104 protein-coding genes, 3 tRNA genes, 3 rRNA genes and 2 pseudogenes (1 of these 112 only partly in view) are annotated in these 115,343 nt (G+C 43.8%); 17 read left to right on the top strand and 95 right to left on the bottom strand.

The window, feature by feature from the left end; genetic code table 11:
* The 7 genes from katG to gmhB all read right to left on the bottom strand — a co-directional run.
* Nucleotides 1–429, bottom strand: partial view of a catalase/peroxidase HPI gene (katG, locus tag SDEN_RS07220; RefSeq protein WP_011495828.1) — the start only. It extends 1,734 nt beyond the left edge of the window; the window shows 429 of its 2,163 coding nt (coding positions 1–429); the start codon lies at nucleotides 427–429; the stop codon falls past the left edge of the window.
* Nucleotides 430–901: 472 nt separating this feature from the next.
* Nucleotides 902–1,017 (bottom strand): 5S ribosomal RNA (gene rrf, locus SDEN_RS07215).
* A gap of 253 nt (nucleotides 1,018–1,270) precedes the next feature.
* Nucleotides 1,271–4,175, bottom strand: a 23S ribosomal RNA gene (locus SDEN_RS07210).
* Between the two features lie 498 nt (nucleotides 4,176–4,673).
* A tRNA-Ala gene (locus SDEN_RS07205) sits at nucleotides 4,674–4,749 on the bottom strand.
* Between the two features lie 137 nt (nucleotides 4,750–4,886).
* A tRNA-Ile gene (locus SDEN_RS07200) sits at nucleotides 4,887–4,963 on the bottom strand.
* A 216-nt stretch (nucleotides 4,964–5,179) separates the two neighbouring features.
* A 16S ribosomal RNA gene (locus SDEN_RS07195) occupies nucleotides 5,180–6,722 on the bottom strand.
* The 16S, 23S and 5S rRNA genes sit together here with 2 tRNA genes alongside, the layout of an rRNA operon.
* A 553-nt stretch (nucleotides 6,723–7,275) precedes the next feature.
* Nucleotides 7,276–7,833: a D-glycero-beta-D-manno-heptose 1,7-bisphosphate 7-phosphatase gene (gmhB, locus tag SDEN_RS07190; protein WP_011495827.1), complete on the bottom strand. Its 558-nt coding sequence runs from the start codon at nucleotides 7,831–7,833 to the stop codon at nucleotides 7,276–7,278.
* Between the two features lie 152 nt (nucleotides 7,834–7,985).
* Here gmhB and SDEN_RS07185 point away from each other — a divergent pair, with 152 nt between their 5' ends.
* Nucleotides 7,986–8,669, top strand: coding sequence for a GntR family transcriptional regulator (locus SDEN_RS07185; protein ID WP_011495826.1), 684 nt, complete (start codon nucleotides 7,986–7,988; stop codon nucleotides 8,667–8,669).
* An 81-nt stretch (nucleotides 8,670–8,750) separates the two neighbouring features.
* Nucleotides 8,751–9,836: a ketoacyl-ACP synthase III gene (locus tag SDEN_RS07180; RefSeq protein ID WP_011495825.1), complete on the top strand. Its 1,086-nt coding sequence runs from the start codon at nucleotides 8,751–8,753 to the stop codon at nucleotides 9,834–9,836.
* A 198-nt stretch (nucleotides 9,837–10,034) separates the two neighbouring features.
* Here SDEN_RS07180 and SDEN_RS07175 read toward each other — a convergent pair whose 3' ends face one another.
* The 4 genes from SDEN_RS07175 to SDEN_RS07160 all read right to left on the bottom strand — a co-directional run bounded on the left by SDEN_RS07175 (nucleotide 10,035) and on the right by SDEN_RS07160 (nucleotide 12,676).
* Nucleotides 10,035–11,135, bottom strand: coding sequence for a M35 family metallo-endopeptidase (locus tag SDEN_RS07175; protein WP_011495824.1), 1,101 nt, complete (start codon nucleotides 11,133–11,135; stop codon nucleotides 10,035–10,037).
* A gap of 278 nt (nucleotides 11,136–11,413) precedes the next feature.
* On the bottom strand, nucleotides 11,414–11,812 hold the full coding sequence (locus SDEN_RS07170) for a GFA family protein (RefSeq protein WP_011495823.1): 399 nt from the start codon (nucleotides 11,810–11,812) through the stop codon (nucleotides 11,414–11,416).
* Nucleotides 11,813–11,854: 42 nt separating this feature from the next.
* On the bottom strand, nucleotides 11,855–12,268 hold the full coding sequence (locus SDEN_RS07165) for a GNAT family N-acetyltransferase (RefSeq protein WP_011495822.1): 414 nt from the start codon (nucleotides 12,266–12,268) through the stop codon (nucleotides 11,855–11,857).
* A 45-nt stretch (nucleotides 12,269–12,313) separates the two neighbouring features.
* The gene (locus SDEN_RS07160; RefSeq protein WP_011495821.1) at nucleotides 12,314–12,676 is read right to left on the bottom strand and encodes a VOC family protein; all 363 of its coding nucleotides are present in this window, start codon (nucleotides 12,674–12,676) and stop codon (nucleotides 12,314–12,316) included.
* 356 nt (nucleotides 12,677–13,032) lie between these two features.
* Between SDEN_RS07160 and SDEN_RS07155 the strand changes: the two genes are divergently transcribed.
* The gene (locus tag SDEN_RS07155) at nucleotides 13,033–14,865 is read left to right on the top strand and encodes a thiamine pyrophosphate-binding protein (protein WP_011495820.1); all 1,833 of its coding nucleotides are present in this window, start codon (nucleotides 13,033–13,035) and stop codon (nucleotides 14,863–14,865) included.
* A gap of 24 nt (nucleotides 14,866–14,889) precedes the next feature.
* Here the strand turns inward: SDEN_RS07155 and SDEN_RS07150 are convergent, their stop codons facing one another.
* On the bottom strand, nucleotides 14,890–15,591 hold the full coding sequence (locus tag SDEN_RS07150) for an aspartate/glutamate racemase family protein (RefSeq protein WP_011495819.1): 702 nt from the start codon (nucleotides 15,589–15,591) through the stop codon (nucleotides 14,890–14,892).
* A gap of 64 nt (nucleotides 15,592–15,655) precedes the next feature.
* On the bottom strand, nucleotides 15,656–16,105 hold the full coding sequence (locus SDEN_RS07145) for a GFA family protein (RefSeq protein WP_011495818.1): 450 nt from the start codon (nucleotides 16,103–16,105) through the stop codon (nucleotides 15,656–15,658).
* A gap of 142 nt (nucleotides 16,106–16,247) precedes the next feature.
* Here SDEN_RS07145 and SDEN_RS07140 point away from each other — a divergent pair, with 142 nt between their 5' ends.
* Nucleotides 16,248–16,928 carry a class I SAM-dependent methyltransferase gene (locus SDEN_RS07140; protein ID WP_011495817.1) on the top strand — a complete coding sequence of 227 codons (681 nt, stop codon included), beginning with the start codon at nucleotides 16,248–16,250 and terminating at the stop codon, nucleotides 16,926–16,928.
* Between the two features lie 55 nt (nucleotides 16,929–16,983).
* Here SDEN_RS07140 and oleD read toward each other — a convergent pair whose 3' ends face one another.
* The 5 genes from oleD to SDEN_RS07115 form a co-directional block, all read right to left on the bottom strand.
* Nucleotides 16,984–18,114 (bottom strand): 2-alkyl-3-oxoalkanoate reductase, encoded by a 1,131-nt coding sequence (gene oleD, locus SDEN_RS07135; RefSeq protein ID WP_011495816.1) that lies wholly within the window; start codon nucleotides 18,112–18,114, stop codon nucleotides 16,984–16,986.
* Nucleotides 18,102–19,817, bottom strand: a complete 1,716-nt coding sequence (oleC, locus tag SDEN_RS07130) for an olefin beta-lactone synthetase (protein WP_011495815.1) — start codon at nucleotides 19,815–19,817, stop codon at nucleotides 18,102–18,104. The genes oleD and oleC overlap by 13 nt, the downstream gene beginning before the upstream one ends.
* A gap of 126 nt (nucleotides 19,818–19,943) precedes the next feature.
* Nucleotides 19,944–20,837: an alpha/beta fold hydrolase gene (locus tag SDEN_RS07125; RefSeq protein ID WP_011495814.1), complete on the bottom strand. Its 894-nt coding sequence runs from the start codon at nucleotides 20,835–20,837 to the stop codon at nucleotides 19,944–19,946.
* 147 nt (nucleotides 20,838–20,984) lie between these two features.
* Entirely contained in the window at nucleotides 20,985–22,034 is a 1,050-nt protein-coding gene (locus SDEN_RS07120; protein ID WP_011495813.1) for a 3-oxoacyl-ACP synthase III, read from the bottom strand.
* Between the two features lie 310 nt (nucleotides 22,035–22,344).
* Nucleotides 22,345–23,751, bottom strand: a complete 1,407-nt coding sequence (locus SDEN_RS07115; RefSeq protein ID WP_011495812.1) for a methyltransferase — start codon at nucleotides 23,749–23,751, stop codon at nucleotides 22,345–22,347.
* A 92-nt stretch (nucleotides 23,752–23,843) separates the two neighbouring features.
* Between SDEN_RS07115 and SDEN_RS07110 the strand changes: the two genes are divergently transcribed.
* The gene (locus SDEN_RS07110; protein WP_011495811.1) at nucleotides 23,844–24,068 is read left to right on the top strand and encodes a DUF1289 domain-containing protein; all 225 of its coding nucleotides are present in this window, start codon (nucleotides 23,844–23,846) and stop codon (nucleotides 24,066–24,068) included.
* Between the two features lie 18 nt (nucleotides 24,069–24,086).
* On the opposite strand, the gene SDEN_RS07105 is transcribed toward SDEN_RS07110, so the two are convergent.
* Nucleotides 24,087–25,496, bottom strand: a complete 1,410-nt coding sequence (locus tag SDEN_RS07105) for a sigma-54-dependent transcriptional regulator (protein ID WP_011495810.1) — start codon at nucleotides 25,494–25,496, stop codon at nucleotides 24,087–24,089.
* Nucleotides 25,493–27,145 (bottom strand): sensor histidine kinase, encoded by a 1,653-nt coding sequence (locus tag SDEN_RS07100; protein WP_049762968.1) that lies wholly within the window; start codon nucleotides 27,143–27,145, stop codon nucleotides 25,493–25,495. Before SDEN_RS07100 ends, SDEN_RS07105 begins: the two co-directional genes overlap by 4 nt.
* A 627-nt stretch (nucleotides 27,146–27,772) precedes the next feature.
* On the opposite strand from SDEN_RS07100, the gene SDEN_RS07095 reads away from it, so the two are divergent.
* Complete coding sequence (locus tag SDEN_RS07095) at nucleotides 27,773–28,735, top strand: hypothetical protein (protein WP_011495808.1); 963 nt, start codon at nucleotides 27,773–27,775, stop codon at nucleotides 28,733–28,735.
* Nucleotides 28,736–28,826: 91 nt separating this feature from the next.
* Here the strand turns inward: SDEN_RS07095 and SDEN_RS07090 are convergent, their stop codons facing one another.
* The 6 genes from SDEN_RS07090 to SDEN_RS07065 all read right to left on the bottom strand — a co-directional run bounded on the left by SDEN_RS07090 (nucleotide 28,827) and on the right by SDEN_RS07065 (nucleotide 34,926).
* Nucleotides 28,827–29,189 carry a YajD family HNH nuclease gene (locus tag SDEN_RS07090; protein WP_011495807.1) on the bottom strand — a complete coding sequence of 121 codons (363 nt, stop codon included), beginning with the start codon at nucleotides 29,187–29,189 and terminating at the stop codon, nucleotides 28,827–28,829.
* A 126-nt stretch (nucleotides 29,190–29,315) separates the two neighbouring features.
* Nucleotides 29,316–31,337: a BCCT family transporter gene (locus tag SDEN_RS07085; protein ID WP_011495806.1), complete on the bottom strand. Its 2,022-nt coding sequence runs from the start codon at nucleotides 31,335–31,337 to the stop codon at nucleotides 29,316–29,318.
* Between the two features lie 364 nt (nucleotides 31,338–31,701).
* Nucleotides 31,702–32,730, bottom strand: a complete 1,029-nt coding sequence (ltaE, locus tag SDEN_RS07080; RefSeq protein ID WP_011495805.1) for a low-specificity L-threonine aldolase — start codon at nucleotides 32,728–32,730, stop codon at nucleotides 31,702–31,704.
* A 107-nt stretch (nucleotides 32,731–32,837) separates the two neighbouring features.
* Nucleotides 32,838–33,452 (bottom strand): thiol peroxidase, encoded by a 615-nt coding sequence (gene tpx, locus SDEN_RS07075; protein WP_011495804.1) that lies wholly within the window; start codon nucleotides 33,450–33,452, stop codon nucleotides 32,838–32,840.
* Nucleotides 33,449–34,276, bottom strand: a complete 828-nt coding sequence (locus SDEN_RS07070) for a mechanosensitive ion channel family protein (RefSeq protein WP_011495803.1) — start codon at nucleotides 34,274–34,276, stop codon at nucleotides 33,449–33,451. Before SDEN_RS07070 ends, tpx begins: the two co-directional genes overlap by 4 nt.
* A 20-nt stretch (nucleotides 34,277–34,296) precedes the next feature.
* Complete coding sequence (locus SDEN_RS07065; protein ID WP_011495802.1) at nucleotides 34,297–34,926, bottom strand: OmpA family protein; 630 nt, start codon at nucleotides 34,924–34,926, stop codon at nucleotides 34,297–34,299.
* Between the two features lie 426 nt (nucleotides 34,927–35,352).
* Here SDEN_RS07065 and SDEN_RS07060 point away from each other — a divergent pair, with 426 nt between their 5' ends.
* On the top strand, nucleotides 35,353–36,822 hold the full coding sequence (locus SDEN_RS07060) for a peptide MFS transporter (RefSeq protein ID WP_011495801.1): 1,470 nt from the start codon (nucleotides 35,353–35,355) through the stop codon (nucleotides 36,820–36,822).
* A gap of 100 nt (nucleotides 36,823–36,922) precedes the next feature.
* On the opposite strand, the gene SDEN_RS07055 is transcribed toward SDEN_RS07060, so the two are convergent.
* Nucleotides 36,923–38,083, bottom strand: a complete 1,161-nt coding sequence (locus SDEN_RS07055) for a response regulator (RefSeq protein WP_011495800.1) — start codon at nucleotides 38,081–38,083, stop codon at nucleotides 36,923–36,925.
* 52 nt (nucleotides 38,084–38,135) lie between these two features.
* Nucleotides 38,136–38,906, bottom strand: a complete 771-nt coding sequence (locus tag SDEN_RS07050; protein ID WP_011495799.1) for an MlaA family lipoprotein — start codon at nucleotides 38,904–38,906, stop codon at nucleotides 38,136–38,138.
* 368 nt (nucleotides 38,907–39,274) lie between these two features.
* Between SDEN_RS07050 and SDEN_RS07045 the strand changes: the two genes are divergently transcribed.
* Complete coding sequence (locus SDEN_RS07045; protein WP_011495798.1) at nucleotides 39,275–41,107, top strand: hypothetical protein; 1,833 nt, start codon at nucleotides 39,275–39,277, stop codon at nucleotides 41,105–41,107.
* A 12-nt stretch (nucleotides 41,108–41,119) separates the two neighbouring features.
* Nucleotides 41,120–41,419, top strand: coding sequence for an EscU/YscU/HrcU family type III secretion system export apparatus switch protein (locus tag SDEN_RS07040; RefSeq protein ID WP_011495797.1), 300 nt, complete (start codon nucleotides 41,120–41,122; stop codon nucleotides 41,417–41,419).
* A gap of 99 nt (nucleotides 41,420–41,518) precedes the next feature.
* On the opposite strand, the gene SDEN_RS07035 is transcribed toward SDEN_RS07040, so the two are convergent.
* From SDEN_RS07035 to SDEN_RS06780, 52 genes and pseudogenes are all read right to left on the bottom strand, one after another.
* Complete coding sequence (locus SDEN_RS07035) at nucleotides 41,519–41,917, bottom strand: DUF2802 domain-containing protein (RefSeq protein WP_011495796.1); 399 nt, start codon at nucleotides 41,915–41,917, stop codon at nucleotides 41,519–41,521.
* Between the two features lie 96 nt (nucleotides 41,918–42,013).
* Nucleotides 42,014–42,508, bottom strand: a complete 495-nt coding sequence (locus tag SDEN_RS07030) for a chemotaxis protein CheW (RefSeq protein WP_011495795.1) — start codon at nucleotides 42,506–42,508, stop codon at nucleotides 42,014–42,016.
* A gap of 2 nt (nucleotides 42,509–42,510) precedes the next feature.
* The gene (locus SDEN_RS07025; RefSeq protein WP_011495794.1) at nucleotides 42,511–43,542 is read right to left on the bottom strand and encodes a chemotaxis protein CheW; all 1,032 of its coding nucleotides are present in this window, start codon (nucleotides 43,540–43,542) and stop codon (nucleotides 42,511–42,513) included.
* Nucleotides 43,526–44,317 carry a ParA family protein gene (locus SDEN_RS07020; protein ID WP_011495793.1) on the bottom strand — a complete coding sequence of 264 codons (792 nt, stop codon included), beginning with the start codon at nucleotides 44,315–44,317 and terminating at the stop codon, nucleotides 43,526–43,528. Before SDEN_RS07020 ends, SDEN_RS07025 begins: the two co-directional genes overlap by 17 nt.
* 30 nt (nucleotides 44,318–44,347) lie before the next feature.
* Nucleotides 44,348–44,767 (bottom strand): hypothetical protein, encoded by a 420-nt coding sequence (locus tag SDEN_RS07015; RefSeq protein ID WP_011495792.1) that lies wholly within the window; start codon nucleotides 44,765–44,767, stop codon nucleotides 44,348–44,350.
* A 4-nt stretch (nucleotides 44,768–44,771) separates the two neighbouring features.
* Nucleotides 44,772–45,938, bottom strand: coding sequence for a protein-glutamate methylesterase/protein-glutamine glutaminase (locus tag SDEN_RS07010; protein ID WP_011495791.1), 1,167 nt, complete (start codon nucleotides 45,936–45,938; stop codon nucleotides 44,772–44,774).
* A 25-nt stretch (nucleotides 45,939–45,963) separates the two neighbouring features.
* A complete protein-coding gene (locus SDEN_RS07005; protein WP_011495790.1) occupies nucleotides 45,964–48,168 on the bottom strand; it encodes a chemotaxis protein CheA in 2,205 nt (734 codons plus the stop codon).
* Between the two features lie 15 nt (nucleotides 48,169–48,183).
* The gene (locus SDEN_RS07000; protein ID WP_011495789.1) at nucleotides 48,184–48,921 is read right to left on the bottom strand and encodes a protein phosphatase CheZ; all 738 of its coding nucleotides are present in this window, start codon (nucleotides 48,919–48,921) and stop codon (nucleotides 48,184–48,186) included.
* 14 nt (nucleotides 48,922–48,935) lie between these two features.
* Nucleotides 48,936–49,319, bottom strand: coding sequence for a chemotaxis response regulator CheY (gene cheY, locus SDEN_RS06995; RefSeq protein ID WP_011495788.1), 384 nt, complete (start codon nucleotides 49,317–49,319; stop codon nucleotides 48,936–48,938).
* A 43-nt stretch (nucleotides 49,320–49,362) separates the two neighbouring features.
* Nucleotides 49,363–50,082 (bottom strand): RNA polymerase sigma factor FliA, encoded by a 720-nt coding sequence (locus tag SDEN_RS06990; protein WP_011495787.1) that lies wholly within the window; start codon nucleotides 50,080–50,082, stop codon nucleotides 49,363–49,365.
* A complete protein-coding gene (locus SDEN_RS06985) occupies nucleotides 50,075–50,956 on the bottom strand; it encodes a MinD/ParA family protein (protein WP_041406124.1) in 882 nt (293 codons plus the stop codon). Before SDEN_RS06985 ends, SDEN_RS06990 begins: the two co-directional genes overlap by 8 nt.
* A gap of 4 nt (nucleotides 50,957–50,960) precedes the next feature.
* Nucleotides 50,961–52,349, bottom strand: coding sequence for a flagellar biosynthesis protein FlhF (flhF, locus tag SDEN_RS06980; protein WP_011495785.1), 1,389 nt, complete (start codon nucleotides 52,347–52,349; stop codon nucleotides 50,961–50,963).
* A gap of 29 nt (nucleotides 52,350–52,378) precedes the next feature.
* The gene (gene flhA / locus SDEN_RS06975; RefSeq protein WP_011495784.1) at nucleotides 52,379–54,478 is read right to left on the bottom strand and encodes a flagellar biosynthesis protein FlhA; all 2,100 of its coding nucleotides are present in this window, start codon (nucleotides 54,476–54,478) and stop codon (nucleotides 52,379–52,381) included.
* Nucleotides 54,479–54,577: 99 nt separating this feature from the next.
* Nucleotides 54,578–55,711: a flagellar biosynthesis protein FlhB gene (gene flhB, locus SDEN_RS06970; protein WP_011495783.1), complete on the bottom strand. Its 1,134-nt coding sequence runs from the start codon at nucleotides 55,709–55,711 to the stop codon at nucleotides 54,578–54,580.
* Between the two features lie 57 nt (nucleotides 55,712–55,768).
* A complete protein-coding gene (gene fliR, locus SDEN_RS06965; RefSeq protein WP_011495782.1) occupies nucleotides 55,769–56,572 on the bottom strand; it encodes a flagellar biosynthetic protein FliR in 804 nt (267 codons plus the stop codon).
* Nucleotides 56,573–56,575: 3 nt separating this feature from the next.
* Nucleotides 56,576–56,845 (bottom strand): flagellar biosynthesis protein FliQ, encoded by a 270-nt coding sequence (gene fliQ / locus SDEN_RS06960; RefSeq protein WP_011495781.1) that lies wholly within the window; start codon nucleotides 56,843–56,845, stop codon nucleotides 56,576–56,578.
* 11 nt (nucleotides 56,846–56,856) lie between these two features.
* Complete coding sequence (fliP, locus tag SDEN_RS06955; protein WP_011495780.1) at nucleotides 56,857–57,600, bottom strand: flagellar type III secretion system pore protein FliP; 744 nt, start codon at nucleotides 57,598–57,600, stop codon at nucleotides 56,857–56,859.
* On the bottom strand, nucleotides 57,600–58,001 hold the full coding sequence (gene fliO / locus SDEN_RS06950) for a flagellar biosynthetic protein FliO (protein WP_011495779.1): 402 nt from the start codon (nucleotides 57,999–58,001) through the stop codon (nucleotides 57,600–57,602). Before fliO ends, fliP begins: the two co-directional genes overlap by 1 nt.
* A 95-nt stretch (nucleotides 58,002–58,096) precedes the next feature.
* Complete coding sequence (gene fliN, locus SDEN_RS06945) at nucleotides 58,097–58,480, bottom strand: flagellar motor switch protein FliN (RefSeq protein WP_011495778.1); 384 nt, start codon at nucleotides 58,478–58,480, stop codon at nucleotides 58,097–58,099.
* 9 nt (nucleotides 58,481–58,489) lie between these two features.
* Nucleotides 58,490–59,005 (bottom strand): annotated as a pseudogene (locus SDEN_RS06940) (FliM/FliN family flagellar motor switch protein); the annotation flags it as partial.
* A 273-nt stretch (nucleotides 59,006–59,278) separates the two neighbouring features.
* On the bottom strand, nucleotides 59,279–60,295 hold the full coding sequence (locus tag SDEN_RS06935; protein ID WP_011495048.1) for an IS110-like element ISSde4 family transposase: 1,017 nt from the start codon (nucleotides 60,293–60,295) through the stop codon (nucleotides 59,279–59,281).
* Between the two features lie 77 nt (nucleotides 60,296–60,372).
* Nucleotides 60,373–60,897, bottom strand: a pseudogene (locus SDEN_RS06930) (flagellar motor switch protein FliM); the annotation flags it as partial.
* Between the two features lie 43 nt (nucleotides 60,898–60,940).
* Nucleotides 60,941–61,462, bottom strand: coding sequence for a flagellar basal body-associated protein FliL (gene fliL / locus SDEN_RS06925; RefSeq protein WP_011495775.1), 522 nt, complete (start codon nucleotides 61,460–61,462; stop codon nucleotides 60,941–60,943).
* Nucleotides 61,463–61,604: 142 nt separating this feature from the next.
* Nucleotides 61,605–63,092, bottom strand: coding sequence for a flagellar hook-length control protein FliK (locus tag SDEN_RS19765; protein ID WP_011495774.1), 1,488 nt, complete (start codon nucleotides 63,090–63,092; stop codon nucleotides 61,605–61,607).
* Nucleotides 63,093–63,254: 162 nt separating this feature from the next.
* The gene (gene fliJ / locus SDEN_RS06915; RefSeq protein ID WP_011495773.1) at nucleotides 63,255–63,701 is read right to left on the bottom strand and encodes a flagellar export protein FliJ; all 447 of its coding nucleotides are present in this window, start codon (nucleotides 63,699–63,701) and stop codon (nucleotides 63,255–63,257) included.
* 71 nt (nucleotides 63,702–63,772) lie between these two features.
* Nucleotides 63,773–65,113, bottom strand: coding sequence for a flagellar protein export ATPase FliI (fliI, locus tag SDEN_RS06910; RefSeq protein ID WP_011495772.1), 1,341 nt, complete (start codon nucleotides 65,111–65,113; stop codon nucleotides 63,773–63,775).
* Complete coding sequence (gene fliH, locus SDEN_RS06905; RefSeq protein WP_011495771.1) at nucleotides 65,082–66,209, bottom strand: flagellar assembly protein FliH; 1,128 nt, start codon at nucleotides 66,207–66,209, stop codon at nucleotides 65,082–65,084. Before fliH ends, fliI begins: the two co-directional genes overlap by 32 nt.
* Nucleotides 66,210–66,273: 64 nt before the next feature.
* On the bottom strand, nucleotides 66,274–67,320 hold the full coding sequence (fliG, locus tag SDEN_RS06900; RefSeq protein ID WP_011495770.1) for a flagellar motor switch protein FliG: 1,047 nt from the start codon (nucleotides 67,318–67,320) through the stop codon (nucleotides 66,274–66,276).
* Entirely contained in the window at nucleotides 67,307–68,995 is a 1,689-nt protein-coding gene (gene fliF, locus SDEN_RS06895; protein ID WP_041406120.1) for a flagellar basal-body MS-ring/collar protein FliF, read from the bottom strand. The genes fliG and fliF overlap by 14 nt, the downstream gene beginning before the upstream one ends.
* A 44-nt stretch (nucleotides 68,996–69,039) precedes the next feature.
* Entirely contained in the window at nucleotides 69,040–69,381 is a 342-nt protein-coding gene (fliE, locus tag SDEN_RS06890; protein WP_011495768.1) for a flagellar hook-basal body complex protein FliE, read from the bottom strand.
* A 286-nt stretch (nucleotides 69,382–69,667) separates the two neighbouring features.
* The gene (locus tag SDEN_RS06885) at nucleotides 69,668–71,008 is read right to left on the bottom strand and encodes a sigma-54-dependent transcriptional regulator (protein ID WP_011495767.1); all 1,341 of its coding nucleotides are present in this window, start codon (nucleotides 71,006–71,008) and stop codon (nucleotides 69,668–69,670) included.
* Nucleotides 71,001–72,071, bottom strand: coding sequence for a sensor histidine kinase (locus SDEN_RS06880; protein ID WP_011495766.1), 1,071 nt, complete (start codon nucleotides 72,069–72,071; stop codon nucleotides 71,001–71,003). Before SDEN_RS06880 ends, SDEN_RS06885 begins: the two co-directional genes overlap by 8 nt.
* A 261-nt stretch (nucleotides 72,072–72,332) precedes the next feature.
* Nucleotides 72,333–73,766, bottom strand: a complete 1,434-nt coding sequence (locus SDEN_RS06875; RefSeq protein ID WP_011495765.1) for a sigma-54 dependent transcriptional regulator — start codon at nucleotides 73,764–73,766, stop codon at nucleotides 72,333–72,335.
* Between the two features lie 391 nt (nucleotides 73,767–74,157).
* Nucleotides 74,158–74,568, bottom strand: a complete 411-nt coding sequence (fliS, locus tag SDEN_RS06870; RefSeq protein WP_011495764.1) for a flagellar export chaperone FliS — start codon at nucleotides 74,566–74,568, stop codon at nucleotides 74,158–74,160.
* A 6-nt stretch (nucleotides 74,569–74,574) separates the two neighbouring features.
* Nucleotides 74,575–74,910, bottom strand: a complete 336-nt coding sequence (locus SDEN_RS06865; RefSeq protein ID WP_011495763.1) for a hypothetical protein — start codon at nucleotides 74,908–74,910, stop codon at nucleotides 74,575–74,577.
* A gap of 28 nt (nucleotides 74,911–74,938) precedes the next feature.
* On the bottom strand, nucleotides 74,939–76,303 hold the full coding sequence (fliD, locus tag SDEN_RS06860) for a flagellar filament capping protein FliD (protein WP_011495762.1): 1,365 nt from the start codon (nucleotides 76,301–76,303) through the stop codon (nucleotides 74,939–74,941).
* A 106-nt stretch (nucleotides 76,304–76,409) separates the two neighbouring features.
* Nucleotides 76,410–76,823, bottom strand: coding sequence for a flagellar protein FlaG (locus SDEN_RS06855; protein ID WP_011495761.1), 414 nt, complete (start codon nucleotides 76,821–76,823; stop codon nucleotides 76,410–76,412).
* Between the two features lie 198 nt (nucleotides 76,824–77,021).
* Nucleotides 77,022–77,840, bottom strand: a complete 819-nt coding sequence (locus SDEN_RS06850) for a flagellin (RefSeq protein WP_011495760.1) — start codon at nucleotides 77,838–77,840, stop codon at nucleotides 77,022–77,024.
* Nucleotides 77,841–78,411: 571 nt separating this feature from the next.
* Nucleotides 78,412–79,233 (bottom strand): flagellin, encoded by an 822-nt coding sequence (locus SDEN_RS06845; protein WP_011495759.1) that lies wholly within the window; start codon nucleotides 79,231–79,233, stop codon nucleotides 78,412–78,414.
* Between the two features lie 90 nt (nucleotides 79,234–79,323).
* Nucleotides 79,324–80,526 (bottom strand): flagellar hook-associated protein FlgL, encoded by a 1,203-nt coding sequence (gene flgL / locus SDEN_RS06840; protein ID WP_011495758.1) that lies wholly within the window; start codon nucleotides 80,524–80,526, stop codon nucleotides 79,324–79,326.
* A gap of 12 nt (nucleotides 80,527–80,538) precedes the next feature.
* Entirely contained in the window at nucleotides 80,539–82,458 is a 1,920-nt protein-coding gene (gene flgK, locus SDEN_RS06835; RefSeq protein ID WP_011495757.1) for a flagellar hook-associated protein FlgK, read from the bottom strand.
* Nucleotides 82,458–83,561 carry a flagellar assembly peptidoglycan hydrolase FlgJ gene (gene flgJ, locus SDEN_RS06830; protein WP_011495756.1) on the bottom strand — a complete coding sequence of 368 codons (1,104 nt, stop codon included), beginning with the start codon at nucleotides 83,559–83,561 and terminating at the stop codon, nucleotides 82,458–82,460. The genes flgK and flgJ overlap by 1 nt, the downstream gene beginning before the upstream one ends.
* Before the next feature lie 17 nt (nucleotides 83,562–83,578).
* Complete coding sequence (locus SDEN_RS06825) at nucleotides 83,579–84,679, bottom strand: flagellar basal body P-ring protein FlgI (RefSeq protein ID WP_011495755.1); 1,101 nt, start codon at nucleotides 84,677–84,679, stop codon at nucleotides 83,579–83,581.
* Nucleotides 84,680–84,690: 11 nt separating this feature from the next.
* Complete coding sequence (gene flgH, locus SDEN_RS06820; RefSeq protein ID WP_011495754.1) at nucleotides 84,691–85,365, bottom strand: flagellar basal body L-ring protein FlgH; 675 nt, start codon at nucleotides 85,363–85,365, stop codon at nucleotides 84,691–84,693.
* Between the two features lie 10 nt (nucleotides 85,366–85,375).
* Complete coding sequence (gene flgG, locus SDEN_RS06815) at nucleotides 85,376–86,164, bottom strand: flagellar basal-body rod protein FlgG (RefSeq protein WP_011495753.1); 789 nt, start codon at nucleotides 86,162–86,164, stop codon at nucleotides 85,376–85,378.
* Between the two features lie 11 nt (nucleotides 86,165–86,175).
* The gene (flgF, locus tag SDEN_RS06810) at nucleotides 86,176–86,919 is read right to left on the bottom strand and encodes a flagellar basal-body rod protein FlgF (protein WP_011495752.1); all 744 of its coding nucleotides are present in this window, start codon (nucleotides 86,917–86,919) and stop codon (nucleotides 86,176–86,178) included.
* Nucleotides 86,920–87,114: 195 nt separating this feature from the next.
* Entirely contained in the window at nucleotides 87,115–88,482 is a 1,368-nt protein-coding gene (gene flgE, locus SDEN_RS06805) for a flagellar hook protein FlgE (RefSeq protein ID WP_011495751.1), read from the bottom strand.
* A gap of 80 nt (nucleotides 88,483–88,562) precedes the next feature.
* Nucleotides 88,563–89,354 carry a flagellar hook assembly protein FlgD gene (flgD, locus tag SDEN_RS06800; RefSeq protein WP_011495750.1) on the bottom strand — a complete coding sequence of 264 codons (792 nt, stop codon included), beginning with the start codon at nucleotides 89,352–89,354 and terminating at the stop codon, nucleotides 88,563–88,565.
* A gap of 24 nt (nucleotides 89,355–89,378) precedes the next feature.
* Nucleotides 89,379–89,795 carry a flagellar basal body rod protein FlgC gene (gene flgC / locus SDEN_RS06795; RefSeq protein ID WP_011495749.1) on the bottom strand — a complete coding sequence of 139 codons (417 nt, stop codon included), beginning with the start codon at nucleotides 89,793–89,795 and terminating at the stop codon, nucleotides 89,379–89,381.
* Between the two features lie 2 nt (nucleotides 89,796–89,797).
* On the bottom strand, nucleotides 89,798–90,196 hold the full coding sequence (gene flgB, locus SDEN_RS06790; protein WP_011495748.1) for a flagellar basal body rod protein FlgB: 399 nt from the start codon (nucleotides 90,194–90,196) through the stop codon (nucleotides 89,798–89,800).
* Nucleotides 90,197–90,351: 155 nt separating this feature from the next.
* The gene (locus SDEN_RS06785) at nucleotides 90,352–91,191 is read right to left on the bottom strand and encodes a CheR family methyltransferase (RefSeq protein WP_011495747.1); all 840 of its coding nucleotides are present in this window, start codon (nucleotides 91,189–91,191) and stop codon (nucleotides 90,352–90,354) included.
* A gap of 129 nt (nucleotides 91,192–91,320) precedes the next feature.
* Nucleotides 91,321–92,241 (bottom strand): chemotaxis protein CheV, encoded by a 921-nt coding sequence (locus tag SDEN_RS06780; protein ID WP_011495746.1) that lies wholly within the window; start codon nucleotides 92,239–92,241, stop codon nucleotides 91,321–91,323.
* A 354-nt stretch (nucleotides 92,242–92,595) separates the two neighbouring features.
* Between SDEN_RS06780 and flgA the strand changes: the two genes are divergently transcribed.
* The 3 genes from flgA (at nucleotide 92,596) to SDEN_RS06765 (ending at nucleotide 94,232) form a co-directional block, all read left to right on the top strand.
* Nucleotides 92,596–93,303, top strand: a complete 708-nt coding sequence (flgA, locus tag SDEN_RS06775; RefSeq protein ID WP_011495745.1) for a flagellar basal body P-ring formation chaperone FlgA — start codon at nucleotides 92,596–92,598, stop codon at nucleotides 93,301–93,303.
* 73 nt (nucleotides 93,304–93,376) lie between these two features.
* Entirely contained in the window at nucleotides 93,377–93,700 is a 324-nt protein-coding gene (gene flgM, locus SDEN_RS06770; protein WP_011495744.1) for a flagellar biosynthesis anti-sigma factor FlgM, read from the top strand.
* Between the two features lie 106 nt (nucleotides 93,701–93,806).
* On the top strand, nucleotides 93,807–94,232 hold the full coding sequence (locus SDEN_RS06765; protein ID WP_011495743.1) for a flagella synthesis protein FlgN: 426 nt from the start codon (nucleotides 93,807–93,809) through the stop codon (nucleotides 94,230–94,232).
* A 71-nt stretch (nucleotides 94,233–94,303) separates the two neighbouring features.
* On the opposite strand, the gene SDEN_RS06760 is transcribed toward SDEN_RS06765, so the two are convergent.
* Nucleotides 94,304–94,750, bottom strand: a complete 447-nt coding sequence (locus SDEN_RS06760; RefSeq protein ID WP_011495742.1) for an LPP20 family lipoprotein — start codon at nucleotides 94,748–94,750, stop codon at nucleotides 94,304–94,306.
* A 2-nt stretch (nucleotides 94,751–94,752) separates the two neighbouring features.
* Nucleotides 94,753–95,433, bottom strand: a complete 681-nt coding sequence (locus SDEN_RS06755) for a FlgO family outer membrane protein (RefSeq protein ID WP_198134632.1) — start codon at nucleotides 95,431–95,433, stop codon at nucleotides 94,753–94,755.
* A gap of 576 nt (nucleotides 95,434–96,009) precedes the next feature.
* On the opposite strand from SDEN_RS06755, the gene SDEN_RS06750 reads away from it, so the two are divergent.
* Nucleotides 96,010–97,224, top strand: a complete 1,215-nt coding sequence (locus tag SDEN_RS06750; protein WP_011495740.1) for a flagellar assembly protein FlgT — start codon at nucleotides 96,010–96,012, stop codon at nucleotides 97,222–97,224.
* Nucleotides 97,225–97,467: 243 nt separating this feature from the next.
* Nucleotides 97,468–97,544 (top strand) — tRNA-Arg (locus SDEN_RS06745).
* A 417-nt stretch (nucleotides 97,545–97,961) separates the two neighbouring features.
* Here SDEN_RS06745 and SDEN_RS06740 read toward each other — a convergent pair.
* The 9 genes from SDEN_RS06740 to pseB form a co-directional block, all read right to left on the bottom strand.
* Nucleotides 97,962–99,026, bottom strand: a complete 1,065-nt coding sequence (locus SDEN_RS06740; RefSeq protein ID WP_011495739.1) for a putative sugar O-methyltransferase — start codon at nucleotides 99,024–99,026, stop codon at nucleotides 97,962–97,964.
* Nucleotides 99,027–99,108: 82 nt separating this feature from the next.
* Nucleotides 99,109–99,849: a WbqC family protein gene (locus tag SDEN_RS06735; protein WP_041405720.1), complete on the bottom strand. Its 741-nt coding sequence runs from the start codon at nucleotides 99,847–99,849 to the stop codon at nucleotides 99,109–99,111.
* Nucleotides 99,846–100,475, bottom strand: coding sequence for a class I SAM-dependent methyltransferase (locus tag SDEN_RS06730; RefSeq protein ID WP_011495737.1), 630 nt, complete (start codon nucleotides 100,473–100,475; stop codon nucleotides 99,846–99,848). The genes SDEN_RS06735 and SDEN_RS06730 overlap by 4 nt, the downstream gene beginning before the upstream one ends.
* A 50-nt stretch (nucleotides 100,476–100,525) precedes the next feature.
* Nucleotides 100,526–101,509, bottom strand: coding sequence for a spore coat polysaccharide biosynthesis protein (locus SDEN_RS06725; RefSeq protein ID WP_011495736.1), 984 nt, complete (start codon nucleotides 101,507–101,509; stop codon nucleotides 100,526–100,528).
* A gap of 8 nt (nucleotides 101,510–101,517) precedes the next feature.
* Nucleotides 101,518–102,885: an NAD(P)-binding protein gene (locus SDEN_RS06720; protein WP_011495735.1), complete on the bottom strand. Its 1,368-nt coding sequence runs from the start codon at nucleotides 102,883–102,885 to the stop codon at nucleotides 101,518–101,520.
* Nucleotides 102,886–102,897: 12 nt separating this feature from the next.
* The gene (gene pseI, locus SDEN_RS06715; protein ID WP_011495734.1) at nucleotides 102,898–103,950 is read right to left on the bottom strand and encodes a pseudaminic acid synthase; all 1,053 of its coding nucleotides are present in this window, start codon (nucleotides 103,948–103,950) and stop codon (nucleotides 102,898–102,900) included.
* 77 nt (nucleotides 103,951–104,027) lie between these two features.
* Complete coding sequence (gene pseF, locus SDEN_RS06710) at nucleotides 104,028–104,726, bottom strand: pseudaminic acid cytidylyltransferase (RefSeq protein ID WP_011495733.1); 699 nt, start codon at nucleotides 104,724–104,726, stop codon at nucleotides 104,028–104,030.
* Nucleotides 104,726–105,871: a UDP-4-amino-4,6-dideoxy-N-acetyl-beta-L-altrosamine transaminase gene (gene pseC / locus SDEN_RS06705; RefSeq protein ID WP_011495732.1), complete on the bottom strand. Its 1,146-nt coding sequence runs from the start codon at nucleotides 105,869–105,871 to the stop codon at nucleotides 104,726–104,728. Before pseC ends, pseF begins: the two co-directional genes overlap by 1 nt.
* Nucleotides 105,868–106,863 carry a UDP-N-acetylglucosamine 4,6-dehydratase (inverting) gene (gene pseB, locus SDEN_RS06700; RefSeq protein ID WP_011495731.1) on the bottom strand — a complete coding sequence of 332 codons (996 nt, stop codon included), beginning with the start codon at nucleotides 106,861–106,863 and terminating at the stop codon, nucleotides 105,868–105,870. The genes pseC and pseB overlap by 4 nt, the downstream gene beginning before the upstream one ends.
* 417 nt (nucleotides 106,864–107,280) lie before the next feature.
* On the opposite strand from pseB, the gene SDEN_RS06695 reads away from it, so the two are divergent.
* Nucleotides 107,281–109,755, top strand: a complete 2,475-nt coding sequence (locus tag SDEN_RS06695) for a 6-hydroxymethylpterin diphosphokinase MptE-like protein (protein WP_011495730.1) — start codon at nucleotides 107,281–107,283, stop codon at nucleotides 109,753–109,755.
* A 197-nt stretch (nucleotides 109,756–109,952) separates the two neighbouring features.
* Here SDEN_RS06695 and pseH read toward each other — a convergent pair whose 3' ends face one another.
* Entirely contained in the window at nucleotides 109,953–110,909 is a 957-nt protein-coding gene (pseH, locus tag SDEN_RS20670) for a UDP-4-amino-4,6-dideoxy-N-acetyl-beta-L-altrosamine N-acetyltransferase (RefSeq protein ID WP_011495729.1), read from the bottom strand.
* Nucleotides 110,902–111,987, bottom strand: coding sequence for a UDP-2,4-diacetamido-2,4,6-trideoxy-beta-L-altropyranose hydrolase (pseG, locus tag SDEN_RS06685; protein ID WP_049762962.1), 1,086 nt, complete (start codon nucleotides 111,985–111,987; stop codon nucleotides 110,902–110,904). The genes pseH and pseG overlap by 8 nt, the downstream gene beginning before the upstream one ends.
* A 265-nt stretch (nucleotides 111,988–112,252) precedes the next feature.
* Here pseG and SDEN_RS06680 point away from each other — a divergent pair, with 265 nt between their 5' ends.
* Together SDEN_RS06680 and SDEN_RS06675 are read left to right on the top strand one after the other, a co-directional pair.
* The gene (locus SDEN_RS06680) at nucleotides 112,253–112,732 is read left to right on the top strand and encodes a DUF2947 domain-containing protein (protein WP_011495727.1); all 480 of its coding nucleotides are present in this window, start codon (nucleotides 112,253–112,255) and stop codon (nucleotides 112,730–112,732) included.
* Nucleotides 112,733–112,800: 68 nt separating this feature from the next.
* A complete protein-coding gene (locus SDEN_RS06675; protein ID WP_011495726.1) occupies nucleotides 112,801–113,388 on the top strand; it encodes a chalcone isomerase family protein in 588 nt (195 codons plus the stop codon).
* A gap of 50 nt (nucleotides 113,389–113,438) precedes the next feature.
* On the opposite strand, the gene SDEN_RS06670 is transcribed toward SDEN_RS06675, so the two are convergent.
* Together SDEN_RS06670 and SDEN_RS06665 are read right to left on the bottom strand one after the other, a co-directional pair.
* On the bottom strand, nucleotides 113,439–114,392 hold the full coding sequence (locus SDEN_RS06670; RefSeq protein ID WP_041405719.1) for a DUF6268 family outer membrane beta-barrel protein: 954 nt from the start codon (nucleotides 114,390–114,392) through the stop codon (nucleotides 113,439–113,441).
* A gap of 176 nt (nucleotides 114,393–114,568) precedes the next feature.
* Nucleotides 114,569–115,210 carry a TetR/AcrR family transcriptional regulator gene (locus SDEN_RS06665; RefSeq protein WP_049762960.1) on the bottom strand — a complete coding sequence of 214 codons (642 nt, stop codon included), beginning with the start codon at nucleotides 115,208–115,210 and terminating at the stop codon, nucleotides 114,569–114,571.
* Nucleotides 115,211–115,343 lie beyond the last annotated feature (133 nt).

The raw sequence follows: 115,343 nt of genomic DNA, 5'->3' as shown, positions 1-115,343 counted from the left end.
ACCGTACTTTTTCTTGATTGGCCAAAGTAACCGACGTGCTTTATCTAAGTTGCCGTTATCTGGCCAAGAGTTGAGTGGCGCAAAACGTTGACTACCATGGCCTGCTCCGCCACGACCATCTGCGATTCTGTAAGTACCAGCAGCATGCCAGGTCAGCCTTATCATAAGGCCGCCATAATGCCCCCAATCAGCGGGCCACCATGCTTGACTGTCTGTCATCAGTGCATGTAAGTCATTTTTAAGGGCGACAAAATCGAGTTTTTTAACTTCATCTTGATAGTTAAAGTCCGCAGCCATTGGGTTGGTCTTATGATCGTGCTGATGCAAAATATCTAGGCTTAATGACTTAGGCCACCAGTTCATGTTGGCCATACTATTTTCGGTTGTAGTAGCACTACCGTGCATCACTGGACACTTATTCTCAGACATTAATTATTCTCCTTTTACCTGTTGAAAATGACTTATCCGCCAAGTCATTAGACAATTCAGCTCACGCTATCCCTTAGCACAATAGACTTAATGTAAAACCAGACGATATCGGCGAAAGCGCATCCAGACAAGCTAGGGGATAAACCCTCACAGTCTAGTCCAAATATTCAGTGCTGGGCTTAGATACAAGATAGCTATACGGTAATTAAGGAAGAGGAGATCACATATGCTGAACTTTTATACAGGTTTATGCCAAGAGTTGAGCTGAGTAGAAGAAATTAACGAATAGTTTTTTGGCGATCTAAAGGCGTTTACCAAGTGTAGAAATCAAATAATGTTTTTCTGCCGCCCCACATGCTATGGAGACATGCTGCGCATGTACTCTTTATATCCCATGTGAGAGGGTATTTTCAGGCGGATAAACGAAAAAATCCCCAACACGCAGTGCTGGGGATTTTTTCGTTTATTTGGCGCCTGGAAATGACCTACTCTCACATGGGGAGACCCCACACTACAATCGGCGATACTGTGTTTCACTTCTGAGTTCGGAATGGGATCAGGTGGTGCCACAGCTCTATGGTTTCCAGACAAATTTTGTTTAAACAAGGTACTAGGGCGCGCGTTGCGCTGCGAGGACCTAGAACCTAGGACCTGCTGTTACCTTATTTAATAATTCGGAAAGCTGATTGCTCTTTTAGGAGCTTGAGTTCGCACTTTATTAAGCGCTCTATTTCTATTACTAAGGTCAGTTCCAACGGAACATCTTCATGTACGACCTCCATGGACGGAGGAAGTGCTAGAAAATGTCGGGAACATTTTCAGTAAAACCCATCTGGGTTGTATGGTTAAGCCTCACGGGTCATTAGTACAAGTTAGCTCAACGCCTCACAACGCTTACACACCTTGCCTATCAACGTAGTAGTCTCCTACGGCCCTTTAGAGAGCTTAAAGCTCTAGGGATGACTCATCTTAGGGCTCGCTTCCCGCTTAGATGCTTTCAGCGGTTATCGATTCCGAACGTAGCTACCGGGCAATGCCATTGGCATGACAACCCGAACACCAGCGGTTCGTCCACTCCGGTCCTCTCGTACTAGGAGCAGCTCCCTTCAATCATCCAACGCCCACGGCAGATAGGGACCGAACTGTCTCACGACGTTCTGAACCCAGCTCGCGTACCACTTTAAATGGCGAACAGCCATACCCTTGGGACCGACTTCAGCCCCAGGATGTGATGAGCCGACATCGAGGTGCCAAACACCGCCGTCGATATGAACTCTTGGGCGGTATCAGCCTGTTATCCCCGGAGTACCTTTTATCCGTTGAGCGATGGCCCTTCCATTCAGAACCACCGGATCACTATGACCTACTTTCGTACCTGCTCGACGTGTATGTCTCGCAGTTAAGCTGGCTTATGCCATTGCACTAACCGTACGATGTCCGACCGTACTTAGCCAACCTTCGTGCTCCTCCGTTACTCTTTGGGAGGAGACCGCCCCAGTCAAACTACCCACCAGGCACTGTCCCTAACCCCGATAAGGGGTCCAGGTTAGAACATCAAAACTACAAGGGTGGTATTTCAAGGACGACTCCACACAAACTAGCGTTCATGCTTCAAAGTCTCCCACCTATCCTACACATGTAGGTTCAATGTTCAGTGCCAAGCTATAGTAAAGGTTCACGGGGTCTTTCCGTCTAGCCGCGGGTATACGGCATCTTCACCGCAATTTCAACTTCACTGAGTCTCGGCTGGAGACAGCGTGGCCATCATTACGCCATTCGTGCAGGTCGGAACTTACCCGACAAGGAATTTCGCTACCTTAGGACCGTTATAGTTACGGCCGCCGTTTACCGGGGCTTCGATCATGAGCTTCTCCGAAGATAACCCAATCAATTAACCTTCCGGCACCGGGCAGGCGTCACACCGTATACGTCATCTTGCGATTTTGCACAGTGCTGTGTTTTTGATAAACAGTTGCAGCCACCTGGTATCTGCGACTGCCGTCAGCTTAGGGAGCAAGTCCCATCACCAACAGCAGCGTACCTTCTCCCGAAGTTACGGTACCATTTTGCCTAGTTCCTTCAGCCGAGTTCTCTCAAGCGCCTTGGTATTCTCTACCCGACCACCTGTGTCGGTTTGGGGTACGATTCCTACTAACCTGAAGCTTAGAAGATTTTCCTGGAAGCATGGCATCAACTACTTCATCACCTTAGTGACTCGTCATCAGCTCTCAGCCTGTACATTAAAGTACGTGTTCCCGGATTTGCCTAAGAACACAACCTACCACCTTAAACGCGGACTACCAACGCCGCGCTAGCCTAGCCTTCTCCGTCTCTCCATCGCAGTTAACAGAAGTACAGAAATATTAATCTGTTTCCCATCGATTACGCCTTTCGGCCTCACCTTAGGGGTCGACTCACCCTGCCCCGATTAACGTTGGACAGGAACCCTTGGTCTTCCGGCGAGGGGGTTTTTCACCCCCTTTATCGTTACTCATGTCAGCATTCGCACTTCTGATACCTCCAGCGTGGGTTACCCCTTCACCTTCAACGGCTTACAGAACGCTCCTCTACCGCGCACTTCTAATGAAATGCACCCGTAGCTTCGGTGACTAGCTTAGCCCCGTTACATCTTCCGCGCAGGCCGACTCGACTAGTGAGCTATTACGCTTTCTTTAAATGATGGCTGCTTCTAAGCCAACATCCTAGCTGTCTAAGCCTTCCCACATCGTTTCCCACTTAGCTAGTACTTTGGGACCTTAGCTGACGGTCTGGGTTGTTTCCCTTTTGACAACGGACGTTAGCACCCGCTGTCTGTCTCCCGAGTAGTACTCATTGGTATTCGGAGTTTGCAAAGGGTTGGTAAGTCGGGATGACCCCCTAGCCTTAACAGTGCTCTACCCCCAATGGTATTCGCTCGAGGCGCTACCTAAATAGCTTTCGAGGAGAACCAGATATCTCCGAGTTTGATTGGCCTTTCACCCCCAGCCACAAGTCATCCGCTAATTTTTCAACATTAGTCGGTTCGGTCCTCCAGTTGATGTTACTCAACCTTCAACCTGCCCATGGCTAGATCACTCGGTTTCGGGTCTACACCTTGCAACTAAACGCGCAGTTAACACTCGGTTTCCCTACGGCTCCGCTATTCGCTTAACCTCGCTACAAAATGTAAGTCGCTGACCCATTATACAAAAGGTACGCAGTCACGGTCTCAAGAACCGCTCCCACTGCTTGTACGTATACGGTTTCAGGTTCTATTTCACTCCCCTCACAGGGGTTCTTTTCGCCTTTCCCTCACGGTACTGGTTCACTATCGGTCAGTCAGGAGTATTTAGCCTTGGAGGATGGTCCCCCCATATTCAAACAGGATGTCACGTGTCCCGCCTTACTCGTTTTCATCTACGGTTAGTTTTCGTGTACGGGGCTATCACCCTGTGCCGCTGGACTTTCCAGACCATTCCACTAACACCCCATAGACTTAAGGGCTAATCCCCGTTCGCTCGCCGCTACTAGGGGAATCTCGGTTGATTTCTTTTCCTCTGGGTACTTAGATGTTTCAGTTCCCCAGGTTCGCCTCATAACGCTATGTATTCACGTTATGATGACCACTTGTGTGGCCGGGTTTCCCCATTCGGACATCGTTAGCTCAAATGCTTGTTACTAGCTCGCCAACGCTTTTCGCAAGTTACTACGTCCTTCATCGCCTCTGACTGCCAAGGCATCCACCGTATACGCTTGGTCACTTAACCATACAACCCAGATAGGTTTCTTCTTTTCGCTTGTTATTCATCACGCTGTCGTTATTGTGAACCTCATTCGTCAGTCATGTAGCGCTGCTACACTCCTTTCTCATTCGCTCCACGGCTTAGACACCGTATCGAATCACTGCGCTTACCTTATCGAGATAAAGTAAGAAAAACACTGAGTCATACGTTCACTCAATAAAGAGTGGGACCAGCTTGGTTTTTACTTGTCTCACCTCCGGGTAGGAAGTGGACACGCCTTAGTTTTAAAAATATTCAAGACACTTAATAAAGTGTTTTGAGAACTCATATTTATGCTTGCGCATCAATATTATTTTTCGCACTAACCTAATCACACAAACGACAACGAATCATCATTTCTGCGCCTTTTAGTTAGTACTATCAGCTTTCCAAATTGTTAAAGAGCGGGCTTAAAAAAGCCAAAGATAAAATTGCGTTTATCTTTGGCATCTCTGTCCTAATGTATGTATCTCTTAAAGAGAATGGTGGAGCTATGCGGGATCGAACCGCAGACCTCCTGCGTGCAAGGCAGGCGCTCTCCCAGCTGAGCTATAACCCCTTTACATACAGTCGAGAAACATATCACGGTACCAACCATAATGGTTGGCGAAGCCAAATCGACTTTAGACAAGGCATAAAGTGAGGACGTTTAGCCTGCTAAACGACGAACTTTATAACGCAGTATAAAGGAAGATTTGGTGGGTCAGAGTGGACTTGAACCACCGACCTCACCCACATCAGGGGTGCGCTCTAACCAGCTGAGCTACAGACCCATTCTTTTTGGTCTTTTGAGCCTTACTCGGCGTTACTTTCTTCGTTTCTCAGTCATGTGCTAAACGCACACTCCCTGCGAGACTCATCAAGTGCCTTGATTAAGAATCAAAATCCTCAAAAATACCTTTCGATATCTTTCTCTTTCTTTCTATCAAGTAATCTGTGTGAACACTCAAGGCGATTGCTCACTTTCAGGTATGAGTTAGTCGTATAGGTAAGGAGGTGATCCAGCCCCAGGTTCCCCTAGGGCTACCTTGTTACGACTTCACCCCAGTCATGAACCACAAAGTGGTGAGCGTCCTCCCGAAGGTTAGACTACCCACTTCTTTTGCAGCCCACTCCCATGGTGTGACGGGCGGTGTGTACAAGGCCCGGGAACGTATTCACCGTGACATTCTGATTCACGATTACTAGCGATTCCGACTTCACGGAGTCGAGTTGCAGACTCCGATCCGGACTACGACGAGCTTTGTGAGATTAGCTCCACCTCGCGGCTTTGCAACCCTCTGTACTCGCCATTGTAGCACGTGTGTAGCCCTACTCGTAAGGGCCATGATGACTTGACGTCGTCCCCACCTTCCTCCGGTTTATCACCGGCAGTCTCCCTAGAGTTCCCACCATTACGTGCTGGCAAATAAGGATAGGGGTTGCGCTCGTTGCGGGACTTAACCCAACATTTCACAACACGAGCTGACGACAGCCATGCAGCACCTGTCTCACAGTTCCCGAAGGCACACCTGCATCTCTGCTGGCTTCTGTGGATGTCAAGAGTAGGTAAGGTTCTTCGCGTTGCATCGAATTAAACCACATGCTCCACCGCTTGTGCGGGCCCCCGTCAATTCATTTGAGTTTTAACCTTGCGGCCGTACTCCCCAGGCGGTCTACTTAATGCGTTAGCTTGGGAGCCCAGTGCTCAAGGCACCAAACTCCGAGTAGACATCGTTTACGGCGTGGACTACCAGGGTATCTAATCCTGTTTGCTCCCCACGCTTTCGTGCATGAGCGTCAGTCTTTGTCCAGGAGGCCGCCTTCGCCACCGGTATTCCTTCAGATATCTACGCATTTCACCGCTACACCTGAAATTCTACCTCCCTCTACAAGACTCTAGTTCGCCAGTTCCAAATGCAATTCCCAGGTTGAGCCCGGGGCTTTCACATCTGGCTTAACAAACCGCCTGCGCACGCTTTACGCCCAGTAATTCCGATTAACGCTCGGACCCTCCGTATTACCGCGGCTGCTGGCACGGAGTTAGCCGGTCCTTCTTCTGTCAGTAACGTCACAGCAACGTGCTATTAACACGCTACCTTTCCTCCTGACTGAAAGTGCTTTACAACCCGAAGGCCTTCTTCACACACGCGGCATGGCTGCATCAGGGTTTCCCCCATTGTGCAATATTCCCCACTGCTGCCTCCCGTAGGAGTCTGGACCGTGTCTCAGTTCCAGTGTGGCTGATCATCCTCTCAGACCAGCTAGGGATCGTCGCCTTGGTGAGCCATTACCTCACCAACTAGCTAATCCCACCTAGGTTCATCCAATCGCGAAAGGCCCGAAGGTCCCCTCCTTTCCCCCGTAGGGCGTATGCGGTATTAGCAGTCGTTTCCAACTGTTATCCCCCACGACTGGGCAGATCCCTAGGCATTACTCACCCGTCCGCCGCTCGCCGGCAAAGTAACAAGTTACTTCCCGCTGCCGCTCGACTTGCATGTGTTAGGCCTGCCGCCAGCGTTCAATCTGAGCCATGATCAAACTCTTCAATTAAAGTTTTTTGAAACCCGAAGGTTTCGGCTCAATGAATTCTGATTGCTTTATCAACCGAAGTTAACAAAGTCTTTTGTACATATGTGCTTCTTTGAATTTACTTTCTTGAAAGAAAGTAGAAACCAAAGTTGCTATGGACATTCATCGTTGCATTGAGTTTAAATTTTTTGATTACCTAAAGCAGTTAAACTGATTTAGATAATTGTCGAATAACTCAATACCTGTGAGTGTCCACACAGATTACTTGATTAGATTGTTAAAGAGCGTACACGCTACATGATGTTGATTCATTTGTTTTTTCAAACATTGAATCGCCTCACGCCGTGTCAGTGGATGCGCATTATAGGCATTCCATTTTTTCCCGCAACCCCTTTTAGGCATTTTTATTGCAAAAGCGAACCAAGCGAACGCTTTTTAGCCAAAGCGGTGTATTTATCACCTTTTCATATGCATTAAGGCGCTTTGTACTACACATAAGTCACATTTAGCCCGCCTCAGCCTAGCATTTGAGTACAAATGTCCCCTTACGACCTACAGCTAACGACACACGAATCTAGCGACTGGCTAAGTAGTCTGGCACATGGGCAATGCTGTCTACTACTCTAGTCGCAAGTTCGATTCCAGCATCATCGACCGTTTTACCGCTGCGTACCAGAATTGATGTACCAACACCCGCAGCAATGGCGGCGCGCATATCATCGGCCTTGTCACCCACCATCACAGACTGGCTTAAATCGATATTTAAAAACTGCGCGGCATCTATCAGCATACCTGGCTTAGGTTTTCTGCAATCACAATCGTGCTTATATTCGCCTATGCCTTTCTCATTATGATGGGGACAGTAATAGATCCCATCAAGCTCAACGCCTTTGTCGGCAAAGTTCCAGTCCATCCACTCAGTTAATGAATGAAATTCATCTTCACTGTACATGCCGCGGGCGATACCGGACTGATTAGTCACCACGACCAATAGATAGCCCATCTTCTTTAGTGCAAGACAAGCATCAAATACGCCTTCTATATATACAAAATCATCAACAAGGTGAACGTACCCAGTGTCTTTATTGATAACCCCATCACGGTCTAAAAATACGGCTTTCTTCACTTTCATCTATTCCTTTTGCATTATTGTCTTAGATTATCCCACTCTCTTTTGATTTCGGCCACACAAAGGTTAAGTTTTACTTTGATAATGACACAGTGACAAGGTAATCTTAGCCAGCGCTATTGCTAGCTTTTATCGTTAACTGATTACGGCCTCACATGAACTTAGCCTCTGAATCACCTCAACCCATTGTTCATCAAACTCGCACTCAAGTCGTGTTGAAAGTCATCCGAGAATGGATTTTATCTGGCCAAATCAAAGGCGGTGAACCCTTAAGGCAGTCATACATTGCCCAAAAGTTAAATGTGAGTCGAATTCCTGTTCGTGAAGCCTTGGTACAGTTGGATGCAGAAGGCTTAGTTAACTTTGAGCCTCATAAAGGTGCGACTGCCACCCTATTGTCTGTGGAGCAAGTGACCGAGCTTTTTGAGCTCAGGGCCATGATTGAGGTCGATTTGCTTGCAAAAGCTATCCCGAATCTGCAAGATGTTCACCTTATAAAGGCACAGAGTGTCTTAGATCAGCTAGAGCTGGCTTTTAAACTAGAAAGTTCTGTAGCAACTTGGAGCGAATTAAACAGACAATTTCATACCTGTTTATACCAAGCGGCTAACCGCCCTCATACATTAGAGGTTGTTCAAGGCTTGAATATCCATAGCGATCGCTATATTCGCTTGCAACTTTTACATACTGGGGGGATCCCGACTGCCGAACGAGAGCATAGGGCCTTACTTGAGCTGTGCCAGTGCAAAGATATTGCCGGCGCCAGTGAATTATTACATCAACATATTATTGGTGCACTAGCGGCAATTAAAGCCTTAGTTGAAAAACAAGTGAACTAGCTCTTTGCTCATTTGGCTTACAAATGAGTGTGTTTTTCCCCTTGTTGCACTATTTACCGTTATTTTTTGAGAGAATACACAATGCAGTACGCTCATATTACAGGTTGGGGAAAATGCGTTCCTCCTGCTAAGTTAACCAATGATGATCTTGCCACTTTTATGGAAACCTCCGATGAGTGGATCAAGTCCCGCACTGGGATCAGTGAGCGTCACATCAGTCATGTTAACACCTCTGAGATGGCTAGCGTCGCCGCCGCCCATGCCTTAGCTGCTGCTGGCATCGATGGCTGTGAGCTGGATTTAATCATATTGGCATCTGCAAGCCCTGATACCTTAATCCCAAATATTGCATCCACAGTACAAGCCAATGTAGGTGCGACCTGCGGTGCATTTGATATTAATGCTGCCTGCAGTGGTTTTCTCTATGGTTTAGGATTAGCGAGCTCGTTAATTAAAAGTGGTCAAAATAAGAAAATCCTCGTGATTGGCGCCGAACGTCTGTCTTTCTATCTTGATTGGTCTCGCCGTGATACTGCAGTGCTCTTTGGCGACGCTGCGGGTGCTGTGGTGCTTGAAGCCAGCGAGCAGCCAGGCGGAGTATTAGGCTATGAGCTTAATAACGATCCCGAAGGCCGCGACATTTTAAAGTCACAGTTTGGCAGCCAGATGGACAGATTCGATGCCAGCTCATTGGATTTTTTCATTCAATTTAATGGCCAAGAAATCTTTAAGCGCGCCATTAATGGCATGGGCAGTTTAAGTGCCAAGGTGCTCGACAAGTGCCAGCTAGATAAAGATGATGTGGATTTTGTCATTCCCCATCAGGCTAACGAGCGTATTATCGATACCTTAGTCAGCCGGATGAAAATTCCTAAAGAAAAAGCCTTCGTTAATATTGCTAACTATGGCAATACTTCGGCAGCGACCATCCCTATCGCCATTTGTGATGCGTTAGAGCAAGGTCTGATCAAACCGCAACAGAAGATTTTGTCTTGTGCCTTTGGTGCCGGCTTAACTTCAGCGGCCGCGGTATTTCAATGGGGTGATAGAGTGACTCCAGTAAGAAGAAGCGATGCAGCACTGCCTAAATGCGATAAAACAGCGCTTGAATTAATCAAACCTGCGGTGGATTACTTTTTCAAAAAAGCCGAGCAAGAAGGCAGATAAACTTAAGCATATCTCAACAATAAAATACTGACGCCAGCCTCATCGCTGGCGTTTTTATCATTAAGTTCAAGTCGGACTATTTCCCTTTACTAACCTGAAAAAATAATAAGCCACATAATGAGTAAGTGGCTTATTTATATTAAATGAAGCTAAGTGTTCCAAACCATTCCACTTTATCTAGAATGTTAGCTAATTCGCTTAGTTCAGGTTGGGGGTGTTTTCGCCAAAGTATTCGTGGTTATCGGCATTATTGGTGGCGCCGTTTGGATCGCTTATGGCTAAGTTTTTCGCGCCGGTTTGGCCATAGACTATGTCGTCAGTGCCCGCGACCACGTTAAAATGACTCAACTCATGAATGATGGTGCCGCCCTTAGAATCTGTGCCTGTGGTGCCCGCACTCCAAAACGCTCGACATAGATAGACTTTGTAAGGCTGGCTTGGGTAAACATAAGCGTAATAACTTTGATTACAGCTGCAATCGAAGACTTTAGGCTTGTTGTCTAAGGCATCTTTTATGGCATCAAAATTACCCGCGACTTTGTTGAAACGAGCGCTCGAATAAGTACCAAACCAAGTGGTATAACGGGGACCTACGCTGCCATTTAAATAAGACACGCTGCTATTGGTCATAGATTTTGCTGCATCTAATCCGGCAAAAATTGAGTTTTGTTCAGAGTTAGAGCAAGCGCCAGTGAATGTCACATCCTCTGTTCCGCCACCGCCACCACCGCAATCTTCTTTACGGGGATTACAGCGTTTACGGCTACTGACTTTACTTACATAGACCAGAGCTTGTGCATCACTTTTCAAGGCTGACGCTTGAACTGCGGAATCACCATTGCCTTTGTTGGGTTTATTCGCTGTGCTTGGTGAAAACAAGGCCATATTGCTGACATCAAGACTGACGCTATATTGCCCTTCCTCAGACAAGTCATAAACGCCTGAAAGCTCTACTTTATAGCTCAACTTTTGGTTAGGGTTAAGCGTCACATAATCGGCATCTGTCGGCGCTGGGCGCTTATAGTGAGCACCTAAATAATCGATAACTTCACCATCACGGCTTATTTTAAATATCCCTTCTTCTAGGTTGCCATTGGCGTCAGGCAAGTACCAACGCAAAATATTGACGGCCTGATTACTGCGGTTCTTATAGCTGACTTTGACGTAGACATCTTCATTGTTGGTTAAGCTACTTTTAATTGGCTGTATGTTAACGTCTATCCCTGTGTGTACCTTAGCCGATGCCGCGGATGAAAACAGCAGCACTGCAAAGCAAGAGAGCAATATTCTATATTTCATAGGGTTTCCTTTTTCAAGTTTGGATAATGTTTGCGCTGAACTCACAGCTTAATAAACCAAAACTTCAATGAACCCATTGCTCACTAAGCGGACGACGAACAAACGGGTTGCAAAACAAGTTGAACGAAAAACAAGGTTAGCAACAAATTTGCAACATTGTTAACCTAAATTCCGAAAAACTGTTTTATCAAACCTGCAAACGACAGAAAACGCCCGTAAACCTCAGTCTCCTTTGTTAAAAAATGCAGCCAAAAAACGACTCAAAAAAGTTAAAAAGTTTAATAGTCATTTTGTTTGGCGCCGTCGGTTATCTCGTAGTAGTCCCCTTTCTCGGCGGTAAAGATGTGCAGATTTATCTTGGTATGGGTAGGTGACTCAAATGCCCCGAGGGCGATGCCAATCCACTGATGCTTGACTGTGTCTATAGGGTCAAAAAAGAGTGATGAGCCACAATGATTGCAAAAGCCGCGGCGCACCTTATTGGATGAGTGAAACCACTTCAAATGCTGCTCCCCTTCTATGCTAAGTGCGGCGCGCGGCACTTCAGTATTGGCAAATTGATGCCCAGTCCATTTGCGGCATTGCACGCAGTGACACACATCACCCGCCCCTAATGGGGTGGCTACCGTAAAGCGGATCTCGCCACACAAGCAGGCACCTTTATGTATCGTCTTCACTGCTTGACCTCCTGAAAATTGGTATTCACTCTAACAAGGCGCTCAATAGGTTTTCATCAGGAAAAAACGCTCCGGGATGTCGGCAATTTGAGGTACCCGCCCGACAATTTCAAAACCTAACTTCTGATAAAAAACTGGCGCTTGAAAGGATAAGGTATCCACCTGAGCCAATAGGCAACCTCTATCCTTGGCTGCAACTTCAGCCAATTGCATCAATTCCCGCCCAAGGCCTGTTCCGCGAGCCTGCTCATGGACCCACACCACATTGATTAAAAAGTTTTTGTAAATAGTTCGCCCCGATACGCCGCCTAACAGCTTGCCTTCGTCATCATGGGCAACTACGGTCAGGGGCTTGGAGGTCTCGTCCCCCATATTGTCAACATTATACTGACGCACACCGGCAACTAAGGTATCTACAAGCGCTGTGGCTTCTTCATTTATGATGTCTATCTTCATGCAAATCTCTTTCTATCAGGGTATTTTTATTCATGTATCAAACTGCTATTTGGGCTGCCAAAGCTCTATAGGGTTACCTTCTGGGTCATGCAATCTGGCAAAGTTTCCATTGGGGTAATCTTCGGGATCCACAGTGACCTCAATACCCGCCTTTCTAAGCTGAGCCACCATGGCGGTTAAATCATTGACTTTAAAATTGATCATCCATTGCTGACTTGCCCTGCCAAAATAATCACTGTCTTGGCTAAACGGTGCGAATACTGTGTCCCCCGCCACTTGCTGCCAGGCAGGCTGCTCATAACTTTGCGGTACTTGCGTCACCCCAAGGTGCATTTCATACCAAAGCGCTAACTCGCTTGGGGCGGCAGCGCGAAAAAATATCCCGCCTATTCCGGTGACTTTTTCCATCTATTCATCTCCTTTAACCTGACTGCAGATGCAGCATCAAGATATACATTACTCGTTCGAATATTATCCAAGGCGACTGTGCAGCTGATATAGACAGATGAATATTTTCACTTGCTTAACATAATACCAACTGCATCGGCGAATACCTTCTTTCCCATTAGTGTGAGCCTGTGACTTGTATACAAAATATGACAAATATAATTCAATTAAAACGATAACTTAATCCATATGGCACACAAATGTTCACAAATTATTCCAGCTCAATGGAAGATGAGTTTTTGCAAAGCTGATCTAGATCAATTGCCAATTTCATTATTGACATACCCTGAACCCAATAATTCCTACAGGGGGTCTAGATGACGTCATCCATACAAGAAAACTTCGGTTTACAGTACCATAACAGTCTACCGCAACTTGGGCATAGCATAGCCGAGTTATTGCAATTTTTTGGCGCGAATCGAGTCTATGGTGTGGGAGGAGATTTCGTCGCTAACCTTATCAATTCACTGGAAAGCACATTAGCGGTACTTCCCTCCAGCAATGAAATGCATGCCGGTTTCAGTGCCTGTGCACAAGCAGAAGTTGCGGGGTTAGGTGTGTGTTTAATGACCTATACCGTTGGCAGTCTGCCTTGTATATCTGCAGCAGCCCTTGCCCGCACCGAAGGTCTGCCGGTCATTTTTTTATCCGGGGCGCCTGGGGAGAATGAAATTGCTCAGCACGCGTTACACCACACAGTGCACCCCCATTCGGCCTGGCATACCGACCTTAACGCCGCGCTGAATGCGTTTAAGGCGCTGGGGATCCGTGCCGAACGTTTACAAGGTCAAAGACACACAGGTCAGCCCAATATCGCAGCAGAACAATGCTTAAGCTTACTGAGTCATGCCTATATCAACCGTCAACCTGTGTATATTGAGATCCCTCGAGATTTAGTTAATCTAGCCACCCAAGCATTGAGTTTGCCCGCGAACCTTGATGCGCTGCTAGCCCCTAGATTGAATTTAACTGGCGCGGAATTTATCGCCGCCGAGATCATCGAAAAGTTAGCCCACTCTTCTGCACCTCTCTTGTTTCTGGGTGAAAAATTACGACTGAATCCAGCATTATTGGCAAGCTTAGTCCAGTTATGCAAACGCCATCAAATCCCCTATGCGGTGACTTGGTTTGCTAAAGGCATGGTCGATGAAGCCGATGCGCTCTGTCTTGGCTGTTATAACGGGGTTTTTAGTCACACCATAGGCAAGATCTATATTGAAACTATGGCCGATTATGTACTCGAAATTGGCACGTCAATCTTCCCATCTGATACTAACAACGCCTTTGGTAGCCAAACCCACGCGATTGATAATCACCCTAATAAGACCATGCTAAAAGGCACCGCGATGTGGGAGCAAGATATTCTCGCCGTGATTAGCATTCTCGATACCATCACCCAATTGACCCCTATTCCCAGATCGCAACCGGCGAGTGACTTTATTAATAATAAGCCGGCATTAATCGATGAAAATCGACAACGCCTTGAGCCGCTTGAACCACTGAGTTACGCCAATTTGGCAAAAGTAATCAACGCGGCGCAAATCACCTTGCCCCGCCCCTATATTTTCATCCCCGAGGTAGGTAACGCCTTCTTTGCCAGTTTCGAATTGGAAACCTTAGGTAATCAGCTAGGTCGTAGCTTCTTCGCCAATCCATGGTATGCCGCTATGGGCACTAGCCTACCCTATGCCAGAGCCATTGCCGATGAATTGCAATGGCAACAATGCCAGCAGCCCATTTTAGTCATCACTGGTGATGGTGGTTTTAATTTTCAATCAAATGAACTGATTAACTTACAAAAACAAAATGCTAACATAACAATACTTTATATGCGTAATAACGTGTTCCATCTGGGCAAAGCCGGCAATGCGCCTATATATCACTGCAACCATCAAGGTTTCGATCCAAAAATATTGATCCAAGCTTATGGTGGTGTAGGCCACGTTTGCCAAACCATCACTGAATTACTCGACACGCTTAAACGCACCGCTACAGGGGGGTTACATCTTATTGAAATTAACACACCAATCGCGCTTGAACAGCAAAGTGAAATCAGTCGAAAACTCAATTCCTATATAGGTTTCAAAAATGGCGATCCCACGGCAATGCGTCAATGGCAAAGTTTGTGTGGTAATTCTCAAGAAAAGTGAATTCAAACAAAAGACAGCAAGACTTTAGCCTTGCTGTTCGAGTGCAAACTGCACCGCACTTTGACCGTGGATGGCGGTGGTATCGTACAAGGGGACACAAGTGTGCTGTTGCTGCACCAGCAAGGCGATTTCGGTGCAACCGAGGATCACAGCTTGAGCGCCTTGTTGCTGCAGTTTTTCGATGATCGCCACATATTGCTGTCTAGACTCAGAGCGAATGACGCCCTGACACAGCTCAGTGTAAATCACTTGGTGTACTAACTGCTGCTCTTCTTCATCAGGAATAATGACTTCTATATCGAACTTATCCCTAAGCCTGCCTTTATAGAAGTCTTCAGCCATAGTGAATTGAGTGCCCAGCAACCCGACCCGCCTAACACCGTCAAGGATGAGCTGCTGCGCCGTGGCATCGGCAATGTGAATAAGGGGAATGTTAATCGCTGCACTAATTTGCGGGGCTACCTTGTGCATGGTATTAGTGCAAATGAGCAGGCAATCGGCGCCAGCGGCCTCAATAGACTGAGCCGCTGCGGCAAGAATGTCTGCGGTTTGTTGCCATTCTCCCAGATGTTGCAGTTGCTCGATTTCGGCAAAGTCGACGCTATTGAGGCATATTTTGGCCGAATGCAGTCCGCCTAACTCACGATTAACTCCTTGGTTGATTAATTTGTAATAGCTTAGGGTCGACTCCCAGCTCATGCCGCCCAATAATCCTATGGTCTTCATTACTCAATCCTTTGCTTTACCAGATGTGTATCTATCCTTATTAAGCCCAAAGCTCACCTTTAGGTCAATCATACACGTCATTAATGCCAGTTAAGTTTACCCAAGGCAAGGCCCTCACTTGGTAAATACTGACTGTCGGATGAGGGAAGGTTTGTGCGGCGCTCTTGTGATCCCCTTGAGAACCTAATTGCGGCACGATATTGAAGGTCAGACTGGCAAAGTTACCTACAGGAATGGCTATCACTTCAGGCAGGGAAACCGAAGAGAAATAAGCCGTAGCGCCACAGTTAGGGCAGAAATAAAAATCGATCACTGCGCCGCTTTCTCCCGTGCGTTGATAGACTTTTGTTTCACCAAAAATTTTAGTGTGATCGATTGGAAACCTAGCTTGAACCCCAAAAGCACTTCCTGTACGCTTTTGGCAAGCAATACAGTGACATACTGAGACTCTTAGTGGCTCACCTTTAGTGGTAACCGACACTTGACCGCAATTACAGCTGGCGCGTCTTTCCATGGTATCTCCTAGGATTTATCTCAAAAAAATAACTTGGGCACACTGATGTGAGTATGGCTCTTTACTCGGCCTCAGCGCAATTTTTACCCATTAATAATTGGCCAAACACGTGGTCAATATCGACATAGAATAAGAGAGTGCAATGGACAAGAATCAACAGGCAGTTGCCCTATTTAATCAATTGGCCCAAGGCTATCAAGACAAATACATGGACGTGGGTTTGTACGAGACGCTACTCGGTGAGTTTTGCGCCCAGCTTACCCACAATGCTTGGGTGTTAGATATGGCCTGTGGTCCTGGCAACCTTAGCCGCTATTTGTTAGATAAGCGTCCTGATATCCAGCTATTAGGATTAGAGCTTGCGCCCAATATGGTAGCGCTTGCCAAACAGAATAACCCAGAGGCTGAGTTTGTGCAGATGGATTGCCGTGCCATTGAATTCAATCACCTATCAAATAAAACATTCGCGACAAGATTAACAGGAGAAAAGACTCAAAGGTTCGATGCCTTGATATGCGGATTTGTGTTGCCCTATTTAACGCCTGCAGAAGTGCTGGCATTATTTGATGATATGCAACAACTTGTAAAAGACGATGGCATTATTTACTTAAGCACCATGACAGGAAAACTGGCTGATTCAGGCTTTCAAACCTCAAGCAGTGGCCAGCAAATGTTTATTCATTATCACGAAGAGGCGCACCTTTTGAGGGCCTTATCTGAAGCGGGGTTTGAAATGATAAGCCATAAGCAACAAGCCGTGTCTAACCCTTCGCCTGAACGTCAAGTTGTAGACAGTCTGTTTATAATAAAAAAGCGCCCTTAGGCGCTTTTACTACTTAAATATAAAACTAACTTGCACGGATACCGTTTATCACCACTTAGCTTTTCAGTAGTGACTGTTTAAGCTTTTCCATCCCCTCGGCCATACTCACTTGCGGCGAGTAACCCAAATCATTTTTAGCGGCACTAATATCGAAATAATGGCTAGAGGATAATTGCTTGGCTATAAAACGTGTCATCACAGGCTCAGTGCGAACCCGCAGCACGCCATAAACAAGCTCTAACAAGTAACCCACATAAAAGGCCAGTTTAGCGGGAACTCGCTTAGTGACTGGTGGTAAATCGGCGCTGGCTAAGATGCTATTTAACATAGCCGCCATGGTGATGGGTTCATCATTACTGAGAAAGTACGCCTTACCAGCACTCTTAGCAGCTTGGCATAAATCTAGCCCCGCCAATAAATGGCCGTACGCGGCATTATCAATAAAAATGGTATCGACTAATTTATCCTCTTTGCCCACAAGCTTAAGTTTGCCGGCTTTGGCTCTGGCTAGTACTCTCGGCACTAAATGGGGATCCCCTGGCCCCCAGATAAGATGCGGCCTTAAGGCCACAGTTTTCACTTTTTCACCGTTAGCGGCAAGCACCATCTTCTCGGCGCAGGCCTTAGACTGAGCATAAAAGTTTAGGAATTTACTGGCGTAGGGCGCCGACTCATCGATACCGTTTTCATCTTGGCCTTGAAAGGTCACGCTGGGGGTGCTGGTATACACAAGCTTTTGGATTTTATGTTTTTTACAGGCACGTAGCACATTGGCAGTGCCATTGACGTTGGGCAGAAAATAACTGTCTTCACTGCCCCAGACTCCAGCCTTAGAGGCGACGTGAAACACTAAGTCACAGCCTTTCATGGCATCGAGCAGCTTGTCATAGTCGCAGATATCCCCTTGGTACATGTCGACCCCAAGGCGCACAAGCTCAGGGTAGGCACTTCTCGCAAACCCGACCACTTCAATCCCAGCAGCCCTTAAGCGCTTACAAATGGCTTTGCCCAAAAAACCCCCAGCACCTGTGACAAACACTTTTGTGCACTGACTTTTTAACGCCCTAAGCACCGCCTGTTCCCCTTGAGTTAGGCAGGATAACTGGCTGTTTTCGATATCAGTTTGGTTCAATATTTGTTGTTCTAACTCTGTTTGTTTTGAAACTAACACTGTTATTCCTTCCATTTAGCTTGGGCCCAAATGGCAAGCTTCTCACGAAATATTTTGGCATTGTGGCGCACATCCATGGGAAAACTAGGATGGATTAAAAAGCGCTCAATCCCTTGAGTGTGTGGATGCTTGGCGGCTATGTCCTTCAAGCTTTGATACAAGGCCTTAGTGTCACTGCAGGCCAGGCTGTTATCTAATTCTATACACAAAAGTGGCATAACTTGCCCATTAAGCCTAATGCCGACTAACGCCGAACGCCGCACCTGAGGGTGAGTATTAAACACACGCTCACAAGGTATGGACAGGTAACGTTTAATCATAGCCCCTGTACCTTGTGTTTCAAGCACATCGACTCTATGGGCTTTGCGGCCACACATCCATAAATTGCCCAACTCATCCAAATAACCTAAATCCCCCATGCGGTGGCGCATGCCCCCTTCTGGGTCATTAATTTTGGCTAAGGCATTGGCCTTGTCATTGCGATAGTAACTTTGGCTTATCATGGGGCCTTTCACCACAATTTCACCTATTTGGCCGGCCTCGAGGCTAAGCTCTGGTTGCCAAGTCGCTATGGGCTCATCGCTGATGGCAATGATGCGTATCTCCACCCCTTGTATGGCTTTACCCACACAGATCCCGGCGCCTTTGTCGGTGGCCTCAGCCGTCGGCAGCAAGTCTTGGCTTGCAATAAAACTGATGGGCAGAGACTCGGTTGCGCCGTAAGAGTTAAGCACTGGCACATCCTCAGCCAACAGAGTAGAAAAACGGGCAATGGCGTCGATGCTGGCCGGTGCCCCCGCTGAAATCACCCGCTTAACGCTGGTGAGTTTATGCTTCATAGCCACGCCAGCCTGACCTAAGCGTTCAAGTAATGCAGGATTCACAAATAGATTGCTGCACTGGTACTGCTCTATGGCGGCAAATAAGTATTCAGGCTTGGCGCTAATGGGCTTGCTGGCGTCCATGTCTGGCACGATTGAGGCCATACCAAGAGCCGGGCCAAACAAAGAAAACAATGGAAACGTGGCTAAGTCGCGCTCACCCGGTTTGATGCCATAATCACACCTTAATGCCTCAATTTGCGCCTCAAACATGCTGTGGCTATAGATAACACCTTTGGGCAAACCTGTACTGCCACTGGTGAATAAGATGGCCGCCATCTCATGATCATTAAGCTTAACCATGGGGTATTGCTTCACTTTGCGCTTAATGCTTTGCGCCAGCAGTTCATCAAGACTTGGCGCGCCTGAGAGTAGCCGTGCAAGGGAGCCTCCACCCACATTAACGCAATGACGCACGCTGTCCTTCCCCCAGCCCAGAAGCTGTCTGGCGATATGCGCCTTAGGAATACCGATAAACACTTGTGGCTGGGCGTCTTCGAAGCATTGCTTAAGGTTTGCCGTCCCCATACCAGGGTCCACCAAAATAGGGATTATACCCGCTTTAAATAGTGCGAAGGTTAAAGCGAAAAATTCAATACTTGGGGTCACCATCAACACGGCTTTCATGCCGGCAACAATTCCCTGCTGATTCAGGGCAAAGGCGATGTCATCCGAGCGTTTATCGAGCTGGGCGAAGTTGATTTCATCATAGCTAAAACGGGCTTTGCTGGACAAGAGCCCGCTATGCGCCTGCTGCACAGCGACGGCCAGTGCCGTTGGGGTTTCGTTTGCTGCAGTATTCAGGTGTCGACATAGATTAGCGCTCGGCGAAGTCATAGCTAAAGCCCCCTTGGATAAAATGGGTTATATAACAAGGCCGTCATAATCATAGCAAGATGCTTAGGTTATAACGGCCATAATGTCAGTATGTTAACAGTAAAACACCGCTAAGCTGCTGTTCTATTAATGTGTTTTTTCAGACTCTGTTCCAGTCAAAAAGTCTTTCACTAACCCTATGACTTCATCAGGCGCATCTTCAAGAATATAGTGACCGCAATCGGCAAATTCATGCACCTTGGCATTGGGCAAACGCCGACGCCACTCTTGTAAGAAATGTTTATCAAACACAAAATCTTGCATGCCAAAACAGATAAGCGCAGGCGTCTGCTTAAATTGACTTAGGCTGTCTGCAATATCACTCACCAATTGATAATTTCTGTCACTGGGTTTTAAGGGAATGTCTTGCACAAAACGCAGTGTCGATATGCGGTTAGTCCAAGAATTAAACGGCGCCACATAGGCTTCACGTACGGCGTTATCCATAGGTTTGCGCTTAACCCCCACATAGGATGCCGCGGCCGAGAAGGCATTGAAGCCGCGCACTAATAAGGTACCTAAGAAGGTTTCGCGGCAGATCCACAGCGCCCAAGGAAAAGGCTTACTCTGTGGTAGATGAAAGGCAGCGGTATTGAGCAGCACTAAGCGTTTTATGCGCTCAGGGTGGCGGGCAGCAAAGCCCATGCCTATCATGCCGCCCCAATCGTGCAGCACTAAAGTGATATTTTCTCGCACCTCTACATGCTCAAGCAAGGCTTCTAGATCGTCAATTCGGCTCTTTAAGGTGTAATCATATTGGGGATCGTCAGGTTTATCCGACAAGCCGCAACCTATGTGATCAGGCACTATGCATTGATACTCACCCTTAAGCTCAGCCACCAAATTACGGTAGTAATAACTCCAACTTGGATTGCCGTGCACCATGACCACGGCCTCACCCTCACCTTCATTGAGATAATGCAGTTGCTGGCCATTACGGGATAAAAAATGTGACTTAAAAGGCAGTAAAGTATCTAACATTTTGTTTCCTAGCTTAATTTTTCATTATTTTTCAGCGCCACCATCAGGGGTTAGCTTAGCCTTAGGCTGTTAAAAATGCGCTGAAGCAAAAAGGCTTAAATCCTTAGGTTTGTCTCCCTTAGATTTAAGCCTTAATTAGCAAGCAAGTTACCACTTGATGCCAAGCATCATGCAGTTCAGACCACTGCCTATGCCAAGAAAACTCACCTGATCGCCGACTTTTAAGAAGCCTTCATCGTGGGCCATGGCAGCTGTCACAGGTAAAGACACTGTGCCCATGTTGCCTAAGGTTTGATAGGTTGGGTATTCTTTTTCATGGGGAATATTGAGTGCATTGAGCACTTGCCTGCGATTAGAGGCACCCACTTGGTGACAAATAACCTTATCGACCTGCTCCACCAGCCAATCACGCTGAGATAAAAAATGCTCCCAGGTGTGCTTGGCCAAGTCTACGCCTTCTTTAAGCAAAGTGACCGCATCGGTGCGCATAAACTCACGATACAACAAGTGCCCCGCTTCTTGTAAGCCCCACTGACACAGCTGATGATGCTCAGGGGCAGACAGATGACTCGCACCCAATAACTGATGTTGACGCGCGGTTTTAAGGGGCAAGCTACCATCGGTTAAAATCACCGCGATAGCGCCAGAGCCACCGGTTAAAGTCGCCAAGGATTGGGCGAAATTCTGCATGGTCGGATCTGCCAGCATGTTGTCGATTGTCGCCTCGACTATGTCCCTTGCAGATTCACAAGACACCACCATACCGGCTTTAATTTGCCCAAGCTCGATGCGGTTAGCTATGTCTAAAATACCCGATAGCACTCCAAGACAAGCGTTGCTGATGTCGTAGATGGCGGTATCTTTAGAGACCCCAAGCTCGGCAGCAATTCGGCAAGCGGTGGCAGGTTCGTGTTGATCGCGGCACACTCCTGTGTAAACCACAGCGCCTAAGTCGCTTACTGCAATGCCGGTTTCATCTATGGCTTTACGAGCAGCGCTGATGGCACCGTCTGACAGGCGAAAGCCTTTTGGCCACCACCGACGTTCAGTTATGCCGGTTAAGGCAGCAAGTTGCCCCATGGGAATACGGAACTTTTGATATAAAGGCCCTAGGCGTGATTCAAGATCTAGGCTAGACACCACAAGAGGCGCAAGCTCATAGGCTAAACTATTGATAAAGACGCGGGAATATTTCATGAAACCGTATTAATCACTCGTTATGATAGCCGTTATTGTACGGCTTAATTTATTGTTTTACGTTTGGGTCGCTTATCTTTCTGCTCATTTAACAGGCAAAAACTGAGATAAAAACTCCCTTGGCAGCCATTTGAGCAAGAATAGCCCAAATATTCAATCAAAAACCGCCTTTACACCCTAAGCTGTCGCGACACTTTCTCGTCAAACAGGGAATTCTCAATCGACTAGTTGCTTGATTTAATCACAAAAGTGATAAATAAAATAACTTAAACAAAGGCTTAAATACCATTTTGATACTTAAGCCCAGATTTTAATATTTAACCCCCTGAATAAAGCCATTTCTTGGGGTGATACTGTTTGAACAAAATTTACTCACCCGCACTTGATAACCCGCCTCTTGCAAATAAATGGCCCTGTCCAGTAACAGCCAAGTCTCCAATGCCGTGCGAAATAAATGACTGACCAAATCTATCCGTAAGGTCAGTGCGTGTCTCTGTTGGCCCTGGTGTAACAAGGCTGCAAAATCGATTTCCTTTGGTAGGGTTAATTCTTTGGCATTGGCTGCCCAATGGCAAAAATCCGTAAAACTGCCACTCAACTGGCTCTGCTTTAAGGTTGGCACAGGTAAATAATGCTGGTTACCAGTGATTTTACGCTGCAAACAGTCAAAAGCTAACCGCCAAATAACCTCTTGGTGACGCAACCCTTGCTGTTTCGGATTAGCAATCACGCTTTGCTGCAAAGGCAACTGTAAATGATGCCGATTAAGGCCTAAGCCCTCGCCATTAACGGCCAATGATTGCGCCCGGTTCGACAGTGGCTGATATACCTGATCTCGAATAAGATGATAGCAACAAGGGGAGATGGAAATGACCTGAGCATTGGCGCGGCTTGCAAGCTGTAATAAGCGCACATGTAAGTCACCGCAAGCATGCAAGGCGATAGCGTGTTGCTCGGCCTTGATGGGACTGTTTTTGGCTTGGATGTCTATGGCATTAAAGGCATCTAAGCAGATAAATTCTTGTGGTAAGTGCCATTTATCGGCGAGGAGCTGCCCTTGTTCACACAAGCCCTGCTGCCACTCAAGGCTTGTCACCGCCACTTGTTGAGTTTTAGCCACTAGGCGACCAAGGTGCCCCTTACCTGCACACCACTCAAGCACAGGCAAGTTTTTAGGGGCTTGCTGAAAACTCATCTGGGTAAACGCGGTAATTTGCTGCCACTTGCGCCCTTTTATACCGGCGCTGAAGCGGCTAAAATCCTGATGGTTAAAGGCATTGTCAGCGGCTGCGTCCTTCTCACCCAAGCACTGCTCATTCAAGGGCCGTGCAGTAAAAGCATTATTGAGCAATGGCAGCAAGTCAATTAAGGATTGAGACTGAGGGGCATGCTGTTCATCGCTCTTCTTATCACTATTTTCACCGCTCTTTTTATCCCTATTTTCATCACTCTTTTTATCCCTCATTGCAAGATCTAAGCTAAGGCTTGGCAGTAAGGTGGCGACTAAGACAGACTGATCTTTATCTATGGCATCTATGTCTGCATCATCGAGGGCTGTGACTGCTGCAGCTAAATGGGGAAAATCAGCGGCCCAAGGCAAATTATGGCACTCGAATGCCAATGATTGCCACAGCGGTGCTAACCCAAGTAATAGCCGATTGAGCTGTTCAAAATGATGCCCATACTCAGGGGAAGGGACTTGTTGCTGATTGGCCATTAATTAACTGAACTCGACATGCTATGATCTGCACCACTGAAAGCTTACCAAAAAGGTAAGCCTATTAAATACGATAACTGAGATTGTAAACCATGCATTCACCCTGTGTCGCCCGCTGCGGGCTTAATGAAGACGATTATTGTATGGGCTGTTATCGCCATATCGATGAAATCGTCACTTGGTCATCGGCCACAGAAACTGAGCAACAAGTGATTTGGGATAAATTGCCTGAGCGAAAAATCGCCTTTGAGGGCGAGACAAACAGCCAAATAATCAGCCGTGCCAAATGGTTAGCCGCTGAAGCTAAACAAGGCTAACCCGCATAGCGAGTCAGATTAATTTAAATTATGCTTCTCTAAGCGGTATAAAAAGGCCTTGTAGCTTAATGCTAACAGCTTAGCCGCTTGAGTCTTGTTGCCCTCACACTTGGCTAGGGCTTGGGCTAGACAGTCTTTCTCAAAGCTTTCCCAGTCAATCCCAGCATCAGGTAAGCTAAACGTTGATAACTGGGAGGCCCCGCCATAAGATTTAGCTGCGCTCAATGATAACTCATCAATCAATTCTTCTTCATCACCGAGCAACACAAAACGCTCCATGCGGTTTGCAAGCTCACGTACATTGCCAGGCCATGGATAATCTAACAGGCGTTTTAATGCCTTTGAACTCAATTTAGCGGCAGACACTTGATAACTGCGTTGGTGTAACCCCAAAAAATGTTCCACTAAGCGGCCTATGTCTTCTTGGCGCTCCCTTAGGGGCGGCATTGTGATGGGCACCACATTGAGGCGATAATATAAGTCTTCTCGAAAACGCCCCTGTGCCACTTCTTGCTGCAAATCTTTGTGACTAGCGGCAATAACCCTTACATCCAGAGTTAACTCCCCATGCTGACCTAAACGGCTAACACTGCCTTCCTGCAAAAATCTCAGTAACTTGGTTTGTTGCAATAGCGGCAACTCAGCAATTTCATCCAGAAATACCGTGCCTTGATGGGCGGCCTCAAGCTTACCTATTTTACGCTCGGTGGCGCCGGTAAAGGCGCCTTTTTCGGCGCCAAAAAGCTCAGCTTCCGCTAAGGCATCTGGGATAGCGCCGCAATTAATCGCCACAAAGGGTTTATGTTGTCGCCTAGACAGCTGATGCAATGCTCGAGCGGCAAGCTCTTTACCTGTGCCGCTCTCACCGCCAATCAGCACGGTTGCATCTGTGGCGCCGACTCGCAGCAACCTGTCGTACACTTTTTGCATGCAAGCCGCCTTGCCCACTAAGCCCACTAAGGCTTGCTGCTCTGACAGCTGAGAGCTTAGGCTGCGGTTATGGCGTTTTAGGGTTAACGCCTTAAACACTTTACCTATGGATAAGAGTAATGACTGCCTCTGATAGGGTTTAGTCAGGTAATCATCGGCGCCAGCCTGCATGGCATCCACGGCATGTGTGATAGTGCCGTAGGCGGTGGCGATAATAAACCCCATGTCTGGGTGCTCACGGCGAACATAATTGAGTAAATCCATGCCGGTTAACTGACCTAGTTTCCAATCACTAAAGACAAGATCCGGTGGGTTGGCTTTTATCTTCAAAATCGCGCTTTCTACCCTGTCGGCACTGTCAATTTGATAATGTGACTGGGATAAAATCTGCACGATAAGCTCTCGCTGAGTTTCATCATCTTCCACCACCAGTATGCTCATGGCAGTGCTGGTCGGGATCCCCGCTTGATGCGCTGTCGGCTGGTTAATCTTGCTCATAGTGAGTCACCCTTGTTGGTTTCTGGCTCAGTTCGTGATGCTGCTAAATATTGAGGCTTCACATCAACATGACGCGCCCGTGACGGCTGAGGTTTAGCGAATAACACACTGACTATCGTACCGCCATCGGGGTTGGCTTCGAGCTTAATATCACCACCATAGTGGCTACTGACAATTCGTTTTGCCAAATACAAGCCCATGCCAGAACCTTCTGACTTTGTTGAGATGTGGGGCTCAAATAGCCTATCTTTTATGCTCGCATCTATGCCTTGGCCGTTATCCGTTACCTTGACGCAATAATAATCATCTTGCACGCTGCACGCTATTTGGATGGTGTTATCAATCGCGCTTGCCTCTACGGCGTTGATTATCACGGCATGTAAAATACTGCGAACTTCTGTTGCTGAGGCGGGTAATACCAAGTTTATGGCATCGGCGGCAAACACGAGCTGCTGTTTATGGCCCATGGACACTTCCAGTAAGATATCTTGGATCACCTCGTTTAAGGGTAAATGTTCGCTACGATTGACATTCTCATTGGCCAAAGCCAATAAGTGTTGAATATTCTTATCCATAAGGGCAATTTTCAGCTGCACTTGCTGGTTTATTTTTTGCCTTTGCGGCTCATCGGCCTCGAAACTTGCCTGCTCTGAGAGTAAACCTAAGGTGTGCAAGGGATTTCTCAGGCTGTGAGCTATGCCTTTAGCCACTTGACCTAAATCGGCTAAATGTTGCTGCTGTGCCATAAGATCCATCTTTTGACGCCACTGACTTAATTGCTGGCTCATGGTGTTAAACCCTTGCAATATGTCTTTAAGCTCCTTCACGCCTTGCAGTTTGATTTGTATGCCTAAATTCCCCTGCCCCAATTGCTTATGGCCAGAGGCCAATGCACTTAAGGGCCGAGTAATATGATGGGCTAGCCAATAAGTGAGCAACATGGCCAGTAGGCTGGTCGCCAGTATGACACTAAACAGGGATTCACCAAACTCGTCCAATTTCGCCTTAGCCGCCTGATTTTCAAGGGGCACATTGGTGCGAGAAAGGATATTCATCGGCCCCTCATGTTTGGAGATAATCACCTCACCATCTTGTAGCCATTGCTCGGTATCTATATCTATGTTATCCAAGGTTTGCTGAACTCTTTGCTCATAGTCTTTCTCAGCCATGGCGCGCATTCTGGCAAGCTCCCAATGTTGTTGTGCAGCAATGCTTTCCTCGGCGACAATTTGCTCAACGGTATCAGATAGGCTTTGATGTAAGGCTTGCAAATGCTGCTGTTTTTCGGCTCGGGACATGCCAGGCGTATTAGGGAGATTGACTTGTGAACCTTGGGCTAAATCTATGGATAAGGCTTTAATCTCACCTTCAAGTTCGAGTATGACCTTATGCAATTCATTAACTCTACTTTTACTGCCTTCAGTTTGCTGCAAGGCTTCATACTCGCGGTAATAGTCAATCTCCTCTTTGACTTCATCTTTACTCTTGGCTATCACCACCCGAATAAGATCTTGAGATAATGCCTTGGTCGACTGCTGCAACTGCGCCTGTAGCTCAGACTTAAAGTAATCCATCATCACTACTTGCCCCAGACCTAAGGCTAAGATCAAGGCTGAAAATAAAACAAATAGATAGCCGCGAATTGACATTTTTACTCCCCAAAAATAGTACTCCCAAAAAATAGTACTGCCGAAAATCATCCATTCACCCGAGTCGAGTAAGCGAGCCGTATTGCCTTAATGGTTAATGGTTATTGGTTAATGGTTATTGGTTAATGGTTAATGGTTAATGGTTAATGCCTGTCATTTACCCATAGTAATAACCCTTAAGCTTACAAGAATGATACCAAGTTATATCACAGTAGCGCTTAGGCAGAAATTTAGTTTTTATCTAAATTATCAATCAGTTACTCCTTGTCCATTTTGATAGTTCCCGTAGCACTGCACATTTTCCTATGCAAGCGGACGAATTATCCTCATATCAGGAACACTGTCCTTATTTGAGTCATAAAATACCGTCCCCTTAACTGCAACAATCAAAGACTACCCAACTAATCATTGAAAGTATTATGTTTTTATATTTGGCATACATTTAGCAAACCCTTAAGTGGATCTTTAATTTTTTAAGCTTAGCGTAATCCATCACTTCGCTTGGGTTGATTAAGAACGGTTAAATCCGGACTGGATAATTCAAGACTGTTTAATTCAAGACTGTGTAATTCAAGACTATTAACTCATTAATGAATAACGGGATACCCCAAATACAAGGACAATACCATGACACACAATCCAGCAAAGTTTTCAGCACACACGTTAGCCTACCTAACAAAAGGTTCTGCCGCTAAACACTTAGGCAAGGTTGCCTTATGTACAGGCATACTTGCCGGCATGCTCACCTTAAGCGCTTGCCAATCGGCGCAAGCCACTATGACTGATATCGACAGCCTTACCAGTGCTGACACCAATGTTGAGCTCAAATCAATGCAACAAATCACGGTCTCAGTAGAGCAAGACAGTAACGACATCACCCAGGCTAAGGTCAATGTGGATGGCCAAGACTATGAGGTGAGTTTCACCGCCCAGGAGCTATCAAACCCTGACCTTCTGCAACAACGGCTAGACATATTACCGGCACAAGCACGGGAGAGCCTGATCAAAGCGCTCAATCACAACGAGCCTCAGGAGATGGCCGTTATGCATGAGACAGATCTAGGTTCGATGTCATTCGTTAAGTTCAAAGAATTAAATGATGAAGATAAGGCCAAGCTTGCCAAGTTGCACCAAGAATTAAATCACAGGCAGCATGCTATCGAAAAGCATGTACAAAGCATTAATATTAATACCAGCGGCATAGATGCCATATCGGCAGAAATGGAGCAATTATCCAAGCAGCTTGCGATTAAAACCGCTCAGCATGAGCAAGCCAAAACAGGAGGAAATAGCGAAGAGATAGAACGGATTGCAGCCAAGCTTAGCGAAAAAGGGCGTGAAATTGAGCGCTTGATGGGGGGTAAGCATGAAGAAGTCAGAGTTGAAATCCACAAGATGTCAGCAGGGATTGAAGACTTAGTAGAACAAATCGTAGCGCTTGAAACCCAGGGGCGGTCATTAGATGGCGAGCATAAGGTGATAGTGATTAAACAGGACGGCGAAGACGCGGCTCAAGGCATCACTAAGCTGATAAAAAACTTGCAACTCACCGACGAACAAAAACAGCAAATGAAAGCGGCATTAAACTAACGTAAACCACTGAATGCAGAGCAAATAACTTATTTCTGCGTCCTGCTCACAAAAAAGCCAGCTTAGCTGGCTTTTTGCACTTAAATGTCGGCTATTTCTTCATCCTAGACTTTAAGTCGGCGAAGGGGTTGTAAGTGGCAACGTCTTGCTTAGTTTCTGTGGTGCTGCCGTAACGAATAAGCTCTTCGAATCGAGAATGTTCGTTATCATGACAATAAAGGCACAACAGTTCCCAGTTACTGCCATCTGAAGGGTTATTGTCATGATTATGATCCCTATGATGCACAGTCAACTCACTCAAATTTTTATGGGTAAATTCACGAGTACAACGGCCACACACCCAAGGGTAGAGTTTTAATGCCTGTTCACGATAACCCTTTTCTCGGCTAGCCTTATATTCGTTAGCTGCAGCCAATACTTTATCTAGCTTACTCGGACCTTGATTTACTGACATCGCAATTCTCACACTTAAAAAATTGCCCCTAGGATAATCAGGCTTATCACTTGGGGCAATCTATTTTATTACATCAGCCGCTCACTAAATGAAGACCAATCAAATTTTACATCAAATAAATATAGATTATGCAAGCTCTGCATTAGATAAATGCAGATAGTGCAAATATCTTTCATATTGACTGACAATATCGGCAATAATTTGCTCTTGGGTATAGCCCATCACATCGTACTGCTGTCCACCATGCTCCAAGAAAACTTCGACGCGGTAATACGCACTCTCAGTGGCATTCGGCGTTTCAGCTGCTGTTCGTTCTGTTGCAATCTCAGTGTCGTTAGCTTGCTCAGCGCCGCTTTCAGTTGAAGCTGCAGTCACAAATGCGCGAGTCCAGAGGCCATAGACAAACGGGAGCCGTTCATCGGGACCAATAATCAGCCTTACACGGCCATCGAGGTGGATTATCTGTGCAGCTAACCCTTTAGAGACAAAGATAGTTTTCACCTCTAGCAAAGCCGGCTCTACCACGGTTTCAATAAATGCCTTGGCCTCGCTGTGGCTAGGTTGGGAGACGAGTACCCCTATTCTGTCTTGCCAGCTCATATTGGTTGTCGCGTACTGGACACTGGTATTGTGTGACTGCACATTACTGAGTTTAAGCCAGTCGTCTTTAAGTGCATGATATAAACCTAAACACATCAATAGCATCACAAGTAGAAAGGGCATGGCACTGGCAATAGCAGCCGTTTGCAAGGCCTGTAAACCACCTGCCAGCAGTAATACTGCTGCAACCGCCCCTTCCAATACCGCCCAAAAAATCCTCTGCCACACAGGAGCATTATCATCGCCGCCTGAAGTGAGGTTATCTATCACTAAAGAACCTGAGTCCGATGACGTCACAAAGAAAGTCACCACTAAACAAAGGGCTATCACGGACAATAAATTAGAAAATGGTAAGTGTTCAAAAAACTTGAACAAGGCGACTGACACGTCGGTGGACACAGCCTCTGCCAAATAACTCGCCCCATGGTTCATGATGGCATCGATGGCGCTATTGCCAAAAACAGTCATCCACAGGAAAGTTATGGCGCTTGGAACAAACAAAACCCCGATGAGAAACTCACGAATGGTGCGACCACGACTGACCTTTGCGATAAAGGTGCCCACAAAAGGGGACCATGAAATCCACCAGCCCCAGTAGAGCAAGGTCCAGCCACCAATCCAATCTTCCTTGTGTTGGTAGGCATAAAGGTTGAAGGTTTTACCCACTAACTCACTTAAGTAACTGCCGGTGTTCTGCACGAAGGCTTGCAACAAGACCACGGTTGGCCCAAGTAATAAGACAGCTAGCATCAAGAGACAAGCTAAACCTAGGTTTAGCTCGCTTAAACGCTTAACCCCTTTGTCTAAGCCTGAAAATACAGACAAGGTCGCGATGGCGGTAATGATGGCAATCAAGCCCACCTGCATCCAAGCATTATTTGGAAAACCATCAATCAAGTAACTTAAGCCAGAGTTGACCTGTAGCACACCAAACCCTAGGGAAGTGGCGATGCCGAACATGGTACCTAATACGGCAAAGGTGTCGACAGCATGACCTATGGGACCATAGATGCGCTCGCCTATCAGGGGATATAAAGACGAGCGGGGTAATAGCGGCAACTTATGCCGATAGGAGAAATACGCCAAGCTTAAGGCCACCACGGCATAAATCGCCCAGGCATGGAGCCCCCAATGGAAAAACGTGATCCGCATGGCATCTTTTGCCGCGGCAATGGTCTCAGGCGTCGCATCTGGCGGCGCTAAATAATGCATCACGGGCTCTGCCACACCAAAAAACATCAAACCTATGCCCATACCGGCAGAAAACAGCATGGCTATCCAGCTCTTATAGCTGTAATCCGGCACGGCATGATCTGGCCCAAGCTTAATGTCACCAAAACGGCTCATCATCACAAACAAAATAAACAACAAGAAAATGGCCACGGCTAAAATATACAACCATCCCGCTTTTGCTTCTAAGCCGCCTTGCACTGACTTAAAGAAATGACTCGCCTCTTGTGGCCAAAGGGCACACAGAAACACCATAAGGGTAATTAAAATTACCGATGAGAAAAACACTGCGGGGTTAATACTTGACTTGAAGGGCATACTCTCTCCCAATAATAGATAAGCAACATAAACGTGGTAAATGCTTCGAAAGCACAGCATAGCACAGCTAAGGGCCGCTAACCTGGATTAAGCTAGGTATAGGTCGATAAATCAATAGAATAGCGACTAAATTTATCAACTATCCCAATAATCTATTATGGAGACTGGCAGAAGTTAATAGCTCAGATAGCAGGGGGGAAGTGGACGAAACCCACACGTCAAGATGATGGCACTATTGTGTTTGAATACAGTACAGACTGCGTCACTTGGACAAGCTGTAATCCTTAATTTCTAAGAGAAGCAGCTCCTTATATTGCAAAAAGGCCTTATCATATTAATGATAAGGCCTTTTTCTTGCGTACTATTACTTAACTAATCTCGACTCTGCGAGGCAAGGCGTTAGCACTTTGAGTAAATGCAATACATCTTGTTGGCTAATATCTTTATGAGTCACAAAACGCACTGTGGTGCCGGCGCTGATGTGGATATTATACTTAAGAAGAGCCTGGGTTAACCGCTTTGGATCGTAACTTTTATCCAAGGTTGCAAACACTATATTGGTTTGAACTTGCTGTAAATCCACAGAAAACGCGGTCATTTCTGCAAGCCCTTGTGCCAAGAATAACGCGTTGGCATGATCCTCACTTAAGCGCTCAACTTGCTCTGTTAAGGCAAGCTTAGCTGCAGCGGCAAGAATGCCCACTTGCCGCATACCGCCGCCGAGCATTTTTCGCCAACGTACCGCCTTAGCAATTAAACGTTCATCCCCAAGCAATATTGAACCCACCGGCGCGCTTAAGCCCTTAGATAAACAAATAGAGACTGAATCAAAGTATTGAGTAATGTCACTTATTTTGATGCCCTGAGCCACGGCAGCATTTGCCACTCTAGCACCATCCAAATGAATTTTAAGTCCTTTATCAAATGCGAGGGTTTGTGCCTGTGCCAGATAGGCTTGAGGTAACACCTTGCCGCCTATGGTATTTTCTAGGCTAAGTAAGCGGGTACGGGCAAAGTGCACATCATCGGGCTTGATTGCAGCAGCTATCTCTGCCAGTAAAATTGTTCCATCGGCTTGATTGGTCAGTGGCTGCGGCTGTATGCTGCCAAGAACCGCCGCCCCGCCGCCTTCAAACTTATAGTTGTGGGCTTGCTGACCACATATATATTCATCGCCGCGCTCACAATGAGCCATTAAAGCCAAAAGATTCGCTTGGGTGCCAGAACTAACAAACAGGGCGCTGTCAAAACCAAACATGTCGGCAGCCATCTCTTGTAAGTCATTAACTGTGGGGTCATCACCGTAAACATCGTCACCGACTTCTGCGCTAGCCATGGCTAAGCGCATAGCCTGAGTCGGCTGAGTCACTGTATCGCTTCTAAAATCAATCATATAAATCCCGTTCAAAAAAATGACTGACAAGCACGAAGCCTGTCAGTCAAAGAATGCTAATCACTTTGCAAAAACACAACTGCGATTAGTTCGCTGTGATTAACTCACTATTGGGCCGAAATTTGCTTAAGCGTGCTTAACGCCTGGCTGTAATCTGGATGTTGGCTCACATCACTGACCAACTCTTGGTATCGTAAAACCCCTTTGCTGTCTATGATGAAGATGGCTCTGGCCAGTAGACCTCTATCTTTAATGATAAGTCCGTACTGCTCACCAAAGTTACGCCACACAGAATCTGACAATACCTTTAACTTGTCGACATTTTCTAGCTGACAAAAACGTTTTTGCGCAAAAGGTAAGTCCATGCTCAAGGTCAACATCACAACATCGTCAGAGAACTGACTGACTTCAGTATTAAAACGCTTAGTCTGTAGCGCACAAACGCCGGTATCTAAGCTTGGCACGGCACTGATGAGCACTGTCTTACCGGCAAAGTCGGCTAAACTCACCGGGGTAAACTTATCATCGACCACCTTAAAACTCGGCGCGGGCTGGTTTAGGCTTGGCATAGTGCCAAGTAGTGGCGTCACTTGCCCAGCTAAAATCACACTATGTTCTTTAGCATTAGCACTTGTCGCAAAAACAACGCTCAGCGTCAGCACTATTTTAAAAAACTGACCTATTTTATTCACAAACTGGCTCCCATTTATATTGAGTATCATGATTGCACCGGCAAACCTTTAACATGAACATCCATTTGAGGAAATGGAATTTCAATTTTGGCGTCATCTAAAGCCAGTTTAATTTGCTCTAATAGCTCAAAACGCACAGGCCAATAATCGGCAGTATTGACCCAAGGACGCACCACAAAATTGATTGAACAGTTAGCAAGCTCAGATAGCGCTATGGTAAAACCTGGCTCAGCAAGGACTTTACTGTGAGCCGTTAACACTTTTTCTATCACTTGCTTAGTTAACTTAATGTCGGCGCTGTAGGAAACGCCAATCACTAAATCAATACGGCGCTTATCCATCGCCGAATAATTGACTATGGTACCGTTCATCATGGATGAGTTTGGCGCGATAATAAGTTTATTGTCGCCAGTTTTCAGCTTAGTGGAAAAAATCGTGATCTCATCGACTACGCCTGCAATCCCAGCAGCCTCCACATAATCCCCTACGCGGCACGGACGGAATATCACCATCAAGACACCGGATGCAAAATTTGATAATGAACCTTGAAGCGCTAAACCTATGGCTAAACCCGCCGCACCAATAACCGCAACCAATGAAGCCGTTTGCACCCCGATTTGACCTAAGGTTGCAATGACTGCGAATACGAAGACTAATGCCCAAGCCAAATTGGCCACAAATGAAACGACGGTTTGATCGACCTTGCGCTTTGTCAGTACCTTAGTGGTGACATTTTTGGCCACGCCAGCAAAATATTTACCAATGAAAAAAATCACTATCGCCAGTACGGTTTTAAGCCCGTAGGTGACAACAAGTTCTGGAACCTGCTCGATTAGGCCTTCTAAATTATCCACTTAATATTCTCCCTCGCAGTTTAGTCTTCTAATGTTATGGTAATTTCAACCCGTCGATTGGCCTGACGACCGTTCGCGGTGGCATTATCATCGGCAGGCTCTGTTGAACCCACACCATAATAATGTATATCAGATGCCATTAAACCATACTCAGCCACGAGTACGGCACTCACATTCATGGCGCGCTTTAATGATAAATTTTGATTAAATGCTTCGCTACCTATGATATCAGTGTGACCAACCAAGGTTATCTTCGCACCGCTTTGATTGGCAAGCATAGCGATTTTTTTCAGCAAAGGCTTTTGTGTTTGCAATACTTGAGATTTAGCGAATTCAAAATATACAGGCGCTATATCAATGCTATCACAAGCACTTAAATTAAATTCAGAGGTTTCATCCAGTACACAGTTTTGTGTTATTGCGGCTGTTTGTACTTGTTCCATGCTGTCAAAGTCAGACGGCTCAATTTCAGGCTCTTGCTGAACGGACAATTCCACCTGATGACAGCCGTTAGCCTCGACTATGACGCCTTTAGGGCTATTGGCACAAGCATCTTTCTTATCCGGTACACCGTCTGCATCAGTATCAACCCAAGCAAGGGCTGAGAAGCTAAAAAAAACCAGCCATAGGCCTAAGGCTAAACGTAGCATATTGTTTTCCTAACTATGATTGGTGAGTTTCAGGGTTAACAAGCGCTAATCAACTGTCTGAGTTAACATCCCGTGCCCATGGTATGGTTAAAGATACAAGCCCTTGATCCTGAATGCGAACAAAAAATCACTCATTAGCCACAATCGGTTAGCATTTCCCCTCTCTTTAGGCGCTAACATTGACTTTCTGTGGCTTTAAAGGGTATATAAGGTGAGAATTTTGCGGTTTGAGTTTACTCGAACATCAGCATAAATCGAGTTTATATTATAAAAAAAATCACTCAACGCAATTAAGCGACGCTTTACATCGTGTCATAGTGAGTCTTAACACGCCTTTTGCCGATGTAACGCCAGCCAACTTGCCATAACTTTTTCTGCAGTGCCTTTGCACCGCAGCCAATTAAAAAAATTAAGGTGGAAGACTTAATGAACGACGCTAAATCACAAGGAACCCTGCTTGGGCATCCTAAGGGATTGTTCCTGTTGTTTACAACGGAACTCTGGGAGCGCTTTAGTTACTATGCTATGCGCGCTATCTTGGTATTGTATCTAGTCGATAAGGTACAAACTGAGGGTGGTCACGGTCTAGGTTGGACACAGGCCGATGCTTTATCTTTATACGGTACCTTCACCGGCTTAGTTTATTTGACCCCGCTTATTGGTGGTTGGCTTGCTGATGCATTCTTAGGTCAACGTAAAGCAATTTATATTGGCGGCGCCTTAATGGCCATAGGCCAATTTACCTTAGCCTTACCTCATTCCTGGGTACCAGGCTCTGAAACCTTATTCTTCTACCTAGGTCTAGGTACGTTAATTTTAGGTAACGGTTTATTTAAACCCAACATTTCTACCATGGTAGGTGACTTGTACCAAGAAGGCGATCATCGCCGTGACGGTGCTTTCACCATTTTCTACATGGGTATCAACGTCGGTGCAGCACTTTCTGGTATCGTTGTCGGCTCAGTCGTTGCAGCTTATGACGGTAACTGGCAGATGGGCTTCTTATGTGCCGGTGTGGGTATGGTGTTGTCCCTCATCATCCAATATGTGTACGCGCAAAAATTGCTGGGTGACATAGGGACTGTACCTGCCGCTAGATTAGAGCGTGAGAAAAATGAAGCTAAAGGTGAAGTCCGTAAAGAACCGTTAACCAAAGTTGAACGCGATCGCATCAAGGTCATCATGATCATGGGTCTGTTCACCATTATTTTCTGGGCAGGATTTGAACAAGCCGGTGGCTTGATGAACTTATTTACGAATAACTTCACCGATCGCATGATCGGCAGCTGGGAAGTGCCCACCACTTGGTTCCAGTCTTTAAATGCAGTGTTCATCGTGGTATTTGCGCCTGTTATTGCATCCATTTGGATACGTCTTGGTAAAAATGAGCCAAATTCACCGGTAAAGTTTGCTTTAGGCTTGGTTCTCCTTGCAGTAGGCTTCCTGTTCATGATGGGCGCGGTCATGGAAATGGGCGGCAACGCCGATGCAAAATCTAGCATGTGGTGGTTAGTCGGCGCTTATTTCTTCCATACCATGGGTGAGCTGTGCTTATCACCTATCGGTCTTTCTATGGTGACTAAATTGGCTCCACTGCGTATCGCATCATTAATGATGGGTGCCTGGTTCCTGTTTATCGCTATTGCTAACAAAGTCGGTGGTTTAGTCGGCTCATTGATTGGCCATGGCGGTGAAGTTGAAGAACAGTTGGCCAACGCTATGTCTATCTTCGCAGGCATCGCAATTACCGCTGTAGTATCAAGTGTTATCTTATACTTCATGGCGGACAAGCTAGTGGATTGGATGCACGGTGCAGAAACCAAAAATCACACTGAGGAAGAAGCCTTGGAAGAAGAGATTGCTGTAACCGCTGAGCACGAAGCCATTAAGCGTTAATTTTTATCAGTCAATCTAAATCCAAAAAACCCGCTTATTGCGGGTTTTTTATTGGCATTTTCTTTTGTTAGCAATACCAATCGCGTTAACTATGTGCCTATTATTTGGCTTTGAGTTCCATAAATCCACCACTGGCAATATTCTCCCTAAAAACCAATCCAACAAACTCATCATCTAATAGCATGGCTTGATGCTGCTGGTCTTGAGTGGCAATACACAAGCTCTCCCCTGGCATCAAGCTGCGAAACTGAGTACTGGGCTTTTGCCAGTGTTCAGAACCTAAGGGTTTAGATTCAGGTAAGGCTATGGGAGCCAGCCCCATATGATTGCGTAAATAACACCTAAGCCCATTACCCGCCTGCCCTATGGCAACTCGGTACTGGGTTAATTCAATACAAATATAACTCACATCAACTTGCATATGTAAGCCAGATTTAACCATGCGCTCATTTAAGTAACTTAGCATGTTAAAAGGCTCAATCAAGGTGGTACTTAGGCCGTTTCGATATAGTTTAAGCTTCTGATTGACGAAGCTTCTCAGTAAAACACAGCCAAATGCAGCGCTATTATCTTCTGGATGAAAATGCGCCATATAGCAAATAAGATGTTTATCCCCCACCATAGTGGAGTCGATAAAATAGGCGCTGATATCATCATTCTTAAATAAACTGTAATTGATTTCCGCTAAGGGGTAATCAACATTGGATGCGGGAAATAACTGCTGCTGCACGCTCTTTGCGGCTAAGGCGCTTTGCTCAAGCAAATGCAAATTATCATTGAGCTCTTGGTAGGAGAGTTGGTTTAACGGCCCCATCTCGGACTCGAGCATAGTTTGCAGAGCACTCTCTTCAGATGATTGCAGGTTAGCGTTGGCAGACTGATTAACCGCATCTTCAATGGCCTGCTCTATGGCTTGGCCTATGATAAATAAATCAGGAATGGGTTTGATCAAGTAATCGCTGGCACCAATGCGAAGTGCCTCAACGACATCAGCCATCACGCTGTGACCCGAAATAACAATGGCAGGAATAGAAGGGTCCATCTCGATGAGCTGTTTAAGCATGTTCAGCCCGCCTAATCCAGGCATGCTGAGGTCGGCAACCACCACATCAATCTGTTTTTTTTCAAACAGTTCAAGACCCTGATGACCACTTGCGGCTTGAAAAACCGTGGCCTGTTGTGAAATTAAATAATCAGTCACTAACTGACGAAACACAGGATCGTCATCAACCAAAAGAACAGCTACATCAGTTAGTGCCATACAACCTCACGGAGATAATTAGCTAATTGAGATTAAGTGCTTATTTCGATACCTACTCGAGTTCTTCCATAAACTCATCGAGCAGCTCGTCATCTTCCTGAGTCGTTGGGACATTTCCATCATAAACTTTATAATCCACATGCTGAAAATAGGCATCCTTTACAAAAGCATAGGGATCTAAAGCATTATCCAATAACCGTTCTCTATCAATGGCCTCAGCACGATTATGCAAACTTTTCATGCCCCATTTCAGTGCAGATTGCCACATAGTTAGCTCTGATAAAGGAAAGTATAGACCATCTACCCAATCCGATGCGATTTCACGTGTCACAAAAGGCCCAAAGAAAGGTGCCATAAAATAGGGGCCATTAGGCACGCCATAAAAGCCTAACACTTCACTAAAATCATCTTGTTTGCGCTCCATTCCCATCATCTGAGCAACATCGAAAATACCTAATATACCTAGGCTTGTATTAACGGTAAAACGGCCACCGGCATTTGCAGCCCAGCTCCACTTCCCTTGTAATATGTTATTCACCAAGGAGCTTGGCTCATCAAAGTTAGTGGTGAAATTGTGAACCCCGTCCTTGACTGGAAGCGGTAGATAATCGTTATAACCATGTGCAACTGGTTTAAGGATATACTTGTCTAAATACAAGTAGTTAAAATCCCACATAGCACGGTTAAATCCTTCGAATGGGTCTCTTGGATCTAGGTATTGCACTTCTACCTTAGTTTCATCTGCAGACCCTTTCGCCTCTTGAGCCAAAGCGTGTCCGCTTAATAGGAAACTTGAGACGGCTAATATCCATTTATAGTTCATAAGTTACTCATAAAAACTGCTTAGCAAACATCTGCCAATTACGCGAGACGATAATTAAAGCTAATCCACTTTCGGTCGATAGCAAATTAGCAAGATAAAAAAATATTGTGTCATAATGAACATCATGCCGTACTTGGTATACCTATGCGTAAATCATAGGCATAAAACCAAACGATGAGCTAACACCTATGGTTAAGTTAGCTCAAAGTCTATATTAAGCTTATCTAATTTAGTTGTTTGGCAAGCAAAGCTCTGATGAGTTTGGCATTATACAAATTAAAATTACGATCGAACAGCTTAGAATACTGAGCTTAGGATCAAGATCAATAACTATTTCTTGAACACTTCATTAAAATTAAGAGTTTGTTATGTCTGAGCTTATCCCTAAAACCTTAGTGTCAGCTTTACCACCACAAGCTCAGGTGCAAGCTAAAGTCCATGCTGAGTCAAGTTTATTGCCCGCGACGGTCACTCAAAGCCCCTTAAGTAACACAGATGAAAGTTCGGGCACAGATAAGCAAAGTGCCATTCGACTCGCACTACAAAGTGCACAGTACCCATTAGCCGCACAGAGTAAATTGACCTTAGCTTTGAACCAAAATAGTTCTCAATTGCAAGTGATGCTAAGCAGTGAAGATGCCAAATCCTTAGCTCAGGGCCAAACTCAAGCAAAACTAATTTTACTCGGTCAAAATATTCAAATTTTATTGCCTGACTCACTGCGAGCACTCGCGAATACAAATGGTGTTAGCGATCAACAACTGCAACTGCTTGCGCAAAGAATCCAAGGCTACCCCTTAGGCATAACTCAATCAGAGGGAAAGCAACTTAGCTTTGATAATGGCACCAGCATTAAACTAGACAATAAATTACTGTTACCTAAGGGAGAGTATGTCGCTAATATTGGCATGCAAGGCAAGCAATTAGTGCTTAAATTGACTGCCGTTCAAGGGGAAATCACTGTTCAACTCGCCCCCAAAACACCTGCTAGTGCCCCTGCCAGTAACAGTCAAATTCTGTTAACTAAGAATGAGCCCATTCAAATTCTCACTCAATGGCTTAAAAAACTCGAAAACACCCCATTTATAGTCGCCACTGAGGCTGGAAAAATAGCCAATAGCCCTACACCGGCGCTATCTAAGCAAGCTGAATTAACACTTGGCACTGAAACGTCAACTCAGCAGGGAGTGAAAGCCTCAATAGGGGAAACGAGTACTAACAAGCCAACTGCCGTAACATCGAATATGCTCAAAGCGAGTCAATTGCTCGCTCCCTCTTCCCTAGTGCCTTCTAAAGAAGCGGCTAAACCCATTGACCTTACCAACAGCCAATCAGGGCCCCTGCCTAAAGGCAATGTTGAGCTCGCCCCTATGGACGTTTTACAAAAAGCACTAAGTAAATCTGGGGCTATGCCAGCGGGCACAAAATCATCGGTGAATGAAGTGAATAATGTGGCGAGTCAGTTATTAAAAAGTTTGCCTCAATTGGCGACTATGCCATTATCTCAGTATGCACAACCACAACTACTTCAGTCTCAATTAACCAGCTTCAATACGCTAAACTTGGCCAGCAATCCCTTAACGAGCCAAAGCGCTTTCACTGGCGAAGCTGTCACGACATTGTTTCAACTTTTATTGGGTTTTAAAGCCAGTACTAGTGGGCAAGCGCTATCAAATAAATTAGCTAAGCATTTACAACAGCTCACCTTAGGCATGCAATTAAAGATGACTCAAGGATTACTGGCAGCCTTAGATAAAGGTGCAAGCCTAGATAGTATGGCGCAATTAGCCAGTAGCCTAGTGCTTTATCAACAAGCCAGTATGGATCCAAATCAAAATCCCACTTGGTATTTTGCCCTCCCCTATTCTATCAATCAAAGGGATGAACAATTAGAAGGTAAATTCGAACGAGACGAGGATAATGAGCAAGAGGCAGAATTAACTGGATGGCGTTTACAGCTTAAGTTTAATCTCTCTCAGGGTAGTCTGTTGATCAATGCTCAGAGGCAAGGCAAATTTTTAGGATTAAAGTTTACTGGGAATAATGAGGCGTTATTACAAAGAATTACTCAATTCCAATCCCCGTTAAGTCAAAAGATGGCGCAGATTGGTTTCGAACTCAATGACTTTTCCACCCAAATTGGCACTGTTCCAGCAACCCTATTACCAGGTGATCACTACCTAGTAAAAACTCGCGCATAAGGAAAATGAATCATGACTAGTCGTAAACAAGCTGTTGCTTTAAGTTTTGACGGTAAGAGTGCACCTAAAGTGACTGCCAGTGGTACTGATCTGCTGGCCGAAGAAATCATAGCCTTAGCGGAAAAGGCCGGAGTCCATATTCACCAAGACCCTAATTTAAGCAACTTTTTACAAATGCTGGAACTCGGTGAAGAAGTCCCGAAGGAACTGTATTTATTGATTGCAGAATTAATCGCTTTTATCTATATGTTAGATGGTAAGTTTCCTGAGCAGTGGAATAATTTGCATCAGAAAATTGTTGAAACTGTCTAATCTTTGCCTTGGGTGACTCCAACACAAGATCTGCAAAATTGAGGTTAATAGCTTAACAAACACTACTCGTCATCAAATAAGAGTCTTGTATCGGTACTATTATCTTTTATGTAATCTGAGTAACAGTTCAGCTTCCGCCTTAGGTAGCTCACATTCGCTCATCAACTCCTCAATACCAGCCCCTAAAGACACCATTTTAACCGCCCTAGCATACAGTTTGGCCTGTGGATCGTTATAACTGGCTTCTTCAAGCATCTCAGATTGTTTACCTAGCTTCTTCTCAATCTCGAGGACGCGACGCCCAACCCCAATAGTACCGCTTCTTAGCTCTTGTAATTCACGCTTAACCGCTTCTCTTTGACGGTCGCTCTCTTTGATCAACACAGTGAGCGCATCAACTTTTGTCTTTAATTTACTGGTTCTACGCTGTAAATATAAAATTAACCCTAAGCAAGCCACAACATATGCTAATGCTGCGATTAACAGCTCATCGCCCATCGTAAATCCCTTAATGAATGCCATTATTGACACCCAGCAAATACCAGACAAACAAATGCCAGCAATCATGCTGGCATTCACATAAAAATCAGTGTTCTAGACGTCAGTCAACTCGGCCCATTCTTCATCAGATAATAACTTATCTAAATCAACCAGAATGAGTAGTTCATTGTCTCTATTACTTACGCCTTGAATAAATTTAGCGCTTTCTTCTGTACCCACATTCGGCGCGTTGTCAATTTCAGAACGTCGCAAATAAACCACTTCAGCAACGCTATCGACCATAATACCAATAACTTGTTTCTCTGCTTCGATAATAACGATACGAGTCGAATCATCGACTTCGGCGGAGTTTAACCCGAAACGCGAACGGGTATCGATAACAGTAACTACGCTACCGCGTAAATTAATGATACCCAGTACATAATGAGGCGCACCAGGAACAGGAGCAATTTCTGTATATCGTAACACTTCTTGAACTTGCATTACGTTAATGCCATAGGTTTCATTATCTAATTTAAATGTCACCCACTGTAGTACTGCATCATCTTTACTTGCAGCTACTGCTGCGACTTTTCTTGATTCTGTCATAGTTAACCTCGGTCAATCGAATCCTGACACCCTAAACCTGCATCCAACATTTCAATTAAAGCTTGTACATGCAAAATGCCACACATTTGTTCTTTTACCACGCCTGCAAGCCATGGTCGCTTACCGGGTTTTTCACGCCAATTAACGTGAGATTTATTAATTTTCACCGCATTAACTAGGGATTCGCAAGCAAGCCCCCAATGACTATCTTCTAACAATACAAGATATTGATAATCTATAGATTCAGCAAGCTCTTGTGAATATTTTTCTGGCATAACCCAAGCACAGGTGTCCACCACGTTAAGTTTAGCCTCTCTGTGAGTTTGTACACCTTTAAACCAGCTTGGACGGCCGATTAAATGGCTAATACGATCAATTTTAACTATCCCACCTAAACTTACCAAAGGTACGGCTAAGGTTAATCCTGCTACATTAAAGAATAGTACTTGAAACTCATCATCGAGCACTTCTTGCAGATCTTTTGTAATGCTCGGTGGAACGGAACCAGTTTGAGTCTGCATTTCTGTCACAACTTCAGGTTCAGTCACAGGAAGCTCAGATTCAGGAGCCACTGACTCGGCTTGCATTTTTTTATCGGCAGGGAAAATTATTTCTTTATCTTCCAATACCTTATTTTTATTACTTTCTGGTATCCTTTCTGAATTTTTTGCTGGCGGTTGCAATTTAATCGCCTGACGAATGAGTTCCGCCTTAGCTTTTATCCCTTCCTCTAAGGTCTCCTCCGTGTTGATGCTTGGCTTGGATACCGCTTCGAGCAATTTTTCAAGGGCTTTTTTATCTACATCTCGACTCACTTGAGCAATAGGTTTTGCCTGTATGCTTCTTGAAACCGGACTCGATTCAACTTGAGTAAACAAAACATTAGCATCGGGCGAGCGACTTTGACTCTCCGAAGGCCTAAACGGCTTAGGTTGAGAAAGAGACTTGTCTATAACTGGGAGCGGCGTTTCTGATTTCTCTTTTAATAATAAATCAAAAAAATCAACTACGGCATCATCAACCGACTTTGACATGAGAGAACTCCCCAGCCAAAAGAAAATCTAACAATCTGTCGTAAGCTTTCACCCCACGAGTGTTTGGCGCATAATGAGACGCTGGTACATGGGCAAGACTCGCATCTCTAAATTTAGTATCGACTGGGATCATATCTGGCCACAATGCATTTTTATATTTATCTTGCAGTACTTCTAGGGCTATTGGCGACGCTTTTGTGCGTTTATCATACATTGTAGGTACCACAGAATAACTATAACGAGTTTTCTTTGAGCGCCCCATTAACTCCATGGTTTTTATCATTCTATCTAGCCCTTTTATGGCTAGAAATTCTGTTTGAACCGGAATAATAATATGTTGACTCGCAGCTAATGCATTGACCATCAGCACACCCAGTACGGGAGGACAATCAATAATGGCTACATCATACTTACCTTCTAGCAAATTGATTAAATTCCTCAGCACCAAGCCCATGCCTTCTTGATGGCCAAGAGCCCTATCTAAGGTCGCTAACGCCATAGTCGCTGGAATGAGATCTAACCCTTCTACTTGCGAGTTAATAATATGCGGCATAATAAGCGCTAACGACAATTGCTTATGCGCTAGAAAAATATCATACAAAGAGCCCGGCACAGTTTCGGAGTCTATGCCTAAATAATATCCAAGTGAAGCATGTGGATCGGTATCTATCATCAATACCCGCATACCACGCTTAGCTAACGCGCCAGCTAAACTTGCAACAGAAGTGGTTTTACCAACCCCGCCCTTCTGATTTGCTACAGTCCATACTTTCAAATAACGCCTCTCAACTTTGCCTCAGATAAATTACTGATTGCCTTTAGTTTGGCTCTCATCACGGGTAGTGACTCTGATCCCGCCATGGGGTAATTTTATGACTTTTACCCCATCTTTAGTTTCTGACACTATAACACTGTTCTTCTCGGGCTTTAGGGGTATCGGGTTCGTGTTAGCAGCCTCATGTTCAATCTTGTTGTGCCCATTAACTGGGGATGTTGCGAACATATCGATCAAGGCATTGGTTTGCTTAGGGTGTTTTTCTAGCCAGTCGGCAATTACCACAGCTTGATCATCTGGCACCATAAGTAAGACTTGTGATTGCTTTAATCTACTGACTTCTTCTTTTAATAATGCCATTTTATTGCGTGAATCTAAGTACAGGCTGCCAAACACTAAACACAAGACGGACACGAGAAACAAGCTTAAAACTAATCCTGTACGGCTCATACCCTTAGCCACGACCAGACTCTTTCAATATCGCCTCTGCCATTTGATCTAACGAGATAGAGTGAGTGGATAACCCTGCAACGGCGACAGCCTGAGGCATACCGTATACCACGCAACTTGCCTCATCTTGGGCCCAAATTGTTGAGCCGGATGTTTTAAGCATACGCGCACCTTCACGGCCATCGGCCCCCATCCCCGTTAACACAACTGCCAGCACATCTGCGTTAAAGGCCTTAGAAGCCGAAGCGAAGGTAATATCCACACTTGGCTTGTAATTCATGTCACTACTGCCCGCTAATACTTTAAGGCGGCTTATGCTGCCAGTGCGCTCAACCATCATCTGCATGCCACCAGGCGCTAAGTAGGCACAGCCTGCTTTAAGTTGATCGCCATTTTCAGCCTCTTTAACTTCAATCTGGCACAAGCCATTTAGCCGAGTTGCAAATGCCGGCGTAAATGCAGCGGGCATGTGCTGGATAAGCAAAATAGGATGAGGGTAAGACGCAGGGAATTGTGTCAAAATCTTTTGCAAGGCCACAGGCCCACCGGTTGAGGTGCCAATCAATAAGGCCTTGTATTGCTTACCACTGGCCCGTATTGCTGAGGCTGGCGTACTGACAGTTGGGCTATTTCTTGATGCTGATGACGCTAACCCCGATGCTGGGCTTCTACCTAAGGTTGACGACCCCAACGTTGGGCTTGTGCTGGATAACCCAGCTCGAGCAGACGCTGGTACTGCTGTAGCTCCAGCTCGAGATAGTGGTTTGTAAATACGCCGACGACCGAGCTCGCGGATCCGCTGTTGCAGTAAGCGAATAGCTTCATCTTTATTGGTCGCTATATCTTCAAAACGTTTTGGTAGAAAATCCAAGGCACCAGCGTCTAACGCATCTAAGGTTGCTTTAGCACCATCATGAGTCAATGATGAAAACATCAGTATAGGAATTGGATTGTTGGCCATAATTTCACGGACAGCGGTAATGCCGTCCATAACAGGCATTTCAATATCCATAGTGATCACATGAGGTTTCAATTCTGCCGCCATTTTGACGGCTTCTTTGCCATTAACGGCAACGCCTATCACTTCTAACTCAGGATCTTGATTAACAATCTCACTGACTCTACGACGGAAAAAGCTTGAATCATCAACAACTAAAACTTGTATGGTCATTTAATTCCTTAACACTCTAATACGCTTACTGCTTCGAGCTTACATAGTGCTTTAACAGCCCAGGAACATCTAATATTAACGCGATACCGCCATCAGATGTAATCGTCGCTCCCGCCATCCCCGGCGTGCCCTGCAGCATAGAACCTAACGGCTTGATGACAACTTCTTCCTGACCAATCAATGCATCCACCACAAAGCCAATTTGACGGGTACCTAGTTGAACGATGACGACATGGCCTTGCTTCTTATCACCATGCTTTAACTTGGTTTTATGACGATGCAACCACTGCTCTAAATAAAACAAGGGAACAGCTTTATTGCGCACGATAACCGTCAGTTGGCCATCGACAATATTGGTTTTAGTTAAGTCTAAATGGAAAATTTCATTAACACTGGATAACGGCAAGGCAAACACTTGCTTAGCGACGTCTACCATTAAGGTTGGCATTATGGCTAGCGTTAAGGGAACTTTGATTTCGAGTATGGTGCCCTTGCCCTTCATTGAGTCAATATGCACAGTACCATTGAGTTGGTTAATCCGGGTTTTCACCACGTCCATTCCAACACCACGTCCCGAGATATCCGATATTTCAACTTTGGTGGAGAATCCTGGGGCAAAAATCAAGTTATAGGCTTCACTATCAGACATTCTTGCTGCAGAGTCTTCATCAAGCACGCCTCGAGAAATGGCTATTTCCTTGAGTTTTACAGGATCCATACCGGCGCCATCATCTTCAATTTTCAATAAGATGTGATCGCCTTCCTGACTTGCTGACAAGGTGATAGTACCAGTACGTGATTTACCCGTTGCTTCACGAGTAAGAGGCATTTCAATACCGTGATCGACAGAGTTTCTCACTAAGTGGACCAAGGGATCCGCTAACGCCTCAACCAGGTTTTTATCAAGGTCAGTCTCTTCGCCCACCATGATGAGATCAATTTCTTTATTGAGTGTTCGAGCTAAATCTCGAACCACTCGGGGGAAACGGCCAAACACCTTCTTAATAGGCTGCATGCGGGTTTTCATCACCGCACCTTGTAAGTCAGCCGTCACCAAATCTAAATTCGCCAAGGCTTTCGTCATGGCTTCATCTTCGCGGGTAATGCCTAAGCTCACTAAGCGATTGCGCACTAATACTAGCTCACCGACCATGTTCATGATCTGATCAAGCCTTGCAGTATCAACACGTACTGTAGTTTCACCTTGAGGCACCGCCGAGGCTTTTGCCGGCATTTTAGCTTCGTCAATGACCTTAGGCTCTGGGGCTTTAACTACAGGTGTTGGCGCAGGTTTTACGGCTTCAACTTTTGCTGCAGCAACAGGAGCCGCAGGCTTAGGAGGCGTTGGGGGCGCAGCTTTAGCAACTGGAGCCGCCGGTTTTTCAACAGATGCCCCGCCACTGCCTTTACCATGCAATTCATCGAGAAGACGCTCAAATTCATCATCGGTAATATCATCTGAATTTGCCGTGCTAGCAGTGACCTCTGGCGCTTTAGGAGTTGGAGCAGTGGCTTTAACCTCAGTTTGATTACCTGAACCGTGCAACTCATCAAGGAGTCGCTCAAACTCATCATCAGTGATTTCATCACTGGCGACATCAGCATTGCCAACTGGGGCAGTACTTGATGTGGGCGCCGATGAGCTGCCACTAGGGCCATGTAAGGCATCTAAGAGGGCTTCGAACTCGCTTTCATCTATTTCATCAATCGTGTCACTTTGAGTCGATTCAACACTAACATTCTCAACGTCTTCGACCAATTCGGCTTCAGATTCAAGCTCTGGTTCTTCATAGACTGCTTCAGCAACGTCTTCAACACCCGTCATTTCTGAAGGCAATGGAGCACCAGAACTCAGCAGCTTTAGCTTTCCAAGAAGTTCAGCATCAACAGGATCTTGGTTTTCCCCTTGCTGAGTCTGACTAAACATCATGTTAATCGCATCTACGGCTTGGAGGATGATATCCATCAGCTCTGCGTTAACACTACGTTTACCTGTGCGAAGAAGGTCAAAGGTATTTTCTGCCTCATGGCAAACCGCAACCATGGGATTAAGGCTCAAGAAACCCGCACCGCCTTTAACGGTATGGAAGCCCCTAAAAATAGCATTTAGTAGATCAGTGTCATCAGGATTATTTTCAAGAGCAACAAGCTGCTCCGATAGAAGCTCTAAAATCTCACCAGCTTCTACCAAAAAGTCCTGGAGTATCTCTTCATCAACATCAAAGGACATTAAATTGACTCCTAATTAGAAACCCAGACTCGATAGCAGATCATCAACTTCATCCTGACCTGTAACCACGTCTTCACGTAATTCAGCGTTCATTATCGGTCCTTCAGCTTCTATCTTATTCTTTTCAGCGACAGGAGTGCTTTCGATAGCAGTGTCACCAAATACTGTGAGCATGGACACTAGGTTATTTTCCACTTCCCTAACTAAATCAATGACCCTGCGGATCATCTGTCCAGTTAAATCTTGGAAATCTTGTGCCATCAGTACTTCATTCAAGAGTTCACGTAGTCGATTTGAATCATGCTGACTATGAGACATTAAACTCTGTACATCATGACAAAGGCCTTTAAATTCATCTAAGGCAATATCACGACGCATCAACTTTTCCCATTTTGGGGAAACTGAATGAATATTGATAATAATGCTATCGGCCAAAGGGATGCATTCTTCAACCGCATCCATGGTTTTATTTGCAGCTTGTTCAGTCATCTCAATAACATAGTTTAGTCTTTCCTTGGCATCTGGTATTTCTGTATTGGCCAATTCAACTAATCTGTTATCGACTTGAAAATCCATTAATGCACTATGAAGCTGCCGAGTTAACTTACCGACCTCTTCAAAGAGTTCACGTTGCAAAGGCCCCGCGAGCTCTCTAATGACATCATCTGCCGAACTTTGATCACCCGCCTCAAGCAATGTAACAAGTTGCTGGGCTTGTTCGAGGGTTATAAGCCCCGATAATTTTGCCTGCATGACTTAATCCTTGCTTATGCGAGTCGCTCAAAGATCTTATCTAGCTTTTCTTTAAGAGTTGCTGCGGTAAATGGCTTAACAACATAACCATTTACCCCGGCTTGTGCTGCTGCGATAATCTGCTCACGCTTAGCTTCTGCAGTTACCATAAGAACGGGTAAATGCTTCAACGAATCATCTGCACGTATCGCTTTGAGAAGATCGATACCCTGCATCCCCGGCATGTTCCAATCAGTGACGACAAAATCGAAGTCACCTCTTTGCAACATAGGTAGGGCTGTAGAGCCATCATCTGCTTCTTGGGTATTGTTAAATCCCAAGTCTCGCAACAAGTTCTTGATGATACGTCTCATTGTTGAGAAATCGTCAACAATAAGAATCTTCATATTCTTGTCCAAGGTTTCCTCCGGTGAGCTGACACTCGTTTTGCTCTATTAATAATTATGTTTGTGTCCAATGCTTGAGTTTTGCTTTTAATCTAAGCATAGCCTGACTTAATATCTGACTAACCCTAGATTCGCTCACCTCAAGTATGGCGCCAATTTCTTTTAAATTCAGTGCTTCATCATAGTAAAGCGATAACACTAAAGCATCTCTTTCTGGCAATGTTTTAATTGCTTCAACCAGCGCTGATTGGAATTGAGTTTCAACTAATTCATCAAAGGATTCATCCATTGACGTTTCTTCGGTAATAATCACATCCTGTGATACACCCAGATCTTCTATGCCTATGATTTTTCCAACAGAAACATCATTTAAGATATGATGGTACTCATCGAGCGACATATCAAGTTTTTCTGCAATTTCTGTGTCACGAGCATCTCTTCCAAAGTGTTGTTCTAGCTCATCAATCACCTGAGCCACGCGCCTTTGATTGCGATGCACTGAGCGTGGAACCCAGTCTCCTCGGCGAATTTCATCAATCATGGCACCACGAATTCGAATACCAGCGAAGGTTTCAAACTTAGCGCCCTTGGTACCATCAAATTTTGACGCCGCTTCCAGCAGTCCCATCATTCCAGCTTGTAATAAGTCATCAAGTTGTACAGATGCTGGAAGCCGTGCAAGCATATGATGAGCAATTTTTTTCACCAACGGAGCATACTGTTCAATAACGGACGACTTATCATCGAACTGAGTATACGCTGCGGCTTTATTCACTCACTCTATCCTCTTGTACTTCTTTACGCTGAACTAAACGCTCAACAAAGAATTCTAAATGACCACCTGGCTGTTGCGGTACAGGCCAAGTCATCACCTTGTTGGCCAAACCATGATAAGCAATAGCTGAAGGTGACTTTGGAAATGCTTCGATGACAAGTTTTTGTTTACGAACCGCTTTACGTAAATTTTCATCAAATGGTACTGTTGCGACTAATTCTAGAGCAACATCCAAAAATCTGTCAGTAACTTTACTGAGTTTAGCAAATAATTCCATGCCTTCCCGCAAACTTCTCACCATATTGGCCACAATTTTAAAACGGAACACGCCATGCTCACGGCTTAAAATCTTAATTAAAGCATAGGCATCGGTAATTGATGTCGGTTCATCACAAACAACAACGACCACATCTTGCGCCGCCCGAGAGAAACTCAGCACCATGTCAGAAATACCAGCGGCTGTATCGACAATTAAAATATCGAATTGAGTACGCATTTCACTAAATGCACGGATAAGCCCCGCATGCTGCGCTGGCGTTAGCTCAACCATTGACTGAGAGCCTGACGTCGCGGGGACTATGCCAATCCCTTTTGGACCGCGAACAATAATATCGTCAAGCTCGGCTTCACCTTTTAACACATGGGATAAATTTCGTTCGGCTCGAATACCTAACATGACATCGACGTTTGCCAAACCTAAGTCGGCATCGAGTACTAGTACTCTTTTGCCTTTTTCAGCAAGCGCTACAGCCGTGTTAATTGAAACGCTAGTTTTACCCACGCCTCCTTTGCCACCTGTTACGGCGATTACTTTTACTTTATCGTTATATGGTTGATTCATCATACGTAAACCACTTGCTTGATCTCGGGTCATATCTTTACTCGAATGCATAGGCCATGTCATTTGACCACGCCGTGTCTTTTGTCGATTGTAGTTCAGTTTCGTTCATAGCAGCTAGTGCTTGTTTGGCTAATACTAAGGTATCTGCCACTTTCATGTCTTCTGGAACCCTTTGGCCATCAGTCACATAACTTAAAGGCAGTTCATTTTGAATTAACACACTCAATGCTCCGGCAATGGATACCGATTCATCCAGTTTAGTCAGCACAACCCCTGATAAAGGAATGCGTTTAAAATGGGTCACCGCGTCTTGTAGTACTCGGCGTTGGCCTGTAGCGGAAAGAACCAAGTAGCTGCGAATAGGAATTTTGCTATTGGCAGTCAGATTATCAAGCTGCTGATAGAGGCGCATATCACGCTGCCCCATACCAGCTGTATCAATTAATACTAGCTTGCGATTCCTAAACTGATAAATAATTTGTTCTAATTCAGCAAGATCATGAGCCTGCTTAACAGGGCACCCCATTATTTTGCCATAGGTTGCTAGCTGTTCGAAAGCCCCTATACGATAATGATCTGTGGTAATGAGCGCGACTTGCTCTGGACCATGCTGAGCTGCAAATCTGGCCGCCAGCTTGGCCAAGGATGTTGTTTTCCCGACTCCAGTAGGCCCGACAAAGGCAACAACCCCACCGCGCCTAACTATATCATCACCTTGATTATCAAGAAGATTAGCTAAAGTCTGAGGCAGTGCACGTACTAAATCCACTGGGGTGTAATGCTGACTTAATCCAGCAAGCTTAGCAGCGATTGGGGCTGAAAACTCAGCGGCCAATAGCTTACTTTCAAGCATAGCACCCATAGGGTCGGTGCGTTTTTTCTGATCTTTCATCAACGCGGACACTTGATGAGTCAGCAAGTTTCGCAGCGACGCCATTTCATCTTTAAGTGCATCGAAGTCCGCTTGGTTGTGCTTGCTGTGCTTCTGGGGAGTATCAGACAAAGACGCCTGATGCTGAAAGTTAGCCACAGGCTTTGGCTTTTTTGAAGCCTCTAATTGTCTAGCCCACTCCGGCAGTTCAGGTTCATTATTCTGAGATGCCATTTGCTGCTTTAATCTAGAATGCTGTTTCTCTAGTAACGCTTGTAAAGAATCAGCCGCCGGTGGCGGGTTTAATTTAGTCTCGGCCTTAATGGCAGGTTTAGCCCCTAGGGACACTCTGTCTTCGCTCACGTCCATAAAACCTGGGACTGGGGTGTTCACCTTAGCGCTCACTTTGGGCTCATCATAATCCACTGCAGCGACTATTTCGATGCCGCCTGTCACTTTTTTATTGGACATGATGACGGCATCAGAGCCTAAGGTGTCTTTGACTTGAGCTAATGCTGCGCGCATATCTTTGGCAAAAAATCGTTTAATTTTCACTTATGCACCCTCAAAATTCTGTGTCATCGCTATTGCCCCACTGCCGATACGATTCGAATTTGTTTTTCATCGGGGATTTCTTGGTATGAAATCACCCGTAAATTCGGAATTGTGTACTTTACAAAGCGTGATAACGTTGACCTTAACATACCTGATGTCAATAAAATGGCTGGCTGTCCGACCATCTCTTGCTTTTGCGCTGCACTTAATAACGATTGTTGCATCCGCTCAGCAAGACCAGGTTCAATATTTGGACCATCCCCCCCCGTCGCTTGCATTGACTTATGCAACATCTGTTCCAACTCCGGCGCCAATGTTATGACAGGGATTTCTAATTCAGGGCCTGAAAGCTCTTGCATGATCATGCGCTTGAGTGCGATGCGCACAGCAGCGGTTAATACTTCGGTGTCCGCACTCTTACTTCCGTATTCTAACAGGGTTTGCACTATGGTGCGCAGATCTCTGACAGAAACCCCTTCATTAAGAAGATTTTGCATCACTTTAACTACGCTGCCTAAGGGCATAATATCAGGAATAAAACCATCGACTAACTTAGGAGACTGACGAGCTAACATATCCATCAGCTGCTGAACTTCTTCGTATCCAAGTAATTTAGCCGCATTGTTGGTTAATACTTGGCTGATGTGAGTCGCCACTACGGTTGCTGTATCGACGACTGTGTAGCCTAAGGTTTGTGCATGCTCTCTTTGCTCTGCGGTTATCCAAACGGCTTCTAAGCCGAATGCGGGATCTTTGGTGTCGATACCATCTAGCTTGCCATAGACTTGACCTGGGTTAATAGCAAGCTCACAATCATGCCTTACCTCGGCTTCACCGACCACAACACCCATCAAAGAAATCCGGTAAGCATTAGGCGATAAATCTAAATTATCACGAATATGTACAGCTGGAACCAAAAAACCCAACTCTTGAGACAGCTTCTTACGCACGCCCTTGATCCGTCCAAGCAGCTCGCCACCTTGACCTTTATCCACTAAGGGGATCAAGCGATAGCCGACTTCTAAGCCTATAGTGTCTACATGACGTACATCATCCCAGCTGAGATCTTTAGGCTCTTTATCTTTAGCTTCACTAGGACCATTCACTGCCAGTGCTAATGCAGTTTCTTTCTTTTCTTTAATGCGCTTTTGGATAATAAAGGCTGTGCCAGCGGTAATGGCGGCAAAACTTAAGAAAGCAATATGGGGCATACCAGGAACAACGCCCATAGTGAAAAGTAAACCGGAGGCAATGACTAACGCCTTAGGGCTATCAAACATTTGGCTGATTAACATCTGCCCCATATCACCAGACTCATTCTGGCGGGTAACCATCAAGGCGGCTGCAATAGAAAGTAATAGTCCGGGGATTTGCGCCACTAGGCCATCACCGATTGTCAGTAGAGTATAAATTTCAGCAGCAGTAGAGAAATCAAGACCGTGCTGCACCATACCGATAATAAAACCACCCAGAATATTGATGACTAGGATCATGATCCCCGCGATCGCATCCCCTTTTACGAATTTCGATGCACCGTCCATCGCGCCATAAAAATCGGCTTCTTTAGTCACCTCAGCTCGGCGTATTCTAGCTTGTTCTTGAGTTAACACCCCCGCATTTAAGTCGGCATCAATAGCCATTTGCTTGCCAGGCATAGCATCCAAGGTAAAGCGAGCACTCACCTCTGAGATGCGACCCGCGCCTTTTGTAACAACGGCAAAGTTAATGATGATAAGGATTAAAAACACGATTAAGCCCACGGCATAATTTCCGCCAATAACCACAGAGCCAAACGCTTCGATCACTTTACCCGCCGCATCACCGCCATTGTGACCTTCTAGCAACACCACTCGGGTTGAGGCCACATTGAGTGCCAGCCTTAGCAAGGTTGCAATGAGTAGCACGGTCGGAAATGCAGCAAAATCAAGCGGTCTGTTGCTATAAATAGCGACCAGTAATATCACTAGGGCTAAGGAGATGTTAAAAGAAAATAAGATGTCGAGCAGGAAAGGCGGTATAGGTAGAACGACCATGCCTAACGCAGCTAATACCAGTAAAGGTGTACCTATCCCTTTAAAGGTGCTGGGGCGGATCGACTTTATTTGCCCTAACGCGGCTTTTACTTCCATTGGCAATTGACCTTAATGCTGCATTTTTGACACTGATAACAGTGAAAAGCAAAAAACGAGCCAATGATTAGAAATCAGTTTAACTTTAAGGTCAATCAATTAATGTTTTAGTTCATCTGGAATAGGCTGGCTGAGTGGAATAGGCTTAGGTCGTCTGCCTTGACCTTTTTGGAATGCTCTTAATTGGAACACATATGCTAATACTTGTGCCACTGCAGTAAAGAGCCCTTCCGGAACTTGTTGATCTAACTTAGTCGTATGGTATATCGCTCTAGCTAACGGAGGAGCCGATACAATAGCAACGTCATGTTCACGGGCAATGGCCCTTATTTGGAATGCCACCTCATCAATGCCTTTAGCCACCACAAATGGCGCCGTCGAGCGGCTAGCATCGTATTTTACCGCTACCGCATAATGTTCTGGATTCACCACAATCACGTCCGCCTTAGGCACTTCGGCCATCATGCGTTTTTGAGCCATCTCCCTTTGCATCTGCCTCACTCGTGCTTTAACTTCAGGTTGACCTTCTGTGTCTTTATATTCATCTTTGATTTCTTGTTTGGTCATTTTAAGCTGTTTATTGTGATTCCAAATTTGAAATGGCACATCTATGATCACAATAAGTAATGTAGAGGAGCATAAAAGAATGAACATCCACACCAATAAATCTAACGCGTGGTAAGCATTATTGGGTAAATGGTCATTGGATAATTGCAGAATATCAACGAAATAGAAGTCGAGTAAAAAATAGGCAGAAAAAGCCACTACAGAGAATTTGGCGATACCTTTTGTCAACTCCACCAAGGCTTGCGTGCCAAACATGCGCTTAAACCCGCTCATGGGGTTCATCTTGCTTCCCTTTGGCATAAACGCCTTAACGGAAAAATTAATTCCGCCTAAAACGATATTACCCAGAAACGACACTACCGCCAGCATACCAATAAAACTTAATAAAGGAATTGCCAACTCAGTACCGATCACTCCCCAGACTCGAAACATGGAGTTAGTGTCAAAAATCTGTGCCCTTTCCATGGTTAAAATCTGTTCCATGATCCGAAACAAACTTTTGGCCAGTGCAGGTCCCGTCATCATAAACCCCACTGAAGAGGCCAATAGTACGGCCGCTGTTCCTAGTTCCTTCGAACGAGCTATCTGTCCTTTTTCCCGCGCCTGCTCAAGGCGCCTCCCTGTGGGTTCCTCTGTTTTTTCTTGGCTGCTATCATTCTCGGCCATAATTTATCCTAAAACGCTGTTGCAATAAGAAAGCTTAACCATTGATACCACTAACTACTAGAAAACAGTGGCTTCATCCAGTTGGCAAGTTAGACTAAGCAAATCACACATTAAGACTTGGGCCGCATACCACACCTCATCGAAGTGAGCCATAATGGGTCCAAGAGTCAACCATAAAATAAGCAAACCGCTGACCATGGTGACAGGGAAACCAATGGAAAAAATATTGAGTTGCGGCGCTGCGCGAGTCATCACACCAAAAGACAAATTAATCAATAGCAAGGCAACTATGGCAGACATAGACATGGTTAATGCCGCGCCAAACATATAACCGCCCCATTCAGCCAGTATCTTATAGTTCGCTATTTCTATCCCTTGGTTTGATACAGGAATAGATTCAAAACTTGCCACTATCATGCGAAACATCAATAAATGCCCGTCTATTGATAAGAAAATCAGTGTTGCTAATAAGAGAAAAAAGTTACCTACCACAGGGGTTTGCTCACCAGAACCAGGATCCACCATAGAAGCGAAACCTAAGCTTGTTTGCATACCGATAATTTGACCTGTCAACACAAAGGTTTGCATCAACATTAACGTCACAAAGCCCATCACTGCACCAATGAGTATTTGCTGCAAAGTAATAAACACGGCGCTAAAAGCGAACAACTCCACATTTTTGATTTCAGGCAGTACAGGCGCGATAGCGAACGTAAACGCGACGGCTAACATCAGCCTAACTCGTGAGGGAGTGGTATTGGCACCAAATACCGCCATGATCATTAACATGGAGGAAATACGAAATAGTGGCCATAGGTAGGCTGCTATCGTTTGACTGATTTCATCAAACAATATTTCCATTGGCTAACCTATCACTTGGGGAATAAGGTTCACCATCTGCAGGAAAAAATCCATCATGGTTTGCACCAGCCAATGCCCTAAATACATCAAAGCAAATAAGGTAACTAAAAGACGTGGTAAGAAACTTAGGGTTTGTTCATTAATGGATGTCGCCGCTTGAAACACCGCCACAATCAAACCGATAAATAAACCTGGCAAAATAATTGCCGACACAATAAGTACGATGACAGATAAAGCTTCACGAAATATATCAATCAAGGCTTCAGGAGACATGGCACAGCTCCTTAAATACCAAAGCTATTCGCTAAGGTGCCCATCACTAGGCTCCAACCGTCTACCAGCACAAATAGCATGATCTTAAAAGGTAATGAAACGATCATAGGCGACAGCATCATCATACCCATGGCCATTAAAATGCTAGCCACCACAAGATCTAACACTAAAAAGGGGATAAACAACATAAACCCTATCTGGAAAGCCGTTTTTAACTCACTGGTGATGAACGCTGGGATAATCACGCTCATGGGCGCTTCTTCGGGGGATGTGATTCCCTTATAACCCGAAATTTCAACAAAGGTTTGCAAATCAGTCAATCTTAACTGAGATAACATAAAGCTTTTTATCGGCAGCTTACCCACTTCATAGGATTGTTGCAGTGTCATGGTTTCATTGATATATGGCTCAACGGCCTCGGTATAAATCTTATCAAACACTGGCGACATGATAAAAAAGGTCATAAATAGGCTGATGCCTATTAACACTTGATTTGAAGGTGTCTGCTGCAAACCCAGCGCTTGGCGCAGGATGGACAACACCACGATAATGCGGGTGAATGACGTTAACATGATAACCATGGCAGGAATAAAGCTCATGGCCGTCATCAAAATTAAAATCTGCATGGTCACAGAGTATTCTGCCGAGCCATCGGCGCCCGTTTTCACTGTGACAGCGGGCAAGATGCCTTCGGCAAATCCTGCAGGAGAAAAACCTAAACCAATTAGGAGAGCAAGCCCCAGCCAATATCGCATTATTGACTCTCCTTAGCCTGTTTTAGCCGCTGAGCAAATGACTCACTCTCGACTTTGACTTGAGTTTCAAGTTTTTCAATTAAATTGATTTGTGAACTTGTAACGCCTAACAAGTATTGCTTACCATTGACTTCAATCAACACCACTTTTTCTTTTGGCCCCATAGAAGCCACGGCGATAGATTTAATTACACTGTGCTGAGAAGGCACTAAGTTGAGCCGTTTCACAATATAAGCCAACACAAAAATGATCGCCAGCACCACAATTAAGCCACCCACCATACTGGCCATTGAAGCGATATGAGATGTCTCTTGACCAGCACTCATCAGAGGCGCTGGCGTTTGGGATACTGCGGCATTCACTGCTGCAACAAGGGGGAAACTTAATAACACATCTAGCACTGTGCACTCCTTGTAGACTTGAGAAATTAAAATGAGGTCAAGCGACCTCATTCATCATATTCTCTTCAATCTAGTTAAGCTTAATTTTGTTGGAATTATTTAAGCTTTTTAATACGCTCTGTCTGGCTGATAACATCGGTCAATCGGATACCGAATTTATCGTTTACCACCACCACTTCACCATGGGCAATCAGGGTGCCATTGACCATCACATCCAGCGGCTCGCCGGCGACACGATCAAGTTCAACCACAGATCCCTGATTAAGCTGAAGCAAGTTACGGATACTGATAAAACTGCGGCCCACTTCCATTGAAATAGTCACAGGAATATCGAGTATTGAATCAAGCTTAGCCGCTTCCTCTTTGGTTATTGGTCTAGAATCATCAACTAATTCATCAAGTTCTATTTGTTGTGCTTCTTCAATCGCTTGCTCGGCCATGGCCGCAGCCCAATCATCACCAGTGTCTTCTGTACTCATTACATCACCTTATAATTCGGAAATATCACGGCCTTTACTCTTACGGGTCACCAACTGTAATTCAGTTTTAACCGTCTCTGGGCGGGCAATTTTTTCGCTGATCTTCAATGCTAAATGGTCCCTGGATTTGCCCATCTTACAACGATAAGTTGGTAAATCTTCAATACGCATCATGATGTGCTCAGGCAATTCAATAGGAATAATATCGCCAGCTCTTAAGCCCATCACATCCCGCAAGGTTAATTCATGCTCAACAATGTTGGCATCAAAACCCACTTGCACATCCATGATCTCATCACGTAATGCCTGAGACCAACGCATATCTGTATCTTGTTTATCACTTTGCACCCCCGCGTCCAACAATTCACGGATAGGTTCTATCATAGAATAAGGCATAGTGATGTGGAAATCGCCACCACCACCGTCAACTTCAATATGAAATGAGTTAATCACCACAACTTCGGTTGGGCTAACAATATTGGCCATTGCAGGGTTAACTTCAGAATCAAGGTAATCAAATTCAACATATATGGACCCATCCGGTTTGCAAGGCATTCGATATTAATTTTGAGAAGAGTTCATTGCACCCATATATTCGGCCTATTTATGAGATTACCTCTGGCCCTGATGGATATGTGCTTCTACTTTCCTTATCATCCTTACGGCTTCTTTAGAGCCTATGCCGAAAAAAGGTTTTAAGTAGATCAGTCTGACTGTCTCATCATCAAATCAAGTGTCTAAGCAACTTGGTGGTTGGTAAAAAATTATCGTTAAAACATCAACATCGGCTTTGGATCTTTATACTGCCATCCGATATTCATCCTCTCTTGCTGCAATGACCCATGCTATTCGCGCTAGCTTGTTAGCCACTGCAACGCAAGCTCTGTTAAATCCTCGCCTTTCTGCAAGTGCTATTGCCCAGCGACTAAATCTATCTCCTTTACCATCACTATGGTAAAGGACAGCTCTTGCTCCATGGATAAATAAAGTTCGAAGATAAGCATTGCCGCGTTTACTGATCCCCAGCAAATTATCTTTACCGCCACTGCTGTGCTGTTTTGGCACTAGGCCGCACCATGCAGAAAAATGCCTGCCATTAGTAAAGTCTTTGCCTTCTCCTACTGCGGCATAAAATGCAGTTGCTGTTACAGGACCGATACCTGGTACACTTTCTAAACGCTGACATACATGATTGTTCTTCGTCTCTTGCTGCACCTGATTGTCACAGCGTTTAAGCCGCTCCTCGATACCGTTAAACTCTTCGTACAGTTGATAGAAAATGCTTCTACCTTTGGCGGTTAACTCATTGTCGGCGTTTTCTAGAATATCTGGCAGTTTTGACCTAAAAGACGCTTTTCCTTTTGTGATGACAATCCCGTACTCAGCGAGCATTCCTCTGACCTGATTAACCAGTGCAGTAGACTGCTTGCTAAGCCTTTCTCTCATTCGGTGTAACATCTGAATATCTTGTTGCTCTGCGGGCTTAGGTTGTACAAAGCGCATGTTAGGTCTTTGGGCTGCTTCCGCTATAGCAAGTGCATCGTTATAGTCATTTTTATTTCCCTGCCTGTAGGGAACAACATACTGAGGTGCTATTAATTTGACTTGATGGCCTACTTTCTCAAATTCCCTTGCCCAGTAATTTGCTCCACCACAGGCTTCCATGACGACCAGGCAGGGCTCTATCTGAGCAAGAAAGTGGAGCAAGTCTTTACGCTTTATCATCTTCTTTTTGACTAGTTTTCCCGCTTTGTTTACACCAACAAAATGAAAAACAGACTTTGCGATATCTAAACCAACTGTAGTAATCTTCATGGTGGACCCGTCCTCTTTGTTGATGAGTTTTAGCAACTACATCGTGGCCCATTGCGAGGCCGATTAAAAGTGGATGGGTCCATTCCATTATCCATGACCGGTGCCCAGGCTTCTTTATAATCCTCGAAAATTATTTTAAGGAGCAATTGGACAATTCGACGCTCTGTGGGCGTAAACTCACGTCCTTCAATTTTCGCATGAAAACGGCCATCACCACCAAAAAAGTTGTCCACAAGGATAAAGACTAATCTCGCTTCCATGGTGATTAATGCAGTACCTTTCAATGGGCTAAAACGCACCATATTAAGACTGGTGGGTACAAATAAAGTGTGTACATATTCACCAAACTTCAACATTTGAACGCCATTAATGGAGACTTCTGCAGCTCGGCGCATCATGTTAAACATGCTGATCCTAAGGTGACGCGCAAAACGTTCGTTGACAATTTCAAGGGTGGGCATACGCCCACGGACAATCCTGTCTTGAGAAGAGAAGTCATAGGAGCGCGCATCCCCGCCATCGTCATCGACGTCATCTTCATCTACATCATCAACGCCGTGTAACAGCGCATCAATTTCGTCTTGGCTTAATAAATCACTCACATTATTGCCTTAGAATTCCATTTATGGGGAATGATCACACAGATCATTGCATCACAAAGCCGGTAAATAACACCTTTTCAACCACAGTACGTCCAATGACAGGTTGCAAGGTGTTTTGCACATTTAATAGCGCTAATTGCCTTAATTCATCTTTACCGGCTTGAGTACTCAATTTTTGCACATCTGCGCCACTAAAAGTCGTTAATAGCGCATCTTCAATCAATGGAATATGCTTTTGGGTTAATGTCCCATCATCACTACCACGAACCATTAACTGCACTTTTATTTCAACAATGCGAGGGCGATCGGCACCTGGAAGATTAAATAAAAATGGCCTTGGCATACTGATATAGTTAGCTTCTGCGACAGGGGCTTTGACTGCCGGGGCTGCCGCTGAACTCGGGTCTGAATCAGGGTCGGCAACTGGGGCGTCACTTGAGCCCATCAAAAACCATAAACCTGCGCCAATAACAAGCACTAACACTAGGCCTATACCGCCAAAAAGAACCAACTTGCTCTTTCCTTTACCTTCGTTCTTTAGTTCTAACGATTCTTCATCTGCCATAATATTTTCCGTCGGGGTTAAGGCTATCAACAGGTGGCTTGTTGAAGTTATTTGTCTAAAAATATCCCATAAAGCACACATATCTCGCTTAATTATATAGACTATTCTGCCTTAGATGTTTACCTGTGTATAGGTTACCTTCTTATGCATAATAATCTATAGCTGAATTAGAATGGCTGGTACGATTTGCCACCAAGTTCGCATCTTGTGCTGCATTATCATCCAGTTGTTCATGGTCATAGGCTCCTCCGCTCGACTGCTGACCTTTTTCTCCTCGACCACCATCGCCCTGAGACACTTGGCTGTCAGTCAATTGCATTCCTTCTTGAGCTAATAAATCACGTAATTTGGGCAGGGCTTGTTCAATCAAATCCTTAGTTTGTGAATGAACCACTTGAAATTGCACCTGAGTCTGATCGCCCTGTACACTAATTTTCACTAGCATATGCCCAAGTTCTGGGGGATCTAAGCGAATTTCTGCTTGCTGTATGCCCTTGCTTACCATGGTAACTAATTGCTGCTGCATCACAGGAGAGAACTTTTTGATCATCTCCTGCATTTGTATGGCGCCTTCACTGCCTTGCCTTAGAGATAACTGAAATTGTGGCACTTCACTCTTATGTGCAGGTGTTAAACTCGACTGATTCTGCAATGCTTTTAAGCTGGCGTTGTTATCAACTCGATTGTCTGCTGAGTTGCCATCGAGCTCAGCAACCGCCATTGCTGAACTTATCCCTTGATTTAATTCAAACTTTCTCGCCATTTGCGTATCTAAAGTGACATTGAATTCCGCTTTTGCTAAATCTGCTTTAGGAGCATCAAGGTTAGCAGCATCGACTTTCGCCGCCTCTATTTTGGCTAGCTCTGCGGCGGCGAGCTTAGCATCAGTCACGCCAGACGATTTCTCACTGCCTAATATATGCAGTTTATCGTTAGGTAACACGCCAACTTGTAATTTATCATTGGGGATCATCTGAGCAGCAAACTCATCATTCTCAGTCCCTAGTGACTCACCTTCTGTGGCAGACGTATTTACAGCTGCGCTAGCCATTTCTTGTAGCCACGCAAGAATGTTTTGCGGTAATGCGATTGGGTCTATGGAATTAGCCGCTGCGGCCGTATTATAACTTTCCACCAAAGCCGCGAGCTCTTCAGCTGAAAGCTGAGCCAATGATTCGACATCTTGCTGTGCAAAAACAGCTAATGCCAATTGCTCATCATTTGAAAGTTGCGATAAAAAATTATCCGCTGGGACTTCAACATCAATCTTTATGCTGTCTTCTATCTCTGCAAGCTCTGGCGGCAAATCATTGCCGACACTTGCTTGACTTTGATCATAGGTATGACTCACGCCCGTTAAATCGATTTGAGCCAAGATAAGCTCGAGATCAACTGCTGACTCATCTTCTGAAATGATGTCACTCTGAGCCGATGAAAAGGCGGCACGAACGTCTACAGCATGATTCCCTGAATCGTATTTACGCTGTGTAAAACCTTCATTATCAAGGTTAGAGACTTGATTTAATGCAGTTAAAAATGCATCTGAGCCCGAACTTGAGGATAACTCGGCTGAAGCTGACTTGCCCATTTTAGCGCTTGAACCCAGTAAAATATTGCTCATTTGTTCCATGGTTATCTCCAAACATGCGTTATCGACTTGGCACAGGGGATTTGATTATTAATTGCAAATGAGTGCCACGAATATAACAAAGCAATTATAGTGCCAAACTGAATATCAAACTGAATTCACCAACAAAACTCCCAAACCTCTTCTATTCAAGCACCTTAACAATTAATGCCTTGGCTTTTTACGGATAAACTGCTGCATGGCAAATTCGTCAGACATTTTTTGTTCACGAACATTTTCAATATGCGCCCGCTTGAGCGCTTTTTGTTCTAACAACATTTCTACCGCTTTTCTTTTTTGCTGCTTTTCTTGCCAATTATGTTGGCGGTAAAGCACTTGTGTTTCCGCATCTTTAACGGCATTGACTTGCTGAGTAATGGCATTATCCACTTGCTTGATGAACTGATGAAACTGCGAGTAGTGGTTCGCACTTAAGGTTTGACCTTGGTGCTGTGACATTTGCTTCATATAATCGAGGCGATAATTATTCAGCACATCCAATTGTGCTTGGTATTTTTGCCTGTCTGATTGAGTAGACTTAAGCTGTAAAGCCGCTTTTTCTTCCGCCTCACAAGCCAGTTTAAGTACAGTAAACAGCGGGTCATTTTGCATAGATAAACACTCAAATGTGGATTACTAAGCCAAAGCCGAATTGCCAATATCTTGACACCTGTTACATCAGGCTAAACCTGACACTGGGCGGCGATTTGGCTCATCATCAATTGGCTGTCATCGAAACTAATGGCTTCTTTAAACCCTTGACGCAAAAATGCATTCATCGCAGGCTGCAATCGAATGGCATTATCGATGCGCGGATCGCTACCTTGGGCATAAGCACCGATGGAAATTAAGTCTCGATTTTGTTGGTACATGGAATACATTTGCTTCACCCTTCGCATCGCTTCAAGGTGCTCATTACTGATTACCATTGGCGCGACGCGACTGATGGAAGACTCGATATCAATGGCAGGGTAGTGGCCTGAGTCGGCAAGGCGCCTTGAAAGCACAATATGGCCATCCAAAATGGCTCTAGAAGCATCGGCAATGGGATCTTGCTGATCATCGCCCTCAGTTAACACGGTATAAAATGCGGTGATTGAACCTTGACCCGGGCCACCATTTCCGGCGCGCTCCACCAAACGAGGCAGCTTAGCGAACACTGAGGGGGGATAGCCCTTGGTGGCGGGCGGTTCACCGACGGCTAAGGCAACTTCGCGCTGAGCCTGAGCATAACGAGTTAGGCTATCCATCAATAACAGCACGTTATAACCTAGATCACGAAAGTACTCGGCAATACGCGTTGACGTTTCACACGCACGAAGGCGCATCAAGGGAGATGTATCCGCAGGCGCGGCAACGACCACTGAACGGGCACGGCCATGTTCGCCTAAAATCTCTTCAATAAACTCTTTGACTTCTCGACCACGCTCCCCCACTAGCCCTACCACAATAATATCGGCTGTAGTACCGCGGGTCATCATGCCTAAGAGCACGCTTTTACCGACGCCCGAGCCTGCAAACAAGCCCATTCGCTGACCTTTACCTACGGTTAGCATGGCATTAATGGCTCTCACTCCCACATCAAGTGGCTCAGTGATAGCACGACGTGAAAGCGGGTTAATGCTAGGACCATGACGAGAAGCATGTTGATCGGTATTGAGTGCACCCAAGCCGTCGAGGGGCAAGCCATTGCCATCTAACACTCGGCCTAATAAGGATAAGCCCACATTAAGGCCTGATTGTTCCCCAAGGGGTTGCACTCTGGCACCTGGCAGCACGCCTCTGAGTTCCTCAATAGGCATGAGGTAAAGTAACTTGTCGTCAAAGCCCACCACTTCAGCGATCAGTTCTCCCGCCATGGTCTCGATAGAACAAAGACTACCCACGGGCGCCCGGCAACCGCTAGCCTCTAATGTCAGCCCCACCACCCGCACTAACTGTCCACTGGCAACAGGGACCAATGGACTGACTCGTCCGGCATGAGATTTAAGCTTATTCAGGAGTTGATGTTGACGGCTGAGCATCCTTGTTCTCCTTAACGACGTCATCGTCAACCGGGGACTCTTGCTGTGGGTTTGTTGCTAACTCGGGGGTTCTACCTTGGTCTAAATGGTTTTTTAATGCTTCGCTGCTGTCAACTTCAGAAGTGTTAGCTGTATCAACCTCTTCGATAACCTCTGCCATTTCAGGAACTGGTGTGTCTTGAACCTGAGGTGCTGCTGACTCTAAGCCTTGAACAGATTCGCCTGCTTCTTTAGCTGCACTTGGCAAAGTGTCATCGACTATCTCTGTGGTATAGCCCTTATCATCACCTTTATTGCTTAGAATGTTAGCTTCTATGCCTAATGATTTCTGCTTCAAGTCTTCTAATATTTGGCTCATGCGCTCTTCAACGCTTAAATCTACGCTTGAACGTACACTGTCGATAATGCAATCACCCGTTGATAAAACAGGGTCGACATCGAGCTGCCAGCGATTCTTGTCCAATTGCTCTTGGCTATAGAATTGACTGATAAGCTCCGCATCTTCCTGATTAACGCGTATTTTTATTTGCTGCTCTTTGATAGGCAACGCATTGATACCTTGGCGCAGCACCGCAAGAATATGCTCGGGATGGGTTTTGACTTCATTGATGATAACCGCTTTGCTTAAGGCCAATACTAGGTTCAACAGCTCTAACTCAATTTCTTGATCTAACACAGTTAGTGGCTTTTCAAACTGTTCTACTATGCTGCTAAAACGCATGACTAAGGCATCGGCTTCAGCTTTACCAGCTTCAAAACCTTGCTGCTCACCTTGTTCTAGTCCTTCTTTATGACCCTGCTCTAAGCCTTCGAGCCGTCCTTGCTCTAACCCTGTCTGATAACCTTCTTCTTTACCTTGATCAAACCCGTCTTTTTCTGCAACGGCGCGCATCTCTTCGAGTTGTGCCATTGTCATCGGCTTGGGCTCTTCCTCAATAGTTTCTTCAGCGATATGTGGCGCAGGTTTTTTACCAAACATGTTTGATGGACCCTGAGGCTGGTCATCTGTCATATCTGGCAAGTGCCAATGACTGAACTCAAGCTCATCATCAACACTGTGTACATGCTTAAAACGATTCAATTTCGATTCAGTCATTCAGTTACCGCTTATCAGACATATTGATTAAAGAACTAGATTATCACAGTTTAAACTCTTGATTTTAGAGGAAGTCATCACCGCCGCCACCGCTGCCCAGCATGATTTCACCGCTGTCACTTAATCGACGTGCAATAGAAAGGATCTCTTTCTGCGCAGATTCTACTTCGCTGACACGGATGGGACCCATGGCCTCAAGATCGTCACGTAACAATTCTGCCGCACGCTTAGACATATTACCCAATATTTTCTCTCTGAGCTGATCATCAGCTCCTTTGAGTGCCTTCATTAATACATCTTGCTGTACTTCACGTAATATGGCTTGAATACCGCGATCATCAACGTCAATAAGGTTTTCAAATACAAACATCATATCTTGAATTTGCTGTGCCATCTCTTCATCGGACTCACGCATGGTTTCCATGATCTGACTCTCAATGCCAGTATCTAAGTAATTCATAATGTTAGCAGCTGCTTTTAGGCCGCCCATTTTGGCCGCTTGTGCGCCGCCTTGGCCTGCGAACTGTTTCTCCATGATATCATTAAGCTCTTGCAATGCCGCTGGCTGTACTTCTTCAAGGTTAGCGATACGCATCATAAGATCAAGACGGGTATTCTCTGGGAATTGGCTGAAAATTTCCGCCGCTTGATCCGGCTCTAGGAACGACAATACTATGGTCTGGATCTGTGGATGTTCGTTTTGAATGATGGTAGCCACTTGCCTTGCATCCATCCATTTTAGAGACTCAAGACCCTTAGCGCCGCCGCCCATAATGATTTGTTCAATAAGGTTGCCGGCTTTATCTTCACCCAGTGCTGCGGTTAAGGCTTTACGAACGAATTCTTCACTGTTAAAGCCAATAGATGAAAACTTTTGAATGTCGTCCAAAAATTGTTTATGAACACTAATGACTTTTTCTTGACCAAAATCATCCATGCCCGCCATCGCCATGCCCACTTTTTGCACTTGTTTAGGTTCCAAATGCTTTAAAATCGAAGCGGCATCGCTCTCACTCAAACTGAGTAATAAAATGGCCGTCTTTTCAGTGCCGGTAAGCGATATAGGTGCAATTTCGCCTTTTTCTGGCGCGTCTGTTTTATTTTTGGGCATCTTCTAATAACCAGTTTTTCACAACTTGAGTTGATAGCTCGGGTTCATTGGCAACCAGGGCTCTGATGGCTTTTATCATATCATCATCTTTATGAAGATTTGGAATATGAATTGAACCATCGTCCGCATAACTGTATTCAGCTTCTTTAGTATTGAGCATGCCGAGAGTATCTGCTGCATATTGATCTTCAATTTCAGCTAATTCATGCCCCAGACGAGTATCATCTGGCATGTTAACCCCTTCAGGGTCGATGAGACGCCTTAACATAGGTCTCACTACCGCTAAGATAAGCACTAAGATAACGATGGCGCCAATGCCTAACTTAATCGCTCGCCAAAACCATGGCTGCTCCCACAGATCTGGCGCTGGCAGTTCCTCTAATAATTGGTCCATAAAGGGCACAGTAACGACTTCTAGCATGTCACCCCGTTGAGCACTAAAGCCCACAGCACCTTCAAGCAATCGACGAATATTCGCTAACTCTTGCTCTGTACGCGCCACTCTTGTAACTTGACCATCTTCACCGGCAGCACCCGCTTTAAAATCAATTGCGACAGACACACTGACTCTTCTCACTACGCCAATTTGCTGACGGGTATGGCTAATTGTGGTATCCAATTCAAAATTACGGGTGGCTTCTCTGTGCACATTGCCATTACTGGCCACACTTTCTGTGGCTTCTCCCGCATTTTCAGGAATGTCTGACTCCATGGGCGGTTGATTGCTCAAGGCCCCAGGAATGCCCCCTACCCGTTCACCATTGGTGTTCGTTTCTATGGTCATTTCACTGCGAAGTGCAGGCAAATCTGGGGCAAAACGCTTGGCGGTTTGCTCGATAGCAGTAAAGTCCATGGTCACATCAACTTCTGAGGTGAAGTTCTCAGGACCAAGAATAGGCATTAAAATAGATTCGATTTTCTTGCGGTATTCCGCTTCTTGATTTTGCACTAGCTCGAGTTCACGACGTGCTCGAGCCGACGCGCCATCTTGACTGCCTGAGTTGAGAAGTCGTCCATTGGAGTCCGTGACCGTAACTCGCTCAGGCTCTAAGCCTTGCACGGCAGAGGCAACGATATCCACAATAGCGTCGATTTCTTCCTGACCCAGTGAACCGCGTCTTACATTTACCACGACTGTGGCACTGGGTTGAGATTGATTGCGGGCAAAGACGTTTTCTTTAGGCAGCGCCAAAATCACTTTAGCTCGGCTCACGCTCTTTAATTCTTCAATCACTCGGGCGAGGTTAAGTTCTTGACTGTGCTTGAGCCTAGCTTGCTCCATCCTTTGGCTTACGCCAAAGCCACTGTCTTTACTCAAATAGTCATTGGTATCGACGTTACTTTCAATACCTGCGCGGCTTAAGATTAATTTAATATCTTGGTATTGATCTTCTGGCACCTTGATAACATCGAGCTGAATTTCGTATTTGATCTGATTTTTATCCAATACATCGAGCACTTGGATCATTTCAGCTGTATCCATTTTACCCAAAGGACGATACTCAGGCTCTTGGGCCCACATCATCACGAAAACGGCTAATGCTAAACAGACAGCCAAGGCCAAGATCATGGTTATTTGGCGCAAAAAGTCAGTACCGCCAATATTGCTCATTAATCCTGACTTGTTCTCTTGGCCTACGCCAGAGCCATCTGCAGTATCTGAACCAACAATGATATCTGTGCTCACATTCAATACCTACTAATTGAGTGAAAAAATGCCTAAACAGGCATGCTCATGATTTCTTTATAGGCTTCAACAAGTTTATTTCTCACTTGTACTGTGGCCTCAAATGCAACGCCCGCTTTCTCTCTGGCAATAACCGTATCAGATAAGCTCACGCGTGTGTCGCCCATATCTAATCGAGTCGCTAAACTTGCCGAGTTTTGCTGTAGTCCATTGACACTGCCGACGGCTTGAGACAAGAGTTGTCCAAAATCAGCCCCTTGAGTGTTATTCACTTGCTGGAGCATGTTTGGACGAATACCATTAGTTAAAGATGGGGTGATTTCACCGCGAAGTGACTGCATTTCTTGCAATAATGGGTTTGCGTTTATTTGCATCTTGAGCTCCCTTTCGTCGGAAAGTTGACGAACAATACCTAGTTAACAAGGTTAGTGCAAATTAAATGCCAAGACGGGAAGATAAATAGAATTAATCGCATAAAAAATCTACTCACTAACGGGATGAGTAGATTAAGTCGTTGATCTTATATTAAAGATATTGAAATGAATTTTCTTTGCAGAAAGCAAGCTTGCTCAAAAAGGAGCAAAGCTGGCTATGGCCATATGGCTTGATATGACAGGGGCTTCAGCCTATTTAGATACTCCACGGCTCAGACAATTCACCCTAAGCTGGCAGCTCTATGCCCATGTCTCTCATTTTAGCCATCTTGTACCTTAAGGTGCGAGCACTTATGCCTAAGCGTTCAGCCACATCTTTACGGCTACCATTACATTGAGTTAACGTCTCGAGAATGATCACGTGTTCTTGTGCTTTTAACTCATCGCCTAACCCTTCTACTTCCACTGTTTTTAGGGCCATGTTGGCATCACTGCTCAGGCACATATCCCCTGAATCAAGAATGATGTCATCAAGGCCAATTTTATCGCCGCAATGGAGGATCATCGCCCGTTGAATAACATTATCTAATTCGCGTACATTGCCAGGCCATCTATGGGCTAACAAGCGTCTAGTGGCGTTTTCATCAAGCTCTGGCACAGCTGCGGTGCTGGGCGCATGCTTTTGGATCAAATGTCTGGCTAAAGGTAGGATGTCTGCAGGCCTTTGATTAAGCGCAGGCCAAACTAATGGGAATACATTAATACGGTAATATAAATCCTCCCTGAATGCACCGGATGATGCCATTGCTTTTAGATCGCGATTCGAGGTTGCCAATACTCGGACATTGAGTTTTATCGTCTTACGGCCGCCCAAACGTTCAACTTCTTTTTCCTGCAAGACTCGCAATAATTTAGCCTGCAGGCCTAATTCCATTTCAGAAATTTCATCCAACAACAAGGTACCGCCTTGGGCTTGCTCGAACTTACCAGGACAAGCCTGGTAAGCGCCAGTAAAGGCCCCTTTCTCATAGCCAAACAAGGTTGCCTCTAACATGTTCTCTGGAATGGCTGCGCAGTTTATGGCCACAAACGGCTCATCACTACGGGAACTATGCTGGTGAATGTATCGGGCAAGCACTTCTTTTCCTGAACCACTGGGGCCCATTATCATCACTGACGCATCCGATATCGCCACCCGCTGTGCCAAGGCTAACAAGGCATGACTTTTTTCATCGGCAACCACTGGCTGCTGGCTATCATGCTTTAATGGCAAATAACGAGAGACTTGATTAAGCAATACTTCAGGTGCAAAAGGTTTGGCTAAATAATCCACAGCACCCAGTTTCATCGCATTAACGGCGCTATCTATGGTGGCATAGGCTGTCATTAATAGCACAGGTAGTTTGGGGTGAGACTGCTGCAAATATTTAAGCAAGCCTATCCCGCCTACCCCCTCCATTTGCACATCACTTATCACCATATCAAATGAGGTTTGCTTGAGTGCCATGATGGCCTCTTCTGCAGAGGCGACATCAACGCAATCGTAATGTGCCAACTGCAAGGTATCTAATAGCGCTTCTCGCAGGGCATGATCATCTTCTACCAATAATAATTTAGCTTCAGACATGAGCTTGCTCCTTAGCATTGGATACATTATTTGATTGGGGAAATGATAAGCGGATAAGGCAACCCATGGCTTCTTGGGATGATATTTGCAAACTACCACCATGACTTTTTATCACCGACTGCACCACTGCAAGCCCGAGGCCAGTTCCTTGGCTCTTGGTGGTAAAAAATGGCTCTAACACTTGCTGCTGCATCGAGGGGGCAAGCCCTCGGCCATTATCCATAACATCTAGAATTAACATGCCGTCTTTGTCCAACGCACTAAGGTGCACTTTGTTGGCCCCCGCTTCGAAGCTATTGACCACCAGATTATTAATTGCAGAGCTTAAGGCACTGACATTGGCAGATAAAATAAGTTGCGAGCAATTACTAAAACTCAGTAAGCAGTTTTTTTGCTCTGCTATGGGCTCACAATTGGCAAGCACTCTTTGAATAACTTGCCCAAGCGTCACGTCTTCAGCTGCGTCTTCCTGCCGACCTTTAGCCATTAACAGCATATCGTTAACTTGGCGCTCAAGCTCATTAAGTCTGTCAATCAGCTTTGACTGAAACTTAGCCTTAACTGTATCGCTCAGCTTAGGACTGGCTAAATTTGAGGCGTAGAGCAAGGCGGCCGACAGTGGCGTGCGTACTTGATGAGCCAGGGTTGCAACCATTTTCCCTAAGGCTGAGAGCCGCTGTAAATGGGATAAATTCTTTTGCAGTAATCTTGTTTCGGTCAAATCTGTCAGCACAATTAACTGTCCGGGTTCTGGCGTCAACGGAGTAATCGCAAGCTTTACACGACGTCCATCCTTAAGTGACACTTCATGACCATCATCCTCTTGAGGCGCAAAGGCGCGGTGGATAATGTCTAGCCAGCGCATCCCTTGAAGAGGGCGGCCAAGTAGCTCAGTGGCAACAGGATTTGCAAGTGTAACAACACCATCACCATTTAAAATCACCACACCCGATGGCATAGCCTGCAAGATATGCGTCATCTGATTGGACATGTTAGCGGCCTCATGTGAAGCGGTGATATCGAATGTTTGAGCGGATTGCCTTAATCCGGCCTGATCTGCCACAGCCGAGCTGTATTTAGCTTTAGATCGATTCGAACTGGCTGCTAAAACCTTAGCCGTGAGAGGCAAAGCTGATGGTGCTTGGCTTGCTTTAGGGGCTAAATGCATGGTAACTCCGTCAAAAAACTTACTGTTAACGGCTTAAATGCATTTATCATGCCAAATAAAAAAGCCCACATCTGTGGGCTTTAACTATTGAATTTAAATAAAATATTACTGACTCGAACATTAAGCTAACGCAGTAAACATCTTCACAGCCTGTTGCTAATCTTTAGACATACCGTATTTGCGCATTTTTTCTACCAAGGTCGTTCTGCGTATCCCCAGCATCTCAGCCGCTCTAGCAACTACACTGTCTTGTTGTTCTAAGGCTTGGCGGATCATATCAATCTCAAGTTCAGCTAATAAATCTTTAAGATTAACCCCTTCAGGTGGAAGCTCTGAGGGGAATCGAGTCTCAGGCAGTTCTACCGGCTCTTCATCGCTGAATATAGAAGCTAACGCGTCACGTTCGAGCTGTTCTTCATCAATTTCCACGCTGTATTCAGGAACATCAATATAACGGTATTTATTTGGTAAATCGTTAACATCCACTAAACCGCCAGGGAAGAGTATGGTTAAACGCTCCACCAAGTTTGACAATTCTCGGACGTTACCCGACCAGTTATGTTCCTTAAGTGATTCGATGGCGCGCTGGGTAAAACGCACTTTACCTCGGCCTTCGTTGAAGACACGACTAACGAGCTCTTGCAACAACAAGGGCACATCATCACGGCGCTCGCTCAGCGCTGGCATTTCGATGGGGAATACATTCAAACGATAATATAAGTCTTCACGAAATTCATTTTCCACTATCATGGATTCAAGATTTCTGTGAGTTGCCGCCACTACGCGCACATTGGTGCTAATGGTTTTTGAACCACCCACACGTTCGAATACTTTCTCTTGTAAAACACGCAGTAATTTAACCTGCATCTGCATTGGCATATCACCAATTTCATCAAGAAAGAGTGTACCGCCTTCGGCAAGTTCGAAACGACCTTTACGAGAAGAGATAGCGCCAGTAAAAGAGCCCTTTTCATGGCCGAACAATTCACTTTCCAGTAACTCTGCTGGAATTGCACCGCAATTGACGGGAATAAAAGGCCCATCGCTACGCTCAGATAAATAATGAATGTTACGGGCAACCACTTCATTGCCTGTACCTGATTGACCCAAAATAAGTACAGTGGCATCAGAACTTGCGACCTGATTAATGAGATGCCTCACATGGGCAATACCATCGCTGCGTCCCACGAGGCTTCTGAATAATTTAGTTTGATTGACACTGGTAGGTACTTGTGGTTTTTTTGCTTGGCCATAAACCTGACAAAAATGCAGCAATTCAGTGAGCTGAGGGTAATTGAAGGGCTCATCAATATTACCAAGAACGTTAGCGCTAACTAATTCATCCTCACCATCGAGTAATAATATAGGTTGCCAAGGTATGGTTTTTTGCAGCGACTTAAGCGTATCAAGCGACATCTGCTTATTAGCCACCACTAACGCACGAAAGCGGGTGTGCTCTGTCAATGATGAAAGCTTCTCTGAAGCGATCAACTCGCACTGTTCACCTAGAAATTCGAAAATACAGCACAGACGCGTTATGCGCTCTGAGGGGCTGGCGACGATTAGGATCCGTTGTTCTATTTGCATCATTGATAAGACCGAAACTCGTATTGGTGTTAAATTAACATTTCTACTGTCATGTTTAAGGTGGATCTGCCTAAGATAAAAACCACAAAAAAACCGTTTTAGGCTTAAAATTCACTTAACACTTTAAAATAACAAATATAGCTTAACTCGGCTGCAGAGAACGCTATGTTTAACACCATCTTGTGTTAAAAACATCATCAGTGAGACTGCAAAGTTAACATGAGGTAAATATTGTATTATCAAAGCGCGAGAAGCAAGCATCAGTTGTTGCTAATCACGATCTCAGTGAATTTTAGGTCATAATTGCTGATTTTACACACAGAAGCGTCAAATAAATGACGATAAATACAAAAGAGCCCGTTAAAAAGGCTCTTTAGATAGGAGGTCAAATGAGTTAGTTTTTCTCAGAATGAGCAGATATATGGTGCTTATCTTGTGGGATGGCATCCCAAGCTTCTTTAATTTCTCGTAATATATCACACACATCATCTATCGCTTTTACATCATTATTTATGTTCGCTTCTGTGATTTTTCTAAGCATAAAATCATACAAGTCACTTAAATTTTTTGCGATTTCACCACCTGCATTCATATCTAAACTATTATTTAGGCCATTAATGATCCCTATCGCTTTACCAATAAAAATCCCTTTATTTGCCATATCTTTATTTTCTATTGCATAACGGCTCTGAGCCAAACGTTCTAACCCACCAGCAAACATCAACTGTACAACTCTATGAGGTGAAGCGATCGAAATTTCATTATCTAATGATACTTTTCGATACGATTGCAAAGAACTTCTCATAAATACCTACCTATTTGAATCTATATTTTTATACACATTGATTTGACGACGGTTTTTTTGACCCAAAACAAGCAAATCACGCCTATGCAGCATCGCTTTCTTGACTTCATCCAGATACGTCTGAGTTAACTGCCATTGCTTTTCTAGATAACCTCTATCAGTAATTGATTCATTTTTGATGAGCTCATCTAAGCAAATTTGACGCTGCAAAACTAACTCATGCAAATTTGATACCAAAAGCTCTGTCCCTTGATCCTCTGCAGGAGTAACCTCTAATTGAAGTAGTATTTTAGTGAGTTCACTATTTATATCATCGAGTGCAATAGCATAATTATCATTCAAACTCGGCCCCTTAAATGCATTATGAATGCTAACGACGCACCAAACCAGGAAGAGACTTTAGTCTATCAGACAAGCCGGAGCTCTGTTGATTCAAACTACCAACAATAAGGTCCATTGCATTAAACTGCTTTGATAATCTTGCTTGGAGCTGCGTCATTTTAAGCGAAAATGCTTCTCGATCATCAGTAAGACGGGATTGAGATGCTGTATAGCTTTGGCTACGTCCATCAATAAGGCCACCGGCCTTAACATAGTTTTTTGTTAAATCAGCAAATCGATTCGCTATCCCAGTATCTTTAGTGGTGAATAATGATTGAATACCGTTCATATTCGTTTTAATAGAGGCTGCTAATTTAGTATCATCAATAGAAAGCTTACCGCTTCGATCGGTTTTTAATCCTATTTCATAAAGTGCAGTTTCACTACCATTGACTGTGACACGCTCACTGACCATTTTACGCAGCTGCGACTCCAAAGAACGTATCATTGAGTCACCTTGCAATGCGCCCGAGACTTTTGTTTTCGCATCATAGGAAGACAATTTATCAATAGAAGTTAATAAGGCATTATAAGAATCAACAAAACCTTTTATATTTTCTTTCACCGCTGAATCATCTTGACTAATTGATAAGGTTGTCGTCGAACTGAGATCGGCGGAAGTAAGCTTTAATGTCACCCCTTCTATAGCATTCACAACTTCATTCGTCTGTGAAGTGACTGCCTGGCCGTCTATGTGGAGAAGCGAGGTTTGTGCCGTTTGCAAAGTAGTAAGATTTGCACCACCAAACATGTCATTTAAACCTGTTCCAGTGGTATCAGTGGCGGTCAATGCTATTTGGTTATCAGGTCCCTCTTTACTAGCACTGAACACTAAACGACTACCACTATCGCTGGTGACTACCGTGGCAGTAACACCCGAGTTATCGCTGGCGGCATTAATATTAGATGCGATTTGACTTAACGAATCTGTGGCAGCTACGGCCACTGCGAAAGCTTTGCCGTTAACAGTAAATCCAAGGCTACCCTCCCCAACAGTTTGGGCACTGTCGGTAGTGAAGGAACCACCCACCTTATGCGCTTTCGCTAAGCGTTCTACTTGTACGGAATAGCTACCGCTCTGTGCAGATGAAGTTGAAGTGGCGGTCAAAAATTTACTGTCGCCAGTCGATATTTTCCGCTGACTTAATGTATCACTTGATTGAAGTTTTTTTAATGCATCTTGAAATTTTGAAATTTCACTTTTTAACGTGCCTATAGCCGACACCTTTGCCTTAATAGAATCTTCTGTTTTATTAAAAATTGCTTCTTTAGGAACTTTCTCGGCATCAACTAATACTTTGACTATATTACTGATGTCTAGTCCAGAACCAATACCTGTCGCCGTTAATGCCATAATAACCTCTACTAACTAAAATAATTCCTATTGGCCCTAGCCATAAAATAGGAGGAAAACGATACAATATCCAGATTAAGTTTTATCCAAAAATTTAATCTATGTTTCAAGCTTCAGTCTTTGTCAGTAATCCTGTAAATTCCGATAATTTTTCAGCTAAGTTGAGCGCTTCTTCGCTGGGAATTTGTCTTATCAAATCACCTGATGCGATATCCTTAACACTAATAACTTGCCGACCTGAATCATCATCAACTGAAAATGTCAAACCTTTGCGCATCAAAGAGAGCATGTCAGTCAACTCTTCTGCTATTTTATTCAGATCAGCCTCTGGTGCTAGCTTTTTTTCTGACTCTTCTAGTGTCGTGTTACTCACAGCTTGAATGCTAGAAATACGTGTTAACTCTGTTTTATCACTTTGTTGTGCCGCTAAAGGTGTTACATTTAGCTCTGTTTTAACAGTTTCAGATTTAACAACATCTATTTTTGCCGCCACATTAGCGGTACTTATACCTATATCCATCTCACACCTCTCAAACCAAAGCAACTAGACTAAATGCAGAGCTACTTACCAGTATAGTTCAGAGTTATTCCGTTATTAACCTTAACAACTCAATTACTCACAACCAATAGCTCTCAAGTAATATGTGGACCTTTAAGGCGAAAGGGAGATCCGTTTCCGAACCTCCCTTTATTCAGTCTATCTAAATGATGCCTCTGATTATAACAGTGACAGTGCTATCTGTGGTATTTGGTTAGCCTGAGCTAACATGGCAGAACCCGTTTGTTGTAACACTTGGTTTTTAGTCATCTGTGATGTTTCTTTAGCAAAATCCACATCGACAATACGGCTCTTAGCATCCGCGACGTTCGCTTGGGTGTTGGCACTATTACTAATGTTATGAGCAAGACGGTTTTGCACCGCACCTAAAGTAGCCCTTTGAGTATCAATAGTTTTAATGGCTGCATCAATTTTAGTAATCGCAGAGTTACGGCCCGCAGAAGTCAATACTGTTAAGGCATTAACAGACAAAGCCGTTGCATCTGTTTTCTTAACTTTGATGGTCACATCTTCACCTTCTTGATGTCCCACTTGGAACAATTTACCAGCAGAAAATGTTCCCGTCATTAATTTAGTGCTACCAAAAGCAGTGGTTGTACCGATAGAGGTAATCTCTAGTGCTAAATCATCCATTTCAGCTTTCAAAGCGGTTAAATCGTCAGCACTGTTCGAACCGTTTTCAGCTTGAAGTGCAAGATCACGCATACGTTGTAGCATGTTAGTTTGTTCTTGCATTGCACCTTCTGAAATCTGTGCAATCGATATGGCATCATTTGCGTTTCGCATACCGACTTCTAAACCACGAACCTGACTGTTCAAGCGGTTAGAAATTGCAAGACCTGCGGCATCATCTTTGGCGCCGTTAATACGCATACCACTAGATAAACGTTCCATCGAAGTAGCTAAACCACTATTTGAGATATTTAAATTTTTCTGTGCTTTCAACGATGTTACGTTGGTGTTTACTGTGATAGCCATAATTGATTCCTCTTTATGTACCTGGCTTTAAACTTCGCCTGTTTACTTCCAATTTAATGGTAGAAGTTAAGCCAGGCAGGTCATGTTTGTTACATTATTTGTAACGGCATGAGCCAACCTTTCTTGAGCTTTTTTTTTAACTCATTTTAAAAAAAATATTTACACACTAAAAAACAATAACTTACACTCTCCATTTATATACTTTAAAAACTATCGACGAACCAAATATGGGTACTTAGCAATGCATGGCACAGAATGTCTATAGCAATATTGGGCAATAAGTAAATAGAAAACCAAACTATCAGGCTCAAATGTTAAGGCGTAATGTAGCAAAAGACAGGAAAGTGCCTGGAAATTACACTAAAAATGTGACTAACGCGGCTGAAGGAAAAATGTGGGCATACTATGCGTTTTTCATTAACGACCATTTCGATACATTAAGCCAAAAGCTAATCAACGACTCTTAAGTTCTAACTAAGAGTATCTCACTTTCAACAAGCGACCTATCCACCTGCAACACAATTACAGGTGGATAAGAACTGGGAAGTTACAAGATTATGCTATATAAAGCCTAACCCAATAAAGACAATGCTATTTGGGGAAGTTGATTTGCTTGCGCTAGCATGGCTGAACCTGTTTGCTGTAGAACCTGATTCTTAGTCATCGTCGCAGTTTCTTTTGCAAAATCTACATCTACAATGCGACTTTTTGCATCTGCTACGTTAGCCTGAGTATTGGCACTGTTGCTGATATTATGTGACAGTCTATTTTGAACCGCACCTAATTCTGCTCTTTGTGTATCAATTTTTTTAATGGCTGCATCAATTTTAGTCAGAGCAGAATTTCGCCCCGCAGAGGTTAGTACTGTTAATGCTCCCACTGATAAGGACGTTGCATTGTTAGTGTTAACTTTAACAGTAACATCTTCCCCTTCTTGATGCCCTACTTGGAATAGTTTACCCGTCGAGAATGTTCCAGTCATTAGTTTGGTATTACCAAACGCAGTACTGTTACCTATTGCCGTTATTTCTGTAACCAACTGATCCATTTCAGCTTTTAATGCAGTTAAATCATCAGCACTATTAGCGCCGTTTTCCGATTGAATAGCTAGATCACGCATGCGTTGTAGCATATTAGTCTGCTCTTGCATCGCGCCTTCTGCAATCTGTGCAATTGAAATTGCATCATTGGCGTTTCGCATGCCCACATCCAAACCACGAACTTGTGAGTTCAAGCGGTTTGAAATGGCCAGACCAGCAGCATCATCTTTAGCACTATTAATTCTCAAGCCTGAAGACAATCTCTCCATCGAAGTAGCTAGACCACCACTTGATATATTCAGATTCTTCTGTGCTTTCATTGACGTTACGTTAGTATTAACTGTAATAGCCATGTTAATTTCCTCTTCCCAGTGTTGTTGCCAAGACTCGGAGCTTGGCTAATTGGTACAATTAAGTTGTTCGTATTCGACCGCTATCCTTCATCAAATAAAGTCGAATAAGGATGTCGACCCGACTTTACTGAATACACTCGATACTGCGTTAAGGGCCAGCTTCTGCTTTTCATATTCAGTAATCGCTGCAGAATAATCTAAGTCTTCTAACAGCGATAATGCGCTTTGGTTCACAATCTGCTCTTCATCATGACTTGCACTTATGCTTTCTAAACTTTTTAAACCAGTGCCAGTATTACTGCGAGCTATGCTGACTTGATTTTGACCACTATCAATATCATTCAACAATTGTGCCAACTTAGACTTCCCTTGTGGGCTATTTGCTGCACTGGGGTCTTCCAGCAAGGTTATCGCCTGATTAAGGCTATCAAAAATGCTAACCTCATTAAGAGGCTGCATGGTAAAGCTATCTCCAGAGACAGGTATGCCTGACAACTTCACTTCGATGCCATTAAAATTAACAGGAGTGTTTGCGTCAAAGTTAACCACTGTTGCGACAATTGCAGCCGAAGAATTCAACACCTGTAGATCAACACCGGGTGCATTGGGAATGAAATTAAATGTATAAGTATCAGGAACATGAGACCCTGCACTAACTATTTTCGCACTATCAACGGTGAAGTCCCCTTGCTGACTAGCCAGATAATTGACACCATAATCCCCCATAGCATTAGGTGCTTTCATAAAAGCACTATCCCCCGGCGCATTAATACCAATTTGCACTTGGGTAGACACATTGGATGTCCGTTGTCCACTGTCGCCGCTGTAAACCATTGCCCCTGATGTATCGAATGCAAAAGGTTTTGAGTTAATTTTAAAGCCCGAAAATAGATAATTTCCAGACTCATCTTGACTGTTTGCTATGGCTAACAACTCTTTCAAATTAGATTTCATTTCATCGGCAATTATTTGCCGATCGGCAGCAGTCAAACTGCCGTTAATACCTTGCAGAAATTGACCTCGCATTGTGGTCATCAAACTATCAGCACTTCCAAGTTTACTTTCTGCAATTGAAAGGTGATTTTTTGCATAATCAATATTCTTTATGTATTGACTCACTTGAACATTCTTTTGACTTAAGTTATCTATTGCTATCGAGGCGACGGGATCGTCCCCCGCAGTATTGACTCGCTTACCAGATGCCAACTGCTGAAGGGTTTTATTGGCCGCTGATTGATTATTTAGAATGCTCTTAGTATTTTGCTGGAACATTTGTCCGGTAGAAATTCTCATGATGTCATCCTCCTATCGAACTGAATTAAATAAAGTGTCAAAGATTTGCTGCGCCGTCGTCATAATGCGAGCTGAGGCTTGGTAAGCCTGCTGGAATTTCAGTAAATTCGCCGCTTCTTCATCTAAATTGACCCCCGACTCGCTTTGCACTCTGTCATAAGCCTGTTGGTAGACAGCGTCTGCTGAGCCTAGCGCCACTGCTGCCGATTTTGTCTTACCGCCAATACTCAGTTTTGTCTGCTCAAATACATCATTGAGGGTGGACGAGCCGCCATTCATTAATTTAGTTTCGGCTAATTTCCCCATGGCAACCGCATTGGTGTTGTCCCCTGGGGCAAAGGATAAATCGAAAGTGAATCTGTCCGTGGCCGCAGCGGTACTTTTCACTTCAAAGCTAAAACCAAATGCCGTAATAGTCGGTGCGACATAAGGTGTAACCCCTAGCGAGGCCCCCGTTGCATCGAAGGCTTCAAAAGTGCTTGCCGCAGTATTAATTTCAAAGGTGAGCTCTTGCCCTGTGACGGGGAAATTAGCGGCGCTGCGATTGCTCACCGACAACATTTTGACTTGGGTGTTACCTGAGTTGGCAGCATCTGCTGTGATGTTAGCGCTTGCTGCCGCTAAGCCTTTACTATCTGTCATCACGGTTTTAAGCCCAGCCGCTGCTCCGGCATTAGGCCTTATTTCAAAGCGATCGCCATTGGCAAATGCACCTGAATCGATATATATATGAAATCCATCACCGCCTTCAAGACGGCCTGCGCCCACGTTCAGTGTCAATGCTTGAACTTGGCCAGTTTTCTCATCAGTTAGTTCATAAGTGGCAGGGGCAGTATATTTAAGTTCATAATTACTGCCTGTTAACGCCGACACTGACTCAATATTGGCTCTTAGTTTGGCATTACCTGTATTTGTTGAGAACTCACCTACCCGGCCGGCAGACATACTGGCATCATTAATGTCAGTAAAAATCCGGCCGCCGACTTGCCCTGTTAAATCAAAACCATCTCGCTGTGCTTGATTAAAGGTATCGGCTATTCCTAAGGCTAATTGCCCCAGTTCTTGGCTGGCTGGAACTAAAGTGTTTTCAACAAAGTTGTACAGTGACGCAAGCTTACCGCCAATGCTGGATGGATCAACATTAAGAGATTGACTGCCCACTGTCGTCGTTAGCCGCGGCTCATTAGGAAATGGATCGCCCACTGTCGTGCCCATTTTCATCGACACTTCACCAGACACTAACATCACAGAGCCACCAAGCATGATGCTTTTAGCCCCTGTACTTAGAGGGATGACATTCACTTGAGCATATTCGCTCAATTCTTGAATGAGTTGATCTTGCCTGTCTAGCAACTGAGAATCCTTCTCACCGGACTTCATCAACTCTAAGTTAATGGTGCCAATCTCTTTGCTAATATCCGAAATTCGATTAGTGATGGCAGTAATTTGGCTATTCGTCTGCTTAATTTGACCGTCAAGATGGGTCTGCATCTGATTCATGCTTTTAGCAAGCTGCTCTGCTGAGTTTAATGCTGTGCCTCTTATGCCTATATCACTTGGGGTATTCGCAACTGAATCCATACTTGCAAACAGGCCATTTAAGCTTTCGGGGACTATTTTTCCGACTTTTGAATACAGCTGATCGAGTTCACTCACTTTATCGTAAGTGGCTTGCGCTTCGCCCTTGGCCGTCTGGCCTATACGTAATTCTCTGGCGGCATAATCGTTATATATTCTCTTTACATCTGAGACATAGGTGCCTGTACCGTAATAGTTACCGCCTAACATTTGCGGATCTGTGGTACCTTGCTGAGCAACCTGTCTGTGGTAACCTTCGGTGTTAGCATTGGCAATGTTATTACTGGTCACACCAAGCTGAGCTTGTGATGCCAATACGCCTGTGCGAGCAATATTGAGTAAGTTGATAGTCATTATTTATTCTCCCCTACTAACACAGACTTAAGTCCGTCAGTTACAGATTCCATGACTTGAAGCACCTTTTTGGCATAATGTGGATCTGTGGCATAACCCGCTTTTTGCAGTGCATGAATAAATTTAACCGGTTCACTGGCCACTTTACGGGCTTCTTGGTAGCGCTCACCATCTTCAAGAAATGACACGAAATCTTTAAAGCTCTGCTCCAAGTTATCGTACATACGAAAATCAGCCTTTTGCTTCACTGCTATGCCTTTCTCAAATTCTAAGGTGCTGACTGTGGTTTTATTACCCCCCCAGCGCTTATCAGCTTTGATATTGAATAAATTGTTACTTATGGTGCCATCATTGCGTCTTATCATTTTCTTGCCCCAGCCGGTTTCCAATGCTGATTGGGCTATCAATACTTCAGGGGTGGTACCTAAGGCTTTGGCGGCTTTTTCTGCATGGGGGTAAAGCATGGAAACAAAATGTTCAGGCCCAGTAAAAGCAGCATTAGCGGCAATATTTTTTGATTGTGGCAAGGACTTGCCGCTGGAGACTTCTCCCCTTAGCACCTGTTCAACCTGCTGTAACTGAGGTTGAGTACTTGCAGCGCTCTCAAAGGGTTTAACTTGCGCTGTTGAATTGGCGACATCATCCAAAGGAGACGCTAACGCATGATGAGATGATGCTATCTCATCCAAGGAAATCACCGGGGTACTGTTCAGGGTGTCCTTATCCACAAACATGCTTGGCGCGACTTTAGACTCCAGCCCCCCCCGCAGCACTGAAGCGGGCGTTATTGGGCTTTCATCGGGGGACAACTGCTGCACCATAAGATCGGCAAGACCCAGCATGCCTTTATTGGATAAATCGACCGACATTTGCTGATCGCGCATCTGCTCGAAAAACTCTGTGGTTTGACTGTTCATCGGACTGTCAGATTTAAAGGCGGCATTGGCATCACGCATGCTCTTCATTAGCATTTGGATAAAAATACCTTCGAACTGTTTAGCCGCCTCTCTAAGCGTGCCCTTCTCGTCTTTCTGAGCCTGAACACGGAGTGAATCCAGTCCCCCTAGATCCAGAAAGTGCGATGAATTTGACAGCTTTTCCATGATGACACCGACAAAAGTTAGATGATGATAAGTTCACCATGCAAAGCCCCTGCCATCTTTAACGCTTCTAGGATTGCTAATACATCTGATGGCGCTGCACCCACTAAGTTTACCGCTCTGACGAGCTCATCTAAGGTGGTGCCAGGACTGAACATAAACATGCGGCGATCCTGCTCTGCCACGTCAATAGTGCTATTGGCTGTAACTGCTGTTTCTCCCCCCGCCAAGGCATTGGGCTGAGTCACTTGTGTCGATTCAGCAATCGTTACCGTCAAGCCGCCATGGGTCACCGCAGCTGGCAGTAATTGCACATTCTGCCCAACCACTATGGTGCCAGTGCGTGAATTAACTATCACTTTGGCTGACTCGTCTGCAATGGTCACTTCGATATTTTCAAGGGTCGCTAAGTAAGACACCCGCTGGGATGCATCCCTTGGCGCACTGACTTGAATTGAGCTTGCATCTATGGCTTTTGCCATGCCAGGGCCTAACAAGTCATTGATGGCATCAACCATATTTTTAGCTGTAGAAAAGTCGGCGCGATGTAAATTAAACGTCAAATGATCGCCACTAGCAAAGGGACTTGGCACACTGCGTTCTATAATTGCGCCATTAGGAATACGTCCAACGGTTGGGGTATTCTGAATGACCCGCGAGCCATCTAACCCCTCAGCGCTAAAGCCACTGACCACTAAACTACCTTGGGCGATAGCATACACATTGCCATCCACACCTTTCATGAAGGTCTGTAATAATGTACCGCCACGTAAGCTCTTGGCTTCACCTAAACTGGAGACTGTGACGTCAAGATTTTGACCCGGTTTAATAAACGCCGGCATTTCAGCATGGACCGCCACAACGGCGACATTTTTAGAGTTGGGCCTGACTGAATCGGGTAAATTAATGCCAAAATTTTTCAACATGGTTCTAAAGGTTTGCTCTGTGTAACGGGTTTTCTCGCCCGTTCCAGGCAGGCCGACCACTAAGCCATAACCTATGAGTTGATTACTACGAACCCCCTGCACATTGGCCATGTCTTTAATACGCTGCGCCTGAATTGGCATGGATAGCATCATTGACGTTACGGCGGCCAAAAAGAATATCGACTTGATTTTCATGCTATACACTCCTAAAAGGGCCACCATTCACCGAGGAAAAATTGCCCAAGCCAACCCACTTTCTGTGCGTCAGCAAATGTCCCAGTGCCACTATATTGAATGCGCGCATTCGCAACTCGCACAGACTCTATGGTGTTATCGGGCTTAATATCTTGGCTACGAACTATGCCGGTCACCCGAATAAATTCATCGCCATTATTGATAGATATCCACTTTTCTCCGCGGATAACCAAGTTGCCATTACTCAGCACTTGCATTACGTTAGCCGAGATACTCCCCGCTAAACTGTTGCTTTGATCTGCGTCTGACTCTCGCTTTGTGTTGTAGGCATCCTTGTATTTAAGATCCAGTGGCACGCCCTTGATAGTGACATTGCCTCCCCCAGCAAACAGCGGGTCCATGCTCATATCTGAGCCTTTCTTAATGTCATTAGTGGCACTTTTTTTCGCTTGGGTCGATTCCATCAACACCACAGTAATAATGTCGCCAATTTTGTGAGCACGGATATCAGAGTACAAACTAGAGGCTTGCGAATCTAAGAAAATAGAGCCGGTCGCCGCCGTCTGTGTGGCCGGTGCATCCGGATACACAGGTGCATAGAAAGGATCATCAGGAATGGGCTTTCTCGGCGTAGAGCTACAAGCACTAAGCAGAGAAACCATAAGTAACATTATGTATTTATTCATAACATTTCCCCTACAAATTCTGATTAATATATGCAAGCATCTGATCAACGGCCGAAATAACTTTTGAATTCATTTCATAAATTCGCTGACTTTGGATCAAATTAACTAACTCTTCAGTGACATTCACATTGGAAGTCTCAAGAGCGCCTTGCCTAATAGCACCTAAGCCATCTAGAGAAGCGGTACCTTGAATGGGCGTACCACTGGCCCCGGTTTCCGTGTATAGATTCTGCCCAAGAGGATCAAGGCCCGATGGATTAATAAAGTCCGTCATTGTTATCTGGCCGATAACTTGGCTCTCTGCAGTTCCTGGGATTTTAACTGAGACTTCACCACCAGCAGATACCGTAATACCTGTGGCATTTTCCGGGATGGTAATCGCAGGTTGCAGCACGTAGCCAGAACCTGGCGTCACTATTTGCCCGGTATCATCCAAACTAAACTGACCATTTCGAGTGTACGCGGGTGTACCATCGGGTAACTGAACTTCAAAAAATCCTGGACCTTCAATCATTAAATCTAATGAGTTGTCCGTGGTCAGCATATTGCCTTGGCTAAACATTTTCTGTGTTGCCACGACTTTGGTACCCGCACCTATATTTAAACCATTAGGCAATTTGGTATTGTCGGCGCTGATCCCACCGGCTTGATTTACCGTTTGATAAAGTAAATCCTCAAACACAGCGCGGCTTTTCTTGTAACCAATGGTACTGGCATTCGCCACGTTGTTAGAAATAACTGAAATATCAGTTTGCTGGGCATCAAGGCCGGTTTTACTAATCCAGAGTGCGGGATGCATAATCTATACTCCTAACCAATTCGCATTAATGATGAAGACGCTTGATCGGTTTCTTCAGCCGTTTTCATCATCTTCACTTGCATTTCGTACTGACGTTGGATACTGATTAACGCCACCATTTCTTCAACTGGGTTGACATTGCTTGCTTCAATGGCACCACTTTCAACTTGCACGCTGGGATCTTTTGCCGCCACGTCCCCTGAGGTCAGGCGAAAAAGTCCATCTTCACCACGCATCATTTGTGAGTTATCAGGATTAACTAGCTTGATGCGAGCCACCTCTTCGATAACCTCCGCAGTGGCGCCTTGTGGTCGGATTGAAATGATCCCATCCGGTGATATTTGTAATTTATCAATGGGCAAAGGCAAGACGATAGGACCTGAATTGCCCATGACAGGGTTATTGCGGCTATTAAGTAGCAAACCCGTATTGTCAAATTTAAGTCCACCAGAGCGAGTGTAAGCTTCTGAACCATCGGGAGCCTGTACGGCTATCCAGCCATCACCTTTGACCGCGATATCAAGATCACGGCCGGTGGTTTTCAGGGCGCCAGCTTTAAAATCTGAGGTGGCTATTTCTGTCATCGCAAAGACACGAGAGGGCAAACCTTCACCAAAGGCCTGCATAGAGCGGGCCTGAGTTAAATCAGACTTAAAACCATCGGTGTTGGCGTTGGCCAAGTTATTGGCTCGTACCGCAAGTGCGCTCATGTTTTGTTTAGCGCCGCTCATGGCAACATAAAGAAATTTGTCCATCTGTTGCTCCGTCAAGTTTTTGCAGTGAAAGGGTGATAACAAGATAAAAGCAAACATTGTGCCAAGTTTAGGTTTTATTAAGAAAGCAGAGAAATAACAACTGAGGTTGGCTACAGAGAGCAGATGAGAAGACAATTAGAAAAAAAGAGCGACTCAGTGTCCTGAGCCGCTCCTAAAGTTAACCTCTGAATAAGGTTAGCGGATCTGCAGTATGGTTTGCTGCAAGGTATTATTCACTTCTAAGGTTCTCGAGTTCGCCTGAAAGTTACGCTGAGCAGAGATTAAATCTACAAGCTCTGTGGTCAAATCAACATTCGACTGCTCTAAAGCTGATGAACGAATGCTACCAAATGTGCCGCTATTAGCTTCACCCGCAAGCGCCGGGCCTGAATCTAAGCTGGCTTTCCAAGAGGTATTTCCCACCTGAGTCAACCCTTGCTCGTTGGCAAAACGCACTAAGGCTACTCGAGCTAGTGGCACTGTAGAGCCGTTACTGTACTTAGCGATCACCAGTCCATCGGAGCCAATGGAGACGTTAGTTAAGCGGCCAACTGTAGTGCCGTTTTGGGTAAGCTCTGTCACTTCAAAGTTTGATGAGTATTGAGTGGGGTTATTAAACGCGATACTCAGTGTTTGGGTACCATCGGCGCCTGGGCCTAAAATACCTGCGCCAGGTAACCCTAAGGCCTCAGTGGTTAGTACTGCTGGATCGCTGCCAGTATAGGCGCCTACATCATTAAACTTAAGCACAGATCCACGCCAGCCACCAGCCGTTTGAGCGAGCTGTGGCGTATCAGCGATACGATCGCCATCGGTATCTGTCTGATAGGTACCAACATCAGTCCCAGCAAGGTCAACCTGTTTACCATCTACAGCATAGAAGACAACCCAGTTACTTTCACCTGTATATGAGCCATTGGTGGGTTTCACAAAGTAGCTGGTCATAACATGAGATTCACCTAATGAATCAAACATAGTTACAGACGTTAACTTATTGAATGTTTTAGAATCTGTTGGATCGAATGCTGCTGGATCTAACACCTTGTCACCTGAGTTTAAATTCATCTGCATGCCAATAGAGCTTGTTTTTACCGGACTACCTGCAGTATCAGGTATTTTCACAGGTTTGGTGGTTGTTAAGCTCACTGAGGTTGAGCTACCAGTTTCATCCACTGGGAATGCTTGCAAAAAATTACCTGCCGAGTCCACCATGTAATTATTTGAATCAACTTTAAATGCACCAGCTCGTGAAAAAGATTGATCTTGAGAGGTATCGATATTGGCAGAAGTGACAAAAAAGCCACCACCACTAATCGCCAAATCTAATGCATTACTGGTAAATTGCAGGCTGCCTTGAGAGAATTGCTGCGCCACTTGGGTCGTGGTTACCCCGCCACCCACTGCTGTCTTACCATTAGAGAAAATAGAATTAGCATAAACGTCAGCAAATTCTGCTCGCGACTCTTTAAAACCGATAGTGTTAACGTTCGCAATATTATTTGCTGTTGTATTTAAGTCTTTCTGCGCGGCAGCAATGCCACTGAGTGCAATGTTAAACGACATAATTCACCTCTTACCTAATTCTGTACCACTAACGACATTTTTATAATAACCATGCGTATTATCGATTAAAACTCGCCAAACTATGCTTCTGTTACTGCTAGAACATCAGCAAGTTTAATGCCACCTAGCCCTCGTAAGTTTAATATTGCTCCTGAACTCGCGGTCCCCAGAGAAACACTGGTGACATGGGCATAAGTAGAAACGGGTAAGTCTTGTGCCTTGCCATCTACCTTTCCGCTGGCTTTAATCTGATATTCGCCGCCAGCAACGGGCAAGCCTTCAGCATCTAAGCCATCCCATGACACATCGACATTGCCACCAGCACTGCCGTCCACTTTAAAACTTTGAATTAATTGACCTTTGGAGTCTTCAATCCTGACAGTGATGTCACTGATTTTTTCTGGCGTACTGATCACACCATTAATGCTCGGGCTTTCAGAAGACAGGTAACCAGTATCTGATGGTATGAGTACTTTACGACCAACAAGACCAGAGGCTTGTAATGCCTGACTAGAGCTGGTCACACTCGTGAGATTTAAAATCTCTTCGTTAAGCTTAGTAATACCGTCTACGGTTGAGAAGGATGCCATCTGCTGGATCATCTGATCATTATCAACCGGCTTAAATGGATCCTGCATTGACAACTGTTGGCTTAACAGTGCAAAAAAGTCTTTTTGTGTCAGTGACTGATCTTTCGCCTCAGGTATGGCCGACTCAGTCGGTAAACGAATACCATCAAGGAATGGATTCCCTGTTTTGGTCGACTCTGTATTCGCGGCCGAGGCAACACTCGTTTGCGGGTTGTTGGCTATTGTCGAAGATTTCGCCGTCGCTTGTGGCAATGACTGACTTGACGGATTGACTATGCTCATAGGTTATCTCCTTGAATAAACATATTATTTACCCATCCTAAGTGTCTGCTGCAGCATGGTTTTAGTCGCATCGGCAACTTGGACATTCATTTGGTATGAACGAGATGCTGAAATCATATCAGCCATTTCTTCCATGACATTCACATTCGGTTTGTAGATGAAACCATCACCATCGGCCATAGGATGACTTGGAGAATATTCCTTGAGTAAAGGTTTATCACTTTCCACGATAGCCCTAACCTGGACACCTTTAGTGCCATTTTGTTGATCGTGAGCCTTATTAAGTTCAGCTTCAAAAATGGGGTGCCGAGCTCGATACGTCTTATCTACGCTGCTTGAAACAGAATCCGCATTGGCGATATTACTTGCCGTGGTATTCAAGCGTATGGACTGGGCCGCCATACCCGATCCTGAAACATCAAAAATATTAAATAAACTCATGATTAATCACCTCGCAGCGCTTTTCTCATGCCTGAGAATTTGCCTTCAAGAAATCCCAAAGACATTTGGTATTCCAACGCATTTTGCATAAATGAAGACTGCTCTTTTTGAATATCAACCGTGTTGCCATCGCCTGTATCAGGTTGATTCGGCACTCGGTACTTAATATGTTGTTGAGTTAAGCTGGTTAAATCAAAATGCTTTTCCGAGGTATTACTCATGGATAGGCCTTTCTGATGTGACCGTGCACTTTGCATCGCCGACGCAAAGTCGACATCTTGAGCTTTATAGTGAGGGGTATTGGCATTGGCGATATTGCTCGATAGCACTTCGGCTCGTTGTGAGCGGATCCCTAAAGAGTATTGGTGTACACCTAATGCATTTTCGAAGTTAATCGCCATAATTTTGCCTCCATCAGCTAACTAATGAAAACAAAGCAAGGCTCATGCCAACATATTAAACTTGAAGTGCCTATTATTTATGAAATGAAAAAACGCTGAATAATTCAGCGTTTTTTTGTGTTGAGTCAAGCTATAAACTGTCTAGTTTAGCTATCCTAGGTCTTCTTCTGATAATAAATACCCGGATTACAGCGCACCATATCAAACTCTTCTGTCAGACCAGCAATTGACTCAGATGCACCGAGAAACAAAATGCCCCTGGGATTTAAAGCGGCAGCAAATTGCCGCAAAATTTTTGCCTTTGCCTCTGGGGCAAAATAAATGAGCACATTACGACAAAAAATAATATCGAACTTCCCCAGTAAAGTATAACTTTCCAGCAAATTGTGACTGCGAAAATTCACCAAACGTTTCACATTATCTTTAAGCTTCATATTCCCCGTAGGCAGAGGATCAAAAAACTGACGCTTGCGTTCATCGGATAGACCTCGAGCCAAGGCCAGACCATCATATTCAGCATTTTTACAACGTTCAAGCATAGTTGGTGATAAATCTGTTGCTTGAATACTGGCACTTCCAGCTAATGCCCCCGGCTTCTTTTGCTGATATTCTAAAATTGTCATGGCTAACGAATAGGGCTCTTGTCCCGATGAACACGCTGCGGACCAAATTTTTAAAGGTCGGCCTAATTTACTGTATTCAGGTAACAGCACATTGTTGAGGAGCTCGAAAGGATACCTATCCCTAAACCATAATGTCTCATTTGTGGTCATGGCATCGATGACTTCTGCACGCAATTGTCTTTCAGAAGGCTTCATGGAATGCTTAACCACTTCAGTTAATGAAGGCAAATTATGCTTTCCCATCAAAGGCGCAAGGCGACTTCTTACTAAGTACTGCTTGTTATCGCCCAACACTATGCCGCTGTGCTGTTCCAAAAACAGTCTAAATTGATTGTATTCTGCTTCATCGAGCGTTTTGTCAGTCACATTCATTTCCTAATCATTTTGAGCCCAAAATAAACTCATAAACCACTGATTTGTGGTTAGCCACTCGCTATCAAACGCTTCTATTTAATGTAGTTCAAAATCAGATTTGTGGTTCAACATTTTCAAGTGGATGCATTACAAGCTTAAATGTTTATTCACCGCAGCAGCCAGTTCATCAGGATTAAATTTGGCAATAAAATCATTTGCCCCTACTTTTTGCACCATGGCCTGATTAAAGACCCCGCTTAAGGAAGTATGCAGCACCACTTTGATGTGCTTAAGCTTAGGGTCATCTCGGATTTCTGCCGTTAAGGTATAGCCATCCATTTCGGGCATCTCAATATCCGAAATAATTAGCGGTATTTCCTTAGAAACATCATCCATTTCCTTGGCAATGGCTTTAAGCTTCTCTAACGCTTCTCTGCCATCTTTGGCGGTATCGATTTGCAAATTAAGCGACTCTAAAGAGCGAATGATCTGCTTGCGAGCGACCGCCGAGTCATCAATCACCATGATGTGATAATTCTGTTCTTTATCTAAGGTGATTTGTTCACTGACTTCCGCACTGATGGTTGTTTTAACGGGAGATATTTCATCAAGAATTTTCTCAACGTCCAAAATTTCAACCAGTTCACCCTCGATTTCGGTTACGGCTGTCAAGTAGGAATACCGACCCGCTCCTTGAGGGGGTGGCATTATATCTGCCCAATTAGTGTTAATAATACGCTCAACTGAGCTCACTAAAAATCCTTGAATACTTCGGTTGTATTCGGAAATAATAATAAAACAATCTTTGGTGCTTGTTAATGGACGTCCACCTGTTGCCGCGCTCAAATCGATAACGGAAATAGTTGAACCTCTAATGTGCGCCACCCCTTTTACAAAAGGATTCAGCTTAGGCAATGAGGTTAAAGGTGGGCATTGTAGTACCTCTTTAACTTTAAACACGTTAATTCCAAAGCGTTGACGACCGTTTAGCTTAAACAGCAACAGCTCTAGTCTGTTCTGTCCTACCAATTGGGTGCGTTTGTTAACTGAATCAAGAATACTCGACATAACATTGCCTTGTTGTTTGTGAAAGCTATCCCCTTAAGGGCACGGTTATTGTAATTTTCGGCTGTTTACACCCATGGGCTGCTAACGCCAAATATAGCAATATTAACTTGTAGCATAGATTATGGAAGTGGATCTGTAAGCTCGCTTTTTAAGCCAGATAACCCTGAACAATCAAATATATCGGCATATAAATTGCTTGTTATCCATCAATTTATCATTATATACATGTTTACGTTAGTAAGAGTAACCAATACGTCAAGTTTATGACTTAATTTCAATCACGTTAAACAGGCATTCAACATCAATAATTCAAAGTATAGGTGTATTCTGGCAAAACACGCTAGTCTCTTCATTATGAAAGTAAAAATTTTTATCGCTTTATTATTATCCCTACAAACTTTGCCCGTTTTATCGAGTGAAGTCACCCATGTCCCTACAATATCGGCATTAACAGCATTAGCTAAAGATGCCGTTGCTAATAAAATTGACGCGCCAAGCAACGCTAAGGTGATCATCACCCCCCAAAATATTGATGGTCGCCTCGCTCCACCGGCGTGTTCATCAGCCGTAGTTGTAGAGTTAGCATCAGAGCGAGAGATAGGCCGAAATAACACGGTCAAACTCAGCTGCCATGCGCCAAGCTTAAATTATCTTTGGCAAGTGTATATTTCTGTCAGAGTAGAAATATTGTACCCCGTTGTCGTTGCAGACAATGTGTTATCGCCAGGGGCGTTAATTACTCGTGATAGCCTTAATATAGCTTTCGTTGATCAATACAGCTTACGTGGGCAATTCTTTACTGAGATAGAACAAATTATTGGCAGTAGAGTAAAGCGAAGGGTGGCCAAAGACGCTCCTATTCTCAGTGGTAATTTATGCTTTGTGTGTAAGGGAGATCCGGTTTCTATTTTTGCCCGAACTGAAAATATTGTCATAAAAACCTCAGGAGAAGCACTTAATGATGGCAATGAAGGCGATACTATTAGGGTGAAGAACAGCATTTCGAACAGAGAGTTAGATGCTCAAGTCACAGGGATTGGCGAAGTTGAAGTAAAAATGTAAAATAGATTACAGTTTACATTTTAACGGCCGATACCCTGTTAGAGAAATTGACTTATTCACGCTGGAGCCTACCATGGCAATTGATATTAACAAGCTAAATACAAGCACAACACAGTTAAGATCCAATAGGGATATGGCTGCTAAAGCCTCTGAAACTGCGGCCAAGCCAAGCACCTCGAATGTAAAAACAGACTCAGTGAGTATCACCTCACAAGCTCAGCAACTTCAAAGTGCGCAAGCTAAAATGTCTTCCATACCTGAAGTTGATCAAAAAAAGGTAGCTGAAATCAAATTAGCGATTTCAGAAGGTCGTTATACTGTTGACCCAGAAAAATTGGCAGCCAATATTGCCAGTTTTGAGGCCGAGCTCAGTGAGCTGGGGCTTGATGTCGAGTAAGATTAGTCATGCTTAAGCACATTAGATTAGCTGTTTTGCTTAAGTTCGGATGCTAATTGTTACTCTTATTACCTTACTTTTCAAAGTGACACATATTGAGTAACCTATGACTGAACTTCTCAAACTGCTAGCTTATCAGCTTGGTATTCTTGCTAAGTTAAAAACACTGATAGCCGAGGAAACTCAAGCATTGCACCAACGTGATGCCGATTTACTCATGAACTTGGCGAAAGATAAACTTCAGTGTTTAAACGAATTGCAGATGAATGACACTAAACTGGCAAACCACTCAGAAAATAAATTACTAAGCACTGAAGCAAGCCTAATAGAAAAAGTGGCTCAAACTAAAGCATTACTCAAAGAGTGCCAAGATAATAACAAGCAAAATGCCAGCCTAATTGAGCTCAATATTGCCAGCCTAAATCGTTTCTCTCAAGCGCTACAAGTCAGTCGTAATGCAACAAGCCTAACTTATAATGATAAAGGCAAGACTTCCACTATTTCCAGTCTCGGCGATGGGTACAAAGCTTAACGGTTACTTTGAACCAATAAATAATAAAAAAGCCGCATCAGCGGCTTTTTTATTTATCAATTGTTGTAGACCTAAAAGTAGGTAACATCTTTCACTTTTTTAGGGCGATTTTGCTGTTCGTATAACGCCCAAACAAGAGAGAAGTCTAGCTCCAATTCAGTGACGTAATGCTCGCCAGACGGATAACTTTTCACCACCTTAGCACCACGGATTAATCCAGAGACATTGGCCTTTACATTATCATCTGTTAGCAACCAATCACTCACACTTGAGTTCGCGGTGATCTTTTGACCGTACACTTGCTCAGCTAATTCACGATATGCCACGACTTTAGATGCTTGCATTGCCATTAGCACTCTGTGAGCTTGACTATCTGAGGGCTGAGTTGCCAGTGGCGCATAGCCAATGGCAGTCAATTTAGGAAAGTTTGATGGGGCTTCAGTTTCCCATTGAACATACCTGTCACCAGAAGAACAAGCGGATAATAAAACGCAGACAAGCAAAATAGTTAATCTCATGGTTATTTCCTCACCCCTAAGCTTTCTTTACCTTCTGTTTCATGACGATAGAGCACGCCATCGCGGGAGATAATTTTATTCGATGGCACCAAATACCCAGACAGTGTCACATTCGACGCAAAAGATTGCGCCGCTGAAACGACGCGATTATTACTCACATCCACAACTCTGGCATTCACCACTAATCCTTCTGGCGTAAAACTCATGCTCGATACCACCACATGTGACACTGGTAAGTCTGAAGGTAGGTGTTGCCAGTCCCGGCTCAATATAAATTCTCCTTGCTGAGTGGATCTTAGTGATTCAGCCACATTCATATCCACCAGGTTAAATTCATGGGCATGAAATGCTGCAATCATGCCTTGCTGTAATTGCAATCCAAGATCATTAGTATTATCGAAACTATTAAGCATCACAGGTGTAGTCACAAGTAGGGGCTGATCCGCTCTGAGCGCATCATTATGTACCACAAGCTCATTCACTAACTTCTCAGCAAGCACATTGACTTGCCCCTTAGGTGACAACCCAGCTTCATTGATGTCATAGGAAAGCTTCAATTTGGCAACCGGCTCTGTATTGTTTGGATTCACAACATGGCCCTGATTGTTAAATGAGAGATCTGCCGGTTGGCGCGCGCAGGCTCCTAAAAACAAGATGATGGTTACCACGGTAAATTTTTGCATTAGCAAATTCCTTTGGATGACACGAGTATTCATTGCCCTGCCCTTTATCTCAGTGACATTGAGTCAAACGGCAAAATTTAGACATATGCCTAAAAACTAATTTTAACAAGCAATTTTCAAGCCAAAATAACTTGTTGGCTAGAAAAAACAATCTAACTCAACCCAGTAACAGAACCTAATACTTAGGGTCATTGAATATGAACTCTAATCTAGCTTACATCTGGATTAAGCTATCTGATATCGGCTCTTGCTATAGTTAGCCTAGAATGTGAGTGTTAACTTCTATGATATTGACTCTTTATCGGCTCAAGTAGGCCGATCTTTATGGATAAGATGAGTGAAGCCGTTAGCCTCTAACGTGAACAGGGAAAATATTTTTTTGGCGTAAAAATTGCTTGTAAGATACTTAAGCTGCATTAAGAGTCACTATTTCGTCATAATGCTTAGCGCTAAAACTGAACGGCTAGTCTGCTATTCATTTTACATTTAAGTGCCTAAAGTATTCATGATGCAATATTTATGCAGCAAGCATACACAGCAGCAATACACATTAATGGTCATGCACGAGGCTTCAACATGAAAGCACAGGAATTCAACTTTTCTCAACGCAAACTTAAGCCACTTAAGCGTCATATTACTCTTGCCTTAGTCAGCCTTTGTAGTTTGATATTTATCACTCAAGCTTATAGCGAGCAAATTGAGGTCACTGGCAAAGCCCGTATTGTAAATGATGATTTTGACAAGGCTCGGGAAGATGCCATAAGTCAGGCCTTAAATTACGCTAGCTTAAAAGCAGGGGTTAATTTCAACAGCGAGCAAAAAATAGAACAAGGCAGATTGACTCAGGATTCTTTCTCTATGCAAAGAATGGGCGTAGCCGATAACATCGTCTTGGTCAGTGAGTCAGTCAGAAATAATATTCTTACTGTAGTGCTAGCCCTTGAGCTTTCAGATCAAGAAACCAATGCCCAGTGTCAAAAGCAAACCTTAAAAGCCGCCATCATCTTGCCACAGGCATTAATCGCCGACAGATCTCAACTTAGGTATGGTCAGCTCGCGAAATTTGAGCAAGCTGTATCTCAAAAATTAGGCAATGTTATCAATGCTCAATCAAATTATAGCTTTATGCGAATTCACGCCAATGAGAAACTCGACCAAGCTAATACTTTATCGAATTTTAAAGGCTACCGGATCCCGACATGGTTGGGTGAAATCACCGACAGTCAGTACTTACTCCAACCTGAGATTTTAGATATTTCATTGCAAGAAGGCCGTAGTTCCTATTTAGGCTTTGTGTCTGAACCCGCCATTAGGCAATTCAGCTTTAAACTTACCTTGTACCATGGGATCAGTGGCGAAATCGTCTGGAGTAAATCCTTTTCAGACACTGCTCCGTGGGAATTTGAGCTTCAGGAAACGGTTTCCCCTAGTAGTCAGCATTTCTGGGATTCCGCTTATGGACAAAGCATGATCCAACTTTTTCAAGAAAGTAGCCTGTCACTGGATGAGGAGCTAAGTTGCCGCCCGCTACTGGGGCAGATCATCGCTCGCCAAGGAGAAAGGATTATTATTAACCTTGGCCGCAAAAATGGTGTGCAAACCGGTGATAAATTTCAAATTATCCTGCAGCAGAACATCCCTGACAGGCTCAACAACATGAGAACCATAGCAACCCAGAGCCAAACCAGTATCACTATTGATCAAGTGTCGGAAGACACAGCCACTGCGGCCATAGTTGGCATGGGCGCTGCTGATAATATTCAGCTACAAGATATTGCCCTTAAACTATAGCCTTACGCTGGCCATAATCTAAGGCGCTAATCATTAGCCCTGAGCAAATGCGCCTTCACAATAGCCATGTTCACAGTAATGTGTATGCATGGCTAGTTTGATAACTATTAAACAACAAAAATCTCAGATAAGCTGTCAATCGAGATATCAAAACCACATTGAGCTTAAGTTTTAATCAGTTATCACTTTTTTTGCTTAAAGCTCGTATCTTTTTGCTGATATTTTTATATAATGGCCTCCAAAGTCCCAGTGGCACAGCTGGATAGCGCAATCCCCTCCTAAGGGATAGGTCGCAGGTTCGAATCCTGCCTGGGACACCATTCTTACTAAATTAAAATACCCTAAGCTATTATCGAATATAAAACGGGACATTACATTCGATAATAAGCACTGCCGCAGCACTTGAATTTAAATCAGAAATATTCAGTTCATGTAGATTTTTCAAGCAAATGTAAACATCTTACTTCTCTTTGTGAAATCAAACCAATCATCTATATTATTCTATAATCATTATCTAACATCTTAGCTGAACAAGTATTGAATTGGAAAAACCTAGAGTGTGCGATGTTAAGCAATTAAGATGGCTAATTGTTACTTAACTTCTCCTCTGGATAATAAATACATATCAAATAGTTCTTTGCACCGCTAACTGAGTTATTCTTGTTGTCAGCGCAAAGTTTAAGTTTGAATGTAAATATTTGGATTTTTTACTATTTTAATGATATTTATTCATATTTTCATCCGAGTTTAGGTTGTTTACGCCGATAAAGGCGTAGCTCTGAGTGAAATCCATCTATGGTTTGATAGCCAAAAGGCAGCACATTGGTTGCCAGCAACTCATAATCAGGTAAGAACTTATCATAGTCATCTGATTTTATTGCTTTTTTAACACCGACCTGTGAATCATCGTGCGCAAGCTGCTTTCCTTCCCTCAAGTTTCTTAAGAGTATGTAAGTACTTTGTAACCTGTCTATTTCGCTCAAATAATTCTCAACTATATCAGGCTCCATTTCTTGAAAAGAGATAAAATTAACGAATAAATCGATCTTTCCTTCCAAGCTAGGCAATTGCCATGGACACATAATGGCGGCTTTATGCTTGCTTCTAAGGTCATCAATAACCAAAGCTTGTTTTGATAGCACACTATAGTCCGCAACATGACTCTGGCCAAAAACGGACTGAAGATAAAAAGTTGAAAATATGCATGTAGGAGGAATATCTACATTAATATAAAAAGTGTCATTACGCTCATCACTTAATAAAATTTCACCTAATGAACCAAAACCACCACCAATTTCAACCACTGTTTTTACCGATAAATCAGAGATGTGCTGTTTTAAAAAATTTATCCCTAACAAATAATTTAAACTTGATCGGCTGTAGTTGCGCCCTTCGAATTCAAAATGCTCTACCGGTTCACCCACTTTAGATTCCGAAAAGTGTTCAGTGTAAGGTGCACGATTTGATTGACTCGCAAGATAGACCCTAAAGTCTGCCCTGGCTTGACTTTCACCAGAAAGAAAATCTGTCATAAAGAGTTTAGCTTTAGGCGTAACAACAATATCTTGGCAGCGGCTAGCAAGCTCAGCATACTTTTTCGGCTCTGTGATCATGCCATTGAATAAATATGTCGGTACAAAATAACCTAATGTACTAGGTAATGATCTGAACTTGGTGATGCCATAAGTATCCAAATCTTGTTGTAAATACTCTGCCCCCATTCGCCAAAAGTGCGTAGGACGGAAACACTCATCAACATTATCCATATCATTAGAAATAGACTCGACTAACTCTTTCCACATAATTAGGTTTCCTTAAATATTATCACTATTCTCAACGCCCTAAACAACACCGATAAGCCCTCACACGACAAGATAAGTGACTTCATCTTGGAAGGCTTGTGTAATTAATTGGTGCTTGTCGAAATTGGCGAATTAATGTCACCGTGTTTTGGGGCCCTAAATTAAATAAGGCGTCTATGATGCTAAGGTGCGAGATGAAACCATCATATACCTGTGTATATTGTGGATGTACAAACTGATGATAAAAAACATCGATGCCATTTTCCCCCAAATCCCCACCTGAAGACTCTTGTTCTATGTAGGCCATGGCCCCCAAGGGAGATAAATATTGATCTGCATCTAAGTGTTTGCATATAGAGGTCAGCCGCGCATCTTTAATACCTTCTATATCGACTAATTCAGACGCTAGCATTCTAGGCGTGTTTATACCCATAAAAGTGCACAGCGCGTTAATGACACTAATATTAAATTGACTGAGAGAGGTTTCATCTTTTTGATAAAGGCTCTCTAACAAGGGGTAAACCTGGGCAAAATAAGGTGCCTTTTGGTAGTTCATTTGAATACTTTTTAAATGCTTTTTACGCCAAGGATGACCAGTAACGAATTGGGTCTGATGTATTAATGTCTCATCGAATCTTTTAGGGGTCGCAATAGCGACCCTGAGCATAAGTTCCCCCTGCGATGAACGTATGCGGTTTCTCACTTGCCATCCACTGCGCTCTAACTGCACATTATCCAAAAATACAAATTTGTCCGCAATGTCAATGAGGTCAAAATACCCCATCCAAGGCAAATACGTGGGTTGCATAATGCTCAAGATCACGACGCTTCCTTATGCCTTAACGACATAGTAAATTCATAGGGAAAACCGCCTGGCTTAGTCAAATAATCGTGTTTAAGGGTCACGTATGGCGTGATGTTGCGTTTGCAATAATCAAACAATGATAAAGGGCTGATGTAAAAGAGTGTTTCATCCTGATATTGAACATAGTCAGATAGGGCATTAAACACCACACCGATATTAACTTTAGCCATGGACTCTTTGAGCGCAAGTTCAATAAACTCTTGATTATTTTTTATCTTATTATTGAATATTCCACTTATGAGCACATAGTCATATCCAGTGGGTATCTCATCTTGTAAGATATTGAATTCCATGAATTTCGCGTTGAGATCTTCGCCATACTTTCCTTTAGCAAGTTCAATAAACTCAGGGACAAAATCACAGCCTAAATACTTACCAGTGAATCCATTTTGTCTTAAGTAAGGCAGCATGTCAGCCAAACCGCATCCTAAATCAATGATATTGCAGGTCTTATCTATGCCGTGACTTAATATTGAAAACCTGACGACTTGTGAGTCATGGGTTGGATATTGCACGGCAGCCGGAGAATCACCCGACTGAGCATAAAGTAATTGATAGTGCGCCTTTAGATCCTTAATCATCATTTAATCTCTTAACTTGTCTAATGAGTTTTCAACACTGGATTTCAACTGGTTTACTTTGTTCTTTCATCTATCAAGGCCAGTACCCTTGAAGCGACAGATTGAAGTGACTGGCTATCGTAATGGGTCTTCAGAGCATTACGTTGCGCATTTAACACTTTTGGCGACAAAAAATACGAAATGTTTTCTTGTAAGGTATCTTGATCCATATGCTCAGTAATGCCCAAATCAAAACATAAGTTATGCTGAGCTAAAATGTCAGTATCTTGCTGCTGCATTGCTGTCTGAGAAATAACTGCATTTGGGATAATGCAAAAACCCGCTTCATATTTAGATAATCCCCCGCCAGAAAACACCACATCGACATCTTTATACAGCTCATACATATCATTAACATAGTCTATTTTTTTCAATGTATTGTGCTTCAACTCAACATCATGGTTTATCGTTGTAAGCCAGTATATGTTGCTATTACTAACGATTTTATCCAGGGCCAATACAATATTTTTACCACTATCTCCACTCTCTGTTCCACTGATAAAGACCAATATATTACAAAGATTTTTATCATGACATTGCTGTTCGAGACGTGATTGCCTAAGTGTTATTAACGATGATTTAACGGGAAAATACTTTAAACCTAGAAGATGTTTACCATTGCTGCGATATAATTTTTCGGCTAAAAATCGAAAGTTAATGATTAAATCGATACTAGGCCAACAAAAAATATCAAAGTCATCGATTATAGCAATGGCACATCCCGCTTGTTTAAAGCTATTGAGTCTTGTCTCAGTAATATGATAATCATCAACAAACACTAACGAAACGCCCTCTAGCTGTTGCAGTGGTTCATGATTACCATGAACAAAACCGGCTGAGCTAATGGCCTTACTTGCGAAATCACCGTAACTTCCTTGAAATTGGATAGATAAATTTGCCTTTAGTCTAAGCAGTTCACTAGCGATGTTTAGGCAACGGGACACATGCCCAAAACCTGTTTGTTGATCGCCATTGCAAATAAAAAGCACATTTATCATTGGTATTTTTACTCAATTATGAGCGCATTAATATCATGATATGCTTTTCTCAACACATCACCCTGCAACCAACACTGACCACTGAATCGGCCTGAAATAACAATATTATCTAATGTGTTATTTAACGCATCATAATTATTTTGTGTTGCTTGTGCGAACTCAAATGTCGGCAGTGGAAAGGTGTTATCGATCTTTTGCTCTAGGCTTGAGACTAACTTTGTTTCAGGAGAAATCAAGCCCATTTTGAGCAGATCTTTCATACCCTCTTCTAAACCATATTTATGGTGATCTTGAGCTCCTGATAAATATTCGAGTGTTACTTGAAATAATGGATCGGCTGATAGATTTTGATAAAGTGTTGCTCTAAAAAAGGGAATAGCCGGATCCCAGTTCCAAATATAGTGAGACTGAGTATTTAATAACTGTGTATCGAAGGTATAGTGAAGTAAATGGGCAGTTCTGAAGCTAACATTCGCCTTTTTTATCTCAAGTTCAGCCGCCTTTAAAGCAAAGACAGGAGGTACACTCCAAAATAGAAAACCACAATCAATCACCCTGTCGTTGCTGAGCTTAAGTCCGTGTATCTTCCCATTAGCATGGTCTATTTTAGTGACTGATGTTGATGTGAGCACTTCAACCCCTAACTCTTTTGCTTTTTGCAATAAGCTATCAGTCCAAAACTGCACTCTTTGGCCAGTAGTTGGATAATAAAATTCGGGTAATTCCCCCCCTTTTTGTCTCAGCTGGCTTTCATATTCTGCTTGATGGTGAAAACCCAACTTGGCATCAAAAACAGCGTCTTGTTTTAACAATGCAGTTAAGCGCTGATTGCTTGCGATGATCCTTCCTGCCCCGAAGTAATTCACCCCAGTTTTTGCAGTCAGTGTACTTGGGTCGACATCCTGCCCATACAATTTTCTTATCACAGGTAGTGCCAATTCTTGATAAAAAGTGCTTCCTAAACTCTTGGTTAGATAAGCCTCGATATCCAGATCTTTTGGAATATCTGTGCAGTCCATAAATTCACCTAGGCCATGGTGATATAGCTCTAGTGGTAGTTTTCTTGCATCAATCGTTTGAGTATTAAGATCCCAACTGCCGGCGAAATAGTTACCTGTTCTCAACTTATCGATGGACTGCCATTTTTGCGAATGCTGCTCGCAAAATAATATGTCATCAATCTCTTTAATTCCTGTAGTTTCAGGTATATGAGTTCCTTGATCATAACTATGTCCAGCGTCATCAGTCACGGTTTGAAGTAAGCCTCCACAATGGGGAGCTTGCTCGACAAGTATGACTTTATCGAACCTTTTAGCAAGCAAGATTGCTGCGGTTAAACCACAGATCCCAGCACCAACAACGACATATGAAGACATATTTTGTTTCCTTTATTCTGTGTCAACATCGAGTAAAGAGACGCGATCACCAAACTCAACATCATGCTTTAGCCTTAAGCCCAGAATGGCGTCAAAATGTTTGGGGTGTAAGCCAAAACCTGGTCTAACAGATTTCACATTTTCATTGGTAATCACTTCACCCGCTTTAATCGCTTGTGAATAGTAAAGTGAACGTCTTGCTAGTTTATTCTTGTTTGCAGAACCGCTAATCTCATAGCTGATAGTGCCTAATGCAAGCTCAGCGTTGCGAACCTCAGTCACCATCTGTGAAAATTCGTGTTCATCGAGAGAGAAAAAGGCATCAACTGAATTATCCGTTTTATCCAGAATAAAATGTTTCTCAATAATTTTCCCACCTAATGCGGTTGCAGCTATCGGTGATGCAAGCCCTAAAGTATGATCCGATAATCCAGCCACACAGCTAAATCGCTTGCCGATATCAGCAATGGTACGTAAATTACATTCAGAGTAAGGCGTAGGATACGCCGTGGTGCATTTGAGAATGGCCAACGCTTCACAGCCATTTGCACGTAAAGTTTCTACGGCTAATTCAATGTCGGCTAAATCTGCTATACCTGTCGATAAAATAATGGGTTTACCTGTTCGCGCCACGTATTTAAGTAGACCTATGTCAGTAATTTCGGGAGAAGCTATCTTGTATGCTGGCGCATTTAATGATTCCAATAAATCGACAGCGGTTTCATCAAAGGGAGAAGAGAACAAGGTAATTCCTATGCGCCGGGCTTCTTCAAACAAAGCCTTATTCCACTCCCATGGCGTATAGGCTTCTTGATAGAGCGCATATAAGGTGTTGTGGGCTTCCCAAGCGTTGCCGGACGGCAGTCGAAAATCAGCCTTGTCGCAATTTAAAGTTATAGTATCTGCACGGTAGGTTTGGATCTTTACCGCATCTGCCCCTGCCTGCTTAGCTTTTTGGATCATGATTTTAGCTTGCTCAAGGGAGCCACCATGATTAGCTGATAACTCTGCAATAATATAAGTTGGCTGGGCATCACCAATATGTCTGCCATTTATGTTAATCATGAGGATACCTTTGTCTTTAAACCTGAAATAAAACACACTGAAATCATTGAACAGTACAGAATAACTACAGCAAAGTGTTATATCTTTTCTTTCTGTTGCATTGCAAATAACCACTCAGCTCTATGCCAATCGTCCAGAGTATCAATATCCTGCACCAAATGCTGGGGTAATAAATAGGGAACTGAATGAGCAGAAAATACAGGCAAGTTTTTTAGAAAAGCGTCGGTTTTACCCCAATAAAATTGCCCTGCATCATGGTAGGCCTTGATAAGATCTTGCGAGCGAGTAGTCAGATGCTCTGGTTGAAACATTTCAATATCACCTGCTGGAGAAACACTGAAGCCACGTTGGATAGGGGCGGCGAACTCGGTGACAGCAAAACAATAATGCTTATTTGGATTGGCATCCAATAAGGCTAAACTTTCCTGTAGCAAGACCGGAGTGATAAAGGGCGCAGTGGCGTACATTAAGCACATTTTTTTCGGTGCTAAGCCATTCCTAAGCATCCAATCTATACCATGAATGACGACTTGCATCGTTGTCGCATGATCGTTTGCAAATTCAGCGGGCCGGCGAAAAGGTACTATAGCCCCAAAACTCTCAGCAACAGCAGCAATCTCATCATCATCAGTGGATACTATGACCTGTTCAAAGCAACCACTTTGCAGTGCTGCCTCTATGGTGTAACCAATGATAGGTTTTCCCTTAAACAATTTAATGTTCTTGCGCGGGATGCGTTTACTGCCGCCTCTGGCAGGAATAAAGGCGACATTCATTACAAGCACCTTTTAAGTTCATCAATAACAAACCTTTGTTGTTCCGACGTCAAATCAGGAAATAATGGCAAGGTTAAACACTGGCGATAATAGGCTTCGGCCTGCGGGAAGTCATGTTCTTTAAAACCAAGGGAAAGATAATACGGCTGTAAATGCACCGGAAAGTAATGCACATGCACCATAATATTAGCCGCACGCATGGAATTGAACACTTGCTTTCTATCTATATCTTTGTCGAACAAGACAATTTGTAAATGGTAGGCACTATGACTATTCTCGATAGGAGTAACCGTCATTAAGGGTAAATCTGCTAATTGGCTGCAATAATCACTTGCCAACTCATTGCGCTTAGCAACGAAGGCATCGATATTGCTCATTTGGCTGATCCCAAGGGCGGCACTCAATTCGGTCATACGGTAATTAAAGCCTAAATCTTGCTGCTCATAATACCAATCCCCTTCATCCGGCCTTAACAAATGCTGAGTGTCTTTCACAATGCCATGGCTTCTAAGTAAGCGCATTTTTTCGGCTATCTCATGACTATTGGTCATGGCGGCCCCGCCTTCTGCGCTGGTGACAATTTTCACCGGATGAAAACTAAAAATACAAATATCGCTGTATTGGCAGGCGCCGATTTTTTTTGAACCAAAGTGCCCACCAATACCGTGAGAAGCATCTTCTATTATCTTAATAGAATACTGAGATGCCAAGGCATGAATTGCTGCCATATCACAACTGTGACCAGCTAAGTGCACAGGAATAATCACCTTAGGCAATCGCCCTGCTTCTTTTGCCTTTATTAACTTAGTAGCTAAGGCATCGACGGACATATTTCCAGTGGCAAAGTCAACGTCAACAAAATCAATATCGGCCCCCGCATACAATGCGCAATTGGCTGAGGCGACAAAGGTAATCGGACTGGTCCATACCAGATCACCAGGCCCAACATTTAACGCTAAGCAGGCGATATGAAGCGCAGAGGTTGCACTATTAAAAACGACCGAATACTTGGCATCTGTATAACTACATAACACACGCTCAAACTCAGGTACTTTTGGGCCTTGGGTAAGATAATCCGACTTCAACACTTGCACTACTAGATCAATATCTTGCTGGGATATGTGCTGCTTGCCATAGGGGATCATGCGTTTTTGTCCATTGCTGTGATCTCAGCTTGGGTTAAGAAATGTCCGTTATTTCCAGAGTTATACTCAAACCCCATCTCTACCAGATTGCCGACCTCACCCAAGAGATTAGTATGATAATTATGTTCTTTACCAAAAAAGGTAATGCTAGGCGTGATCACATAGTGATCGTCAAACTCAATAGTATGGTGTGAGTCATCGCGAGGGCACATGATCTCATGCAGCTTCTCACCAGGCCTTATTCCTATAATCTCTTGTTTTAATGAAGGGCCGTAGGCGGAGGCTAACTCAGTAATACGTACAGAGGGAATTTTAGGCACAAAAATTTCTCCTCCCTGCATACGGCTGAAGTTTTTTAACACAAAGTCGACACCATCTTGCAAGGTGATCCAAAACCGGGTCATCTCTTCGTGAGTGATAGGTAATGACGCCGCGCCGCTTTCGATTAACGACTTAAAGAAAGGCACCACAGAACCACGAGAGCCAACAACATTACCATAACGCACTACTGAAAAACGTGTTTTACCCTCGCCCACCATATTGTTGGCAGCAACAAATAACTTATCCGAAGCCAATTTGGTTGCGCCATATAAATTTATTGGGTTCGCCGCTTTGTCTGTCGATAACGCAATCACTCGGGTGACTTTATTGGAAATCGCAGCCTTTATGACATTTTCAGCGCCGTAAATATTTGTTTTTATACATTCCATGGGGTTGTATTCGGCCGCAGGCACTTGCTTAATTGCCGCAGCATGTATGACATAATCCACATCACGAAAGGCTTGTTCCATACGGTCACCATCCCGAACATCACCGAGAAAATATCGCATACAGGGAACGTTGAACTTCTGTTGCATTTCATATTGCTTTAATTCATCTCGAGACAAGATGATCAATCGCTTGGGCTTATAGCGCTCGAGTATGGTTTTTGTATACTTATGACCAAATGACCCAGTGCCGCCCGTAATGAGTATTGATTTGTTATCAAACATAGTCTCTCCACATTTTTACAAGGACCAGTAGTGCTAGTCTAGGTGGCCACTGTAGCTTTAAAAGCTTCGTTAGGGGTGAAAGTAAAATCTTAAGTTTCTTAGCTAACTTTTCACATGCAAATATCAAACCAGAAAGTAAAAACACGCTCCAACTGCATAAAATTTTAACAACATGAAAAATCATAGTACATTTGAACTACAATTTGAATAAATATGAAGTACTTAGATGAATTCTATGATATTTACTAACTTCCAACCAGCAAATATATAGCTTAACAAACCGATTGTGTGGCATACAAATTGCATGGTATAACTAGAATGGCTATCACTTTATAACCCATTTTAGGTAATAATGGTTCATAAGCATGATAGATGGCATTAAATTGACGAACGAAAGTTTGAATCTCAGAGGGCAAGATGAATAAACAAGAATCAAAAATCAAAAATATATTTGCAATCAGCCCATTCAATGAGCATTACTTACCAAGCGTCAATAATAATATTTTTGAACGTATAGATTCAGTGACCTTGTTCAAAGATAAGTTTAAAACGGTCCAGTTACAGGAAGCTAATACTTTACATATATTTGTCGGTATGGATTCTGGTTTACTTGCCAACTACATCCTTGAACTTCCACAAGCACCTGATTCTAAGTATGTATTTGTCGAGCTGGATGATGTTTTATCTTTACTCAGCATAGAGATCCCAACAGAGGTTAAAGATTCATTTTATATTTACTCATTTGAACAGTTTCAACAACAGATCAAGCAGGTAGAGCTCAACCTTTTCATAGTAAAAAAACAATTCAACATACATTACTCTTTCGCCGCATCAGCCAATTGCAATGACAACTATGCCCAATTATGTCATAACGTCGAAAAAACGATTGAGCGAGAATATTTTGATAACAGTACTGGTTTTACCCAAAAGCAATTTTTTAAAAGGCAACTAGAGAATCTTAGCGAAAATTTGCAACCTGCTGAATTATTGAGAAACACCTTTGTAGGCAAAACCTCAATCATTTTGGGTGGGGGTCCTTCTTTAGATGACCATATAGAATGGATTAAAAAGAATCGAAATGATTTGATTATTATAAGCGCATCAAGGGTAGTAGGAAAGCTTGCTAAACTAGGGATTAGTTCAGACATAGTCATTACAGTCGATCCTCAAGAACACAGCTTTGAGGTTAATGAGGCTATGATGGCACTGAGTCAAGATATTTTACTTGTAAGTGCTTACCATACCTGCAGTGATATTGTTGCCCAATGGAACGGTAACTTACTCTATTTAGGGATCGATGCACCCTGGAAATGTTTAGAGATCAATTCAAATATTACAACTGAAGGACCAACGGTTACAAATTGTGCAGTCCACCTTGCGGCGGAAATGGGCTTTAATCAAATATTATTATGCGGTGTTGATTATTGCTATTCTCAAACAGGTAAATCACACACAACTGACACTTATGCCGCCAGTTTTGGCCCTGACATTGGCACAATACATGAATGGGTTGAGACATATAATGGTGAGCTGGCAGAAACCCCTATGCAACTATTTCATTCAATAGAAGCACTTGCAGAAACAACAAAAAAATGGCCACTAATTAACTTCATCAACCTTTCTAAAAATGCCGCGAAAGTAAAAGGTGTCAACCATTGCCAGCCGATTTCCATTAACCTTGAACCTATTCCTACTACACAAAGAAACTCACTAAAACAAAGTAATTTTAATCTATCTTCTTCAGAAAAGTCAGCTAAAATCATTAAGATTAAAAATGAGCTAAACCAAGCAATTGAAGATATGGGGAATGTAATTAAATTACTCAAAAGAGCTCTGGCTTTATGTAAGAAAATTGAAAACACAGACAAGAATGAACTTATCCTATTGTCATCCAACAAGTTGAATAACTTGGAATATGAATTGAACACTAAATTTAACAATTACTGCTATCTAATAAAATTTTATGGATTTTATGAGTTTTCACATTTTCTTTCCACAAAAAATTCAGATTCTTGGACACAAAAAGATATAATAGAACAAAACAACTCTTACTATCGTGCTTTTTTTTATATCGCCAATGAAATTTATGAACTCATGAACTGTGCTATAAAACGCCTCAACGCTCGAGTTTCTGAGTATAAAGAACCAGAAAAATTTGATGCATTCACTCCCCAATGGATCGAAGACAGTCACTTTGGAAGATCCAATATATGGTTAAGAGAGAATCCAGAGAAATATCAGTATTTATCAGAAAAAGATAAAGAAAAACTCGCCCATCTTCAACTTGAATACTTAAATTTATTTAACAAAAAGAAGCATGAAGGCTCAATTATTCCTAAAGTTAAAAATCTAGACGGCGCATTTAAAAAGCTCAGCATCCTAATGCAACAACAACACATTGTTGGCATACAAAAAATGGTGCAGTATACTGAACCATTTAAAGAGCAAGAGTCAAAAATATTTCATCTATACAATCTAGCCAAGAGTTATCAATTGTATTTAGAAAACAATCTAGATGAGTCTTTAAAATATGTACTTTTATTAGATGATACTGCCAGAGAAGAAAATGAGCTCCGCCATATCATAATGCTTGCAATTAAACTTGATAGTTATCATTTAGCAGAGGAATCATTAAAAAAAATCATCCAGTACAATGATGCGTATATACCTCAACTTGCTAGCATACTTGCATTACAAGGTAAGCCTCAAGATGCATTAAGTACTTACTTAGATTACTTAGACAAGTATCCTGAAGACGTGCCTGTACTGCTTAAACTTGGAACTTTCCTTAAAAGTTTCAACGAAATAGAAAGTGCAAAATCCGTTTTCAACCGTGTACTCAACATTGAAAGCAACAACCAAGTTGCCTTGAGATTTTTTAAAAAATTATAATTTTCACTTGTTAATATCTCTTAGCACGCTGAAACAGTTCATAATTATCACTATAATATTAATGATGCTTTAAAAATCTCTTAACATATTACTCACAACATAAAACACAGAGACATTGCTCTTGGACAATAAAATTATAAAATGTCTCTCATGGTAAAGGCACTATGCTACCAATATAAAGATATGTTTGTACTGGTTTACAAGTATTGATTTAAATACCCTATTTGCGAATCCATCGATATCAACAATTCAGCAACACCATCTATAACTTTTTTGTTAGAGTGAAGGTTTGTGATTGAAGTCTCAACAACTAGCTTACGCCCTATTTTAGACAATACAACAAATGATGCCTCGAGTAAGTCATCAGGATATACGGGACTCAAAAAAGACAGGGATTGACTAATATATATACAGCCATCACCCGGAAAGCGGGTTCCAAACACTTTAGAAAAGACAGACCCGACAAGAAAACCATGCACAAGATTATTGTCAAAACCATTTTTAATGGCGTATTGCTTGTTAAGATGAATTTGATTGCAATCTCCACTTAATGCAGAAAATCCAATGATATTTTCATTCGTAAAAAACACATTTTCTCGATAAGAGGAACCAGGAGAAATTGATTGCTTTTTTAAGTTAATCTCTAATTTACATCGAGCCCACTCTTCATTAAAAATTGCAAGGCGATATATATCCCAATACTCACCCTCTGAAAAATGATGTTTTTTAAAAACTCCTTCAACGTGAAAACCATATTTTTCATGAAATCTTACTACCATATTGTTAAACTCTAACACCTCACAAGAGAGTTTGTGTAAACCCAGAGTGCTAAATGCATAGTTCAACGCTGAGACTTCCATCAGCGAACCAATCCCTCTAACTGAAGTGTTACCAGAATAGAATGCCCAAGTAGCAGATTTTGAATTTAGATTTATATCAACAAAACTTATAAATCCAGAGGGCACACCATTAAGTACAAAGATGAAGCACTGTTTAGTATTGTCACTTTCTAATTTCTTAAACCAAGCATAGTGTTCTGCTTTTGAAATAACATGACTTGTATACATATTACGTCTGACTTCCGGATTGTTTCGCCATTCTAGGATGAGGTCAAGATATGCAGACGTTAATGGCAATAAATTTATATCATTCATGAAACCTCCTATCTGAAACTATTTCATCACACAAGTCTGACAGTTGGCTTTTTGCTACGCCTAACAACCTAGATGAATGAGCATTTAATAACTCTGGATACTTCACATATCTTTTTATCAGCAGAATGATTGATTCAGCATCAAATTCAGATTGATCACCCATATAATTTATCAATCCAATATCGTGTAAATATTGTGATATTTCCACCTGATTTTCAGCCAAAGAATACACAATGCTGGGAAGCCCCATCATTATTCTTTCTCCAGTTGTGGCACCTCCTGCACCTATTGCCAAATCAGCTTCCATCATCATTTCTGCTATATTTTCACCGTATTCAACACAGTCAATATTTTTATAAAATTCACAGGATTTTTTTATATTATCAGCATTAAAATTTGCAACACCTATAACCAACCTTATAGATATATCACATGGCATTATCGGCATTACTTGAGAAATAAACTTATGACTTAAATTGTCTTTATCCACACCACCAAAAAAGACAAGCACCTTGCTTAATTTAGTTCTAGCTTCAACATAATTAAACTCATTAAAAAACTCATCTCGTAAAATAAGGTATGAAATACCCAAGAACAATCTACAGTTCTTTGGTACAAGATTGTGATATCGTATTTTATAATCCAATGCTAGATTCTGATCTATCAAAATATCGCAAACATGTTTCCTTATTGCCAAATCATCTATAACCACTAACTTATTAACAAAATGTTTTACACTTCTCTCCCAATTCCTGTCTAAAGAGTAATTATCTACAATTAGAATATCTATCCTTAAAACACCTTGCAAAAAAAATGAGTTTTCAAACAAGATGGCATCCTGTTCTTGCGTCCACGCCGATACATTACTATTGATATTTGAGTGATTTTCCGCAGTCAACAGCAATAAATTGAAGCCACTGCTTACAATAAGTTCGGTAAAGTTAGGCTCGTCGAATTTTGTTGCAAAAAAAATTTCTGCCTCAATAATTTTTCTTATAGCTTTGGCCAATGTCAAACAGCGCATAAGATGGCCAGAGCCTATAGCAAGATTAGCGTCAACTCTAAAGACAATATTCACAATTTATATTTCATAAAAATGACACCATTTATAGCAATGCTCATAGAATAGGTCCCAAAATATGTTGACACCTTGATCTGAAACAATAAAAGCGTATAGAAGCGACTTCAATCAAGTATTCGCTAGTTGGGCGCTCACTAAAAAAATCAACTCACTGAATGACTATTCAGTGCTATCTAGTTTCCCAATCTCTAGTCTTGGCTTTATACTAGCCGCTAATCTTAATCGCTAGCCCTATAGCCAACCTTTTTCCTCGAGAGGCCCTGTGACACATACCTATATCCCCTTAGAAAACTACAAGCGCAAATGGATTTTCAATCATAAAGACCTACCCGTCAGTGAAGCCGATAAGGCGCAGATCAAACCACTGGCAGAAAAGAGCGCTATGTTGGTGTGGAACCAATGGATCAGCAATAAATCTAGCCGTGCTGAACAGTTTGCCAAGGGAGATTGGGCGGCAAAGGCTGATGCCTGGAGCTTAACTGAGCACTGGCAAGCAGCCTGGGACAGTGAGGATGAGCAATTGCCTGAAGCTATTCTTCAACATATGGATTGGGCTGCTGATACGCCGATTTTTTTCTGTTATGAAAAGTATCAAATTATCGAGACCCGTTGGGATGTGTTTGTGCGTAACTGGAAGTGTTTTTTATTTTTTGATGATGGCCCATTACTGGTATCACCAAAGCAAAAACAAGCGCTGTTTTTTCAGCAAAATGGCCAGTACCAGCTAGGTCTTCGCGGCTGATCCCTTACCGCTTGTGTCAGTAACAACCCAATTTACTTTAAACGTAAAAATAACCATTAGTGTCTAACATGAATTTTTTCTATATATTAATCAAAACATTAACAATAAGTTTGTGTTTACTACTGCTAAGCAGTGTTAGTACTCATAGCGCCGCAAAAGAGGTCGCTGGAGTGCAGGTTGCTGCAACCTATCAGCTAGACTCAAGCTCACTTGTGCTCAACGGCTCAGGAGTACGCAGCAAGTTTTTCATGGATTTGTATGTGGCAAGCCTCTATTTACCAAAAACTGAAACCGACACTCAGGCAATCCTAGACAGCCCAGAACTTGCCATCCAAATGGATATTCTTTCTTCTATGATAACCTCAGAGAAAATGAATGCCGCCATCAATGAGGGTTTTGACAACGCCACCAATGGCCAAACTCAAGTCATAGGCAGCGCAATTGCTCGCTTTATGGCAAGCTTTGAGGCCCCTATTAAGGTCGGCGATAGGTTTGTGTTTGAGATAAGAAAAGACAGCGGCGTTAACAGCATTAAAAATGGCATCCGCCAGAGTGAGATCCAAAATGAACTCTTTCGCCGCGCATTAATTAATATTTGGCTTGGGGATGAACCCGCTCAAGGGTCACTAAAAGATGCCATGCTAGGGATAGAATAAAAACCACAAGTGAATAAACACCCATGGCTTGCCATCGATAAATATTCGACTTAAAAGCTGATGGAGAGATTGAGTCCCGTTGCCGCCTGCCCTGTTAAATCATAGCGGATGCCTTCAGGTTCAATCTCCATTTCACCGCCAAAGAAATAGCCGCCGTAGGCAGAAAGTTCAAGGCTTGTGCTCAATTGCCAGCTAGCCCTGACAAAGCTAACCCACTCTTGCACGTCAACGCTTTGCTCTTTACTGCCAACTGAGAAACGCTCACTGCGATGACTCGCCCCAAGGGCTAATTCAAGTTCATCAGACACATTATAACTGAGCTCTAACCCTGCTGGCCCTGAAAAACCTGGCTTAAAGGGATTACTTAGCAGCCACTTATCGCTTATTTTCCAGCGCACCGCCAAGTAAGGCACAGTGTTGACTTCATTTACATCATTCAAGTAAGCAACACCAAACCCCAACATATTATTTGAGGAAAAACGGTACATGGCCGACATCACAACGCCATAGCTTTGCCCATCACTGAAACTACTGGTATCGGCATAGGCATATTTAATCTGGGGTGAGAGTAACAGTATCCAGTTATCATTAGCTTGATAACTCAATGACAGCCCTAAGGTATAGAGCTCAACCGATTGCCAAGGCATGACATTGGCATCAAACACGCCAGCTTGAGTGTTAGTGTTGAGCAAAGCAGACCAATCGTATGCTTTTCGCTCATAACCTATATTGCCGCCTAATGACCAAGTCTGATCCAACTCACCTTTGGTAGAGAGTTTAAGCACCATACTGTTTCTTTTTAAATCAGCTTGTTGCCCTTGTGCATTGGTCTTGGTTTCAAACTCACTATCAGCATGATAAATACCTGATACATCCAATTTAAATGCAGGGGACACAGGTCTTGATGCTGCTTCACTGGCCTGTGCGCTACTGCCCATAAAAAGCGTTATGGCACTGATAAAAAGCGCTAGGTCTCTGTTATTAATATCAATTGAAGCTGGCATATGCATGTCATCCTTTGCATTTGAAGTTAACTAAATCTGGCAGGCAATCTCAAGTAAGCAAAATACAAAATAAACTCGGTATCAAGTCGGTAGAAAGATCATCACTCATTCAGGTTATAGGGCTGATTTCAATTTGATGACTCTGCTACTCGATGAATAACTTAGTATGCTGAACATCATACCCTATGAGCACGTAAAAACATCTGCGCCGTCTCTTCTATATAGGCATCACGGCTTAAGCGTAATTCTTCAACCTCTAGCCCAAGCTCTAACCTGAGTTTAAGTTCACCAAAGAGCATCAAACACAAGCGAATAGCACTGTCATGGGGCTTAGGGAAATGATACCCCCCTTGCTTGTCCACCAACTGGAGGAATCCACTTAACAAACCTAAAACATGCTTAGGCCCGGCATTAAAAAACAGCCTTGGTAGTTCAGGGTGGCTTTCAGCTTGGGCGACACAGGTTTTAAACACTGCCATGGTTTCATGGCTGACTATCATCTCACCAAATTGCTGTGAGAAACGCATAATTGACACTTCTGGGTGCTTAGGGTCAAACAGCAAGTCCCCTGTCAATTGATGAGCGATACAACGGGACTCAATTGCTGCGACAAATAAATCATCCTTAGAACCAAAATGGGCATAGACAGTCTGTTTAGACACCCCAGCTAATTTGGCCACCTCATCCATACTGGTGTTAGGAAAACCCTGAACGCAAAAGAGCTCAATCGCGGAGTGCAAGATCTGCTCGCGCTTAATTTCGCTACGACTTTTGGTTTTTTTCAGCTCATTTATCATCTTAACTTCACTATATGTCATTACTGTGGCGCATGTTAACGCTAAGCTACACCGAGAATTTTAATTAAACCACAAAATAGACTGGACAGTCTAGTTCTTACAAAATAGACTTGGTAGTCTAGTTTAACATTAGTGCATATACCGCCACCAAGAT

The organism is Shewanella denitrificans OS217 (assembly GCF_000013765.1).
Lineage (GTDB): Bacteria > Pseudomonadota > Gammaproteobacteria > Enterobacterales > Shewanellaceae > Shewanella > Shewanella denitrificans.
The sequence above is the reverse complement of the archived record's forward strand: the minus strand, read 5'-3'. Positions and strand labels throughout refer to the sequence as shown.

What these genes read in the sequence shown, in the direction of transcription:
- pseB (WP_011495731.1), bottom strand. Translation starts at nt 106,863, where the DNA reads ATGTTTGATAACAAATCAATACTCATTACGGGCGGCACTGGGTCATTT.
- SDEN_RS06785 (WP_011495747.1), bottom strand. Translation starts at nt 91,191, where the DNA reads ATGAATGTGACTGACAAAACGCTCGATGAAGCAGAATACAATCAATTT.
- flgL (WP_011495758.1), bottom strand. Translation starts at nt 80,526, where the DNA reads ATGAGAATTTCTACCGGACAAATGTTCCAGCAAAATACTAAGAGCATT.
- SDEN_RS06885 (WP_011495767.1), bottom strand. Translation starts at nt 71,008, where the DNA reads ATGTCTGAAGCTAAATTATTATTGGTAGAAGATGATCATGCCCTGCGA.
- SDEN_RS07145 (WP_011495818.1), bottom strand. Translation starts at nt 16,105, where the DNA reads ATGGAAAGACGCGCCAGCTGTAATTGCGGTCAAGTGTCGGTTACCACT.
- gmhB (WP_011495827.1), bottom strand. Translation starts at nt 7,833, where the DNA reads ATGAAAGTGAAGAAAGCCGTATTTTTAGACCGTGATGGGGTTATCAAT.
- SDEN_RS06985 (WP_041406124.1), bottom strand. Translation starts at nt 50,956, where the DNA reads ATGACCCGAGATCAAGCAAGTGGTTTACGTATGATGAATCAACCATAT.
- SDEN_RS07000 (WP_011495789.1), bottom strand. Translation starts at nt 48,921, where the DNA reads ATGCAGGCAAAATTATCGGGGCTTATAACCCTCGAACAAGCCCAGCAA.
- SDEN_RS07010 (WP_011495791.1), bottom strand. Translation starts at nt 45,938, where the DNA reads ATGACCATACAAGTTTTAGTTGTTGATGATTCAAGCTTTTTCCGTCGT.
- SDEN_RS07030 (WP_011495795.1), bottom strand. Translation starts at nt 42,508, where the DNA reads ATGACAGAATCAAGAAAAGTCGCAGCAGTAGCTGCAAGTAAAGATGAT.
- fliR (WP_011495782.1), bottom strand. Translation starts at nt 56,572, where the DNA reads ATGGAAATATTGTTTGATGAAATCAGTCAAACGATAGCAGCCTACCTA.
- SDEN_RS07165 (WP_011495822.1), bottom strand. Translation starts at nt 12,268, where the DNA reads ATGAAGATAGACATCATAAATGAAGAAGCCACAGCGCTTGTAGATACC.
- SDEN_RS07120 (WP_011495813.1), bottom strand. Translation starts at nt 22,034, where the DNA reads ATGAAATATTCCCGCGTCTTTATCAATAGTTTAGCCTATGAGCTTGCG.
- SDEN_RS07085 (WP_011495806.1), bottom strand. Translation starts at nt 31,337, where the DNA reads ATGCCCTTCAAGTCAAGTATTAACCCCGCAGTGTTTTTCTCATCGGTA.
- SDEN_RS07025 (WP_011495794.1), bottom strand. Translation starts at nt 43,542, where the DNA reads ATGTCAAAGTCGGTTGATGATGCCGTAGTTGATTTTTTTGATTTATTA.
- fliN (WP_011495778.1), bottom strand. Translation starts at nt 58,480, where the DNA reads ATGAGTACAGAAGACACTGGTGATGATTGGGCTGCGGCCATGGCCGAG.
- SDEN_RS06695 (WP_011495730.1), top strand. Translation starts at nt 107,281, where the DNA reads ATGAATAAACAAGAATCAAAAATCAAAAATATATTTGCAATCAGCCCA.
- SDEN_RS06725 (WP_011495736.1), bottom strand. Translation starts at nt 101,509, where the DNA reads ATGATAAATGTGCTTTTTATTTGCAATGGCGATCAACAAACAGGTTTT.
- pseH (WP_011495729.1), bottom strand. Translation starts at nt 110,909, where the DNA reads ATGAATGATATAAATTTATTGCCATTAACGTCTGCATATCTTGACCTC.
- flhA (WP_011495784.1), bottom strand. Translation starts at nt 54,478, where the DNA reads ATGGAAGTAAAAGCCGCGTTAGGGCAAATAAAGTCGATCCGCCCCAGC.
- SDEN_RS06760 (WP_011495742.1), bottom strand. Translation starts at nt 94,750, where the DNA reads ATGAGATTAACTATTTTGCTTGTCTGCGTTTTATTATCCGCTTGTTCT.
- flgK (WP_011495757.1), bottom strand. Translation starts at nt 82,458, where the DNA reads ATGACTATCAACTTACTCAATATTGCTCGCACAGGCGTATTGGCATCA.
- SDEN_RS07095 (WP_011495808.1), top strand. Translation starts at nt 27,773, where the DNA reads ATGACACACAATCCAGCAAAGTTTTCAGCACACACGTTAGCCTACCTA.
- SDEN_RS06730 (WP_011495737.1), bottom strand. Translation starts at nt 100,475, where the DNA reads ATGATGATTAAGGATCTAAAGGCGCACTATCAATTACTTTATGCTCAG.
- flgE (WP_011495751.1), bottom strand. Translation starts at nt 88,482, where the DNA reads ATGTCGTTTAACATTGCACTCAGTGGCATTGCTGCCGCGCAGAAAGAC.
- SDEN_RS07140 (WP_011495817.1), top strand. Translation starts at nt 16,248, where the DNA reads ATGGACAAGAATCAACAGGCAGTTGCCCTATTTAATCAATTGGCCCAA.
- SDEN_RS06765 (WP_011495743.1), top strand. Translation starts at nt 93,807, where the DNA reads ATGACTGAACTTCTCAAACTGCTAGCTTATCAGCTTGGTATTCTTGCT.
- SDEN_RS06875 (WP_011495765.1), bottom strand. Translation starts at nt 73,766, where the DNA reads ATGATGCAAATAGAACAACGGATCCTAATCGTCGCCAGCCCCTCAGAG.
- flgG (WP_011495753.1), bottom strand. Translation starts at nt 86,164, where the DNA reads ATGCATCCCGCACTCTGGATTAGTAAAACCGGCCTTGATGCCCAGCAA.
- SDEN_RS06845 (WP_011495759.1), bottom strand. Translation starts at nt 79,233, where the DNA reads ATGGCTATTACAGTTAATACTAACGTAACGTCAATGAAAGCACAGAAG.
- SDEN_RS06755 (WP_198134632.1), bottom strand. Translation starts at nt 95,433, where the DNA reads ATGCAAAAATTTACCGTGGTAACCATCATCTTGTTTTTAGGAGCCTGC.
- SDEN_RS06675 (WP_011495726.1), top strand. Translation starts at nt 112,801, where the DNA reads ATGAATTTTTTCTATATATTAATCAAAACATTAACAATAAGTTTGTGT.
- fliP (WP_011495780.1), bottom strand. Translation starts at nt 57,600, where the DNA reads ATGCGATATTGGCTGGGGCTTGCTCTCCTAATTGGTTTAGGTTTTTCT.
- SDEN_RS06720 (WP_011495735.1), bottom strand. Translation starts at nt 102,885, where the DNA reads ATGTCTTCATATGTCGTTGTTGGTGCTGGGATCTGTGGTTTAACCGCA.
- flgM (WP_011495744.1), top strand. Translation starts at nt 93,377, where the DNA reads ATGGCAATTGATATTAACAAGCTAAATACAAGCACAACACAGTTAAGA.
- fliJ (WP_011495773.1), bottom strand. Translation starts at nt 63,701, where the DNA reads ATGCAAAATGACCCGCTGTTTACTGTACTTAAACTGGCTTGTGAGGCG.
- SDEN_RS06825 (WP_011495755.1), bottom strand. Translation starts at nt 84,679, where the DNA reads ATGAAAATCAAGTCGATATTCTTTTTGGCCGCCGTAACGTCAATGATG.
- SDEN_RS07160 (WP_011495821.1), bottom strand. Translation starts at nt 12,676, where the DNA reads ATGGAAAAAGTCACCGGAATAGGCGGGATATTTTTTCGCGCTGCCGCC.
- SDEN_RS07055 (WP_011495800.1), bottom strand. Translation starts at nt 38,083, where the DNA reads ATGGCACTAACTGATGTAGCTGTTCTTTTGGTTGATGACGATCCTGTG.
- SDEN_RS07015 (WP_011495792.1), bottom strand. Translation starts at nt 44,767, where the DNA reads ATGAGCCGTACAGGATTAGTTTTAAGCTTGTTTCTCGTGTCCGTCTTG.
- SDEN_RS07110 (WP_011495811.1), top strand. Translation starts at nt 23,844, where the DNA reads ATGCATTCACCCTGTGTCGCCCGCTGCGGGCTTAATGAAGACGATTAT.
- SDEN_RS06665 (WP_049762960.1), bottom strand. Translation starts at nt 115,210, where the DNA reads ATGACATATAGTGAAGTTAAGATGATAAATGAGCTGAAAAAAACCAAA.
- SDEN_RS06855 (WP_011495761.1), bottom strand. Translation starts at nt 76,823, where the DNA reads ATGGATATAGGTATAAGTACCGCTAATGTGGCGGCAAAAATAGATGTT.
- SDEN_RS07065 (WP_011495802.1), bottom strand. Translation starts at nt 34,926, where the DNA reads ATGCTACGTTTAGCCTTAGGCCTATGGCTGGTTTTTTTTAGCTTCTCA.
- SDEN_RS06935 (WP_011495048.1), bottom strand. Translation starts at nt 60,295, where the DNA reads ATGAAGATTACTACAGTTGGTTTAGATATCGCAAAGTCTGTTTTTCAT.
- pseC (WP_011495732.1), bottom strand. Translation starts at nt 105,871, where the DNA reads ATGATCCCCTATGGCAAGCAGCACATATCCCAGCAAGATATTGATCTA.
- fliS (WP_011495764.1), bottom strand. Translation starts at nt 74,568, where the DNA reads ATGAGAAGTTCTTTGCAATCGTATCGAAAAGTATCATTAGATAATGAA.
- SDEN_RS07100 (WP_049762968.1), bottom strand. Translation starts at nt 27,145, where the DNA reads ATGTCAATTCGCGGCTATCTATTTGTTTTATTTTCAGCCTTGATCTTA.
- SDEN_RS07045 (WP_011495798.1), top strand. Translation starts at nt 39,275, where the DNA reads ATGTCTGAGCTTATCCCTAAAACCTTAGTGTCAGCTTTACCACCACAA.
- fliD (WP_011495762.1), bottom strand. Translation starts at nt 76,303, where the DNA reads ATGGCATTAACGGCGACAGGTATTGGTTCTGGACTAGACATCAGTAAT.
- flhB (WP_011495783.1), bottom strand. Translation starts at nt 55,711, where the DNA reads ATGGCCGAGAATGATAGCAGCCAAGAAAAAACAGAGGAACCCACAGGG.
- fliG (WP_011495770.1), bottom strand. Translation starts at nt 67,320, where the DNA reads ATGCCCAAAAATAAAACAGACGCGCCAGAAAAAGGCGAAATTGCACCT.
- SDEN_RS07125 (WP_011495814.1), bottom strand. Translation starts at nt 20,837, where the DNA reads ATGTTAGATACTTTACTGCCTTTTAAGTCACATTTTTTATCCCGTAAT.
- ltaE (WP_011495805.1), bottom strand. Translation starts at nt 32,730, where the DNA reads ATGATTGATTTTAGAAGCGATACAGTGACTCAGCCGACTCAGGCTATG.
- SDEN_RS07115 (WP_011495812.1), bottom strand. Translation starts at nt 23,751, where the DNA reads ATGGCCAATCAGCAACAAGTCCCTTCCCCTGAGTATGGGCATCATTTT.
- tpx (WP_011495804.1), bottom strand. Translation starts at nt 33,452, where the DNA reads ATGATACTCAATATAAATGGGAGCCAGTTTGTGAATAAAATAGGTCAG.
- SDEN_RS06670 (WP_041405719.1), bottom strand. Translation starts at nt 114,392, where the DNA reads ATGCCAGCTTCAATTGATATTAATAACAGAGACCTAGCGCTTTTTATC.
- SDEN_RS06850 (WP_011495760.1), bottom strand. Translation starts at nt 77,840, where the DNA reads ATGGCTATCACAGTAAACACCAACGTAACATCGTTGAAAGCACAGAAA.
- fliL (WP_011495775.1), bottom strand. Translation starts at nt 61,462, where the DNA reads ATGGCAGATGAAGAATCGTTAGAACTAAAGAACGAAGGTAAAGGAAAG.
- SDEN_RS07090 (WP_011495807.1), bottom strand. Translation starts at nt 29,189, where the DNA reads ATGTCAGTAAATCAAGGTCCGAGTAAGCTAGATAAAGTATTGGCTGCA.
- SDEN_RS07155 (WP_011495820.1), top strand. Translation starts at nt 13,033, where the DNA reads ATGACGTCATCCATACAAGAAAACTTCGGTTTACAGTACCATAACAGT.
- SDEN_RS07185 (WP_011495826.1), top strand. Translation starts at nt 7,986, where the DNA reads ATGAACTTAGCCTCTGAATCACCTCAACCCATTGTTCATCAAACTCGC.
- SDEN_RS06740 (WP_011495739.1), bottom strand. Translation starts at nt 99,026, where the DNA reads ATGTGGAAAGAGTTAGTCGAGTCTATTTCTAATGATATGGATAATGTT.
- SDEN_RS06780 (WP_011495746.1), bottom strand. Translation starts at nt 92,241, where the DNA reads ATGTCGAGTATTCTTGATTCAGTTAACAAACGCACCCAATTGGTAGGA.
- flgB (WP_011495748.1), bottom strand. Translation starts at nt 90,196, where the DNA reads ATGGCGATTAACTTCGAAAATGCATTAGGTGTACACCAATACTCTTTA.
- SDEN_RS07035 (WP_011495796.1), bottom strand. Translation starts at nt 41,917, where the DNA reads ATGGGCGATGAGCTGTTAATCGCAGCATTAGCATATGTTGTGGCTTGC.
- SDEN_RS07150 (WP_011495819.1), bottom strand. Translation starts at nt 15,591, where the DNA reads ATGAAGACCATAGGATTATTGGGCGGCATGAGCTGGGAGTCGACCCTA.
- flgJ (WP_011495756.1), bottom strand. Translation starts at nt 83,561, where the DNA reads ATGGAAAAGCTGTCAAATTCATCGCACTTTCTGGATCTAGGGGGACTG.
- flgA (WP_011495745.1), top strand. Translation starts at nt 92,596, where the DNA reads ATGAAAGTAAAAATTTTTATCGCTTTATTATTATCCCTACAAACTTTG.
- flgC (WP_011495749.1), bottom strand. Translation starts at nt 89,795, where the DNA reads ATGAGTTTATTTAATATTTTTGATGTTTCAGGATCGGGTATGGCGGCC.
- SDEN_RS07005 (WP_011495790.1), bottom strand. Translation starts at nt 48,168, where the DNA reads ATGTCCTTTGATGTTGATGAAGAGATACTCCAGGACTTTTTGGTAGAA.
- SDEN_RS07180 (WP_011495825.1), top strand. Translation starts at nt 8,751, where the DNA reads ATGCAGTACGCTCATATTACAGGTTGGGGAAAATGCGTTCCTCCTGCT.
- oleD (WP_011495816.1), bottom strand. Translation starts at nt 18,114, where the DNA reads ATGGAAGGAATAACAGTGTTAGTTTCAAAACAAACAGAGTTAGAACAA.
- fliQ (WP_011495781.1), bottom strand. Translation starts at nt 56,845, where the DNA reads ATGTCTCCTGAAGCCTTGATTGATATATTTCGTGAAGCTTTATCTGTC.
- fliH (WP_011495771.1), bottom strand. Translation starts at nt 66,209, where the DNA reads ATGACTGAATCGAAATTGAATCGTTTTAAGCATGTACACAGTGTTGAT.
- pseI (WP_011495734.1), bottom strand. Translation starts at nt 103,950, where the DNA reads ATGATTAACATAAATGGCAGACATATTGGTGATGCCCAGCCAACTTAT.
- SDEN_RS07105 (WP_011495810.1), bottom strand. Translation starts at nt 25,496, where the DNA reads ATGAGCAAGATTAACCAGCCGACAGCGCATCAAGCGGGGATCCCGACC.
- flgF (WP_011495752.1), bottom strand. Translation starts at nt 86,919, where the DNA reads ATGGACAAATTTCTTTATGTTGCCATGAGCGGCGCTAAACAAAACATG.
- SDEN_RS07175 (WP_011495824.1), bottom strand. Translation starts at nt 11,135, where the DNA reads ATGAAATATAGAATATTGCTCTCTTGCTTTGCAGTGCTGCTGTTTTCA.
- flgH (WP_011495754.1), bottom strand. Translation starts at nt 85,365, where the DNA reads ATGAATAAATACATAATGTTACTTATGGTTTCTCTGCTTAGTGCTTGT.
- SDEN_RS19765 (WP_011495774.1), bottom strand. Translation starts at nt 63,092, where the DNA reads ATGGAACAAATGAGCAATATTTTACTGGGTTCAAGCGCTAAAATGGGC.
- fliI (WP_011495772.1), bottom strand. Translation starts at nt 65,113, where the DNA reads ATGCTCAGCCGTCAACATCAACTCCTGAATAAGCTTAAATCTCATGCC.
- pseF (WP_011495733.1), bottom strand. Translation starts at nt 104,726, where the DNA reads ATGAATGTCGCCTTTATTCCTGCCAGAGGCGGCAGTAAACGCATCCCG.
- oleC (WP_011495815.1), bottom strand. Translation starts at nt 19,817, where the DNA reads ATGACTTCGCCGAGCGCTAATCTATGTCGACACCTGAATACTGCAGCA.
- SDEN_RS07040 (WP_011495797.1), top strand. Translation starts at nt 41,120, where the DNA reads ATGACTAGTCGTAAACAAGCTGTTGCTTTAAGTTTTGACGGTAAGAGT.
- SDEN_RS07060 (WP_011495801.1), top strand. Translation starts at nt 35,353, where the DNA reads ATGAACGACGCTAAATCACAAGGAACCCTGCTTGGGCATCCTAAGGGA.
- flgD (WP_011495750.1), bottom strand. Translation starts at nt 89,354, where the DNA reads ATGAGCATAGTCAATCCGTCAAGTCAGTCATTGCCACAAGCGACGGCG.
- SDEN_RS06750 (WP_011495740.1), top strand. Translation starts at nt 96,010, where the DNA reads ATGAAAGCACAGGAATTCAACTTTTCTCAACGCAAACTTAAGCCACTT.
- fliE (WP_011495768.1), bottom strand. Translation starts at nt 69,381, where the DNA reads ATGCAAATAAACGCAAACCCATTATTGCAAGAAATGCAGTCACTTCGC.
- SDEN_RS07050 (WP_011495799.1), bottom strand. Translation starts at nt 38,906, where the DNA reads ATGAACTATAAATGGATATTAGCCGTCTCAAGTTTCCTATTAAGCGGA.